At 65.3% G+C, this 113,535-nt stretch carries 109 protein-coding genes, 1 tRNA gene and 1 pseudogene (2 of these 111 only partly in view); 45 read left to right on the forward strand and 66 right to left on the reverse strand.

All coding sequences use genetic code 11. From position 1 onward, the window contains the following. From leuS to RA164_RS11580, 5 genes are all read right to left on the reverse strand, one after another. On the reverse strand, positions 1-1,349 hold the 5' portion of the coding sequence (gene leuS, locus RA164_RS11560) for a leucine--tRNA ligase (RefSeq protein WP_329741003.1). The gene continues 1,276 nt to the left of window position 1, outside the view; the window shows 1,349 of its 2,625 coding nt (coding positions 1-1,349); the start codon lies at positions 1,347-1,349; its stop codon lies beyond the left edge, outside the window. 113 nt (positions 1,350-1,462) lie between these two features. Beyond that, positions 1,463-2,065 carry a PqiC family protein gene (locus RA164_RS11565; RefSeq protein ID WP_329741004.1) on the reverse strand — a complete coding sequence of 201 codons (603 nt, stop codon included), beginning with the start codon at positions 2,063-2,065 and terminating at the stop codon, positions 1,463-1,465. After that, positions 2,062-3,741: a PqiB family protein gene (locus RA164_RS11570; protein ID WP_329741005.1), complete on the reverse strand. Its 1,680-nt coding sequence runs from the start codon at positions 3,739-3,741 to the stop codon at positions 2,062-2,064. Before RA164_RS11570 ends, RA164_RS11565 begins: the two co-directional genes overlap by 4 nt. Further along, on the reverse strand, positions 3,734-4,357 hold the full coding sequence (locus tag RA164_RS11575; RefSeq protein WP_329741006.1) for a paraquat-inducible protein A: 624 nt from the start codon (positions 4,355-4,357) through the stop codon (positions 3,734-3,736). Before RA164_RS11575 ends, RA164_RS11570 begins: the two co-directional genes overlap by 8 nt. Continuing rightward, positions 4,354-5,001, reverse strand: coding sequence for a paraquat-inducible protein A (locus RA164_RS11580; protein ID WP_329741007.1), 648 nt, complete (start codon positions 4,999-5,001; stop codon positions 4,354-4,356). The genes RA164_RS11575 and RA164_RS11580 overlap by 4 nt, the downstream gene beginning before the upstream one ends. 109 nt (positions 5,002-5,110) lie before the next feature. Between RA164_RS11580 and trxA the strand changes: the two genes are divergently transcribed. Together trxA and RA164_RS11590 are read left to right on the forward strand one after the other, a co-directional pair. After that, a complete protein-coding gene (gene trxA / locus RA164_RS11585) occupies positions 5,111-5,974 on the forward strand; it encodes a thioredoxin (protein ID WP_329741008.1) in 864 nt (287 codons plus the stop codon). 93 nt (positions 5,975-6,067) lie between these two features. Further along, complete coding sequence (locus tag RA164_RS11590) at positions 6,068-6,520, forward strand: DUF4442 domain-containing protein (protein ID WP_329741009.1); 453 nt, start codon at positions 6,068-6,070, stop codon at positions 6,518-6,520. Between the two features lie 40 nt (positions 6,521-6,560). On the opposite strand, the gene RA164_RS11595 is transcribed toward RA164_RS11590, so the two are convergent. Next, a complete protein-coding gene (locus RA164_RS11595) occupies positions 6,561-7,226 on the reverse strand; it encodes a hypothetical protein (protein ID WP_329741010.1) in 666 nt (221 codons plus the stop codon). Positions 7,227-7,228: 2 nt separating this feature from the next. Continuing rightward, on the reverse strand, positions 7,229-7,753 hold the full coding sequence (locus RA164_RS11600) for an RNA polymerase sigma factor (protein ID WP_329741011.1): 525 nt from the start codon (positions 7,751-7,753) through the stop codon (positions 7,229-7,231). Positions 7,754-7,955: 202 nt separating this feature from the next. On the opposite strand from RA164_RS11600, the gene RA164_RS11605 reads away from it, so the two are divergent. Then, positions 7,956-8,618 carry a DUF502 domain-containing protein gene (locus RA164_RS11605; RefSeq protein WP_329741012.1) on the forward strand — a complete coding sequence of 221 codons (663 nt, stop codon included), beginning with the start codon at positions 7,956-7,958 and terminating at the stop codon, positions 8,616-8,618. A gap of 43 nt (positions 8,619-8,661) precedes the next feature. Here RA164_RS11605 and RA164_RS11610 read toward each other — a convergent pair whose 3' ends face one another. Both RA164_RS11610 and RA164_RS11615 read right to left on the reverse strand, forming a co-directional pair. Beyond that, the gene (locus RA164_RS11610) at positions 8,662-9,351 is read right to left on the reverse strand and encodes an LrgB family protein (protein WP_329741013.1); all 690 of its coding nucleotides are present in this window, start codon (positions 9,349-9,351) and stop codon (positions 8,662-8,664) included. Continuing rightward, positions 9,341-9,751, reverse strand: a complete 411-nt coding sequence (locus tag RA164_RS11615) for a CidA/LrgA family protein (RefSeq protein WP_329741014.1) — start codon at positions 9,749-9,751, stop codon at positions 9,341-9,343. Before RA164_RS11615 ends, RA164_RS11610 begins: the two co-directional genes overlap by 11 nt. A gap of 77 nt (positions 9,752-9,828) precedes the next feature. On the opposite strand from RA164_RS11615, the gene RA164_RS11620 reads away from it, so the two are divergent. From RA164_RS11620 to rapA, 3 genes are all read left to right on the forward strand, one after another. Beyond that, positions 9,829-10,713, forward strand: coding sequence for a LysR family transcriptional regulator (locus RA164_RS11620; protein WP_329741015.1), 885 nt, complete (start codon positions 9,829-9,831; stop codon positions 10,711-10,713). A gap of 124 nt (positions 10,714-10,837) precedes the next feature. Further along, complete coding sequence (locus tag RA164_RS11625) at positions 10,838-12,979, forward strand: M13 family metallopeptidase (RefSeq protein WP_329741016.1); 2,142 nt, start codon at positions 10,838-10,840, stop codon at positions 12,977-12,979. Positions 12,980-13,245: 266 nt separating this feature from the next. Beyond that, complete coding sequence (gene rapA, locus RA164_RS11630) at positions 13,246-16,086, forward strand: RNA polymerase-associated protein RapA (protein ID WP_329741017.1); 2,841 nt, start codon at positions 13,246-13,248, stop codon at positions 16,084-16,086. Positions 16,087-16,095: 9 nt separating this feature from the next. Here the strand turns inward: rapA and RA164_RS11635 are convergent, their stop codons facing one another. The 4 genes from RA164_RS11635 to RA164_RS11650 form a co-directional block, all read right to left on the reverse strand. Then, a complete protein-coding gene (locus RA164_RS11635) occupies positions 16,096-16,761 on the reverse strand; it encodes a rhomboid family intramembrane serine protease (RefSeq protein WP_329741018.1) in 666 nt (221 codons plus the stop codon). Positions 16,762-16,929: 168 nt separating this feature from the next. Further along, on the reverse strand, positions 16,930-17,583 hold the full coding sequence (locus tag RA164_RS11640; RefSeq protein WP_329741019.1) for a C40 family peptidase: 654 nt from the start codon (positions 17,581-17,583) through the stop codon (positions 16,930-16,932). Between the two features lie 201 nt (positions 17,584-17,784). Further along, positions 17,785-18,489 carry a YggS family pyridoxal phosphate-dependent enzyme gene (locus RA164_RS11645; protein ID WP_329741020.1) on the reverse strand — a complete coding sequence of 235 codons (705 nt, stop codon included), beginning with the start codon at positions 18,487-18,489 and terminating at the stop codon, positions 17,785-17,787. Positions 18,490-18,537: 48 nt separating this feature from the next. Further along, positions 18,538-19,962 carry a M20 family metallopeptidase gene (locus RA164_RS11650; RefSeq protein ID WP_329741021.1) on the reverse strand — a complete coding sequence of 475 codons (1,425 nt, stop codon included), beginning with the start codon at positions 19,960-19,962 and terminating at the stop codon, positions 18,538-18,540. A 538-nt stretch (positions 19,963-20,500) separates the two neighbouring features. On the opposite strand from RA164_RS11650, the gene RA164_RS11655 reads away from it, so the two are divergent. The 4 genes and pseudogenes from RA164_RS11655 to RA164_RS11670 all read left to right on the forward strand — a co-directional run bounded on the left by RA164_RS11655 (position 20,501) and on the right by RA164_RS11670 (position 23,910). Then, positions 20,501-21,579 (forward strand): IS3 family transposase gene (locus RA164_RS11655; RefSeq protein WP_412731025.1). Its coding sequence is split into 2 segments (ribosomal slippage): positions 20,501-20,759 and positions 20,759-21,579, totalling 1,080 coding nucleotides; the frame shifts between segments, so codons are not numbered across the junction. Between the two features lie 122 nt (positions 21,580-21,701). Beyond that, positions 21,702-22,349, forward strand: a pseudogene (locus RA164_RS11660) (IS3 family transposase); the annotation flags it as partial. Positions 22,350-22,635: 286 nt separating this feature from the next. Continuing rightward, positions 22,636-23,166 carry a hypothetical protein gene (locus tag RA164_RS11665; protein WP_329741022.1) on the forward strand — a complete coding sequence of 177 codons (531 nt, stop codon included), beginning with the start codon at positions 22,636-22,638 and terminating at the stop codon, positions 23,164-23,166. Between the two features lie 204 nt (positions 23,167-23,370). Then, the gene (locus tag RA164_RS11670; RefSeq protein WP_329741023.1) at positions 23,371-23,910 is read left to right on the forward strand and encodes a GNAT family N-acetyltransferase; all 540 of its coding nucleotides are present in this window, start codon (positions 23,371-23,373) and stop codon (positions 23,908-23,910) included. Between the two features lie 52 nt (positions 23,911-23,962). Here RA164_RS11670 and RA164_RS11675 read toward each other — a convergent pair whose 3' ends face one another. Both RA164_RS11675 and RA164_RS11680 read right to left on the reverse strand, forming a co-directional pair. Beyond that, the gene (locus RA164_RS11675) at positions 23,963-24,883 is read right to left on the reverse strand and encodes a hypothetical protein (RefSeq protein ID WP_329741024.1); all 921 of its coding nucleotides are present in this window, start codon (positions 24,881-24,883) and stop codon (positions 23,963-23,965) included. After that, entirely contained in the window at positions 24,883-27,111 is a 2,229-nt protein-coding gene (locus RA164_RS11680; RefSeq protein WP_329741025.1) for a M1 family metallopeptidase, read from the reverse strand. Before RA164_RS11680 ends, RA164_RS11675 begins: the two co-directional genes overlap by 1 nt. 220 nt (positions 27,112-27,331) lie before the next feature. Between RA164_RS11680 and RA164_RS11685 the strand changes: the two genes are divergently transcribed. Then, a complete protein-coding gene (locus tag RA164_RS11685) occupies positions 27,332-28,006 on the forward strand; it encodes a response regulator transcription factor (protein WP_329741026.1) in 675 nt (224 codons plus the stop codon). Further along, on the forward strand, positions 28,003-29,460 hold the full coding sequence (locus RA164_RS11690) for a sensor histidine kinase (protein WP_412731026.1): 1,458 nt from the start codon (positions 28,003-28,005) through the stop codon (positions 29,458-29,460). Before RA164_RS11685 ends, RA164_RS11690 begins: the two co-directional genes overlap by 4 nt. 118 nt (positions 29,461-29,578) lie before the next feature. Here the strand turns inward: RA164_RS11690 and RA164_RS11695 are convergent, their stop codons facing one another. Then, positions 29,579-30,985: an aspartate aminotransferase family protein gene (locus RA164_RS11695; RefSeq protein WP_329741027.1), complete on the reverse strand. Its 1,407-nt coding sequence runs from the start codon at positions 30,983-30,985 to the stop codon at positions 29,579-29,581. A 38-nt stretch (positions 30,986-31,023) separates the two neighbouring features. Next, complete coding sequence (locus RA164_RS11700) at positions 31,024-31,725, reverse strand: MtnX-like HAD-IB family phosphatase (RefSeq protein WP_329741028.1); 702 nt, start codon at positions 31,723-31,725, stop codon at positions 31,024-31,026. 207 nt (positions 31,726-31,932) lie between these two features. Here RA164_RS11700 and RA164_RS11705 point away from each other — a divergent pair, with 207 nt between their 5' ends. The 8 genes from RA164_RS11705 (at position 31,933) to RA164_RS11740 (ending at position 39,112) form a co-directional block, all read left to right on the forward strand. Next, on the forward strand, positions 31,933-33,357 hold the full coding sequence (locus RA164_RS11705; protein ID WP_329741029.1) for an efflux transporter outer membrane subunit: 1,425 nt from the start codon (positions 31,933-31,935) through the stop codon (positions 33,355-33,357). Then, a complete protein-coding gene (locus RA164_RS11710) occupies positions 33,357-34,490 on the forward strand; it encodes an ABC transporter permease (RefSeq protein WP_329741030.1) in 1,134 nt (377 codons plus the stop codon). Before RA164_RS11705 ends, RA164_RS11710 begins: the two co-directional genes overlap by 1 nt. After that, positions 34,487-35,245, forward strand: coding sequence for an ABC transporter ATP-binding protein (locus RA164_RS11715; RefSeq protein ID WP_412731027.1), 759 nt, complete (start codon positions 34,487-34,489; stop codon positions 35,243-35,245). Before RA164_RS11710 ends, RA164_RS11715 begins: the two co-directional genes overlap by 4 nt. After that, positions 35,242-36,192: an efflux RND transporter periplasmic adaptor subunit gene (locus RA164_RS11720; RefSeq protein WP_329741031.1), complete on the forward strand. Its 951-nt coding sequence runs from the start codon at positions 35,242-35,244 to the stop codon at positions 36,190-36,192. The genes RA164_RS11715 and RA164_RS11720 overlap by 4 nt, the downstream gene beginning before the upstream one ends. A gap of 85 nt (positions 36,193-36,277) precedes the next feature. Beyond that, a complete protein-coding gene (locus RA164_RS11725) occupies positions 36,278-37,108 on the forward strand; it encodes an alpha/beta hydrolase (RefSeq protein ID WP_329741032.1) in 831 nt (276 codons plus the stop codon). 10 nt (positions 37,109-37,118) lie between these two features. Continuing rightward, entirely contained in the window at positions 37,119-37,487 is a 369-nt protein-coding gene (locus tag RA164_RS11730; RefSeq protein WP_329741033.1) for an EamA family transporter, read from the forward strand. Beyond that, positions 37,484-37,888: a DMT family transporter gene (locus RA164_RS11735; RefSeq protein ID WP_329741034.1), complete on the forward strand. Its 405-nt coding sequence runs from the start codon at positions 37,484-37,486 to the stop codon at positions 37,886-37,888. Before RA164_RS11730 ends, RA164_RS11735 begins: the two co-directional genes overlap by 4 nt. A 9-nt stretch (positions 37,889-37,897) precedes the next feature. Continuing rightward, the gene (locus tag RA164_RS11740; protein ID WP_329741035.1) at positions 37,898-39,112 is read left to right on the forward strand and encodes a DegT/DnrJ/EryC1/StrS family aminotransferase; all 1,215 of its coding nucleotides are present in this window, start codon (positions 37,898-37,900) and stop codon (positions 39,110-39,112) included. Positions 39,113-39,124: 12 nt separating this feature from the next. On the opposite strand, the gene RA164_RS11745 is transcribed toward RA164_RS11740, so the two are convergent. Together RA164_RS11745 and RA164_RS11750 are read right to left on the reverse strand one after the other, a co-directional pair. Further along, a complete protein-coding gene (locus RA164_RS11745) occupies positions 39,125-40,009 on the reverse strand; it encodes an arginase family protein (RefSeq protein ID WP_329741036.1) in 885 nt (294 codons plus the stop codon). Continuing rightward, positions 39,999-41,072 carry a GNAT family N-acetyltransferase gene (locus RA164_RS11750; protein ID WP_329741037.1) on the reverse strand — a complete coding sequence of 358 codons (1,074 nt, stop codon included), beginning with the start codon at positions 41,070-41,072 and terminating at the stop codon, positions 39,999-40,001. The genes RA164_RS11745 and RA164_RS11750 overlap by 11 nt, the downstream gene beginning before the upstream one ends. Before the next feature lie 67 nt (positions 41,073-41,139). Between RA164_RS11750 and RA164_RS11755 the strand changes: the two genes are divergently transcribed. From RA164_RS11755 to RA164_RS11765, 3 genes are read left to right on the forward strand one after another with little or no spacing between them, the layout of a single operon-like run. Next, entirely contained in the window at positions 41,140-41,415 is a 276-nt protein-coding gene (locus RA164_RS11755) for an acyl carrier protein (RefSeq protein WP_329741038.1), read from the forward strand. Then, entirely contained in the window at positions 41,412-42,644 is a 1,233-nt protein-coding gene (locus RA164_RS11760; RefSeq protein ID WP_329741039.1) for a beta-ketoacyl-[acyl-carrier-protein] synthase family protein, read from the forward strand. Before RA164_RS11755 ends, RA164_RS11760 begins: the two co-directional genes overlap by 4 nt. Next, complete coding sequence (locus RA164_RS11765) at positions 42,634-43,434, forward strand: MipA/OmpV family protein (protein WP_329741040.1); 801 nt, start codon at positions 42,634-42,636, stop codon at positions 43,432-43,434. The genes RA164_RS11760 and RA164_RS11765 overlap by 11 nt, the downstream gene beginning before the upstream one ends. A 13-nt stretch (positions 43,435-43,447) precedes the next feature. Here RA164_RS11765 and RA164_RS11770 read toward each other — a convergent pair whose 3' ends face one another. From RA164_RS11770 to RA164_RS11815, 10 genes are all read right to left on the reverse strand, one after another. Beyond that, positions 43,448-43,774, reverse strand: coding sequence for a non-heme iron oxygenase ferredoxin subunit (locus RA164_RS11770; protein ID WP_329741041.1), 327 nt, complete (start codon positions 43,772-43,774; stop codon positions 43,448-43,450). Then, the gene (locus RA164_RS11775; protein ID WP_329741042.1) at positions 43,771-44,310 is read right to left on the reverse strand and encodes a GNAT family N-acetyltransferase; all 540 of its coding nucleotides are present in this window, start codon (positions 44,308-44,310) and stop codon (positions 43,771-43,773) included. The genes RA164_RS11770 and RA164_RS11775 overlap by 4 nt, the downstream gene beginning before the upstream one ends. Positions 44,311-44,319: 9 nt before the next feature. After that, positions 44,320-45,258, reverse strand: a complete 939-nt coding sequence (gene panE / locus RA164_RS11780; RefSeq protein WP_329741043.1) for a 2-dehydropantoate 2-reductase — start codon at positions 45,256-45,258, stop codon at positions 44,320-44,322. A 3-nt stretch (positions 45,259-45,261) separates the two neighbouring features. Further along, on the reverse strand, positions 45,262-46,176 hold the full coding sequence (locus RA164_RS11785; RefSeq protein ID WP_329741044.1) for an acyltransferase: 915 nt from the start codon (positions 46,174-46,176) through the stop codon (positions 45,262-45,264). A 104-nt stretch (positions 46,177-46,280) separates the two neighbouring features. Beyond that, positions 46,281-47,525, reverse strand: coding sequence for an aminotransferase class V-fold PLP-dependent enzyme (locus RA164_RS11790; protein ID WP_329741045.1), 1,245 nt, complete (start codon positions 47,523-47,525; stop codon positions 46,281-46,283). A gap of 22 nt (positions 47,526-47,547) precedes the next feature. Then, positions 47,548-48,849, reverse strand: coding sequence for a Fe-S cluster assembly protein SufD (gene sufD / locus RA164_RS11795; RefSeq protein ID WP_329741046.1), 1,302 nt, complete (start codon positions 48,847-48,849; stop codon positions 47,548-47,550). Next, positions 48,846-49,613, reverse strand: a complete 768-nt coding sequence (gene sufC, locus RA164_RS11800; RefSeq protein ID WP_329741047.1) for a Fe-S cluster assembly ATPase SufC — start codon at positions 49,611-49,613, stop codon at positions 48,846-48,848. The genes sufD and sufC overlap by 4 nt, the downstream gene beginning before the upstream one ends. Positions 49,614-49,649: 36 nt before the next feature. Further along, positions 49,650-50,000: a DUF3147 family protein gene (locus tag RA164_RS11805; protein WP_329741048.1), complete on the reverse strand. Its 351-nt coding sequence runs from the start codon at positions 49,998-50,000 to the stop codon at positions 49,650-49,652. Between the two features lies 1 nt (position 50,001). After that, the gene (gene sufB, locus RA164_RS11810) at positions 50,002-51,465 is read right to left on the reverse strand and encodes a Fe-S cluster assembly protein SufB (protein ID WP_329743538.1); all 1,464 of its coding nucleotides are present in this window, start codon (positions 51,463-51,465) and stop codon (positions 50,002-50,004) included. A gap of 20 nt (positions 51,466-51,485) precedes the next feature. Continuing rightward, complete coding sequence (locus RA164_RS11815; RefSeq protein ID WP_329741049.1) at positions 51,486-51,944, reverse strand: SUF system Fe-S cluster assembly regulator; 459 nt, start codon at positions 51,942-51,944, stop codon at positions 51,486-51,488. Positions 51,945-52,177: 233 nt separating this feature from the next. Between RA164_RS11815 and RA164_RS11820 the strand changes: the two genes are divergently transcribed. The 4 genes from RA164_RS11820 to murU all read left to right on the forward strand — a co-directional run bounded on the left by RA164_RS11820 (position 52,178) and on the right by murU (position 55,700). Further along, positions 52,178-52,516 (forward strand): P-II family nitrogen regulator, encoded by a 339-nt coding sequence (locus RA164_RS11820; RefSeq protein ID WP_329743539.1) that lies wholly within the window; start codon positions 52,178-52,180, stop codon positions 52,514-52,516. Then, a complete protein-coding gene (locus RA164_RS11825) occupies positions 52,506-53,861 on the forward strand; it encodes an ammonium transporter (RefSeq protein WP_329741050.1) in 1,356 nt (451 codons plus the stop codon). The genes RA164_RS11820 and RA164_RS11825 overlap by 11 nt, the downstream gene beginning before the upstream one ends. 124 nt (positions 53,862-53,985) lie before the next feature. Continuing rightward, positions 53,986-54,996 carry an aminoglycoside phosphotransferase family protein gene (locus RA164_RS11830; RefSeq protein WP_329741051.1) on the forward strand — a complete coding sequence of 337 codons (1,011 nt, stop codon included), beginning with the start codon at positions 53,986-53,988 and terminating at the stop codon, positions 54,994-54,996. Further along, positions 54,993-55,700 carry an N-acetylmuramate alpha-1-phosphate uridylyltransferase MurU gene (gene murU / locus RA164_RS11835; RefSeq protein ID WP_329741052.1) on the forward strand — a complete coding sequence of 236 codons (708 nt, stop codon included), beginning with the start codon at positions 54,993-54,995 and terminating at the stop codon, positions 55,698-55,700. The genes RA164_RS11830 and murU overlap by 4 nt, the downstream gene beginning before the upstream one ends. Positions 55,701-55,712: 12 nt before the next feature. On the opposite strand, the gene motB is transcribed toward murU, so the two are convergent. The 13 genes from motB to RA164_RS11900 all read right to left on the reverse strand — a co-directional run bounded on the left by motB (position 55,713) and on the right by RA164_RS11900 (position 69,048). Then, on the reverse strand, positions 55,713-56,735 hold the full coding sequence (motB, locus tag RA164_RS11840; RefSeq protein WP_329743540.1) for a flagellar motor protein MotB: 1,023 nt from the start codon (positions 56,733-56,735) through the stop codon (positions 55,713-55,715). Beyond that, positions 56,735-57,604 (reverse strand): flagellar motor stator protein MotA, encoded by an 870-nt coding sequence (gene motA / locus RA164_RS11845; protein ID WP_329741053.1) that lies wholly within the window; start codon positions 57,602-57,604, stop codon positions 56,735-56,737. The genes motB and motA overlap by 1 nt, the downstream gene beginning before the upstream one ends. Before the next feature lie 71 nt (positions 57,605-57,675). Next, positions 57,676-58,746 (reverse strand): sterol desaturase family protein, encoded by a 1,071-nt coding sequence (locus RA164_RS11850; RefSeq protein WP_329741054.1) that lies wholly within the window; start codon positions 58,744-58,746, stop codon positions 57,676-57,678. Between the two features lie 145 nt (positions 58,747-58,891). Next, a complete protein-coding gene (gene secF / locus RA164_RS11855) occupies positions 58,892-59,854 on the reverse strand; it encodes a protein translocase subunit SecF (protein ID WP_329741055.1) in 963 nt (320 codons plus the stop codon). A gap of 15 nt (positions 59,855-59,869) precedes the next feature. After that, a complete protein-coding gene (gene secD / locus RA164_RS11860) occupies positions 59,870-61,765 on the reverse strand; it encodes a protein translocase subunit SecD (protein WP_329741056.1) in 1,896 nt (631 codons plus the stop codon). Between the two features lie 100 nt (positions 61,766-61,865). After that, complete coding sequence (gene yajC, locus RA164_RS11865) at positions 61,866-62,198, reverse strand: preprotein translocase subunit YajC (protein WP_329741057.1); 333 nt, start codon at positions 62,196-62,198, stop codon at positions 61,866-61,868. Between the two features lie 211 nt (positions 62,199-62,409). Further along, complete coding sequence (gene tgt / locus RA164_RS11870) at positions 62,410-63,552, reverse strand: tRNA guanosine(34) transglycosylase Tgt (RefSeq protein WP_329741058.1); 1,143 nt, start codon at positions 63,550-63,552, stop codon at positions 62,410-62,412. A gap of 40 nt (positions 63,553-63,592) precedes the next feature. Then, a complete protein-coding gene (locus tag RA164_RS11875) occupies positions 63,593-64,201 on the reverse strand; it encodes a flavin reductase family protein (RefSeq protein WP_329741059.1) in 609 nt (202 codons plus the stop codon). Positions 64,202-64,215: 14 nt separating this feature from the next. Continuing rightward, positions 64,216-65,247 (reverse strand): tRNA preQ1(34) S-adenosylmethionine ribosyltransferase-isomerase QueA, encoded by a 1,032-nt coding sequence (queA, locus tag RA164_RS11880; protein WP_329741060.1) that lies wholly within the window; start codon positions 65,245-65,247, stop codon positions 64,216-64,218. Positions 65,248-65,314: 67 nt separating this feature from the next. Beyond that, positions 65,315-65,920 (reverse strand): response regulator transcription factor, encoded by a 606-nt coding sequence (locus RA164_RS11885; protein WP_329741061.1) that lies wholly within the window; start codon positions 65,918-65,920, stop codon positions 65,315-65,317. A 189-nt stretch (positions 65,921-66,109) separates the two neighbouring features. Continuing rightward, positions 66,110-67,330, reverse strand: coding sequence for a sensor histidine kinase (locus tag RA164_RS11890; protein ID WP_329741062.1), 1,221 nt, complete (start codon positions 67,328-67,330; stop codon positions 66,110-66,112). A 15-nt stretch (positions 67,331-67,345) separates the two neighbouring features. Next, entirely contained in the window at positions 67,346-68,137 is a 792-nt protein-coding gene (locus RA164_RS11895) for an ABC transporter permease (protein WP_329741063.1), read from the reverse strand. Next, positions 68,137-69,048 carry an ABC transporter ATP-binding protein gene (locus RA164_RS11900; RefSeq protein ID WP_329741064.1) on the reverse strand — a complete coding sequence of 304 codons (912 nt, stop codon included), beginning with the start codon at positions 69,046-69,048 and terminating at the stop codon, positions 68,137-68,139. The genes RA164_RS11895 and RA164_RS11900 overlap by 1 nt, the downstream gene beginning before the upstream one ends. A 269-nt stretch (positions 69,049-69,317) precedes the next feature. Here RA164_RS11900 and RA164_RS11905 point away from each other — a divergent pair, with 269 nt between their 5' ends. The 8 genes from RA164_RS11905 to upp all read left to right on the forward strand — a co-directional run bounded on the left by RA164_RS11905 (position 69,318) and on the right by upp (position 76,529). Next, complete coding sequence (locus tag RA164_RS11905) at positions 69,318-70,814, forward strand: aminotransferase class III-fold pyridoxal phosphate-dependent enzyme (protein WP_329741065.1); 1,497 nt, start codon at positions 69,318-69,320, stop codon at positions 70,812-70,814. A gap of 206 nt (positions 70,815-71,020) precedes the next feature. Next, positions 71,021-71,578, forward strand: a complete 558-nt coding sequence (locus RA164_RS11910; RefSeq protein ID WP_329741066.1) for a hypothetical protein — start codon at positions 71,021-71,023, stop codon at positions 71,576-71,578. 15 nt (positions 71,579-71,593) lie between these two features. Continuing rightward, complete coding sequence (locus RA164_RS11915) at positions 71,594-72,289, forward strand: hypothetical protein (protein ID WP_329741067.1); 696 nt, start codon at positions 71,594-71,596, stop codon at positions 72,287-72,289. A gap of 15 nt (positions 72,290-72,304) precedes the next feature. Beyond that, positions 72,305-72,967: a hypothetical protein gene (locus tag RA164_RS11920; RefSeq protein ID WP_329741068.1), complete on the forward strand. Its 663-nt coding sequence runs from the start codon at positions 72,305-72,307 to the stop codon at positions 72,965-72,967. 15 nt (positions 72,968-72,982) lie between these two features. Further along, the gene (locus RA164_RS11925) at positions 72,983-74,437 is read left to right on the forward strand and encodes a DUF2235 domain-containing protein (RefSeq protein WP_329741069.1); all 1,455 of its coding nucleotides are present in this window, start codon (positions 72,983-72,985) and stop codon (positions 74,435-74,437) included. An 11-nt stretch (positions 74,438-74,448) separates the two neighbouring features. Further along, complete coding sequence (locus tag RA164_RS11930) at positions 74,449-74,994, forward strand: hypothetical protein (RefSeq protein ID WP_329741070.1); 546 nt, start codon at positions 74,449-74,451, stop codon at positions 74,992-74,994. Between the two features lie 423 nt (positions 74,995-75,417). Then, a complete protein-coding gene (locus RA164_RS11935; protein WP_329741071.1) occupies positions 75,418-75,768 on the forward strand; it encodes a PsiF family protein in 351 nt (116 codons plus the stop codon). A 119-nt stretch (positions 75,769-75,887) separates the two neighbouring features. Then, positions 75,888-76,529, forward strand: coding sequence for a uracil phosphoribosyltransferase (upp, locus tag RA164_RS11940; RefSeq protein WP_329741072.1), 642 nt, complete (start codon positions 75,888-75,890; stop codon positions 76,527-76,529). A 50-nt stretch (positions 76,530-76,579) separates the two neighbouring features. On the opposite strand, the gene pip is transcribed toward upp, so the two are convergent. Then, positions 76,580-77,536 carry a prolyl aminopeptidase gene (gene pip / locus RA164_RS11945; RefSeq protein WP_329741073.1) on the reverse strand — a complete coding sequence of 319 codons (957 nt, stop codon included), beginning with the start codon at positions 77,534-77,536 and terminating at the stop codon, positions 76,580-76,582. 57 nt (positions 77,537-77,593) lie between these two features. Then, complete coding sequence (locus tag RA164_RS11950) at positions 77,594-78,982, reverse strand: FAD-binding oxidoreductase (protein ID WP_329741074.1); 1,389 nt, start codon at positions 78,980-78,982, stop codon at positions 77,594-77,596. A 110-nt stretch (positions 78,983-79,092) separates the two neighbouring features. Between RA164_RS11950 and serA the strand changes: the two genes are divergently transcribed. Both serA and RA164_RS11960 read left to right on the forward strand, forming a co-directional pair. After that, a complete protein-coding gene (gene serA, locus RA164_RS11955) occupies positions 79,093-80,325 on the forward strand; it encodes a phosphoglycerate dehydrogenase (protein WP_329741075.1) in 1,233 nt (410 codons plus the stop codon). Between the two features lie 108 nt (positions 80,326-80,433). Further along, the gene (locus RA164_RS11960) at positions 80,434-82,035 is read left to right on the forward strand and encodes a methyl-accepting chemotaxis protein (protein WP_329741076.1); all 1,602 of its coding nucleotides are present in this window, start codon (positions 80,434-80,436) and stop codon (positions 82,033-82,035) included. A gap of 72 nt (positions 82,036-82,107) precedes the next feature. On the opposite strand, the gene RA164_RS11965 is transcribed toward RA164_RS11960, so the two are convergent. The 13 genes from RA164_RS11965 to RA164_RS12025 all read right to left on the reverse strand — a co-directional run bounded on the left by RA164_RS11965 (position 82,108) and on the right by RA164_RS12025 (position 94,658). Then, positions 82,108-82,184: transfer RNA gene (locus RA164_RS11965), tRNA-Pro, on the reverse strand. A gap of 52 nt (positions 82,185-82,236) precedes the next feature. Continuing rightward, positions 82,237-82,593 (reverse strand): MerR family transcriptional regulator, encoded by a 357-nt coding sequence (locus RA164_RS11970; RefSeq protein ID WP_329741077.1) that lies wholly within the window; start codon positions 82,591-82,593, stop codon positions 82,237-82,239. Next, on the reverse strand, positions 82,574-82,873 hold the full coding sequence (gene ihfA / locus RA164_RS11975; protein ID WP_329741078.1) for an integration host factor subunit alpha: 300 nt from the start codon (positions 82,871-82,873) through the stop codon (positions 82,574-82,576). Before ihfA ends, RA164_RS11970 begins: the two co-directional genes overlap by 20 nt. A gap of 1 nt (position 82,874) precedes the next feature. Then, entirely contained in the window at positions 82,875-85,253 is a 2,379-nt protein-coding gene (gene pheT, locus RA164_RS11980; RefSeq protein ID WP_329741079.1) for a phenylalanine--tRNA ligase subunit beta, read from the reverse strand. A 19-nt stretch (positions 85,254-85,272) separates the two neighbouring features. Next, positions 85,273-86,268: a phenylalanine--tRNA ligase subunit alpha gene (pheS, locus tag RA164_RS11985; RefSeq protein ID WP_329741080.1), complete on the reverse strand. Its 996-nt coding sequence runs from the start codon at positions 86,266-86,268 to the stop codon at positions 85,273-85,275. Positions 86,269-86,488: 220 nt separating this feature from the next. Further along, positions 86,489-86,848, reverse strand: coding sequence for a 50S ribosomal protein L20 (gene rplT / locus RA164_RS11990; protein WP_329741081.1), 360 nt, complete (start codon positions 86,846-86,848; stop codon positions 86,489-86,491). Positions 86,849-86,866: 18 nt separating this feature from the next. Next, positions 86,867-87,064, reverse strand: coding sequence for a 50S ribosomal protein L35 (gene rpmI / locus RA164_RS11995; protein ID WP_026635107.1), 198 nt, complete (start codon positions 87,062-87,064; stop codon positions 86,867-86,869). Positions 87,065-87,294: 230 nt separating this feature from the next. Further along, complete coding sequence (gene infC / locus RA164_RS12000; RefSeq protein ID WP_329743541.1) at positions 87,295-87,822, reverse strand: translation initiation factor IF-3; 528 nt, start codon at positions 87,820-87,822, stop codon at positions 87,295-87,297. Positions 87,823-87,866: 44 nt separating this feature from the next. Then, positions 87,867-89,768 (reverse strand): threonine--tRNA ligase, encoded by a 1,902-nt coding sequence (thrS, locus tag RA164_RS12005; RefSeq protein WP_329741082.1) that lies wholly within the window; start codon positions 89,766-89,768, stop codon positions 87,867-87,869. A gap of 262 nt (positions 89,769-90,030) precedes the next feature. Continuing rightward, positions 90,031-91,335 (reverse strand): carbohydrate porin, encoded by a 1,305-nt coding sequence (locus RA164_RS12010; RefSeq protein WP_329741083.1) that lies wholly within the window; start codon positions 91,333-91,335, stop codon positions 90,031-90,033. A 192-nt stretch (positions 91,336-91,527) separates the two neighbouring features. Beyond that, positions 91,528-92,442 (reverse strand): glycine betaine ABC transporter substrate-binding protein, encoded by a 915-nt coding sequence (locus RA164_RS12015; RefSeq protein WP_329741084.1) that lies wholly within the window; start codon positions 92,440-92,442, stop codon positions 91,528-91,530. 141 nt (positions 92,443-92,583) lie between these two features. Further along, a complete protein-coding gene (locus tag RA164_RS12020) occupies positions 92,584-93,438 on the reverse strand; it encodes an ABC transporter permease (protein ID WP_329741085.1) in 855 nt (284 codons plus the stop codon). Next, entirely contained in the window at positions 93,435-94,658 is a 1,224-nt protein-coding gene (locus RA164_RS12025; protein ID WP_329741086.1) for a quaternary amine ABC transporter ATP-binding protein, read from the reverse strand. Before RA164_RS12025 ends, RA164_RS12020 begins: the two co-directional genes overlap by 4 nt. Positions 94,659-95,018: 360 nt before the next feature. Here RA164_RS12025 and RA164_RS12030 point away from each other — a divergent pair, with 360 nt between their 5' ends. Beyond that, the gene (locus RA164_RS12030; RefSeq protein ID WP_329741087.1) at positions 95,019-96,026 is read left to right on the forward strand and encodes an NAD-dependent epimerase; all 1,008 of its coding nucleotides are present in this window, start codon (positions 95,019-95,021) and stop codon (positions 96,024-96,026) included. A 378-nt stretch (positions 96,027-96,404) separates the two neighbouring features. Beyond that, complete coding sequence (locus RA164_RS12035) at positions 96,405-97,370, forward strand: hypothetical protein (RefSeq protein WP_329741088.1); 966 nt, start codon at positions 96,405-96,407, stop codon at positions 97,368-97,370. A gap of 83 nt (positions 97,371-97,453) precedes the next feature. On the opposite strand, the gene RA164_RS12040 is transcribed toward RA164_RS12035, so the two are convergent. From RA164_RS12040 to RA164_RS12050, 3 genes are all read right to left on the reverse strand, one after another. Continuing rightward, entirely contained in the window at positions 97,454-98,983 is a 1,530-nt protein-coding gene (locus RA164_RS12040; protein ID WP_412731028.1) for an MASE1 domain-containing protein, read from the reverse strand. A 1,347-nt stretch (positions 98,984-100,330) separates the two neighbouring features. Next, positions 100,331-102,145 carry a DNA helicase RecQ gene (gene recQ / locus RA164_RS12045; protein ID WP_329743542.1) on the reverse strand — a complete coding sequence of 605 codons (1,815 nt, stop codon included), beginning with the start codon at positions 102,143-102,145 and terminating at the stop codon, positions 100,331-100,333. 72 nt (positions 102,146-102,217) lie between these two features. Further along, the gene (locus tag RA164_RS12050; RefSeq protein ID WP_329741090.1) at positions 102,218-102,559 is read right to left on the reverse strand and encodes an MGMT family protein; all 342 of its coding nucleotides are present in this window, start codon (positions 102,557-102,559) and stop codon (positions 102,218-102,220) included. An 81-nt stretch (positions 102,560-102,640) separates the two neighbouring features. Between RA164_RS12050 and RA164_RS12055 the strand changes: the two genes are divergently transcribed. Both RA164_RS12055 and RA164_RS12060 read left to right on the forward strand, forming a co-directional pair. Then, on the forward strand, positions 102,641-103,045 hold the full coding sequence (locus RA164_RS12055; RefSeq protein ID WP_329741091.1) for a hypothetical protein: 405 nt from the start codon (positions 102,641-102,643) through the stop codon (positions 103,043-103,045). Between the two features lie 127 nt (positions 103,046-103,172). Then, positions 103,173-104,501 (forward strand): hemolysin family protein, encoded by a 1,329-nt coding sequence (locus tag RA164_RS12060; protein WP_329741092.1) that lies wholly within the window; start codon positions 103,173-103,175, stop codon positions 104,499-104,501. 71 nt (positions 104,502-104,572) lie between these two features. Here the strand turns inward: RA164_RS12060 and RA164_RS12065 are convergent, their stop codons facing one another. Then, a complete protein-coding gene (locus tag RA164_RS12065) occupies positions 104,573-105,343 on the reverse strand; it encodes an RNA methyltransferase (RefSeq protein ID WP_412731029.1) in 771 nt (256 codons plus the stop codon). Between the two features lie 136 nt (positions 105,344-105,479). Between RA164_RS12065 and RA164_RS12070 the strand changes: the two genes are divergently transcribed. Further along, entirely contained in the window at positions 105,480-106,283 is an 804-nt protein-coding gene (locus RA164_RS12070; protein WP_329741094.1) for an inositol monophosphatase family protein, read from the forward strand. 81 nt (positions 106,284-106,364) lie between these two features. On the opposite strand, the gene hda is transcribed toward RA164_RS12070, so the two are convergent. From hda to RA164_RS12090, 4 genes are read right to left on the reverse strand one after another with little or no spacing between them, the layout of a single operon-like run. Beyond that, positions 106,365-107,072: a DnaA regulatory inactivator Hda gene (gene hda, locus RA164_RS12075; RefSeq protein WP_329741095.1), complete on the reverse strand. Its 708-nt coding sequence runs from the start codon at positions 107,070-107,072 to the stop codon at positions 106,365-106,367. Further along, complete coding sequence (locus RA164_RS12080) at positions 107,069-108,247, reverse strand: AI-2E family transporter (protein ID WP_329741096.1); 1,179 nt, start codon at positions 108,245-108,247, stop codon at positions 107,069-107,071. Before RA164_RS12080 ends, hda begins: the two co-directional genes overlap by 4 nt. Positions 108,248-108,304: 57 nt before the next feature. Further along, positions 108,305-108,871 carry a CDP-alcohol phosphatidyltransferase family protein gene (locus RA164_RS12085; RefSeq protein WP_329741097.1) on the reverse strand — a complete coding sequence of 189 codons (567 nt, stop codon included), beginning with the start codon at positions 108,869-108,871 and terminating at the stop codon, positions 108,305-108,307. Between the two features lie 16 nt (positions 108,872-108,887). Next, positions 108,888-109,886 (reverse strand): DUF2066 domain-containing protein, encoded by a 999-nt coding sequence (locus RA164_RS12090; protein WP_329741098.1) that lies wholly within the window; start codon positions 109,884-109,886, stop codon positions 108,888-108,890. A gap of 93 nt (positions 109,887-109,979) precedes the next feature. Between RA164_RS12090 and purM the strand changes: the two genes are divergently transcribed. From purM to RA164_RS12105, 3 genes are read left to right on the forward strand one after another with little or no spacing between them, the layout of a single operon-like run. After that, on the forward strand, positions 109,980-111,014 hold the full coding sequence (gene purM, locus RA164_RS12095) for a phosphoribosylformylglycinamidine cyclo-ligase (protein WP_329741099.1): 1,035 nt from the start codon (positions 109,980-109,982) through the stop codon (positions 111,012-111,014). 36 nt (positions 111,015-111,050) lie between these two features. Next, a complete protein-coding gene (purN, locus tag RA164_RS12100) occupies positions 111,051-111,713 on the forward strand; it encodes a phosphoribosylglycinamide formyltransferase (RefSeq protein WP_329741100.1) in 663 nt (220 codons plus the stop codon). Between the two features lie 53 nt (positions 111,714-111,766). Further along, positions 111,767-112,480, forward strand: a complete 714-nt coding sequence (locus RA164_RS12105) for a DUF3108 domain-containing protein (protein WP_329741101.1) — start codon at positions 111,767-111,769, stop codon at positions 112,478-112,480. Positions 112,481-112,618: 138 nt separating this feature from the next. On the opposite strand, the gene murA is transcribed toward RA164_RS12105, so the two are convergent. Next, positions 112,619-113,535 carry the 3' portion of a UDP-N-acetylglucosamine 1-carboxyvinyltransferase gene (murA, locus tag RA164_RS12110; RefSeq protein WP_329741102.1) on the reverse strand. 343 nt of this gene lie beyond the right edge of the window, so the window shows 917 of its 1,260 coding nt (coding positions 344-1,260); its start codon lies beyond the right edge, outside the window; the stop codon is at positions 112,619-112,621.

Here is a 113,535-nt window from a genome sequence, read left to right on the forward strand (position 1 = left end):
GGGCAGCGGATCACCGGAATCGGGCAGCCCCAGTAGCGCTGGCGACTCACGCCCCAGTCGCGCAGACGGTAGTTCACCCGGCGCTCGCCCTTGCCGTCCTTGCCCAGTACCTCGGCGATGGTGTCGAAAGCTTCGCGGTAGTTCTTGCCGTCCAGCACGCCGGAATTCACCACGCGCATGTCGGCGCGGGTCTTGTCGCCGTACCACTCCTGCCAGCGTGTCGCGTCGTAGCCCTCGCCGTCGACCGCGATCACCTGCCTGATCGGCAGGCCGTACTTGGTGGCGAACTCGAAGTCGCGCTCGTCGTGACCGGGCACGGCCATCACCGCGCCGGTGCCATAGCCCATCAGCACGAAGTTGGCCACCCACACCGGCACCTTGTCGCCGGTGACCGGGTGGATCGCGAACAGGCCGGTGGCCATGCCGCGCTTTTCCTGGGTTTCCAGCTCAGCCTCGGACACGCCGCCTTGGCGCAGCTCGGCCAGGAACGCGGCCAGCTCGGGGTTGTTCTCCGCCGCCTTGACCGCCAGCGGATGCTCGCCGGCAATCGAGACGAAGGTGACGCCCATCAGCGTGTCGGGACGCGTGGTGAACACGGTCAGCGGCTCGGCCTCGCCGTCCACCGCGAAATGGATTTCCAGGCCTTCGCTGCGACCGATCCAGTTGCGCTGCATGGTCTTCACAGCGTCGGGCCAGCCCGGCAGCGTGTCCAGGCCGTCGAGCAGTTCCTGCGCGTAGTCGGTGATCTTCAGGAACCACTGCGGGATCTCGCGCTTTTCCACCAGCGCGCCGGTGCGCCAGCCGCGGCCGTCGATCACCTGTTCGTTGGCCAGCACGGTCTGGTCGACCGGGTCCCAGTTCACCACGCTGTTCTTACGGTAGGCCAGGCCCTTCTTCATCAGGCGCACGAACATGCGCTGCTCGTGCACGTAGTAGTCCGGCCGGCAGGTGGCGAACTCGCGGCTCCAGTCGATCGCGTAGCCCAGCGACTTCAGCTGGCCGCGCATGTGCTCGATGTTGGCGTAGGTCCACTTCGCCGGCGCGGTCTTGTGCTTGATCGCGGCGTTCTCCGCCGGCAGGCCGAACGCGTCCCAGCCCATCGGCTGCAGCACGTTCTTGCCCTGCATGCGCTGGAAGCGGCTGATCACGTCGCCGATGGTGTAGTTGCGCACATGCCCCATGTGCAGCGCACCGGACGGATACGGCAGCATGGAGAGGCAGAAGAACTTCGGCCGCGCCGGATCTTCCTTCACCTCGTAGGCTCGATGCTCGCTCCAATACCGCTGCGCGGCGGCTTCCACCGCCTGCGGATCGTAGTCGTGGGTACCCTGTTCCTGGATCTCTTGCATGTTCTGCTGCCGTTATGCCGGGATTCGGCGCCGGAAACCGCCATGGCCGGCGCACCGCGTAGAACGCGCCAGACTAGCAGAACGACGCCCGCCCGGGAGCCGTCCGCGCCCGCTCAGCCTCCCGGACAGGCCGGTACGCGGCCACCGGCGACGGCCGGCGCCACGCCGGCGATACGTCCGGCCAGTGCCGTCAGCGCCTGCTGATGGCCGGCGACCAGTGCGTCGAAGCCACGGCCGACGGGTTTCTCGATCCGGCTGGTACAGGCCAGCACGGCACCGTTCTTGAGATCGTGGACGCTCCATGCAGCCTCGACCAGCGCGTACTGGCCGGGGTCGGAGTCGAAGCGGCGCACGTCCACCTTGATGCGCAGTACCGGCTTGTCACCCGCCGGCAGGCCACTGACGTCCTGCGTATGGAGGTCGCGGGCAAGGTCGGCCGACAACGCACCGCGGATCTCGTCGCCCAGCGGCGCGATCCAGCGGTGATCGTCGAGCATCGCGACGCCCTGTGCGTTCTGGCGGACGACCAGTTGCGGCTGGTCCACCTGCGCGGGAATCGTCACCGGCAGCAGCGCGAACCGGAATGGCGCCTGCGCACCCACCGGCGACTGGCTGCCGGCCGGTGCGATCAGCGTGTAATAGTGCATCGGCGCCGAGGCACAGGCCGCCAGCATGACGGCCAGGGCGGCAAGCGCCGGGTAACGCAGACGGATCATGGCTTGCTCCCTTGCGAGGCATTGGACGTTGCTGCAGGCGCTGGCTGCATGAGTTTGGGATCGGCGCGGCGGCCGCGGATCAGCGCATCCGGATGCACGCCCAGGTAATCGCTGAGCACGCGCAGCGAGCGGGCCATCCGGCGCAGTTCGTCCAGCGTGGCGCCCAGGTTCTGCTGCAGTGGCGAGTCGCCGGCCAGCATGTTGTTGGCCGAGCCCAGGGTGTGCTGCGCGCCCTTCAGTGTGTCGTTGACCTGTGGCAACACCTGGCCATTGACCTGTTTCAGGGTCTTGTCCAGATCGGCCAGCGTGCTGTTCAGATGCTGGCCGATGCTGTCGAAGGGAACCTTCTGGATCTTGGTCACGATCTCCGCCAGCTGCTCCTGCAGCTTGTCGAAGCTGCCCGGTGCGGTGGGAATCTCCAGCGGCCGCACATCCGGGTTGTAGTTGACCTTGGCCGCATTCGGCAGGAAGTCCAGCGCGATGTACAGCTGCCCGGTCAGCAGGTTGCCCGTACGCGCCTGCGCGCGCAGCCCATGTGCCACCAGCATGCCGACCATGTGCGACAGATCGGCGTTGTCGCCACGCGCCTTGGCCAGCGCCACCAGCTTCTCGTTCGCGCGTCCGAGCCGCTGCGGGTAGACCACTGCACCGACGATCAGCGGGAAGCGCTGTGTCTTCTCGTCGTAATCCATTCGGATCGACACCACCTTGCCGAAGTCGACGCCAAGGAATTCGACCGGCGCGCCCACCGTCAGCCCGCGCAGCGACTGATCGAAACGCATGCGGATGTAGTGCGGCGGACCGTCCGGCGGAGCCATCGCCGTGGCCTCGTCACCGAACAGGCGGAAGCTGGCATCTTCCTTGGCCGGCGAGCTGTCATGCGGCCCTTGCGGACTCTGGAAAGCCACGCCACCCGCCAACACGGTGGCCAGCGACTGGGTGTCCAGCTTCAGCCCGTTGGCGCCCAGCGACACGTCCACGCCACTGGCATTCCAGAAACGCGAGGACACCGAGACGAAACGGTCATACGGGCTGTCCACGAAAATCTGGATCGAGACACCCTGGCCATCCTTGTCCAGCCGGTAGGACGCCACCTGGCCGACCTGGATTCGCCGGTAGTAGACCGGCGAACCCACATCGAGCGAGCCCAGGTCGCTGCTGTGCAGGACGAAGCTGCGACCGGACACATCGTGGGTGACCGACGGCGGGAACTCCAGCCCCTTGAACTCGTGCTGCGGTTTTTTCGAATCGCCGACATCGACACCGATGTACGCACCCGAAAGCAAAGTGCCGATACCCGACACGCCGCCCAGGCCGATCCGCGGCCGCACCACCCAGAACCGGGTCCCGGCGGTGGCGAAATTTTCGGCGCTCTTGTCCAGGTCCACCCGGACTTCGACATGGCTGTGATCGCGGCTGAGCCGGATCTTGCGCACCTTGCCGATCACCACGCTCTTGTAGGTCACGGGGGTCTTGTTCGCAGTCAGTCCCTCGGCCGTCTTGAAGCTGATGGTGATGACCGGTCCGGCCTGCATCCAGGCGTGGACCATCAGCGAGATGCCGACGACCGCAGCCAGGATCGGCACCAACCAGATCAGCGATACGCCGACACGGCGATGCCGCACGACCGGCTGGGGCAGCTCGCCATCTTGTGGCGTGGTGGATTGATCAGTCATCGTCGCCCTTGTCATCCCATATCAGACGTGGATCGAAACTCATCGAGGCCAGCATGGTCAGCACCACGGTGAGGCCGAAATAGATCACCCCGGGCAGCGGCGCCACCAGGCTGAAGAAACCGAACTGCACCAGCGCCGTCATCAGCGCCACCACGAAAACGTCGAGCATCGACCAGTAGCCGACGAACTCCACCAGCCGGTACAACCGCGCGCGCTGCGGGCGGGCCCACTGGCTGCGCCGCTTCGCGCTGATCAGCAGCGTGCTGAGCACCAGGAACTTGGTCAGCGGCACCAGGATGCTGGCGGTGAACACGATCACGGCCAGGTCTGGCGAGCCCTTGGCCCACAACTCCATCACACCGCTAATGATGGTGTTGTCGTCGACATCGCCGAGGCTGGCCGTGCGCATGATCGGCAGCACATTGGCCGGGATATACAGGATGAAGGCGGCGATCAGCAATGCCCAGGTCCGCGCGAAGCTGGCCGTCTTGCGCCGGTGCAGCGAGGTGCCGCAGCGTGGACAGACCATGCCCTCGCACGCCGCATCACGGCAGACCAGCCCGCATACGTGGCAACTGATCAGGCCAAGTTCGCTTGCGCGCGGCAAGGCACTCATGCATGCGGCTCCGGCACCATGTCCCACAGGCGACGCAGGTCGATGCCGGCGAACACGGTGATCAGGATCACCAGCACCGCATAGGCGAACACGCCCACGTCCGGTATGACGTCGAAGTACAGATGCGCCTTCACGATGGACACCAGCACCCCGAGCACGAACACCTCGCTCATCGTCCAGGGCTGCAGGTAATGCAGCATCACCATCAGGGCACGGAACCCCGGTGCTCGCCGTCCGACGCGACCGAACAGCAGCAGCCAGCCCAGGGTCAGGATCTTCACCAGCGGAAAGAAGAACAACGTGGCCGCGGCCAGCAGCGAGACCACCTTGGCATCTTCCGTCCACATCGTCGCGATCATGCCCCACAGCGTGGTGCTCACATCGGTACCGTTCAGGCCAAAGGTGACGATCGGCCAGACATTGGCCTCCACGAACACCACCAATGCAGTCAGCACCAGCGCCAGCATCGCACCGGTACCCAGACTGTGATGACGCTCGAGCACCGCATGGCAGCGTGCGCAATGGGCGGTTTCCCCACGCGCCAGCGGGCGCCGCTGGTACACCGTGTCGCAATGCTCGCAGATCAGCAGCGACGCCGCGCCCGACGAAGGGGGCTGGTCGATGACGGTGGATGGAGCGCTCATGTCCGCCATTCTCGCAAATCCCGCCGCCGTACGCGCGCGTCCGCAGCCACTTGATATGCTCGTGCCTGCCCCGACCTAGTGCGGGCATCACGCCAACCCGGAGCATTTCGTGACCGACACCGCCAGCCCCCATGTCTTCGACGTCGACCAGGCCAACTTCGAGACCGAGGTCATCAAGGCCTCGCTGGAAATGCCAGTGCTGGTGGATTTGTGGGCAACCTGGTGCGAGCCCTGCAAGACACTGGGGCCGATGCTGGAAAAGCTTGCCGTCGAATACAACGGCGCCTTCCGTCTGGCCAAGGTCGACGTGGATGCCAACCAGGAGCTGGCCGCCATGTTCGGCATCCGCTCCGTGCCCACCGTGATCCTGGTGAAGGACGGCCAGATCGCCGATGGCTTCAGCGGTGCACTGCCGGAAGGCCAGCTGCGCGAATTCCTGTCACGCCACGTGCAGCCGCTGGAGGGTGGCGGCAACGATCAGGCCGATGACGCACCGGCGGAAACACCCGAACAGGCCATCAGCCGCCTGCAGCAGGCCATCGCCACCGCCCCCGACCAGGCCGAGCTGAAGCTCGAGCTGGCCGTCGCCCTGGTGCAGGCCGGACAGAGCGACGCTGCCGAGGCCGAACTCGACACCCTGCCCGCGAACCTGGCCACCGACGGTCGCGCCGTGCGCCTGCGCAGCCAGCTCGACCTGGCGCACTCGCTGCAGGACGCTCCCGCACTGGGCGACCTGCAACAGCGTGTGGAAGCCAATGCCGAGGACTGGCAGGCGCGCGACCTGCTCGGCGTGCGCCTGCTGCTGGGCAATGACCCCGCGGCCGGCCTGGAACAATTCCTGGCCATCTTCGAGCGTGCCCGTGACTGGAACGACGGTGCCGCGAAGAAGCGCCTGCTCGCGGCCTTCAACACACTGGACGACGCCGAACTGGTGGGCCGCTATCGCCGACGGATGGCCTCGCTGCTGTTTTGAGCACGCCAATCCGGGCACGCCAGCCACGGCCGGCGCCTATCCATACGTCAAGGTATGTTATGGTCGGCCGCCCCCTGACTGGCCCCGTGAACCATGCGTGCATCCACTTTCCGCAGGCTGCTGAACCTGTGGCCGCCGTTCCTGTTCAACAGCATCCGCGTGCAGTCGGTCAGCGACGACTACCTCGAAGCCAGGGTGACGCTGCGCCTGCGCCCCTGGAACCGCAACTACGTCAAGAGCCAGTTCGGCGGCAACCTGTTCGCGATGACCGACCCGTTCTGGATGCTGCTGGTGATGCAGCAGCTCGGCAACGACTACTACGTGTGGGACAAGTCGGCCACCATCGACTTCGTGGCGCCTGGCCGCGAGGACGTCTTCGCCCATTTCAAACTGGAACCGCAGGTGGTGGACGAACTGCGCGCCGCCGCAGCCGGCGGCGAAAAGGTGCTGCGCTGGTTCGATACCGAGGTGAAGACCGCCAGCGGCCAGCTGGTGGCCAAGGTCCGCAAGCAGCTCTATGTGCGGCTGAAGCCACAGGCGCGTTGAGCTCTGACCTTGCTCGCAGGCGAAGGTTTGCGGCAGTAGTTCACTCCCGTTCGAAACTCGCCATCTCCGCCAAAGCCTCTTCGGCCCTGACGATGGCGTTGCCCGCCAGACCGTTTTCCAGCCAACGGCCGTGGCCGAGCCAGCGCACCACGTAGCGCGCCAGAAACACCGCACCTACCCCGACACCCAACGACAAGGCCATCCATACCAGCACGACGGGCCGGACGTGCTGCCACAGGTTCAACCCGAAGCGATCCCCCTCGTACTGCGCGCCCATCAACAGCGCTGGTATCCAGATCACACCACCCAGCACTGCAATTAACGGCGCTTCCACCTTCACTCTCCACGCGCGCATCCGTACGAGATGCCGCTGAATTTCCAGTACAGGCGCGGCGTAGTCGATACTCTGCTGCATCTGGAGCAGATGCGCTGAAAGGATCAGCGCCAACGTGCCGAGCACCTGCATGGCGACACCGCAAACTACGTTCTGCCATACCGACGCATGCGTCGACCAGAAGCTGATGCCCCACAGCATGGCGGCGAGGCCGAACACGATCTGCAGTGACTGCCTCCACACCAGCGGACGCAGATGGCGACGCAGACGATCGGCCAGCCCCTGGTGGAACAACTGCTCGTTCAACGCATTCTGCCGTTCCAGTTGCTGCACCAGCGCCGGCCAAGCCATCTTCATCTCGTCGAGTTCCATCGTCATGCTCCGGTGGCCGCTGCGCCAGCCATCTGCCCGCGCAGCGTCTGCTTGATTCGGCCAATCTTGGTGGCCACGTTGGTTTCGCTGATGCCGAGGATCTCGGCGATCTCGGCATGGGACCGGTCCTCCAGATAGAGCAGGATCAACGCGCGATTGAACGCATCGAGCCGCTCGATGAAGGCGTATAGCTCGCCCCGCCGCTCGTCCGGCTCCACCGGAAGTTCGCCACCGATGGTATCCAGGTGGTGCGGCTGCAGCGGTTCGAGCTTTCCGTCCAGCGAAGCCCTGCGACGACGCGACTGCGAGATCGCCACGTTCAGCGCTACCCGATAGAGCCAGGTGGAAAACTTCGACCGGCGCTCGTCGTAACGCCCGAACGAGCGCCAGGCCTGCAGCCGGATCTCTTGAGCCAGATCGTCACGGTCCACCAATGACGCCGCATAGATAGACGACACCTTGAATACGATGCCGCGATGCTCGTGCAGCCATGCCTCGAATCGTTGCTGGTGACGTCTGCTTGTCATGCTGCCCGCGTTCCCGTTGCCTGCCCCATGATTCGCACGGCCCGCAGGAAAATCACACGCCGGGGATGTCCGCGCCCGGGAAAGCATCGTCAGCACTGCCCGGCTGCCGGTATCCCGTGGCCATGTCCCCGACTCAGTATCGGCACACCCGTTACGCTGCCTTTAGAATGACATGGCCCCTATTCGAGCGAAGCACCTGCCCATGCAGCCCCTGCGTCTCAAGCGCTATCTCCTGACCGGCCTGCTCACCTTCATCCCGCTGTGGGTGACCTGGCTGGTGTTCAAGTTCGTGCTGGGCCTGCTGGCCGACATCGGTGCGCCGGTGGTCGCTGCCTTCGTGCAGGCACTGGGCCTGGTCGCGCCGCATGCGGCCGAGGCACTCAACCAGCGCTGGCTGATCTTCATCCTGGCACTGCTGCTGACACTGGGCGCGCTGTACCTGCTGGGCTGGCTGGCGAACCGGGTGATCGGCCAACGCCTGCTCGACGCCTTCGACAACCTGCTGCAGCGCATTCCGCTGGTGCAGACCATCTACGGCGGCACCAAGAAGCTCATGACCGTGCTGCAGAACAAGCCAGGCGGCATGCAGCGCGTGGTGCTGATCGACTTTCCGCGTAAGGGCATGAAGGTGGTCGGCTTCGTCACCCGCACCCTGATCGAGGAAGGCACCGGCCGCGAGATGGCAGCGGTCTACATCCCCACCACGCCCAACCCCACCGGCGGTTACCTCGAGCTGGTGCCGGTGGACGAGCTCACCCCCACCGACTGGACGATGGACCAGGCGATGGCCTTCATCATCTCCGGCGGTGCGGTATCGCCCGACAGCTTGCCCGCGCCGCGCCCCGGCCAGGACCTGCCGCATTGAGCCAGACCGGGTCGTCGACCGGCCCCAGCCCTCGGCGCCCGCTTCAGTGCAGCAGCCAGGCGATCGCCGGGGCCGCCAGGACATTGAGCAGGCCGGCTAGCACCATCGCCAAACTGGCCACGGTCCCTTCCTCGTCGCCCACATCGTAGGCTTTGGCCGTACCGGCTCCGTGAGCCCCGATGCCGAACAGCATGCCCCGCGCCAGGGCCGAACGCAGCGGCAGGAAGCGCAGCAGCAGTTCGCCCAGGGCGATACCGGCCACGCCGGTGATCACCACGAACAGCGCGGTCAGGTCCGGCACGCCGCCGATGTCCGCCGAGACCAGCATCGCCAGCGGCGTGGTGATCGAGCGCGGCACCAGGCTGAGCCGCAGGCTGCCGCTGAGGCCGAACAGGGTCGCCAGCCCCCACGCGGTGCTCATCGCCACCGCACTGCCACCGGCCACGCCGGCCAGCAAGGCCATCCAGTGGCGCCGGATCAGCGCGCGATGACGCCATATCGGCAATGCGAACGCCACGGTCGCGGGGCCGAGCATGAAGATCAGCCAGTGCGCATCGCGCATGTAGACCGGATAGTTCATGCCGAACACCAGGCCCAGCGCGATCAGCAGCACGGGCACGCTGAACAGCGGTGAGGTCCACCAGCGCGGTAGGCGCCGGTACAGCGGTTTGAGCAGGTAATAGCCAGCCAGCGTCACCGCGAACCAGGCCAGGGAGGCCAGTTCACTGCGCATGTCGCTGCCTCCAGCGCCACACCAGATCGACCAGCAACGCCGTGCTGGTCATCACCGCCACGGTACCCAGCAGTATCACCAGCAGTATCCGCACGCCATCCGCGCGCAGCAGCGCCAGATGCTGCGAGACCGCCATCACCGCGGGAATGAAGAACAGCAGCATTTCGGCCAGCAACCAGTTCGCACCACGCCGCAACGACCCGGCCGGTACCGTGCCGGTCGCCAGCAGGACCAGCAGCAGACCCAGCGCACACACGCTGCCCGGAATCGGCAGGCCAAACATCGTCACGATGCCCTGACCCAGCGCGCAGAGGCCGCCGATCAGCGCGACCTGCACCACCAGGGCGAGCAGCGGCCTGCGCCGGCTCAACCAGCGCAAACGGGCATGGATGGCTTTCATGGGAGTCAGCGTACGTCCGCCTCATGCATAATGAAAATGAATTGTTCAAATCATTTCAATGCCTAAAAGGAATGAACATGGACCTACGCAGCCTGCGCTACATGATCGAAGTGGTCCGCCACGACGGTTTCGGACGCGCCAGCAAACACGCGCATGCCAGCCAGCCCACCCTGAGCAAGGCCGTCGCCCAGCTGGAGGCCGAGCTCGATGTCCGCCTGCTCGAACGCGATCGCCGCGGCGTCCAGCTGACCCAGGCCGGCGAAATCGTGCACCGCCACGCCCTTGCCATGCTGGCGCACACCGAACACATGCGTGCCGAGCTGGATGCGCTGCAGAGCCTGGAGCGCGGCGAGCTGCGCCTGGGCCTGCCACCGCTGGGCAGCAGTGTGCTGTTCGCACCCTTGCTCGCACGCTTCCGCGAACAGCATCCGCAGATCGACATCCACCTGCTCGAACACGGCAGCCGCCGGCTGGAGCAGGCCGTGCTTGCCGGCGAAGTGGAAATCGCCGCCACGCTACAGCCGATCGGTCGCGGCCTGGACAGCCAACCGGTCTGCGACGAGCCGATGCTGGCCCTGCTTCCGCCCTCGCATCCCCGTGCCGGCGCACGCCAGTTCAGGCTCGACTGGCTGGCCGAATCACCACTGATCCTGTTCGAGCAAGGCTTTGCGCTGAACCAGCTGATCCGCGATGCCTGCGCACGTCGCGACATCGTGCCCCGGGAAACCGTGCACAGCGCCCAGGTCGACTTCATATTCGCCCTGGTCGCGGCCGGCGGCGGCGTCGCACTGCTGCCCCGGCTGGCCCTGCGGGGACGCATGCTGAGCGGCATCTCGGCAATTCCGCTGGCTGGCCGCAGCCTGCGCTGGCAGTTGAGCCTGGCCTGGCGGCACGGCACCCGACTGTCGCCGGCCGGGCAGGCGTGGCTGGAGCTCGTCGCGGCACACACCCCTGACCTTTGACACTGGGCACCCCATGACCTTTGACCTAGCGTGGTGGGTCATGGTCGCGGACGGGTGGGCCCACTGGCATGCTCTGGCGCACCAGGACGCCTCCGGGCACATCAACCGCAATAGAGGGATACCCATGACCAAGCAGTATCTGAAGCCACTGGCTCTGGCCGCCAGCCTGAGCCTTGCCCTGGCCGCCTGCGGCAAGAGCGAGCACGCCGCCGCTCCGGCACCGGCCAAACCGGCCAGCACCGCACCGGCCAAGGCCGCCAGCACCGCCGCCGCCATGACCGCGAAGCCGAAGAGCGTGTTCGACGTCAGCGAGCTTGGGCCGTCCAGCGAGGCCTGCCAGGACTTCAACACCTTCGTGAATGCCAAGTGGGTCGCTGCCAACCCGATCCCGGCCGACCGCACGCGTTGGGGCGCATTCGACGAACTGGCCGAGAAGAGCCTGGACGACCAGCACCAGATCGCCGAGAACGCCGCCAAGAATGCTGCCACGGCCAAGGCCGGCTCGATCGAGCAGAAGATCGGCTGGCTGTACGACGCCGGCATGGACAAGGACGCGATCAACAAGGCCGGTTTTGACCCGATCAAGCCACAGCTGGCCGAGATCGCCGCGCTGAAGAACAGCGCCGAGATCGCCACATTCCTCGACAAGAGCTTCAACAACGGCGACAGCTACGTCTTCAGCTTCGGCTCCGGCGCCGACCAGAAGGACGCCAGCAAGCAGATCGGCTATGTGTTCGAGAGCGGCCTGGGTCTGCCGACCAAGGACTATTACCTCAAGCCGCAGTACAAGAAGATCCGCGAGGCGTATGTCGCCTACATCACCAAGAGCCTGGAGCTGACCGGCGTGTCCGACGCCGACGCCAAGAAGCAGGCTGGCGAAGTGATGAAGTTCGAGACCGAACTGGCCAAGGCCTCGCTGACCCCGACCGAGATGCGCAATCTCGACAACCAGTATCACTGGGTCACCGTGAAGCAGGCTGACCGCATCACGCCGCACTTCAGCTGGCAGAAGTTCTTCGCGGCGCAGGGCGTCGACGTGGGCGGCGGCTTCTCGCTGTCGCAGCCGAAATTCATGGCCGAATTCGACCGCCTGCTGGCCCACGCGCCGGTTTCGCAGTGGCAGGCCTACCTGCGCTTCCACCTGATCAGCAGCTCCTCGCCCGCGCTGAGCGACGCCTTCCAGGCCAACCGCTTCGACTTCTACGGCAAGGAACTTGCCGGTCAGCCCGAACAGCGGCCGCGCTGGAAGCGCGTGATGGGCGGCATCAATGGCGCCATGGGCATGGGCCTGGGCCAGCTGTACGTGGCCAAGTACTTCCCGGCCGACGCCAAGGCCCGCGCCGAGCAGCTGGTCACCAACGTGCGCAACGCGCTGAAGAACCGCATCGAGCATCTGGACTGGATGAGCGAGGCGACCAAGAAGAAGGCGCTGCAGAAGTGGTCGCTGTTCCTGCCCAAGATCGGCTACCCCGACAAGGGCGAATGGCGTGACTGGAGCGGTCTGGACATCCAGCAGGGTCAGTGGTTCGCCGACCTGCAGGCAGCCAGCAAGTACAACTACCACTTCGATCTGAGCCACATCGGCAAGAAGACCGACCGCAAGGAGTGGGGCATGACCCCGCAGACGGTCAACGCCTACTATGACCCGAGCACCAACACCATCAACTTCCCGGCCGCGATCCTGCAGCCGCCGTTCTTCTATGCTCACGGCGACGACGCGATCAACTACGGCGGCATCGGTGCGGTGATCGGCCACGAGTCCAGCCATGGCTTCGACGACCAGGGCAGCCAGTTCGACGGCTACGGCAACCGCGTCAACTGGTGGACCGCTCAGGACAAGAAGCAGTTCGACGAACGCACCAAGGCGCTGGTCGAGCAGTTCGACGCCTACACGCCGATCAAGGGCAAGCCGAACCTGCACGTCAACGGCAAGCTGACCCTGGGCGAGAACATCGCCGACCTGGGCGGCCTGAACATCGCCTACGACGCCCTGCAGACCGCGCTGAAGAACCATCCGAAGGAAGCCGCCGAGAAGATCGACGGCTACACCGAGGACCAGCGCTTCTTCCTGAACTGGGCCCGCGTGTGGCGCGGCAACGTCCGCGAGAAGGCGGCCGAGCTCTACCTGAACATCGATCCGCATTCGCCGGCATCGATCCGCGCCATCGCGGCACCGTCGAACATGACGGCATTCGCCAAGGCGTTCGAGTGCAAGCCGACCGACCCGATGGTCCGCGCCGGCAAGAAGCAGGTGAAGATCTGGTAAGCAGCAGCGCAAGCCACCCGGCCAACCGGGTGGCTCCGCTCACAGGGCCCCGCACGCAAATGCGGGGCCTTTTTCTTGCGTCCGGCCGCTTGGCGACAACCCGGAGCGATGTCGCCGCGGCATCTGCCGCAGCCTCGTCAAGGCAGCCGTTCCGTCCCGGCACAGCGACGAATCGCCGGCCAATGCAGCCGGAATGCATCGCCGAGGTTTTCAGCGCCGCGCGGTGAGCGGATAATTGGCGGCCCTCGAAACACTGTAGCTGCCTCATGTTCGTACCTGGTCAACGCTGGATCTCCACCGCCGAACCCGAACTCGGTCTCGGCACCGTACTGCGCGTCGAAGGACGCGGCGTACAGGTGCTGTTCGCCAAGGCTGGGGTGCTACGGCCCTATGCGATCGATTCGGCGCCCCTGGTGCGCGCCGAATTCCGCGCTGGCCAGCGCGTGGCTGGCAAGGGCATCGCCTTCCTGGTCGAGCGCGTCGAAGTGAAGGACGACCTGCTGATCTACCGCGGCGAAGGTCGCGAACTGCACGAAGGGCAGCTCGACGACGAACAGAGCGTGAGCCAGGCCGACGACCGCCTGATCGGCGGACGTACCGACCCGGTGGCGAACTTCGAGCTGCGCCTGGACGGTCTGCAGCGCCGTGCCGACGCGCGCCGCTCGCCGACCTGGGGCCTCGGTGCGGCACGCATCGGGCTGGTGCCGCACCAGTTGCGCGTGGCCGGCATCGCCGCTGCGCGCCGACCGCCACGGGTCCTGCTCGCCGACGAAGTCGGCCTGGGCAAGACCATCGAGGCTGGCATGATCGTGGCACGCCAGCTCGCCGCCGGCCGCGCGTCGCGCGTGCTGGTGCTGCTGCCCGACACGTTGGTCTACCAGTGGTTCGTCGAACTGCTGCGCCGCTTCAACCTCAGCTTCGCGATCTACGACGAAGAACGCTGCGAGGCGCTGGAACAGGCCGGCGACAACCACAACCCGTTCGAGGACGAACAGCTGGTGATCGCCGACTTCGGCTTTCTCGAGGCCAGCCCGAAACGTGCGCAGCAATTGCTCGATGCACCGTGGGACCTGCTGGTGGTCGACGAGGCACACCACCTGGAATGGACGCCCGAGGCCGCCAGCCCGCGCTACACGCTGGTCGAACAGCTGGCCGCACGGACACCCGGCGTCATCCTGCTCACCGCCACGCCCGAACAGCTGGGTCGCAGCGGCCACTTCGCCCGCCTGCGCCTGCTCGATCCGCAGCGTTACCACGACCTGGACGTCTACCTGGCCGAATCGGAGCAGTTCCAGCCGCTCTCGCACATCGCCGACAAACTGCTCGACGGCGACGCACTCGATGCCGATCAGCTGACCCACCTGCACACCTTGTTCGCTGGCGACGATGCGCTGCAGGCCTGTCTCGCCAATCCGGCGAAACCGGCCCATGCACGCGAACTGCTGGACGCCCTGATCGACCGTCACGGTACCGGCCGCGCCATGTTCCGCAACCGGCGTGCCGGCATCGGCGGGTTTCCACAGCGGCAACCGGTGTGGCATGTGCTCGACGGTGCCGCGCTCAGTGACGATGGCCGCCAGGCCCTGCTCGCCGAATTCCATGCCGACATCCAGCAGCCGGTGCCGCCACTCGAACTCGACTATGCCGGCGACCCGCGGCTGGAGGCCCTGGTCGCCCTGCTCGACGAACACCCGCAGGACAAGTTCCTGCTGATCTGCCGCAGCCAGCCCAAGGTACTGGCCCTGGAGGAAGCGCTGCGCACGCGCACAGGTGCCGGCATCGCGCGCTTCCATGAAGGCCTGGGCATCATGCAGCGCGACCGCAACGCCGCTTTCTTCGCCCAGCCCGACGGCGCCCGCCTGCTGCTGTGCTCGGAGATCGGCTCGGAAGGTCGCAACTTCCAGTTCGCGCACCGGCTGGTGCTGTGGGACCTGCCGCTGGATCCCGACCTTCTGGAACAGCGCATCGGTCGCCTCGACCGCATCGGCCAGAAACACGACATCAGCATCCACGTGCTCGCCGTCGCCGAGAGCGCGCAGCACGTGCTGGCCCGCTGGTACGACGAAGGCGTGGATGCGTTCCGCCACAGCCCGGCCGACGGCCGCGAACTGCTGCGCCGGTTCGGCGACACCCTGGCCCAGCTTGCCGCCGAACATGCGCGCGGCCCGGACAGCCGCGACCAGGAACTGGATGCCCTGCTGGCCGAGACCCGTGCGGCCCACGAGGACATGGCTGAGCTGATCCGTGCCGGCCGCGATCACCTGCTGGAACTGGCCGCCAGTCGAGACCTGCACGCCGACGCACTGGAACGCGCCTTCCGCCACGAGGACAACGACCCGTCGCGTGACCTGTTCGTGCAGCGACTGCTCGAGGGTTTCGGCATCCATGCCGAGGAGCTGGGCAGCCAGGTACTGCTGCTCGACCCGCAATACCTGTCCACCGACGCCCTGCCCGGCTTTGCCGAGGGCCCGCAGTCGGTGACCTTCTCGCGCGAGGTGGCGCTGGCCCGGGAAGACCTGCCGCTGCTGCGGCTCGATCATCCGCTGGTCAGCGGCGCCCTGGATCTGGCGCTGTCTGGCGAGCACGGCAACGCGGCCTTCATGGTGGACGACGCCCTGCCGCCACGCTCGGCGCTGCTGCAGGCCGTGTTCCTGATCGAATGCGTGGCCGACCGCCAGCTGGATGCCGAGCGCTTCCTGCCGACCCAGCCTGTGGTGGTGACGGTCGACACCAAGCTCGGCGAACATGCGAATTTCCGCCCCAGCGACGTGGCGCTGCGCAAGGCCGCGGACCGCACCATCGAGGTGCCGCGCTACCGCAAGTTCCTCGCCAAGCTGGTACCGCCGATGCTGGAACGGGCCGAAACCATCGCCACATTGCGTGCCCAGTCGGCCATCGGCGAAGCGACCCTGCTGGCCACCGACGTGCTGGATGCGGAACTGACCCGACTGCGCGCGCTGCACGCGGTGAATCCGTCGATCAGCGAAACCGAAATCGCCGCGTTGGCCGACGAGCGCAGCGCGCTGCTGGCGGCGCTGCCGCAGGCCCGGCTGCGACTGGACGCGGTACGTTTCGTGGTCAGCGCGGACTTCCTGTCACTGCGCTGAGCGAACCGCTCAGCGCAGCAAGATCCGCTTCGGCTTGATCGGCAGCTTGCCGCGCCAGTACTGGATCAGCGCGATGCCGCCCACCATGCCGCCAAGGTGGGCGAAGTGCGCCACGCCGGCCTCCGTTCCGGTGACGCCCATGTACAGCTCCGCCGCGGCATAGCCGATCACGAACAGCCAGGCCGGCATCGGGATCGGCAGGAAGATCAGCATGACCTTTTCCTGCGGGTAAAGCATGCCGAAGGCCAGCAACAGGCCGAAGATGGCGCCGGAGGCGCCGATGGTGGGGTAGAACCCATGGGTGAAGTACTTCACCACCAGCAGCTGTGCCACCGCCGCGGCCACCGCGCAGAGCAGGTAATACACCAGGTAGCGGCCCGCGCCGAAGGTGCGTTCGATCACCCCGCCGAACATGTACAGACCGAACATGTTGAACAGGATGTGGGTCAGCCCGCCGTGCATGAAGGCATAGGTGAGCAGCTGCCACACCTGGAACCCCGCCCTGACCACGTGGCCGTCCGGCGCCAGGCCGGTATGGTCCGGCCCCAGTGGCCACAATGCGAAATGCTGGGTGAGCGCCATGGTGGTCGTGTCATGCAACCACCACTGCAGGGCGAACACCACGATATTGGCGATCAGCAGGTTGCGGGTAACGGGCGGCAGGTCAGTAGGCATGCGGATTCCGGAACATGGGCCAGGGCAATGGCCCTATTGTCGCGTGACCGGCCGGCAAACGCTTGCTTCCGACCCCGCGCGGCGGCAAGACACCGCACCCGGACCATCCGCCCAAACGACAAACCGCCCCGGATCGAGGCGGTCTGCAAACCGATGGGAAACGACGACTCAGCCCCGGTCGGAAGCCATCGAATCGATTTCGGCCATGGCATCGGGGCGCTTGGCGCCAGCGAAGCGCTTGGCCCAGTAGGCTTCCTGCAGGCTGTCGATGCGCACCGTCTCGCCGTGCCGCGGCGAGTGGATGAAGCGACCGTGGCTGATGTAGATGCCGACATGCGAGACGCGGCCACGGCCATTGCGCCCGGCCGTGCGGAAGAACACCAGGTCGCCCGGCTTCATCTGGTCGCGCTTGACCCGATGTCCCACGCGGAACTGCGAGGCGGAGTTGGTGGGAAGCTCCAGACCGATGGCATGGGCAAACACATAGCGCACGAAACCGCTGCAATCGAAGCCGGTCGCCGGGCTGTGGCCACCGAGCACGTAACGTGTATGGCGCAGCTTCATGGCCAGCGAGATCAGCGTCTTGCGCAGGTCCAGAGCCTGTTCGCTGGCCGCAGGCACAGGCGGTGCGATCGGGCCACTGGGCACCACCGACTGGGCCAGCCGGGCGGCCGGATTGAAGATCGGCAGAGCGTCCATCAACGGCACCGTCACGCGGTCGACGACGGCAGGGACAGGCACATTACCCGACGCAAGCGCGACACCCGGCACCAGGAGGGCCGGCACCAGCACGACGAGAGCGGTCAGGCGCTTGAAGGACATGCGGGAAACCCCGTTGCGGTCGGATAACCCGATCGCCGGCATGGCCGACGACCGTGATGAAGCCGTGAACTTAGCAAAGGGATCGTGGCCGCTTGTTCGGATCGCGTTAACTGGACCCTGTCGTACACGAATGCCGTCCAGCTTCCGCTCACCTTGGGCCCACGCAGCCCTGCAGGCGGGCTTCAGCTCCAGCTTCAGGCTTCAGGGGCTATTGCCATAGCTGCGACGGCCGAAAATGGCCGTACCAATACGTACCTCGGTACTGCCCTCGGCAATGGCCAGCGGAAAATCGCCGCTCATGCCCATCGAAAGCCTGGGCAGCACATGTCCACGGTCGATCTCGGCCTCACGCAGCTCGCGCAGCAGGCGGAAGCAGGCACGCACCTCGTCCTGATCCTCGGTATGCGTGGCCATGGTCATCAGCCCCTGCACACGCAGGCTGTCGTAGTCGCGCAGACGATCCAGAAAGGCCGGCAGCTCGGCCGGTGACAGGCCGTACTTGCTCTCCTCGGGAGAGGTTTTCACCTGGACCAGCACATCGATCGCCCGTCCCTCGACAGACAGGCGATGATGCAGCGCCTCGGCCAGTTCCAGCCGGTCCAGCGACTGCACTTCGCTGGCCAGCCGCGCCACATCCCGGGCCTTGTTGGTCTGCAGGTGGCCGATCATCACCCAGTCGATGCCGCTGGCCTCGAGCGCACCCGCCTTGTCGCGGATCTCCTGCACCTTGTTCTCGCCGAATCGCCGCATCCCCAGCGATACGGCGGCACGCACCGTCTCGATGCCGAAGGTCTTGCTGACCGGCAGGATCGTCACTTCCGCCGGGTCGCGACCGATGGCGCGACAGGCCTCGGCAACCCGATGTCGCACGTCGGCCCAGTTGGCGGCTAGATGCAGATGGTCCATGCAGAATCCCTCAAGAAGCTCCTCGCGCCCGACAACATGGATGCGGCCTCAGCCCTCGGCACCCTGCGCGTAGTGCCGTGCCACCACTTCAGCCACCACCATCGACACCTTCTTGCCGGTGGGAATATGCAGGAATTCGTTGGGACCGTGTGCATTGGAATGCGGCCCAAGCACACCCGTGATCACGAACTGGGCCTGCGGGAATTTCTCGCCCAGCATGCCCATGAACGGAATCGAGCCACCCTCGCCCATGTAGGCCGCCGGAGCGCCGAAATAGTGCTCGGACGCCTCGGCCACGGTCTGCTCGAGCCAGGGCGACAGCTGTGGCGCGTTCCAGCCACTGCCGTCCTTTTCCAGCTTGAAACTCACCCTGGCCCCGTACGGCGGGTCTTTTTCCAGCAGCGTCTTGACGAACTGGCCAGCCTTCGCGCCCGAGAGCGTGGGCGGCACGCGCAAGCTCAGTTTCACCGACGTCTTCGGGCGCAGCACGTTGCCGGCACTTTCCAGCGGCGGCATGCCATCCACGCCGGTCACCGCAAGCTGCGGCCGCCAGGTACGGTTGAGCACCAGCTCCGCCAGATCATCGGTCACCGGCTGCATGCCTTCGACGAAGGGGAACTTGTCGAAAATCGCCGTGCCCAGCACTTCGGCCGACTTTTTCGCCTGCTCCACGCGCTGGGGCGGTATGTCGACATACAGCTCCTGCGGCTTGATCCGGCCGGTATCGGCATCTTCCAGCCGCTCCAGCAACTGGCGCAGGATGCGGAAGCTCGAGGGCACCACGCCGGAGGCATCGCCCGAGTGGACGCCTTCCTCCAGCACCTGCACGGTCAGCTCGCCACCTGTCATGCCGCGCAGGCTGGTGGTCAGCCAGAGCTGGTCGTAATTGCCGCAACCCGAGTCCAGGCACACCACCAGCGACGGGTTGCCGATACGCGCGGCCAGATGATCAACGTAGTACGGCAGATCGTAGCTGCCCGATTCCTCGCAGGCCTCGATCAGGATGACGCAGCGGGCATGCGGAATACCCTGCTCGTGCAGCGCCAGCAAGGCCGCCAGTGAACCGAAGATGGCGTAACCATCGTCCGCGCCACCGCGGCCATACAGCTTGTCGCCCTTGATCACCGGCTTCCAGGGACCCAGGTCGTCGGCCCAGCCGGTCATTTCGGGCTGCTTGTCGAGGTGACCGTACAGCACCACCGTGTCGTCGCCCTGTCCCGGTACTTCGATATAGATCAGCGGCGTACGCCCTTCCAGCCGCACCACTTCCAGCGTCGCGCCCGGCAGCGACGACAGCTTGGACTGCGCCCAGCCGGACATCAGCTTCACCGCTTCGTCCATATAGCCGTGTGCCACCCAGTCCTTGTCGAACATCGGCGACTTGTTGGGAATACGGATGTACTCGACCAGCTTCGGCACGATCTCGTCGTCCCACAGGCCACTGACGAAGCGGGAAAGGCGGCTGCTATCCACGATGGCGACTCCACAAACCAGGTAAAGACGTACAGTGTAACAGTGCGCCGGGAGCGTCCCCGAACAGTCGGCGACCGATCGGCGACAAGCTCAATGTAGTCCTTAACCTACATATTGATACGCACAATACCTACACATATCGCGCTCGCCCGCTGGCGGCGATTCCCGCCCCCATACGGCACATTACCCACATGGCGGATAAGGAACAGCTGCCACACGGACGTCGCCGCAACGGAATGCCACATGCGGGGGGAATCCGCATTCGGACAAGGATCAATTTCCCAGGATGGAGCAACTGGCGCGGCACGGAATGCTGCGCCAGCTGCGCTACACTCTGCACAAACTCAGCCGAGGCAACGCTGAAGCGGCCCGGATTTAGCCAAGAAGCATCTATCTTCAAACTTCGAGGTAGACGGCTAATTTTCAACTGAACCCGCCCCGGCTTTTGAACCACCCCGGCTTTCTCGGAGCGACGCCCCCCCGGTTTTGAGTAGCACGGCCGTTTGGAGTCCAATCCCCCAACCGAAGGAGATTGGACGTGAAGAAGCGCTTTTCCGAAGAACAGATCATCGGCTTCCTGCGCGAGGCGGATGCCGGCCTGCCGATCAAGGAGCTGTGCCGCAAGCACGGCTTCAGCGAGGCCTCCTACTACCTGTGGCGCAGCAAGTTCGGCGGCATGAGCGTGCCGGACGCCAAACGCCTGAAGGAGCTGGAGACGGAGAACACGCGGCTGAAGAAGCTGCTGGCTGAGCAGATGCTTGAGAACGAGGTGATCAAGGACGTCCTGCGAAAAAAACCGTAGGCGCACCGGCCCGACGCGCGTTGGTGCGCCAGATGATCGACAAGGGGCTGAGCGAGCGGTGCGCGTTGCGCGTGGTGGGCATGAGCGCCAGCGCGTACCGCTATCAGGCGCAGCCGGACCGCAACGTGGTGCTGCGACGGCGGATCGTGGAGCTGGCGCAGCGGCACAAGCGCTACGGCGTGGGGATGATCCACCTGAAGCTTCGGCAGGAGAGCGGCGAGCCGGTGAACTACAAGCGTGTGGAGCGGTTGTATCGGGAGGAGCGGCTGCAGGTGCGCCGGCGTAAGCGGAAGAAGGTGCCGGTGAGCGAGCGGCAGCCGCTGTGTCGTCCATCGGCGCCCAACGAGGTGTGGTCAATGGACTTCGTGTTCGATCGCACCGCCGACGCCCGCGTCCTCAAGTGCCTGACCATCGTCGACGACGCCACCCATGAATCGGTCGGCATCGAGGTCGAACGAGCCATCTCCGGGATCGGCGTGACGCGCGTGCTGGATCGCCTGGGGCTGATTCGCGGCTTGCCCAAGACGATCCGCACCGACAACGGCAAGGAGTTCTGCGGCAAGGCGATGGTCGCCTGGGCGCACGAGCACGGTGTGCAGCTGCGCCTGATCGAACCGGGCAAACCGAACCAGAACGCCTACATCGAATCATTCAACGGCCGCCTGCGCGACGAATGCCTCAACGAACACTGGTTTCCCAGCCTGCTGCACGCCCGCACCGAGATTGAACGCTGGCGGCGGGAATACAACGAGGAGCGACCGAAGAAGGCGTTGGGCGGGCTGACACCGGCCGCCTACGCGAAGCAGTTAAAGTAATTCCGGACTCTAAACCGACCCGCTACTCAAAGCGGGGGGACGTCGGGAGGCTCCCGATCTTGAGAGGATGGGGCCATGGCGAAGCAGAAGTATTCGAAAGAAGTCCGGGAGCGAGCGGTGCGGAGTGGTTGATGCGTCGGCTTGGCCTGCAAGGCGTAATTCGTGGCCGCATGGCGCATGGTACGTACAACCTTCAGCGACAAGGCCACGTCATCACCGCCGGACCGAGTGAACCAACACTTCCGCGCCGACCGTCCGAACCCGCTGCGGGTCATTGATTTCACGTATGTCTCGACCTGGCAGGGCTTTGTCTACGTGGCTTTCGTCATCGATGTCTACGCCCGTTGCATCGTGGGATGGCGGGTATCACGTAAGGCCCATACGGACTTTGTGCTCGATGTGCGTTGGAGCAGTCCCTGCATGACCGGCGACCGGCATGGCAGGCACTGATCCATCATTCGGACAGGGGGAGCCAATACGTCAGAATTCGCTACACCGAGCGACTGGCCGACACGGGCATCGAACCTTCCGTCGGCAGTGTTGGCGACTCCTACGACAACGCGCTGGCCGAAACCATCAACGGACTGTACAAGGCCGAAGTCATCCACCGCAGACCCTGGCCACGCATGGAAGATGTCGAGCTGGCCACGCTGGCGTGGGTGGACTGGTACAACCATCGACGCTTGCTCTCCTCGATTTATTACCGGACACCCGCTCAGGCCGAAGCCGATTACTATCAACCCAAGAGCTCACTGAGCGAGGCCGCGTGACTCAAATCGAACGGCCTCCGATGAACTCGGGGCGGTTCAGCTGCACTTGAACGTTGAGGCTACCATGCTGTGCTAGTCTCCTCACAACTGGCATGGATCTGTCATTGATACTTATCAGCCATACCATGCTCAACGGCAGCCACATTACCCATCTCTAAACAACAGGCCACATCAAATCCAGGTACTAGAGATTTCCGAAGGAGTCATGAATGAGGAAACATCCAAGCTCACTAAATGACTTAAACTTGACTCCTCAGCTCCCAACATCACCGACCTGAGCATCATTATGATCACAAGAGACATAATAAGTATTATTGGCGAATCCATACAAGCCGGAGCTTTGTTCGTTGCAGGCATGAGCATCTGGTGGCAGCTCAGGAAAGCTAATGAAGACCGCGAAAATGGAACCTATGATTCATTAGATGAACGCTTCACACAATTTCTTGAAGTTTGCAGCAAATACCCGAATCTGGAAGTTTATGCGCCAACCCATGACAACTGGAATGAGCTTGACAGCACAAAATACCGCCGACAACTTATACTATATCAAATACTAGTATCAATATTTGAACGGTCGTACATTCTATACAATGAAAAGCACGCACTAAAAAGTCGCAACCGCAGAACCCAATGGGACGGGTGGGTACAATATATGCGAGATTACGCTGCAAGCCCCGTATTTCAATACGCTTGGCACGTCGAAAAAATTGGGAAGGACATGGATAAATCGTTCTTAAAATTCATGGAGAAAGATATCAAAATCAAGGAGTATACACCTTTAATCACTGCCAAACCAGCCATCGCAAAACCCACTTAACAAGTGAAGAAAGCAGTCCGCCACAATTATTAATTGTAACGCACAATTAACTATTATGCATAATAAATAGTTGGACTCAATTTATTCACACTTACGTATAAGTATGATGCGCATTTCACAAGTCAAGAACACAAGAAAAACTTATTTACCTAGGCAATAAAATTTATTTTTATCTCAATAACCTCACTCGAAAACAACCTGCAAATGATAAGCGTACCCGTTATCGAGACGGCGCGCCTGCGCCTTACCGCCCTGACCGAAAAGCACTTCAACGATTACGCCAGCATGCTGGCCGATCCGGACAGCACGCGCTGGATCGGCGACGGCCAGCCACTGGACCGTACCAACGCGTGGCGCTCGCTGGCGATGCTGATCGGCCATTGGCAACTGCGTGGCTACGGCATGTGGGCACTGGAGCTGAAAGACACCGGCGAATTCATCGGCCGGGTCGGGCTGTTCCACCCCGAAGGCTGGCCCGACCTGGAGCTGGGCTGGATGCTCAAACCGGAACACCGTCACCGCGGCTTTGCCACGGAAGCGGGCAACGCCGTGCTCGACTTCGCCTGGAACAAGCTGCACGCCCCTCGTGTCATCAGCCTGGTCAGGATCGGCAACGATGCCTCGGACCGGGTTGCGGAACGACTGGGCGGCGAACACATCGAGGACATGGACTTCTACGGCAGCGACACCCACGTGTTCGCCTACTATCCACCGCATGTCGAGCAGCGCCGGGCCTTTGCCTGACTGACTGAGGCATGCGAGGGTCACTGCCGGGCCCCGCAACCCGGCAGCAAGCTCAACGGGCCGGTGCGATGGCGCCCCCGCGACGCCCGGGACGCCAGCTGCGCACGACTTCGGCCAGCGCCAACAGCCGCGCGAACCGCATCCAGCCGACCACCAGCACCATGAGTTGTCCCAGCAGCAGGGCAAGCAGCAGGCCGTGGGTACCGACCGCCTCGGTGTGGATGCGCAGCAGGCCCAGGCCGCCGAACATCAGCATGCCGGCGCAGGTAACCACCAGGTAGAACAGCACGGTCCGCAACGGCCGCCGCAGCAACTGCAGGACACCCCGCCCCAGTGCCCGGGTCGCGGAACGCAGATCAGGATCGGCAATGAATGCCGCCCGCATCGATTCGACAACCGTCTGCGCCAGCACGAACACCGCCAGCAACACCCAGTGCGCGCCATGCGCCCAGGCATCGGCCTGCGCCTGCAGTACCGCCTGCCTGGCGTGGCTTCCCGCCACCTGCTGACCCATCACGCCCACGGCAAGTACCAGCGCATACGGCAACAGCGACCAGAGCATCACGCGGAACATCCGCCCATATTCTGCCCAGCCACTCTGCAGCAGAGTGCCGAAACCCAGGGCACGCCCGCTGCGACCGCTGCCGATCATCATGCCGTCGAGGAAAGGCGACAGCAGCAGGGTGAGCAGCAGGCCGAGGATCGCGGTAGCGCCAAACCACTGTGCATGACCGCTCAATGCCATGATGGTGTCGCCGAACATCAGCGCATTGAAATGCCGCGCCCATGCGTCAGCATGCACGGAATGGTCGAGCAGCCCGCCCAGCATGCGCAGCAGCGGCAACGAGACCACCGCCACCGGCAACAGCACGAACAGCAGCCACAGCAGCAGCAGTCGCCACTGCATCGCCGTGAGCATGGCGGAAACCAGGGCCATCGGGCCCGCGCGACGGGAAGTGTTGTAGGCCATCATCACAGCGTCACCAGCATGGAATAGAAAGCCTGCATCACGACGGAAACATCGGCCGTCCAGCGACGCGCTGCGACACCGTTCGACGTACTGGTCAGACTGTCGTTGAGCTTGTTCGCATCCAGGTAGACCTGCTGCTTCGGATCGAGCTCGGCAGCCACCACCTTGCTCGGCTCGACGAAATCGAAACGTGCCCAGCGGCGGTCGTCATCCCAGCGCACGCTCTTGCGGGTACCGTCGGCGAACGTCACCTGCAGGGTTTCGGGCACCGGGGCGCCATCCCGCCGCACCGTCACCATGCTGTGCCATGGAAACGGTCCGCCCTGGTCCTTCGCGGCGGCCGGGTGCGCTTTCTTCCAGGCCGCCTGCTGGCTGTCGATCTGCCTGTCGAGTGCTGCGCTGCCTAGCGTCACCGGCTGCCCGTTTTTCCAGGTCACGCCTGCCTTGGGCAGCACCTGCCAGGCATCGATGTCCGCCACCCGGTCATCAATGTGCGCGGTACCGTAGACGAACTGACTGAAGATCTCGTTGACGTCTTTTGCATCACCCGAGCCATCGATCAGCGCCTGCCGCAGATCGGCCACGGAAGGATGCCGGTAACGCCAGCGCTGGTAGTACAGCCGCATGGCCTTTTCCATGGTCGCCTTGCCCAGGCGTTCTTCGAGATCGTGCATCGCCGTGGCCGTGCGCGTGTACACGGTGCCGTAGCTGGTGCTGGAAAGACGATCCCAACTGTTCTGCGCCAATGGGTCGGACGGATGCCGCAGGGTTGCCGCCAGTCGTTCCATCTGGAACCCGCTCAGCGTCGGCACGATACCCAGCCACTTCATCAGCGGCGTGGCCAGCGCGATGTCCTCGTGGCGGGAACGCATCATGCGATCGTCCCAGTATTCGTTGATGCCTTCGTCAAGCATCGGCTCCTCGAACTCGTTCGAGGCGATGATCCCGTAGAAATAACCGTGACCGAATTCGTGGATGTTCACGAAGTCGCTTTCGTACTGGTTAAGCGTGCCGGGCTCGATTTTCGCGTAGCCCTCGGAGGTGAAGAAGGTGGGGTATTCCATGCCGCCAGCCTCCTGCGCGTTGTACGGCGGGATCACCGCGGTCACCGTGCGATACGGATAAGGACCCAGCGTGCGTGAGAAATAGCCTAGGGCATCGATGGTGGATTTCAGCGTCGGTGCCGCGCTGGCCTTATACTCCGGCGGATAGATCACCCGCACCGCCACGACCGGGCTGCCCGGTCCGGTATAGCTGCCATCGAGAATCCGGTAGTTCTTGGCGGCCACCCAGGCGAAGTCGTGCACATCGCCCTGCACGAAATGGTAGGTGATGGTGCCGTCCTTCTGTACCGGCGCGCCCTGCTGATGCCCCACCGCCCCCACGGTGTAGTCGCTGGGCACGGTCAGGTGCACGTCGTAGCTGCCGAAGTCGGCATAGAACTCGCTGTTGAAGTGGAACGCGTGCACGTTCCAGCGCACTTGGGTGGCGCCACGTTCGCCCGGCAGTTCCAGCACGCCGATCTTCGGAAACCACTGACCGACCAGATTGAAATCGCCCCACCAGCCGGTACGTTCAACCACCCGCGGCAACTGGTCGAGGAAGTCGATATCCAGCGCCAGCGTGCCACCGGCAGGCACCGGCCTGGCCAGGTCGAAGCGCACCACGGTCTGATCGGTCGCCGGACCGCCGTCCGGGTGCACGAAACTCCACGTCAGCCCTGTACCGTCCTGCTGCACCTTCTGCAGGTGGATCCAGCCCCACTGTCCCTTCTTGAGCACGGCATTGCCGCGCGATCGGCCATGCGCGGTCAGCACCCGGCGCTCGGTGAACCAGAGGCTGCCGTCGTTCGCGAATGCGTTGAGATACAGATGGAAATAAACGTGCCGGACCGGGCGATTGCTGCGGTTGCGCCAGGTCATGTGTTCGGTGGCGGCCACCTGATGCGTGGCCGCATCCAGCCGTGCATCGATCGTATAGCTGACCACGCGGTCGGACCGGGTCGGTTCCTTGCCGGTGCGCTGGCCACCCCAGGCGTCGGGCGAGCTCGGTGTAGTGATGATGGTGTGGTGCGCCGGGGCGAAGGGTATCGGCGCCATCGGCGCGGCGGGCGCAGCCACACTCGACGAGGGCGCCGGCACGGACACGACCTGCGCACGGACAACTGACCACGACACCATCACGCACATGGCAAGAGCCAGGTGGCAGGCGCGCCTCCTCACAGTTTTCATCGCGATCCCCCAGATCTGTCCGGCCAGCTTGCGGCAGCACACGCCAGCCGTCATAGCCCATTGGTCACGCTGCCTTCACATGGACACGACGTCAAGACGCTGGAGCGCACTTTGCCGGAATACAGGCCCGGCGCATTATGCTGCTGCGGATGCCGTGCAGTTCGGACGGCACGTCCCGTGTTCAACCGGCCCGTATCCAATCCATGAGTACCTCCCTACGATGCGCATTCTCATCGCGGAAGATGACCCCTCCATTGCCTCCGGCGTGAGTGCCACGCTGCGGCAGAGCGGCCATGCCGTCGACCACGCCGCCACTGGCCTGCTCGCCGATACCGCCCTGCGCAACACACCGTACGACCTGGTCATCCTAGACCTCGGGTTGCCCGGCGCGGACGGCTCGGAAGTCCTGCAGCGCGTGCGCAAGCGTGGCGACCGCCTGCCGGTGCTGGTCATCACCGCCCGCGAAGGCCTGCGCGAGCGCGTGCGCGTGCTGGACCTCGGCGCCGACGACTACCTGGTGAAACCCTTCGCGCTGGCCGAACTCGAAGCCCGCGTGCGTGCGCTGCTGCGCCGCTATACCGCCCAGGGCGCACTCGAACTGACCCTGGGCCGGCTGCGCCTGGACCTGCCCGGACATCGTGCCTGGGTGGACGACATGCCGCTTGAACTCACCGCACGCGAATTCGGCTTGCTCGAAGCTCTCGCCACGCGGCCCGAACGGGTCACCAGCCGGGCCCAGCTGATCGAGGCACTGTGTAGCTGGGACGACGAACTGACCGACAACGGCCTCGACATCGCCATCCACCGGCTGCGACGCAAGCTGGCCGACTCCGGCACCCAGGTGCGCACGATCCGCGGGCTCGGCTACCTGCTCGAAGAGGTGACACCCGAATGAAGCGGCAGCGCATGCTGCGGCTGCAACCCTGGCTGTACCGGCTGCTGCTGTCGGACGGACGGCAGAGCCTGCGCCGACGCCTGCTGATCATCCTGCTGGTGCCGCTGATGGCGCTGCTGCTGTTCAACAGCCTGCTCACCTACGGTGGCGCGCTGATCTATTCGAACCACGTGCACGACCAGAGCCTGGTCAGCGACACGCTTACCCTGATGGAGATGATCGCCACCGTTGACCCCGGCGGCCAGATCACCCCACAGGCGCGCTTCCTGCTCGAATACGATCCCGACGGGCACAACTACTACAGCCATTTCAGCGTGCGCAGCATGCGGCACGGCCTGATCGCCGGCGACCCCACCCTGCAGCCGCCAGCCAATCTGGCACTGCAGGGCAAGCAGCCCGTGCTCTATACCATCCGGCGCGATCATCACGACCTGCGCGCGGCCACGGTCGTGATAGCCAACGACAGGGACCCCGGCGACAAGCTGTTCATCACGGTCGCCGAATCGCTGCGCGACCGGCACCTGGTCGCGCGGCAGATCCTGCTGCTCAGCATCCCCGCGCAGACGGTGCTGATCCTGGCCGTATTCCTGCTGGTCTGGTTGGGCGTGCATACCGGCCTGCGCCAGCTGGACCCGCTGACCGAACGTCTGTCCAACCGCGAGCACGACCTGGCCCCCATCGGCGATGCCGACGTGCCGATGGAGATCCGCCCTCTTACGCACACCATCGACGGACTGTTCGCCCGCCTGCGCGGCATGCTGGCCCTGCAGGAGCGCTTCATCGCCGATGCCGCACACCAGTTGCGCACACCGCTTGCCGGCCTGCGCGTGCATGCGGAACGGGCACACGCGCAACCCGACCCGGCCATCGTCGACGATGCACTGAAGCAGATCCTGCATCTGATCGACCGCGCCAACCGCACCTCGTCGCAGCTGCTGGCATTGACTCGCGCACAGTCGGTCGAACTCGAACCTTCGCCCACGACCCGGCTTGACCTGGCCACACGGGTTCCGGAACTGCTCGGCCAGCGTGTCCACGAGGCGCTCGCGGCGGGTATCGACCTGGGCTACGAGGCAGCGCCCGGCCCGCTGTGGATCGCCTGCGACGAACACAACCTGCAGGAACTGCTCGACAACCTGATCGACAACAGCATCCGCTATGCCGGCCGCGGCAGCACGGTGACGGTGACGCTGGAGCACTCGGCCGCCTGGATATGCCTGGGCGTGGAAGACAACGGCCCCGGCGTGCCCGACGAATGGCGCGACCGTCTGGGCGAGCGCTTCTTCCGCGTGCCCGGCGTGGCGCAGGAAGGCAGTGGTCTTGGGCTGGCGATCGTGCAGCGCATCGCCGAACGGCACGCTGCCGAGGTCCACTACATCAACCGCCCCGAAGGCGGCTTCCGCGTCGAAGTACGATTCCCGGCCAGCGATGCCGGAAAAAACACGGCCATATAAAAAAATACGGCGACGCCTGGGCGCCGCCGTGTGTGCCACCTTCCCCTGCACGGGAAATTCGACAACTAAAAGCGTGATGCCGCGAATGACGCTATGCCGGCCATTCGCGGCAGAGCCATTACATCGCCTTCTTGGCCTTGGTAAGCAGCTGGTCGAGCAGCGCGATGGCCAGGTCGATTTCCTCGTGGGTGATTTCCAGCGAGGGCGCGAAGGTGATCACGTTCTTGTACCAACCGCCCACGTCGAGCACCAGGCCGATCTTCTTGCCGTTGTGCTCCAGGTCGCCGGCCAAGCCGATGTCGACCATCTTGTCGAGCAGCGCCTTGTTCGGAGTGAATCCGTCCTCGGTGCAAATCTCGGCGCGCAGCGCCAGACCCAGACCGTCGACGTCGCCGATCTCCTTGTGGCGCTTCTGTAGGTCGCGCAGGCCTTCGAGGAAGTGCGCACCTTTCTTCGGCACGCTGGTCTCGTAGTCCAGCTCGTAACCCATCTTCACCACTTCCAGGCCAAGCGAGGTGCCCAGCGGGTTGGAGTTGAAGGTGGAATGGGTGGAGCCCGGCGGGAAGATGGTCGGGTTGATCATCTCTTCGCGCGCCCACAGGCCGGACAGCGGGTTCAGGCCGTTGGTCAGTGCCTTGCCGAACACGATCACGTCCGGCGTCACGCCGAAGTGCTCGATCGACCACAGCTTGCCGGTGCGCCAGAAACCCATCTGGATCTCGTCGACCACCATCAGGATGCCGTACTGGTCCAGCACCTTCTTCAGGCCCTTGAAGAAACCCATCGGCGGCACGACGTAACCGCCGGTGCCCTGGATCGGCTCGACGTAGAACGCCGCGTACTCGGCCTGGCCGGTCTTCGGGTCCCACACGCCGTTGTATTCGGTCTCGAACAGGCGCGCGAACTGGTTCACGCAGCTATCCGAATACTCTTCGGCGGTCATGCCCTTCGGGCGACGGAACGGATACGGGAACGGCAGGAACATCGCGCGCTCGCCGAAGTGACCGAAGCGACGACGGTAGCGGTAGCTGGAAGTGATCGACGAAGCGCCCAGGGTGCGACCGTGATAGCCGCCCTCGAAGGCGAACATCAGGCTCTTGCCGTTCTTGAAGTTGCGCACCAGCTTCAGCGAGTCCTCGACCGCCTGCGCGCCACCCACGTTGAAATGCACGCGACCGTCCAGGCCGAACTTCTTCTTGGCGTCGACCGCGATGGTCTTGGCCAGCTCGATGCGGGTCTGGTGCAGATACTGGCTGGCCACCTGCGGCAGCAGATCGATCTGCGCCTTAAGCACGTCGTTGAGGCGCTTGTTGGCATAGCCGAAGTTGACCGCCGAGTACCACATCTGCAGGTCCAGGAACGGCGTGCCGGCCGTGTCGTACATGTAGCTGCCGTTGCAGGTACGGAAGATCTTCGGCGGATCCACGTAGTGCACGGTGTCGCCGAAGGAGCTGTACTTCGCCTCGTCGGCGAGCAGCTGCGCGTCATCGATCACCAGACCGGTGTTCTTGTCGAAAGCGTTCATGGGCGGGGTATCCAGAAAAACGTGATTCAGTAGACAGATCAGGCGCCGGCCAGGGTGGCCAGCTGCGGCGCGGTGCCGGCCAGCAGGCTGCCATCGAGCAGCGCCGGCAGCAGTTCCAGCGCGTCCTCGAAGCCGGTGATCGGCACATAGGGAATGCCGGCGTGGCGGCAGTGTTCGATCAGGCGATGCTTGGCGAACACGAAATCGACCCGGTCGGCGGCGCAGAAATCCGAGGCGCCGTCGCCGATCAGCAGGGTGCGCGTGGCACCGGAGGCACGGGCCTGCTCCACGCAGGCACACTTGCAGGTTCCGCTGCGGCAGCCCTCGGCCTGGAACGGCGAGCTCAGCTGCCAGCGCTGCGGCGGGGTGCCGGGCGCCAGATGGTTCGCCGCCAGCGGCAGATCGTCGAGCCCGTAGCGGCCCAGGATGCGATGGATGGCATAATCGAGGCCGTCGCTGACCACCCGTACCGGCACGTGCAGGTCGCGCGCACGGGACACGAAGTCGGGGAAGGCGTGGTCGATCCACATGCCGTCCAGATGATGGTCGAGTGCCTGCCGATCCATGTCCAGCAGAGCCACCTGGCCGGTCATGCATTCACGGGAGCCGATGCGGCCCGCGCGCCAGTCGGATTCGAGCGCTTCCCAGCCCGGCCGGCCAAAGCGGTCGAGCAGGGAGTCGATGACGTCCTCAACGGAAATGGTCCCATCGAAGTCACAGAGGATGTTCCATCCGGACACGCAGCACGCTCCCGTCATCAGAAAGCGTTACGATAGCGGTCATCACCTTTCGCTTCCCTTTCCGACTCACCCATGGGCCAGCCAGGAAAAGCAAACACCAAGCTTTGCCGGGCTATGCTTCCGTGGTTGAGCGCAGAGAATTCCGCCCCCTTGTCACTCCCCACTCCACGCCTCCCGTTCTCCAGGCGACCGCGCCGACTGCGCGCCATGGCCTGCCTGCTGCCCGCACTCGCGGTCATGGCGCTCGCCGGCTGCACGGCGCCCGCCATACCCGACCTCAAGCCGTCGGTACCGACGACCTGGCGCAACGCGCCGGCATCGGCAGTCCCGGCCCGGCCCGACCTGCGCGACTGGTGGCAGGCCTTCGACGACCCCGCGCTCAACGCAGTGGTCGGACGGGCCCTGAAGGGCAATCTCACCCTGGCCGGGGCGGCGGAACGGGTGAAGGCGGCACGCCTGCTCGACCGGCACGCCCACGACGACTACCTGCCCTCGCTGCGCGCCGCCACCAACGACGTGATCAACCCGGACACCACGGCGTCCTACTTCATCGTCGGCTTCGACGCGATGTGGGAACTGCCACTGTTCGGTGCATGGCAGAGTTCGGCGCGCATCGCCCAGGGCGACCTGGATGCCAACGAGGCCGACCTTCAGGGCGCGCGTGTCACCCTGATCGCCGAGGTGGTACGCCGCTGGATCGACCTGCGTTCGGCCCAGCAGCAGGAACGCATCCTGGACGAGATACTCGCCGCTAACCGCGAGAAACTGCACCTGCTCGAAGTACGCGAACGGCTGCACCTGACCTCGCCCGACGAGGTCGCCGACGCACAGGCCGACTGCGCACAGGCCGAGGCGGCGCTGGCCGACCCGCGCCAGGCGATCAATGCCAGCGCGCAGCAGCTGGCCGCCCTGCTGGGCCAGCCCGAACCCGACCCGCAATGGCTGCAGGCCGGCGCCCAGCCCAGGCTGGGCCACTGGCAACTCGACGCCGTACCCGCCGACCTGCTGCGCACCCAGCCGCAGATCGCCCGGGCCGAGGCGGACGTGCTCAGCGCCCTCGGCGAACTGGGCATCAGCCGGGCCGACATCTACCCGCACATCGGCATCGGCACATCGCTGCAATGGTCGGTCAACATCGCGCACAACCATCGCTCGCGCACCGGCGAGGGCATCTTTTCGCTGGGCCCGGTGATCGACATGCCACTGTTCGACTGGGGGCAGCGAGTAGCCCGAGCGCATGCCAAGGATCACCAGCTGAAGGCGGCCGTCTACGCCTATCGCCAGGCCGTGCTGCAGGGTGTCGCCGACACCGAGACCGCGCTGGGCGACCTGCACCAGTCGCGGCAGCGTGAAATGGCGCTGGGCCAAGCGGTCCAGGCACTGGACTCGGCCACGGCCTCGGCCCGCAAACGGCAACAGCTGGGCCTGGCCAGCAAGCTGCAGGTGCAGGACCAGCGGATCCGCGAGCAGCAGGCCAGGCAGTCGCTGGTGGCCGCCCGCGCTGCCCGCGACCTGGCCTACGTGGCCCTTTACAAGGCGCTGGGAGGCGCTCCACTGCCGGCAGCGGACGCCGATCATGCGCGCACTCCGGACGCGCATGCCAGGTCGATGCCGACAAAGGCTGCACGCTGATGGTGGCCCTGGCACGCAAGACCCTGATCTACGAATGGCGGCGCTTCCTGCCGGCCATCCTGGCGGTGGGCTTCGCCGGCCTGCTGCAGTTGCTGCAGGCCGCACTGGTACTGGGTATCTTCGGCAGTGCCAGCATCTACATCACTGGCTCCACCGGGGACCTGTGGGCCGGCTATCCCGGCACGCAGAGCGTCAGCCTGGGCCAGCCGATCGACCGCAGCGTCGCCATGCGGCTGTACATGGACCCCGACGTGACCCGGGTCGAGCCGTTCGACTGGGTCGACGGCAACTGGCGCGGCCCGCGCGGCGGTGGCGGCGTGTCGGTGTTCGTGTGCGGCATCGATGCCAATGCCGACGGCATGATGTTCGCCCGCAAGCTCACGCCCGCCATGCGCGAACTGCTGAAGCAGCCCGACTCGATCATCGTGGACGAGGCCGACCTCGGTACGCTCGGCATCCGCCTGGGCGAAACCGCCAGGATCAACGGCCAGCGCGTGCATGTGGTCGGCATCAGCCACGGCCTGCGCGCCCTCGGCGGCGTCAACGTGGTGACCTCGCTGGACACGGCACGCAAGCTCGACGACGACCCGGAAGACCTGCACCGCATGACCTTCTACCTGGCCAAGCTGCGCGACCCCGCGCAGGCCAGCGCGGTGGCGAAGCGGCTGCGCGGTTCGGCTTCGTTCGGTCCGTACACGGTATGGACCGCGCGCGACTTCGCCCGCCGCTCGCAGCTGTACTGGATTCTCGACACCGGCGCCGGCGTCGGCGTGCTGTTCCTGGCTGGCATCGTGTTCCTGGTCGGCGCGGTGATCACCAGCCAGACCCTGATTGCCGCGGTGATCGGCTCGATCCAGCAATACGCCACGCTGAATGCGCTTGGTGTCGGCGTCTGGCCGCTGCGCCGCGTGGTGATGGAGCAGGCCTTCTGGGTGGGCCTGATCGGCCTGGCCGGCAGCGTGCTGCTGGGCGGCATCCTGCTGGCCCTGGGCCAGAGCAACAACGTGCCGGTTTCACTGGACCCGCTGACCGCGCTGGCCTGCCTCGCGCTGGGCATGGGCCTGGCGATCGTTTCCGGCCTGGCCGCCATGCGCAGCCTGAACCGTGCCGACCCGGCGAGCCTGCTGCGATGAACATGCCGGCAACCAGCACCCCGAAGGCACCACACAAGGTCACGCTGCAGGCCCGCGGCATCGGCAAGTCGTTCGTTTCCGGGCAGATCCGCACCACCGTGCTGCACGAGCTGGACCTGGACGTCCACGCCAGCGAGTTGACCCTCATCTCCGGTCCGTCCGGCTGTGGCAAGAGCACCCTGCTGTCGATCCTCAGCGGGCTGCAGAAAGCCGACCACGGACAGGTGCAGGCCCTGGGCCTGGCCCTGGACGGCCTGGACCGACATACGCTGGAACGCTTTCGGCTGCACCACACCGGCTTCGTGTTCCAGGGCTTCAACCTGTTCCCGGCACTGAACGCGCTGGAACAGGTCGCACTGCCGCTGGACTACCTCGGGCTGAGCAAGGCCGAAGCCCTGCAGCGGGCCCGCGCCTCGCTGGAGGAAGTCGACATGGGCCAGCGCATGCACCTGCGTCCGGCCGAGCTGTCCGGCGGCGAGAAGCAGCGCGTGGCGATCGCCCGTGCACTGGCCAAGGAGCCCGAACTGCTGTTCGCCGACGAGCCGACCAGCGCGCTGGACGCCGCCAACGGCCAGACCATCATCGACATTCTGCGCACGATCGCCCACCGGCACGGCGCCACGGTACTGTGTGTCAGCCACGACCCCCGGCTGGTCGCCCACGCCGACCGCGTCCTGGCCATGGAAGACGGCCGCATCCTCAGCGACCACCATCCTGGCGTACCGGCCGCCTCCCGTGTGGAAACGACGCCATGACATCGACCACCGAGCTTATGCAAACCCATTCCCGCTTCCGTACCGTATTGCGCCTGGCTGCCGTGGCCGCGGGCATCGCCATGGCCTCGGCCTGCTCCAGGCATGCCGACACGCCGGACAAGGCCCCGGCGACCGTCGCGTCGCGCTATGCCGCCATGGCACAGGGCCGCATCGACATTGAAGGTGGCCTGCTTCACCTTTCCATCCCCGGCAGCGGCATGCTGGCCCGCGTGCCGGTACGCGACGGCGAGACGGTCACGCGCGGCCAGTTGCTGGCGCAGTTGAACGAAGAGCCGGCCCAGCTCGCGATCAAGGCCGCGCAGGCACAACTGGAGAACGCACAGGCGCAGCTGAAGTTGACCCAGGTCGAGCAGGCGGCCGCCAAGGTCCGCGCCAAGCGCCTGGCGGCCGCTGCCGCCAGCGGTGCCGATGCCGGCCAGAATGCCGACAATGCACGTACCGCCAGCGAACAACTCGCGGCGCAGGTGAGTGCCGCGCAGGCCGGCGTCGACCTGGCCCGGCAGAAGCTGGCCGAGGCCCATTACCGCTTGCAGCAGGACAGCCTGCACGCGCCGGTCGACGGCGAGCTGGTCCACGTGGCCGTGCAGGCCGGCGAGGCCATCTCCGCCGGCAGCACCGCCTTCGTGCTGCTGCCCGACAAGCCGCGCATCGTCCGTGCCGAGCTCAACGAAAGCTTCGTCGGCGCCGTCCATCCGGGCATGCGCGCCGAAGTGCTGATCGACGGCGGCCCTGACGCTGCCACCTGGCCGGCCCACGTGGTACGGATCGGCCAGGTGTACGGTCCCGACACGCTGGACAACGACCCGCAGATCCGCGCCAACTCGCGCGCGGTCAGCTGCATCCTGGCCTTCGACACGCCGCAGCGGCTGCGCATCGGCCAGCGCGTGCTGGTGCGCTTTCTGCCGGCAACGGCCGCGAAAGACTGAGGAAACCGCACGCTGCGAAGCTGGGAACGTCGGGGACAGCGCCCCAGCCACGCGGCAGGCGCAGCCCTCCACCTTGAGGATGACCGTGATCCAGCAAACCGATTTCATGTTCGAGGGCGGCCGCGACGGCGTCCTGTTGATCCATGGCCTGACCGGCACGCCGATGGAAATGCGCCTGCTCGGCAAGGGCCTGAACAACGCCGGCTACACCGTTCACGGCATGCAGCTGGCCGGCCATTGCGGCGATGCCGAGGACCTGCTGGCCACCGGCTGGCACGACTGGTACGCCAGCGTGGAAAAGGCCGCCGACGCCATGCTGGAAAAGGTTGACCGGCTGTTCGTGGGAGGCCTGTCGATGGGTGCCCTGCTGTCGCTGAAGCTGGCTGCCGACCGCCCGCAGCAGATCGCCGGCGTGGGCGTCTACGGCGCCACCTTCCGCTACGACGGCTGGAGCATCCCCCGGCTGGCGCGGCTGTCGTTCATGCTGCCGCTGCTGAAGAAAGTGGGCATCGGCCGCAACCGCAGCTTCATGGAACAGCCGCCCTACGGCATCCGCGACGAGCGCCTGCGCGCGCAGATCAGCTCGGCCATGCTGGGCGGCGACAGCGCCGCCGCCGGCCTGCCCGGTAACCCGTGGTATTCGCTGGCCGAGATGTACGGCCTCGCGGCGACGGTACGGCGGCAGTTGCCGCAGGTGGTCGCGCCCTGCCTGATCGCCCATGCCAGCGAGGACGACGTGGCCAGTCTGAGCAACGCCGAGCTGGTGCGCGACAACGTCAGCGGTCCCACCGAACTGCTGCTGCTGCACGACAGCTACCACATGATCACCGTCGACAAGGAACGCCGTACGCTGATCGAGCGTTCCGCCGCCTTCTTCGGTCGCGTCGCCGGCGCGCCGCAGCGGGCCGCCGCCTGAGTCGCGCCCGATGAACGGCGTCTCCTACACCGTCGCGGCCCTGTGGCTGGTCAACGTCGTGCTCGACACCGGCGGCCAGCTCGCCTTCAAGGCGGCTGCCGGCGACCCTGCCGCCGGTGATGGCCTGGCCCGCTGGCTGTACATGGCGCGGCGCCCGTGGATCTGGTTGGGCATCGGCAGCTACGTGCTCGAATTCCTGGTCTGGATCGCCTTCCTCTCGCTGCTGCCACTGTCGCGCGCGATCTTGCTGGGCTCGATCAACATCGTCGCGATCATGATCGCGGGACGCTTCCTGTTCGGCGAGAAACTCACCCGCCTGCGCCTGGCCGGCATCCTGCTGGTGACCCTGGGCGTGGCCATCGTGGGAGTGGCCGGATGAAACGCGGCAGCTTCTACCTGATCGGCTTCCTGCTGCTGATGGCCTTCGACACGCTGGGCGCGGTCAGCTTCAAGTTCGCCGGCATGCATGCACTGCCGGTGCAGGCCAATACCGCCTGGCTGCTGCGCCTGTTCGACAAGCCATGGGTCTATGGTGCGGTGCTGGGTTACATCGGCGCCTTCTTCACCTGGATGACCCTGCTCAAGCACGCACCGATCGGCCCCGCCTTCGCCGCCTCGCATCTGGAGGTGGTCTCGGTGATGCTGCTTTCGGTATGGCTGTTCGGTGACCAGCTGACCGTGCCGCGGGTGCTCGGCGCGCTGGCGATCCTGGCCGGCATTGTCTGCCTCGGCTTTGCCGAAAGCCGCGAGCACCCGGCCGACGACGCCGCAGGCGACTGAGCCGGCGCGATGTCGCCGCCGATCCGCCACCACGAACTGCCACCCACGGCCGGCCTGCCGCCGCGCTGGAGCGACCTGCTGCCAGGCCGCACCTCGCTGGCCGATGGCATCGCCGCGCAGCTGCGCACGCCACCGCTGCAGCTGACCTGCTCCGGCACGGCCGCACTGCTGATCGCGCTGGCGGCGCTGCACGAACGGGCACCGGCCCGCCGGCGCGTGGTGATGCCGGCCTACACCTGTCCACTGGTGCCACTGGCCGTGCACCAGGCCGGGCTGGAACCGGTGCTGTGCGACCTGCGGCCGGGACACTACGACATGGACCCGGCCGCCCTGCGCTCGGTCTGCGACGAACGCACCCTGGCCATTGTCCCCACCCACCTGGCTGGCCGCGTGGCCGCCGTCGGCGAGGCCATCGCCGTGGCCGCGGATGTCGGCGCACGGGTGATCGAGGACGCCGCCCAGGCGCTGGGTGCGCGGCAGCGCGAAACCAGCGTGGGACTCGCCGGCGACATCGGCTTCTTCAGTCTTGCCGCAGGCAAGGGGCTGTCGATCTACGAAGGCGGTCTACTCACCGCACGCGATCCGGACCTGCGCGAACACCTGCTGCACACCGCTGCGCGCATCGCTCGGTACAGCCTGCGCTGGGAACTGCGACGCAGCATCGAACTGCTGGGCTATACCGCGCTGTACCGGCCGCGCGGTCTGCGCCTGGCCTACGGCCAGCCGCTGCGTCGCGCCTTGCGTCGCGGCGACCCGGTAGCGGCGGTTGGCGACGATTTCGGCCTACCCTTGCCGCTGCATGCGGTCGGTCGCTGGCGACGCATGGTCGGTGCCCGTGCCGCCCGGCGCCTGCCTGCCTTCCTGGCCGACACCGCGGCACTGGCACGCCGGCGTCTGGCTCGGCTGCAAGAAATACCGGGCATCGAGGTACTCGACGACCCGGCCGGAGCGACCGGGGTCTGGCCGTTCCTGCTGCTGCTGCTGCCCGACCGGCGCGCACGCGACGACGCGCTGGCGCAGCTGTGGCAGGCCGGGCTCGGGGTGAGCAGGCTGTTCATCCATGCCCTGCCCGACTACACCTACCTCGCCGACATCGTGCCGGCACAGGCCGTGCCTAACGCGCGCGACTTCGCCTCGCGCAGCCTCACCATCGGCAACAGCCCGTGGATGGACGAGGCCGACTTCGAGACGATCTGCCGCGTGCTCGAAGCGGCCAGCGCCTGAGCCGGTACCCGCTCAGCCGGCACGCGCCGCGATCGCTTCCAGCAAATGCAGGTTCAGCGCATGCTGCTGTGCCTGCCAGCCAGCCAGCCGGGCCGGATCGATCTCCGGCTGCTCGTCCAGTGCCGACAGCCGCCGCTTCCACCATGTGGCGTACTGGTAATGCGAAACCTCGCCGTTGACGTCGCTGCCGACCAGGCCCTGGCGCAGGCTTTCGATCACGGCCAGCGCGTGTGGCAGCAGCAGGCGACCCTGATCCCAGTTGGTCTGCGCCACTTCGGGGGCGAACACGTCCTTGTCGATCGTCAGGTAGACCGGCCGCCGCTGCGTGCGCTGGTATTCGACGAAGGCATCGACCAGCGCCTCCGGCGTGTCGAAGCCGCGGAACGCGCGGGCAATGCCCAGCCGCTTCGCCCAGCCGGTGTCCACACCCATGCTCCAGTAGCTGAGCCGGCCGCGCAGCAGCGGAGTCAGATAGTTTTCCCATGCGTGCCCGCCACCGATGTCCGACGAGGTGATGCCGAGCACGTGCACATGCTCCACGAACGGCAGCGCGGCGACCCGACGTACCCACGAACCACAATGCACGCCGAACGGAAAGCGCATGTTGTCGGGATGGTTGTCCAGCACCACCACCTGGATCGGGGTGGAAGGTCGCAGGCGTTCGATCAACGGCCAACTGAGGTGGTGAAAGTCGCCGCTGCCCATGAACACGGTGCCGTGGCGGGCCGGCAGCAGGCGGTCGAGGGCACTGCCGAAGCGGCGCATGGCGGCACCCGAACAGGCGAAGCGCAGGGTTTCCTGCCATTCGTGCAGCGGCAGCACCAGGGCATCCGGTAACTCGCCGGTCGAACGGTCGATGTCCAGCACGACCGGGCGCAGTGCATGGTCAGACGTCATGGTCCTGCTCCTGTCCGGCGAGGCGCTGGCGATCGCCCTCGAAATGGCCGCCCAGCCGCTTCAGCAACCAGCGCAACAAGGGGTTGCGCGCATACACCGCATGGCGCGTGAAGGTCATGCTGGCACCGAGGAACGCCTTGACCTCGGGGTCGGTCCAGCCTGCCACGTAATGGGAAAGGCCGCGTTCGCGGGCATATTCCAGGTTGTGCATCCAGCTGATGAAGTACAGATTGAGCTCGCGCGCCTGCGGGTAGGCGAAGCCGACGTATTTGTCGATCAGCTTGCCGCCGTGCTCGTAGCACAGGTTCCAGCCGATCATCGTTCCCTGGTGACGATAGACGAACACCACCCCGCCACTGTCGGCGTCGCGCAGGATGCGCCGGAAGAAATCCGCACTGAGCCGGTCGAAATGGATCTCGCTCTGTTCGTAGACGTTGTCGAACAGGGCGTGGAATTCGGCGAACACCGCCTCGTCGGAGAAACAGGGGTCGCCGGTGCGCAGCACCTCCACCGACAGGTCCGCGCGCGCGCGCAGCTTGCGCCGGATGTTCTTGCGCCGGCTGTAGGACTGCCGCGCCAGGTAGTCGTCGGTCGAGGCGAAATCGATCGGCACCCAGGCCAGCGCCTGCCCTTCCAGCAGCACGAAACCCTCGCGCCGGCAGGCCTCGGCAAATGCGCTGCAGCGGGCATTCGACGCCGCGTCGAGCAGCGGCGAATCCTGCGCGATGTCCTTCACGATCAGCAGGCGGCAGTCGCGACCGTAGGCCTGCTTCAGGCCACGCGCCAGCGTCGCGGGCTCGCCCTCCGGCGGCAACGGCGCGTATTCCGACACGGTGGTCCCGGCAAACCGCGTGCGCCAGCGCAGCAGGCGACCCCACAGGCGATGCAGCGGCCAGGCCCCTACCCGCCGGCGCAGGGCGTCGTCGGCGGTGGTGAGCAGATCGAACGGCGCCACGAAGCAGGGCATGCCCTGCGGCGAGCGTTCCACCTCGAAACCGAGCGGCGGCTGCGCCATAAATGCCTCGAGCAGGGCGTCGGGTTCCAGTTGCGCGACGAAAGACATGGGAAAGCGAGTTTGCCTAAACTGACGGGGATCCTTCCATTGTCGCCTGCCGCCGAGGGCCACGTACATGACCGACTCTGTCCAGCAGCAAGTTTTCGAGATCATCGCCAAGCAGGCCAAGCTCGACGTGGGCTCCATCAAGCCCGAATCCACCCTGAAAGATCTGGGTGTGGCCTCGCTCGAGGTGATCGAGACGATCTTCGACATCGAAGAGCACTTCGACATCACCCTGCCCGAGCAGGAAAACGCGGATTTCAACGCCGAGACCGTGCAGAGCCTGGTCGACGCGGTCCAGAAGTCGCTGGACGAGAAGGCTGCCGCAGGTAACGGAAACGACGCATGAGCATGGCCGATCGTCGCCGGGTCGTGATTACCGGCATGGGTGCGGCAGGCCCGCACGGGCTTGGCGCAGAGGTCCTGTGGCGACGGTTGCGCGAAGGCAGCGGCATGATCGCGCCGCTGCGCCACCCGTTCCAGGACAAGCTGCGCACCAGGATTGCCGCACAGGTGCCCGACGACGTCGACCTCACCGCCGGCATCGACGAGCGCACCCTGCCGCTGCTCGACCGCGTGTCGATGCTGACCCTGGCCGCGGCCCGCGAGGCGATCGGCCAGTCCGGTCTGGATTTCGCCGCGGACGGGCTTGGCCTGCGCACCGCGGTGGTCATCGGCAGCGGCGTCGGCGGTGACAACACCCACGACGAGCAGAGCCGGCGCCTGTACGCCGAACATGCCACCCGTACCCACCCGTTCACCATCGTGCGACTGATGATGAACGCCCCGGCCAGCCAGGTCAGCATTGCCTGGGGGCTGCGTGGCCCCACCTTCGCGGTGGCCAGCGCCTGCGCATCGACCAACCACGCCGTGATCCAGGCCGCGCAGATGATCCGCAACGGCATGGCCGATGCCGCCGTCACCGGCGGCGCCGAGGCCTGCATCAGCTACAGCGCCCTGCGCGCATGGGAAGCGATGCGCGTGCTGGCCGACGACACCTGCCGCCCGTTCAGCGCGAACCGTCGCGGCCTGGTGCTGGGCGAAGGCGCTGGCGTGTTCGTGCTGGAGAGCCTGGAACGGGCGCAGGCGCGCGGGGCCACCATCCTGGCCGAGCTGGCCGGCGGCGGCATGAGCGCCGACGCGTCCGACATCGTGATGCCCAGCGCCGAAGGCGCATCCTCCGCCATGCGCCAGGCGCTGGACGACGCCGGCCTCGCCCCGGAGGACATCGACTACGTCAATGCCCACGGCACCGGTACGCCGGCCAACGACGTCACCGAGACGCGCGCGATCCGGCTGACCTTCGGCGCCCACGCCGACCGGCTGGCGGTGTCCTCGACCAAGTCGATGCACGGTCATGCGCTGGGCGCTTCCGGCGCACTGGAACTGGTCGCCGCCATCGGCGCGCTGCGCGACGGCGTGGTGCCGCCCACGATGAACCTGGACCAGCCCGACCCGCAATGCGACCTGGACTATGTGCCCGATACGGCACGCGAGATGCCGGTGCGCGCCGTGCTCAGCAACTCGTTCGCCTTCGGCGGGCTCAACGCTGTGCTCGCGCTGCGCCGTGCTCCCTGAGCAGCATCGACCCGAGCCGCTGCGACCGGCACTGCTGACCCTGGCCACGCTGGGCATGGTGCTGACCTGGGCCCAGCCTGCGCACGCGGACGACACCACGCCGGTCTATGCGGTCGGCGGCGGCGTGAACATCATGCCCGGCTGGAGCGGCTCGAAAACCCAGTACGCCAGCCCGGTGCCCTATTTCGACATCGAGGTTCCGAACGTGATCTCGCTGTCCAGCAACAGCGGGCTGCAGGTCGACCTGATCCGCGGCAAGGTGCTGCATGGCGGCATCTACGGCGGCTACGAATGGGGCCGCGAACACGATGACATGGGTTACATCGCCGGCAAGGTGCCCACGTTGTCGCCACGCTTCGATGCCGGCGGCTACCTGGAATGGCAGCTCACCAAAAACATCGACGCCGGCACCAGCCTCAGCCACGACCTCGACGGCGCGACCACCTACTGGAAGGTCTACGCCGAATGGGACCTGCCTTCGGTCGGTTATTTCGAGCACTCGCTGCAGGTCGAGCTGCAGACGCTGAACGGTGCCGGCATGCGCCGGCTCTATGGCATCAACCCCTCACAGGCGGCCAGGCTGGGCACCTCGACCTGGCAGCCCGGCGCCAGTCCGCAGCAGGCGAGCCTGGAGTACGACGTGTTCCTGCCGACCAGCCGCAACACCGGCGTCGCCATGGCGCTGCGCTGCTCGTACCTGCTGGGCAACGCGGCGGATTCACCGCTGGTGCGCCGCTACGGCACGCCGTGGCAGCCATCGGCGACGCTGGCCTTCATCTACCACTACTGAGCAGCGTATCGGCTCAGCGATCGTCGCGGGTCCAGATGGCACCGGCGTCCTCGCGCACCGGGAAGGTGGCGATCGGCTCGTAGGCGGGCGGACAGGTCACCGCACCGGTACGCAGGTCGAAGCGCGCGCCATGCCGCGGGCATTCCACCTCGAAGCCAAGCACCTCGCCGCCGGCAAGATCGCCGCCATCGTGCGTGCAGACATCTTCCACCGCGTACAGGTCGCCGTCGATGTTGTAGACCGCGATCGGGGTATCACCGTCGTAGACCACGCGGAACTCGCCGGGCAGCAGTTCGCTGCGCGTGCCCACGCGGACCCAGCCTTCGTCCAGCAGGCTCATGCCGGCAGCTCCTTCACCAGCAGCTCGAAGCGCAGGTCGTCGCGCAGCGGGATGCCGAAACGTTCGTCGCCATACGGGAACGGCTTGTACTGCCCGGTGCGCCGATAGCCGCGGCGCTCGTACCAGGCGATCAGCTCGGCCCGTTGCTCGATCACTGTCATATGCATGGCACGGCACTGCCAGCGCTCGCGCGCCAGCCGTTCGGCCTCGGCCAGCACCGTCTTGCCCAGGCCACTGCCCTGCTGCGAGGGATCGACCGCGAACATGCCGAAGTAACCGGCTTCCGGCAGGCGCTCGACATGGCAGCTGGCAAGCAGCTTCCCGCCCTGTTCGGCCAGCAGGATCAGGCTGTCGGGACGCCCAAGGGTGGCTGCCACATCGGCGGCATCGGTACGCTGGCCGTCGAGCAGGTCGGACTCGGTGGTCCAGCCGCGCCGGCCCGAATCGCCGCGGTAGGCCGATTCGACCAGGGCCACGATGGCAGGAACATCGGCGGCATCAGCCACGCGGAAAACGGGAGCGGGAACGTCGGTCATGGTCGGATCCTACGCCTGGCCGTGCTGACGGGAACGACCCGCCTCGTAGGCCTTGAGGTGGGCATGCGCGATGGCGAGCATGGAACCGTCGCCCGGCACATGCGCGGAACGCGCCAGCATGTCGCCGATGACATGGTCGCCCTCGGTGGGATAGCCATGCTGCAGATCCCTGAGCATCGAGGCGGTAAGCGACGAGGCAGGATCGGTCAGCACCCCGATGGCCCGCTGCAGCACCTCGTCGGCCGGAGCGTAGCCGGCACGCCCGGCGGTGGCGCGACATTCCTCCAGCAGCGACAGCGTCGCCTCTCGCCCACCCGGGGCCGCCATGATGTCGCCTACCGGAGCGCGCATCAGGCAGGTGATGCCGGCCAGCGAGGCCAGGAACACCCACTTGTTCCACATGTCCTGCATCACTGTGCGGCTGGGCCGGGCGTCGAATCCGGCATCGGAAAGCGCGGCAGTGATCGCCTGCATGCGCGCCGTGTCGTCGCCATCGCGCTCGCCGAACGTCAGGCTGTGCATGCCGTTGAGGTGACGCACGCCACCCTCGGCATCCAGCGTGGCGGCGATCACGCACTGGCCGCCCAGCACCTTGTCGGCGCCGAAGCGCTGGTCCATCAGGTCGAGATGGCGCATGCCGTTGAGCAGCGGCAGGATCGCGGTATGCGGCCCCACCGCCGGCGCGATGTCGTCCATCGCCTGGGCCAGGCCATAGGCCTTGCAGCTCAGCAGAATCAGGTCGAACGACTGATCCAGCCCGCTTGCCTGCACCACTGGCGGCGCGGCCAGGGTGACGTCGCCGGCCGGACTGTGGATCGCCAGACCATGTTCGGCCAGCTGGTGCGCGCGCCGCGCGCGCACCAGGAAGGTCACGTCGCGCCCATGCTGCAGCAGGCGTCCGCCGAAGTAGCCGCCGGTGGCGCCGGCACCCACGATAAGAATTCGCATCGTTCAGCCCCCTTGTATCGACTGTCCGGCCACTTCGAGCATGCGCCCGGCCTGATCGTCCTTGGCCTGCCACATCGCATTGACCCAGGTCTGGAATCGTTCGCGGAACGCCGCGTCGTTTTCGTAGTCGCCGTGCAGCGTGGCATCGATCGCGCACTCGCGCACGTGCAGGCGGATGTCACGGATACGCCCGGCTACCAGGTCCTTCATGCTGCGCGGGCCCTCGCCATAGACGATGGTGACGTCGAGGATCGCATGCAGCGCATCGCCCATCGCGTCCAGCACGAAAGCCAGCCCTCCAGCACGCGGCCGCAGCAGGTACTGGTACGGCGAACCCTGTGCATCGTGCTTGGCCGGCGTGAAGCGCGTGCCCTCGACGAAATTCATCACCGACACCGGCAGGTGCCGGAACTTGGCGCAGGCGTGGCGCGTGGCATCGCGGTCGCGTCCGCGCAGCTCGGGATGCCGCTGCAGCGTCTCGCGCGAGTAGCGTTTCATGAAGGGGAAATCCAGCGCCCACCAGGCCGGCCCCAGCAGCGGCACCCAGATCAGCTGCTGCTTGAGGAAAAAGCGCAGGAACGGGATCCGCCGGTTGAAGACCTTCTGCAGTACCGGAATGTCCACCCAGCTCTGGTGGTTGCACAGCACCAGGTAGTTGCCGTCACGGCGCAGGCCATCGAGCCCCTCCACCTGCCAGTGGATGCGGGTGAACAGCTCGAACAGCAGGTTGTTCACGCCGATCCAGCTTTCCGCGATGGCGACCAGCCCGCGCGAGCAGGCCCGGCGTGCCGCCGCGAACGGCAGCAGCAGCTTCACCAGGGTCAGGGCGAACAGCGGCAGCACATGCACCACGACGTTGAGCGAAAGCAGCAGCACGACCAGCGGAACGCGCAGCAGGCGGGGAAGCGAAGCGAACATCGGGCACCGTATGCAATCGGGAATGCCAAGCGTAGCCGGTTGCCTGGCACAACGGGTCGCACTGCGACCTTCGACCATCGTCCAGCAGCGGGAGGGCGGGAGGCCTACATCAGCAGCTTGCGCACTTTGAGCAGCGCGGCCACGAACGCATCCACCTCTTCCAGCGTGTTGTAGAACGCCAGCGACGCACGCAGCGTGGCCGGCACCCCGTAGAACTGCATCAGCGGATGCGCGCAGTGGTGTCCCGAACGAACCGCCACGCCTTGCAGGTCCAGCAGGGTGGCAAGGTCCGTGGCCTGCGCGCCGTCGAGCAGGAACGAGATCACCGGCTCCTTGTCGGCGGCCTCGCCGATGATGCGCAGGCCGGGGATTTCACGCAGACGCGCGGTGGCGTACTCGAGCAGCGCAGCCTCGTGCCTGCGGATCGCATCGAAGCCCAGCGTGCGGTAGTAGTCGATCGCCGCGGCCATGCCGGCGAAACCGGCGATATTGGGCGTGCCGGCCTCGAACTTGTGCGGCGGGTCGGCGAAGGTGGTGCCGGAGAACTTCACCTCGCGGATCATTTCGCCACCGCCGAAGAACGGCGGCATCGCATCCAGGTGTTCCTTCTTCGCCCACAACATGCCGGTGCCGGTGGGTGCCAGCATCTTGTGTCCGGTGACCACGTAGAAGTCGCAGCCCAGCGCCTGCACGTCGACCGGCCGGTGCGGCACCGCCTGCGAACCGTCCACCAGCAGCGGAATGCCACGCTTGCGGCAGGCCCTGGCGATCTCGCGCACGGGGTTGACCGTGCCCAGCACGTTGGACACATGCGTCACGCAGGCCAGCTTCACCTCGGGGGTGAGCATCTCGATGTAACGCTCGACCAGCAGTTCGCCACGCTCGTCGATCGGCGCTGCCTTGACCGTCGCCCCCGAGCGCGTGGCCACCAGCTGCCACGGCACGATGTTGGCGTGATGCTCCATCACCGTGGTCAGGATCGCATCGCCCGGCTTGAGCATCGGCAACGCGTAGCTGTAGGCCACCAGGTTGACTGCATGAGTGGTGCCCGAGGTAAGCACCACCTCGTTGCGCGACGGCGCATTGACGAAGCGCGCCAGCGCATCGCGCGCGCCTTCGTAGGCGGATGTGGCCTCCTCGCCGAGCTGGTGCACCGCGCGTGCCACGTTGGCATTGTGCTCGCGGTAATGGCGGTCGACCGCCTCGATCACCTGGCGCGGCTTCTGGCTGGTGTTGGCGTTGTCGAAGTACACCAGCGGTTTGCCGTGTACCTGGCGCGACAGCAACGGAAAGTCGGCGCGGATGCGCTGGACGTCGAAGGCAGGGGCACGTGCAGTGGAATCGGTCATGGCATCGGTGGCGCTGGGTGGCTTACACGGGCAACCGGGCCGCCAGCAGCCCGGCAAGATGTTCGCGCAATGCGGCGTCCGGCAGGTCGTCCAGCACGGCGCGGCAGAACGCGGCCGTCAGCAGGGTACGCGCCTCGGCCAGCGGGATGCCGCGCGAACGCAGGTAGAACAGCGCACGCTCGTCCAGCTGGCCGACCGTCGCACCATGCGCGGCCTGCACCTCGTCGGCGTAGATCTCCAGTTCCGGCTTGGTGTCGATCTCGGCATTCGGCGACAGCAGCAGATTCTTGTTGTTGAGGCTGGCATCGCTGCCGTCGGCACCCGGCGCCACCACGATCGCACCACGGAACACTCCGCGTGCACGATCGTCGGCCACGCCGCGCCAGCTGGAACTGGAAGCGGTGCCCAGTGCCTGGTGGCGGATCGCCAGCTGGGTGTCGATGTGCTGGCGTCCGCGCGGCATGAACACGCCGCGCGTATCGAAGCGCGCGCCATCGCCGGCCAGCTCGGCCTGCAGGTCGTGGCGCACCAGCGAACCACCCAGTTCCAGTACGTGCAGCAGGGCCTGCGCAGACGCGCCCAGGGTCAGCGCATCGCGGCGCACCAGCACGGTATCGGTGGCCGCGTCCTGCAACACCGTGTGGTGCAGGCGTGCACCGTCGCGCAGCACGACGTCGGCGACAAGGGTGCCAAGCTGACGTGCGCCGTCGGTGCCGACATGCTGCTCGACCAGCGTCAGTTCGGCGCACTCGGCCAGCTCGATCACCTGGCGCAGATGCCAGGCGGTATCGACCCCGGTGGCCGCACCGATAAACACCAGGTGCACCGGCGCGTCGACCTTGGCACCCGCCGCCACGCGCAGTACCACGCCATCGGCGGCCTGCGCTGCATTGAGGCTGGCAAAGGCATCGCCGCGCTCGCGATAGCGGCGCGACAGCGCGAAACGCAGCGGTTCGGGATCCTGCGCCAGCGCCGCCGACAGCGGCTGCAGCGTCAGGCCTGCGGGCAGGTCGGACAGCGACGAGAGATCACCACGGAACATGCCGTTGACGAACACCAGCCTTGGCCCGTCCACGGCCGGAAGCGCGAACAGGGACGGATCGACCGCACGGACGGCCGCCTGCGCATCACCCTGCTCGAACGCACGCTGCGCCAGGGCACGCAGGGCGGTGTATTTCCACGCTTCCACCCGCGTATCGGGCAGGCCGGCCTGGATGAACGCGGCCAGGTTGTCCCGGCGCGCCTCGTCCAGCCAGCCGATGCCGCTGTGCGGCAGCGGCGCGGCCGCGCTGGCGGCCACGAAGGGGACGCCGGGCTGGGTCATGCCTGCGCCCCGGCCGGCTCGCCGTGTTCGGACAGCCAGGCGTAGCCGTGTTCTTCCAGCCGGTGCGCCAGGGTCTTGTCGCCGCTCTCGACGATCCGGCCGCCGGCCAGCACGTGCACGTAATCGGGCACGATGTAGTCGAGCAGGCGCTGGTAGTGGGTGACCACCAGGAACGAGCGCTCCGACGAGCGCAGTGCGTTGACGCCCTCGGCCACCTGCTTCAGCGCATCGATGTCCAGGCCCGAATCGGTTTCGTCCAGGATCGCCAGCTTCGGCTCCAGCACGGCCATCTGGAAGATCTCGTTGCGCTTCTTCTCGCCGCCGCTGAAACCTTCGTTGACCGCGCGGTGGAGCAGCTCGTCGGAGATCTGCATGATCTTCAGCTTCTCGCGTACCAGCTTGAGGAACTGCATCGAATCGAGCTCGGCCTCGCCGCGCGCCTTGCGCTGCGCATTGAGCGCGGCGCGCAGGAAATAGGTGTTGTTCACCCCGGGAATCTCGACCGGGTACTGGAAGGCCAGGAACACGCCGGCGGCGGCGCGCGCTTCCGGCTCCAGCGCCAGCAGGTCGATGCCATTGAAGGTGACCGAGCCAGCAGTGACCTCGTAGCCGTCGCGCCCGGAAAGCACGTTGCCCAGCGTGGACTTGCCCGCGCCGTTCGGCCCCATGATGGCGTGCACCTCGCCCGGCTTCACGCTGAGCGAGAGGCCCTTGAGGATGTCTTTGCCCTCGACGCGGGCGTGCAGGTTTTCGATGGTGAGCATGGTCATGAATGCCGTAATGGATCGACAGATACGCGGTCAGAGCAGGTTGATGCCGAACCGTCGCATCGCGAGTGCGAAAAGAATGAAAACCAGCACGGTACCGACGCAGAACGCCAGCATCGCAATGGCAAAACCGAAGCGTTGCAGCAACCACGGAAAGCACAGGAACATCGGCAGCGTCGGCAGCACGTACCAGAACGTGTAGAACGCGTAGTTCCCGATCGTCTGCGTGGGCCGGTGTTCGAGGCGCATCCAGATCAGCGCCAGCAGGCTGACCAGCGGCAGCGCGCCGACCAGCGCGCCGATGCGCCCGCTGCGCCGTGCGATCTCGGAAACGGCCACGACCACCGCCGCAGTCACCAGGTATTTGACGAGCAGGTAGGGCATGTCAGCCGACCGCGCCTTCCAGCGAGACTTCCAGCAACTTCTTCGCTTCTACCGCGAATTCCATCGGCAGCTCGCGGAACACCTGCTTGCAGAAGCCGTCGACGATCATCGACACGGCGTCCTCCTCGCTGATGCCGCGCGAACGGCAGTAGAACAGCTGGTCGTCGGAAATCTTCGAGGTGGTGGCCTCGTGTTCGACGATCGCGCCGGGGTTCTTCACTTCCATGTACGGGAAGGTGTGCGCGCCGCACTTCTTGCCGATCAGCAGCGAGTCGCACTGGGTGTAGTTGCGTGCGCCGGCGGCGCCCTTCTCCACCTTAACCAGACCGCGGTAGCTGTTGTTGCTGCGCCCGGCGCTGATGCCCTTGGAGACGATCTTCGACTTGGTATCGCGGCCGATGTGGATCATCTTGGTGCCGGTGTCGGCCTGCTGCCGGTGGTGGGTCAGCGCTACCGAGTGGAACTCGCCCACCGAACGGTCGCCGCGCAGCACGCAGCTGGGGTACTTCCAGGTGATCGCCGAACCGGTTTCCACCTGGGTCCAGCTGATCTTGGAGTCGTCGCCGCGGCACTCGCCGCGCTTGGTCACGAAGTTGTAGATGCCGCCGACACCGTTCTCGTCGCCGGGATACCAGTTCTGCACCGTGGAATACTTGATCTGCGCACGCTCCAGCGCGACCAGCTCGACCACCGCGGCGTGCAGCTGGTTTTCGTCGCGGCGCGGTGCGGTGCAGCCCTCCAGATACGACACCTGGCTGCCTTCCTCGGCCACGATCAGGGTGCGTTCGAACTGACCGGTGTTCTGCGCGTTGATGCGGAAGTAGGTGGACAGTTCCATCGGGCAGCGCACGCCCTTGGGAATGAACACGAAGCTGCCGTCGGAGAACACCGCCGAATTCAGCGCGGCGAAGAAGTTGTCGCCGGTCGGCACCACGCTGCCCAAGTACGTCCGCACCAGCTCGGGATGCTCGCGGATCGCCTCGCTCATCGAGCAGAAGATCACGCCGGCCTCGGCCAGCTGCTTGCGGAAGGTGGTGCCGACCGAAACCGAGTCGAACACCGCGTCCACCGCCACGCCGGCCAGCGCCGCGCGCTCGTGCAACGGCACACCCAGTTTCTCGTAGGTTTCCAGCAGCGCCGGGTCGACCTCGTCCAGCGACTTCGGCGCCTGCTTCGGCGCGGAGTAGTAGCTGATCGCGCGGTAGTCGATCGGGTCGAGTTTCAGCTTCGCCCAGTCCGGCTGCGGCATGGTCAGCCAGTGGCGGTAGGCCTTCAGGCGCCACTCGGTCATCCATTCCGGCTCGCGCTTGATCGCGGACAGCTGGCGGATGGTCTCCTCGTCCAGGCCCGGCGGCAGTCCGGTGCTTTCGATCTCGGTGACGAAACCGGCGCTGTAGCTGCGCCCCAGCGCCTCGGCGACCTCGGCGTTGTCGCGCAGCACGGTAGCCCCGGTACGGCCGGACATGTTGTCGTCGCGTTCGCTGGTCATGCGGTGGTTCTGCCTTTGAGATTGCGGATGTCGACGGTCACTTCCGCGGGCGGGGCCGGATGCAGTACATCGGCCAGGCTCACCGCGCGCAGCGCGCCGTCCAGCAAATGGTTGATGCGCTGCCAGCTGCCGCGCACGCCGCAGCGTGCCTCGCGCTCGCACTGGCCTTCGGTGGTGCCGCACTCGGTCATGCCGATCGGGCCTTCCATCGCCTCGACGATCTCGGCCAGGGTGATCTCGCCTGCCGGGCGTGCCAGCCGGTAACCGCCGTTGACGCCGCGGAACGAATCGACCAGTCCGGCATGCCCCAGCGACTTCAGCAGCTTGCTCACGGTCGGCAGTTCTAGGTGCGCCTCGTCGGCGATCTGGGCGGTGCTCAGCACGTCGCCGGGGTGGCCGGCGATGCAGGTCATCACCACCGTGGCGTAATCCGTGAGTCGGCTGACACGAAGCATGCGATGCGGGTCCGGCACCTTAAATCAGACCAAAATGGTACTAATTTGGCTATGCACGGTCAAATGGCCGTCTTTGCTTCTTGCACTGTTTCAGGGCAACCGTTGCACCTGCATCGTCATTTGGAGCCGCCTCGATGCGCGCGGATTCCCCGTCACGCCTTGTCCTGCGCCGATCCAGCCCGATGGCACGCAACATGCTGTGCTGCAGCAAGACCAACAACAAGGGGTGGGACATGAAGTGGATCACCGCAGTGATCAAGCCATTCACGCTGGACGATGTGCGTGAGGCCCTGGCCGAGGTCGGCGTGCAGGGAATGACCGTCACCGAGGTCAAGGGGTTCGGCCGCCAGCACGGGCATACCGAGCTCTACCGCGGCGCGGAGTACGTGGTGGACTTCCTGCCCAAGCTGAAGATCGAGGTCGCCGTCGCCGACGAGCAGAGCGACCACGTCATCGAAGCGATCTGCACCGCGGCACGCACCGGCAAGGTGGGCGACGGCAAGATTTTCGTCAGCGACCTCGAACAGGTCATCCGCATCCGCACGCAGGAGGTCGATACCGATGCGCTCTGAGAAACCGGAACGGGTAGTGGGCATGCTGCGACGAACGGGGCGGTGGGTGCTGTTCTGCGGCCTGATGGGTCTGACCGTATCGGCGCAGGCACAGGGCACATCCGCCATCAACAGCGGCGATACGGCCTGGATGCTGGTCGCCAGCATGCTGGTGCTGATGATGACCATTCCCGGCGCCGCGCTGTTCTACGGCGGCATGGTACGGGCTAAGAACCTGCTGTCGGTGATGATGCAGTGCTTTGCCATCACCGCGTTGGTGACCGTGCTGTGGATGCTGTACGGCTACTCGATGGCCTTCAGCACCGAAGGCATGCACGCCGGCGTCACCAACCTGCACTCCTTCATTGGCGGCCTCAACCAGGCCATGCTGGCCGGCCTCACGCCTTCGTCGCACTACCAGACGGTGCCGGAAAGCGTGTTCGTGATGTTCCAGCTCACCTTCGCGATCATCACGCCGGTACTGATCATCGGCGCCTTCGCGGAACGCATGAAGTTCAGCGCCATGCTGTGGTTCAGCGGGCTGTGGCTCACCGTCGTCTACCTGCCGGTGGCGCACATGGTGTGGGGCGGCCCGGGCTCGTTCCTGGGCGACCTCGGCGTGCTCGACTTCGCCGGCGGCACGGTGGTGCACATCAATGCCGGTATCGCCGGCCTGATGGCCTGCATCGTGATCGGCAAGCGTCGCGGCTGGCCGCATACGCCGATGCCTCCGCACAACCTCGGCTACAGCGTGATCGGCGCCAGCCTGCTGTGGCTGGGCTGGTTCGGCTTCAACGCCGGCTCTGCCGTGGCCGCCAACGGCAGCGCGGGCATGGCCATGCTGGTGACCCAGATCGCCACCGCCGCCGCCGCGATCGGCTGGACCGCGGTGGAATGGATCTCGCACAAGCGGGCCAGCGTGCTGGGCATCGTCTCCGGCGCAGTCGCCGGCCTGGTGGCGGTAACGCCCGCTGCGGGCACCTGCGGCCCCGGTGGCGCGCTGGTGCTGGGCCTGATCGCCGGCATCGTGTGCTTCTTCACCGCCACCAAGCTGAAGTACCGGCTGGGCTACGACGACGCGCTCGACGTGTTCGGCGTGCATGCCATCGCCGGCATCGTCGGCGCCCTGCTCACCGGTCCGCTGGCCTCGCCGAAACTGGGTGGCTTCGGCACGGTCGAGTCGCTGGGCGGGCAGTTGTGGATCCAGGCCAAGGGCGTGGCCTTCACCATCGTGTGGAGTGCCGTGCTGAGCTGGGTGCTGCTCAAGCTGGTCGACCGCACCATCGGCCTGCGCGTGGATACCGAGCAGGAACAGATGGGGCTCGACCTGGCCGAGCACGAAGAGCGCGCCTACAACCTGTCGTAAGCACGATCGCTGTCCGGGGCGCAGCAGACGCCGCCCCCGGCACCTGCCGCATGGCACATGGATGCCCTTCATGTGCCATGCGCATGCCCCAGCCCACGCATGCGATGCCTTACCATGCGTCCGCATGAACGCCATCGACGAACGCGCCGCAGCGCGCCTGGCCTGGACCCGCTCCGTGCTGGGCGACGCCACGCTTGCCCTCGAACCCGCATCCTCCGATGCCAGCTTCCGCAGCTACTGGCGGACGCGGCACGACGGCAGCAGCTGGATCGTGATGGATTCGCCACCGCAGCGGGAGGACCCGCGCCCCTGGCTGGCGATCGGCACGCAACTGGCGGATGCCGGCCTGCACGTGCCCGCGGTACGCGCCAGCGACCTCGAACAGGGCTTCCTGCTGATCGAGGACCTCGGCAACCGGCTGTATCTGCCGGAGCTGACCCCGGACAATGCTGACGCACTGTACGCCGCGGCGATGGACGCGCTGCTGCGCATGCAGACCCGCGTCGATCCGGCCTGGCTGCCGCCGTTCGACCGCAACGTGCTGGTCAGCGGACTGCAGGTCATGCCCGAATGGTTCCTCCAACGCCACCTCGGCCACACGCCCGACGGCGATGAACGCCGCGTGCTGGACAGCGCCTTCGAGCTGATCATCCGCAACGCGCTCGAGCAGCCACGCTGCTTCGTGCATCGCGACTACCACAGCCGCAACCTGCTGATCGTCGACGACAACACGCCCGGCATCATCGACTTCCAGGGCGCCCTGCACGGCCCGGTCACCTACGACCTCGCCTCGCTGCTGCGCGACGCCTATGTCACCTGGCCGCGCGAGCGCGTCGAAGGCTGGGTCGAGTCCTACCGGCAACGCCTGCTCGACGCGGCGGTGATCGACGGCACGACCACCCGCGAACGCTTCCTGCGCTGGTTCGACCTGACCGGCATGCATCGCCACGTGCGTGTGCTGGGTCAGTTCTACCGGCTGTGGTACCGCGACGGCAAAGCCGGCTACCTCGCCGACGTACCGCGCGTGTACGACTACGTGGTCGCCGTCGCGCGACGCTACCCGGAACTGGCTGAGTTCGCCGCCCTGCTCGAACGGCACGCGGCCGGACGCGACCTGACCCGGGTGGCCGCATGAGGCACGCGCTGATCTTCGCCGCCGGCCTCGGCGAGCGCATGCGTCCGCTCACCGATCTCACACCGAAGCCGCTACTGCCGGTGGGCGGCAAGCCGCTGATCGTGTGGCACCTGGAAAAGCTGGCGGCGGCCGGGGTGAACTACGTGGTGATCAACACCTCGCACCTGGCCGGACAGTTTCCCGAAGTGCTCGGCGACGGTGCGCGCTGGGGGCTGCGCATCCGCTATGCCTACGAGGGACCCGTGCCGCTGGAGACTGGCGGCGGCATGCTCAACGCGCTTCCGCTGCTGGGCCCCGAGCCGTTCATCGCCATCAGCAGCGATGTCTGGACCGATGCCGACCTGCGCGACCTGCCCGTCGAACCTGCCGGACTGGCCCACCTGATGATGGTCGACAACCCGGCCCACCACCCTTCCGGCGACTTCGCCCTGGACGCAGACGGCCAGCTGCATGCGGAAGGCCCGAACCGACTGACCTACAGCGGCATCGGCGTCTTCCGTCGCGAATTCATGCACGGCTGGCGGCAACATGCAGGCGATGCGCCCCCCCCCTCGGCGGAGGCCGCGCCCCGCTTCAAGCTCAGGCCGCTGCTGGTCCGCGCGATGGCACAGCATGCGCTTGGCGGCAATCATTTCCGCGGGCGCTGGACCGACGTGGGCACACCCGAACGGCTGGCCGCACTGGACGCCGAACTGGTCGCATAGACCCGGGCTGGATCACAGCGGTGCTGCCGTGACGGTCACGGTCGGCACCCCCGAAGGTGGCTGTGCAGGCGATTGGGTGGGCGGCTGCGCGGCAGGTGCCGCCGGCGGTGGCACGGCAGGCTGGCTCGAAGCTGCCGGCTGTTGCGGTACCGCGGCGGTTCCGCCTTCCTGCGTGACTGCGGCGTCCTGCGCCTTGCGCGTCAACAGCACGATGCTGATGCGGCGGTTGGTCGGGCTGCCCGGATCGGCCTTGTCGAACGGAACCGAATCGGCCAGCCCGACCACGCTGGCCACCTTGTCCGGCTTCATGCCACCGGCCAGCAACGCACGCCTCGCGGCATTGGCGCGGTCGGCCGAAAGCTCCCAGTTGCTGTAACCACCCTGGCCGCTGTACGGCGCATCGTCGGTGTGTCCGGCGATGCTGATCTTGTTCGGTGCCTGGTTGATGAAACCGGCCAGCTCGTGAAGGATCGCCACCGTATACGGCTTGAGCGTGGCGCTGCCGGTATCGAACATGGGGCGGTTCTGCTTGTCCACGATCTGGATGCGCAGGCCCTGCGGGCTGATGTCGATGAGCAGTTGGTCCTTGAATGGCGCCAGCGCCTGACTGTTCAAGATGGCCGCATGCAGCTGCTGCATCAACTGCTCCAGCCGGGCCTTTTCCTGCTCGCGCGCCACCTGTTCGGCCTGTGCCTTGGAGATCTTCCGCGACGCATGCAGGTCCTTGCCCGGTCCATGCGGCAGATCCATCGCGCCACCCAGCTTGATCATGCTGTCGCTGGCGCCACCCGGGCCAAGCATGCCGGGTGGCGCCACGGTCGCCTGGCCCGGCGTCATGCTGGGATTCTTGAAGTATGCGGAAATCGCCGCGCGCTGCTGGCGCGAGCCAATGCCCAGCAGCCACATGACCAGGAAAAACGCCATCATCGCGGTGACGAAATCGGCGTACGCCACTTTCCAGGCGCCGCCATGATGATGATTCGCCTTGCGGCGTGCCCGCCGTATGACGACCTGGACCTGTTTGTCGTCCTCGATCACGCCGCGGCCCCGTTGCGCGCGCCGTTGAGGTGGTCCTCGAGATCCTGGAAACCCGGGCGGGTATGCGGCGACAAGGTCTTGCGTGCGAACTCCACCGACACCTTCGGGTTGTAGCCGCGCAGCGACGCGAGCAGGGCAACCTTGACGCACTCGAATGCGCGCCCGTCCTCGTGCACGCGGCTTTCCATCGCCGCACCCAGCGGACCGACGAAGCCGTAGCACAGCAGGATGCCCAGGAAGGTACCGACCAGCGCGCCGGCGATATGCTCGCCGATGGTCGAGGTGTTGCCGCTCAACTGCGACATGGTGGTGACGATGCCCAGCACCGCCGCCACGATGCCGAACCCGGGCAATGCATCGGCGGCCTTCATCACGGCCAGCGCGGGCGCCTCGGCCTCCTGCTGATGCGTTTCCAGCTCCAGTTCGAGCAGCTGTTCCAGCTCGATCGGATTCATGTTGCCGCCCACCATCAGGCGCAGGCAGTCGGTGATGAACTCGATCAGCTCATGTTCTTTCATCAACCGCGGATAGGCGGTGAACAGGGCACTCGATTGCGGGTCCTCGATATGCGACTCCAGCCCCAGCAGCCCCTGTTTGCGGATCACGCCGAAGATGTCGTAGAGCAGTTCGAGCAGGTCGACATAATCCTGCTTGCGGTACTTCGGACCTTTCAGCAGCGCCATTGCGTTGGACACCGCATGCTTGACGATCTTCGGCGGGTTGGCCGACAGGAACGCACCGAACGAACCGCCGGCGATGATCATCAGCTCATACGGCTGCCACAGTGCCAGGATATGGCCGTGCGACAGCACGAAACCGCCCAGCACACAGGAAACGACGACGAGGCAACCGACAAGGACAAGCATCTGGACTCCGCGCGGGACCCCATGTCCCCGCAAGCCTTATCGGCACCGCGGCAGTAAAGTTGAACGCGCGTTTAGGCGCTGCGCATGTCCGCAGTCTGGGCCGCTTCGCCACGCTCGAACTGGTGCAGGTCGATGTGATCGGTGGAGACCGGCACGTAGCCCTCGCCGAACGCCACGTCACCGGGACGCCAGCCCGCACGGCAGCGGAAGGCACCCCAGAACCGGCGCAATGCCTCGATCTGCTGGGCCACGATGCCCAGCTCGTTGTCGTGGTCGACCCGCGGATCGCCGACGCCGGTCGGCCGTGGCTCCTCGCCGTAGCGCGCGGTGCCGAACAGGATGTCCCACAGCGGGAATACCTGACCGAAATTGCAGTTGTGCAGGTTCGGCCGGTCCGGGTCCACCCGCATGTGATGCAGCCGGTGATAACGCGGATCGACCAGCAGCTTGTCCAGCACCGGCCCGAAGTTGATCCGCACATTGGCGTGCGAGAAGTTCTGCAGCAGGTTGCCGATCATCACCAGCAGCACGTAGTCGGCAGGCGACACGCCGATCAGGATGCCGACCAGGGCGAAGATCATCGCCTCGAGGAAATCGTCCAGGTAGTGGTCGCGGTCGTTCGACCAGCAATTGAGCTGGCGCTGGCTGTGATGCAGGCTGTGCAGCGCCCACCACCACGGAATCGCATGCTGCATGCGGTGGATCAGGTAATAGACGAAGTCGTAGATGGCGTAATACGCCAGGAACAGGACCAGCGGATGGGAACTGAACCACGGAAACAGTCCCTGCAGGCTGATCAGTCCACCCGGATCGTTGTCGCCGCCGCCGAACAGCATGCCCAGCGGCGACAGCACCAGATAGGTGAACAGCGGCAGCACACCGAGCAGTTTCAGCAGCGTGTAGGCACGGTCGATGCGGGTCAGACTGCGCTCCGGCCAGTGCTCCTGCGGCCACAGACTCTCCATCGGCCGGAACAGCAAGGCGATCACCAGCACCTGGATCACCGCCAGCAGGATGAATGCGGAGATGTCGCGCGGATCGTCCGTCCACGCCGTCATGTGGATGAAAGCCAGTGCAGGCGCGATCGCGTGGACGGCCAGCCATGTCACCAGTTTCGACCAGATTGCCGCCAGTTCGCCCATTGCCGCTACACCCGATGCCGCTTCGGCCTACTCATCAGGACCGGAATTATCGCACCGGCACCATTCATCAGGCTTTCGCATGACGGAAACGACGACGGCCCGGAAGGCATCCGGGCCGTCGCAGGTCGAGCAGGAACCGACGCGCTCAGGGGCGCCGTGCCAGCTCTGGGTTTTCCTTGGTGACCGGCATCAGGTCCTTCTTCGACACGCCCAGCCACAGCAGGATCGGGCTGGCCACGAAGATGGACGACAGCGTACCGACCACGATACCGATCAGCATGGTCACGGCAAAGCCGTGCACGCTGGGGCCGCCGAAGAAGAACAGTGCCGCCATCGCGATGCCGGTGAACAGCGAAGTGATGATGGTTCGCGACAGCGTGCTGTTGATCGAACGGTTGAGGACTTCCTCCGGCTCGGCCTTGCGGGCCAGGCGGAACAGCTCGCGGATACGGTCGAACACCACCACCTTGTCGTTGATCGAGTAACCGATCACCGCCAGCACCGAAGCCAGCACGGTCAGGTCGAACTGGCGCTGCACCAGCGCGATCACGCCCAGCGTCACCAGCACGTCGTGCACCTCGGTGACCAGCGCCGCGATCGCGAAGCGGCGCTCGAAGCGGATCCACAGATACAGTCCGATACCGATGATCACGAACACCGCCGCGTAGACGCCGCTGCTGCGCAGCTCGGCACCGACCTGCGGGCTCTGGTAGCTGGGGCTGACCACCTTGGCGTCCGGCCGCACGGCCTGCAGCGCCTTGGCCACGTCCGCCGCGACCAGGTCGAGATTGACCTTGCCGTCCTTCGGCACGTTGTGGGTGTCGTCCTTCGGCTGGAAGCGGATCAGCACCTGGCGCGTACCGCCCAGGCTCTGCACCACCGGATCCTCGATGCCACCCTTGACCAGCGCATCGCGCACCTTGCCGGTCTGCACCGGCTGGCTGTACTGCGCCTGCACCGAAATGCCGCCGGTGAAGTCCAGGCCATAGTTCAGGCCGCGCACCGAGATCAGAACGATCGAGGCGATCACCAGGATGATCGCCAGGCCGATGGTGTAGCGGCGCAGGCCGAGGAAGTGGATGTTGCTGTTGTGGTTGAAAATTTCCATAGCGTCCGCTTCCCCTTACACCGACAGCGTCTTGAGCTTCTTGCGGCCGCCATGCAGCAGCGCGGTGATCGCGTGCGTCATCGTCACCGAGGTGAACAGCGAGGTGCTGATACCGATGAACAGCGTCACGCCGAAGCCGCGGATCGCACCCGAACCGATCGTCATCAGCGCCAGCGCCGCGATCAGGTGGGTGACGTTGGCGTCCAGAATGGTCGACCAGGCCTTCTCGTAACCCGCGCGGATCGAAGCCAGCGGCGTGGAGCCGTTGCGCAGTTCCTCGCGCACGCGCTCGCAGATCAGCACGTTGGCGTCGATCGCCATGCCCAGCGTCAGCACGATACCGGCGATGCCCGGCATGGTCAGGGTCACGCCGATCATCGACATCACCGCCACCAGGATCACCAGGTTGAAGAACAGCGCGATATCCGCCACCAGGCCGAACAGCTTGTAGTAGATCGCCGCCGCCACCAGCACCAGGCCCAGGCCCAGCAGCACCGCGTCGAGACCCTTGCTGATGTTCTGCTTGCCCATGCTGGGCCCGATCACGCTCTGCGCCACGATGTCCATCGGCGCCGCCAGCGAGCCGCCCTTCAGCAGCAGCGCCAGCTCGGAGGCTTCCTTCGGGCTGCCCAGGCCGTTGGTCTGGAACTTGTTGCTGAAGACGCCCTGGATGGTGGCGTAGTTGATCACCTTGTATTTGACCTTCGGCGTGCGCACTTCCTTGCCGTCCACCACCTTGTTGTCGTAGACGGTTTCGACGTAGACCACCGCCATCGGCTTGCCCACGTTGTCGCGGGTGAAGTCGAGCATCTTCTTGGCGCCGACCGAGTTCAGCGTCACGTTCACGCTGGGCGACCCGTTGTCCGGATCGGTGCCCGACGACGCGTCCACCAGCTCTTCGCCGCTGACGATCACGCGCTTGCTGACCAGGTACGGTTCGCCATGCGTGCCGTAGTAAAGGTGAGCGTTGGGCGGCACGATGCCGGTACGCACCGCATCCTGCACGGCCGGGTCGCTCGGACCGCCCAGGCCTGCCACGTACTGCAGCGTGGCGATGGCGCCGATCACCCGCTTCGCCTCGGCCGGGTCCTGCACGCCAGCCAGGTCGACCACGATCTGGTCGTTGCCCTGGGCCTGGATCACCGGCTCGGACACGCCCAGCGCGTTGATGCGGTTGCGCAGCGTGGCCAGGTTCTGGGTGATGGTGGCCTGTGCCAGCTTGCGCAGCGCCTCCGGCTTCACCACCGCGTCCAGCACGAAGCGGTCGCCGGTGCTGGGACCGTCGCTGACGTCGAGGTCGGTGAAGGCCGTGGCAATGGCATCGGACGCAGCGGTGCGATCGGCCGCCGTCGGCAACACCACCACCACGCCCTTGCCGTGGATGCTGTTGCGGGTCACCGAGGTGTAATGGATCTTCTTGTCGCGCAGCAGCGAGGTGATGTCCTCGGTGTAGCGGATCTCCTGCTTGTTGACCACGTCACGCTGGTCGACCTTCATCAGGAAGTGCACGCCACCCTGCAGGTCCAGGCCCAGCGGCATCGAGCGCGCGCCGATCGCCTGCAGCCAGCCCGGCACGGTCGACTCGAGGTTGAACACCACGGTGTAGTCTTCGCCGAGCGCCGTCTTGAGCGAATCGGCGGCGCTGTTCTGCAGGTCGCCGTTGGCGAAACCGATCAGGATGTAGTCGCCCTTGGCCTTGTTGTGCTTGAGGCTGATGTTCTTGTAGGCGATCTTGTCCTTCTGCAGCGTGGCGACGACCTTCTGCTCCAGTGCCGCATCCACCGGCGCATTGTGCACCGCGGACACCTGCACCGCCGACAGCGGCACGAACGCATTGGGCAACGCATACAGAATGCCGAGCACCATCACGATGGCGACCAGCGCGTATTTCCAGCGTGGAAAATCACTCATGGTTGGGTAATCCCGCAGCGACCGTCCGTGATCGCGAAAATCAGCAGCAGCCGTCCTGGCCGCACCTCTCGACGAATGCCCAGTGACGGGCTCCCCTGGCTCAGGCCGACTTCAGCGTGCCCTTGGGAAGCACCTGCGACACCGCCCCTTTCTGCAGCTTCACCTTGACGTTGGGCGCGATCTCGATGGTGAGGAAGGACTCGCCCACCTCGTCGACGCGACCGGCCAATCCGCCGTTGGTCACCACCTCGTCGCCCTTGGCCAGCGCGGCGACCATGGCGCGATGTTCCTTCTGCCGCTTGGTCTGCGGGCGGATCATCATGAAATACATGGCGCCGAAGATCACCACCATGAAGATGATCATCGACAGTCCACCACCGGCGGCACCGGCGGGTGCGGCCTGGGCGATCACGAAGGGCAACGGAAGACTCATCAGCTTGTCTCGCAAGTTATGGTGCCAGCTGGATTTTCCGGCAGGCAACCGGTAAAAGACCGTGGATTATGCCACGCCCCCCAAGGCCATGCACTGCGCCCATCGGCACGGGTGCGGCCACGTTTGACTCGGTATCGGGGCAGTGGACGCCCCATACAAGCCCCCACAGATTAGGAACGCCGGAGCCCCGCGCCGGTTCCCCGGCACGCCCCTAGCCGACGGCAGCCCCTGCCCGCCGCGCATAGAACGCCGCAACGAAGTCGTCCAGCTTGCCCGCCGCTATCGCCTCGCGCAAGCCGGCCATCAGCCGCTGGTAGTGCCGCAGGTTGTGCATGGTGGCCAGCTGGCTGGCCAGGATCTCGTTGCAGCGGTCCAGGTGGCGCAGATAGGCCCGGCTGAAGCCATTGGCACAGGCATGGCAGTCGCAACCCTCCTCGATCACCCGCGTATCGTCGGCGAATTTCGCATTGCGAATGCGCAGGGTGCCCTCGGGCACGAACAGGAATCCGTTGCGGGCGTTGCGGGTGGGCATCACACAGTCGAACATGTCGATGCCGCGGCGTACCGCCTCGACGATGTCTTCCGGCCGACCCACCCCCATCAGGTAGCGTGGACGGTCGCCGGGCAGCATCGGCACGGTGAAGTCCAGCGTGCGGTTGCGCTCCTCCTCCGGCTCGCCCACCGCCAGACCGCCCACCGCGTAGCCGTCGAAACCGATCCCGACCAGCCCCTCGGCCGAGCGCCGGCGCAGCGTCTCGTACACGCCGCCCTGCACGATGCCGAACAGGCTATTGGGGTTGCCCAGCTCGTCGAAGGCTTGGCGCGAACGCGCAGCCCAGCGCAGGCTCAGCTCCATCGAATCCGAAGCCAGCTTCTGCGTGGCGGGCGCGCCGTCGACCAGGTAGGGCGTGCATTCGTCGAAGATCATCGCGATGTCCGAATCCAGCACGGTCTGGATCTTCATCGACACTTCGGGCGACAGGAACACTTTGGAGCCGTCCACCGGCGAGGCGAAGGTCACGCCTTCCTCGGTGAGCTTGCGCTTGTGCGCCAGCGAGAACACCTGGAAACCGCCCGAATCGGTGAGGATCGGCCGCTTCCAGCCGATGAAACGGTGCAGCCCCTCGAAGGCGCCGACGATATCCAGCCCCGGCCGCAGGAACAGGTGGAAGGTATTGCCGAGGATAATCTCGGCGCCGGTCTCGACGATGTCGCGCGGGGTCATCGCCTTCACCGAGCCATAGGTACCGACCGGCATGAACGCCGGCGTCTCCACCGTGCCGCGGGCGAAGTTGAGGCGGCCGCGCCGGGCCGCGCCGTCGGTGGCCAGAAGATCGAAATTCAGGGAGCTCATCGGCCTATTATCGCCGGCCCGGACGCTCCGTGTCGCGCCGCTACGCCGGCCGCACCATCGAGAAGCGGTCACGGGTGGTGGTGTAGTGGCTGCCGCCCAGGCGACCGACCAGGTCGAGCCGGGCCGTGTCCACATGGCGACCGTCCGCCAGTACCGCGTCGTCGATGTGCGCCAGCAGCACCCGCGCGAACAGCAGGAACTGGCGCGGCTGTTCGGCCGGATACGGCAGCACGTCGGCCAGCGTGCACTCGAAGGCCACCGCCGCGTCGCGCACCCGTAGCGGCGCCACCCGCACGGCCGGCAGCGTGGCGATGCCGCAGCGTTCGAACTCGCTCACGTCGTTCGGCAGGCTGGCGGCGGTGGCGTTCATCGCCTCGGCATGCGCGCGATCGACCAGATGGATCACCAGTTCGCCGGTAGCCCGCGCATTGCGCAGCGTGTCCTTCAGGCTGCCATCGGGACGCAGGCCCACGTTAACCATCAAGGTGGGCGGCTCGTCGCAGATCACCTGGAAAAAGCTGAACGGCGCCAGATTGCTGGTGCCATTCGCGGACAGGGTGGACACCCAGGCGACCGGCCGTGGCGTCACGGTGGCGGCCAGCCAGCGATAGGCGTCGGCAGCGCCGAGCGTGGCGAAATCCAGTTCCATCGACGCGCCTCCGGTCAGACGCCTTGCGGCAGGATCAGCATGGCATCGCCATAGGAAAAGAACCGGTAGCGCTGCTCGACCGCATGACGATAGGCGTCGAGCATGAACTCGCGTCCGGCCAGCGCCGAAACCAGCATCAGCAGGGTCGACTGCGGCAGGTGGAAGTTGGTAATCAGGCCGTCGATGCTGGTGATGCGGTAGCCGGGGAAGATGAAGATCTGCGTTTCGCCCGCGAACGGATGCAACTGGCCATCGACGGTCGCGCTCTCCAGCGCGCGCACTACAGTGGTGCCGACCGCAATGACCCTGCCGCCGGCCGCACGGGTACGGTGGATCTTCTCGATCAGCCCCGCCCCCACGTTGAGCCACTCGCTGTGCATGTGGTGCTGGCTGATGTCGTCCGCCCGCACCGGCTGGAACGTGCCGGCGCCCACGTGCAGGGTCACGTAACCGAAATCCACCCCGCGCTCGCGCAGCGCGGCCAGCAGCGGCTCATCGAAATGCAGGCCGGCGGTCGGCGCGGCCACCGCGCCGGGCTCGCGTGCGTAGACGGTCTGGTAGCGCTCCATGTCGGCCGCGTCGGCGTGCCGCTCGATATACGGCGGCAGCGGCATCTCACCCAGCTTCAGCAGCAGCTTCTCGAGCGGCTCGGGCGCTTCGAAACGCAGCCGGAAAAAGCCTTCGTCACGCCCCAGCACGGTGGCGTGGCTACCATCGGCCAGCTCGATGCGACCGCCTTCCCTGGGCTTCTTGCTGACCCCCAGCTGCACTACCGCCTCGTGCGCACCGGTCACACGCTCGATCAGGATCTCGACCGCGCCGCCAGTGTCCTTGCGCCCGTACAGCCGGGCCGGCAGGACGCGGGTGTCGTTGAACACCAGCAGATCGCCAGGCCGCAGGAACCCCGGCAAATCGCGGAAAAGCCGGTCCTGCCGCGACTGCGCCGGCACGTCGAGCAGCAGCAGGCGACTGGCGGACCGCTCCGGCAACGGCGCCTGGGCAATCAGCTCGGGAGGCAGGTCGAAATCGAAATCGGACTTCTTCAATGGAACAGCTTCCGGCACGGTGAAAGGGTAATTATCCCTCCGATTCGCCGCCGCGTGCTGGAGGCACCTACAGCCAGCCTTTCTGTCGTGCCAGACGGTAGGCCTCAATGCGATTGGCCGCGCCCAGTTTGCCGATCGCTTCGGAAAGATAATTGCGCACCGTGCCGTGCGAGAGGCTGAGTTGCGTGGCGATGTCGTTGGCGGACTGTCCCTCGCCGGCCATGCGCAGCACCTGGCGTTCGCGGTCGTTCAGCGGATCGGCCTCGGACCAGGCTTCGACCGCCAGTTGCGGATCGATTGCACGACCGCCGCGATGTACGGTGCGCAGGGCTTCCGCCAGGTTCTCTGCCGGTGCGTCCTTGAGCAGATACCCGGACACGCCCGCATCCAGTGCACGGCGCAGGAAGCCGGGCCGGGCAAAGGTGGTGACGATGATCACCTTGATGCCCAGCTCGTCATGGCGCTGCAGACGCTGGGCCAGCTCAAGCCCGGTCAGTCCCGGCATTTCGATGTCGGTGACCAGCACGTCCGGCTTCAACCGCTGGATCTCGCGCCAGGCCGCCTCGCCGTCGGACGCCGAACCGAGCACCTCGATATCGGATTCCAGGTTCAGCAGTGCCGACAGTGCGCCGCGCACCATGGCCTGGTCCTCCGCCAGCAGTACCCGGATCACGCGGCACCTCCATGACGCGCCCGCGTCACCCCGGGGCACGGCGCACTCACTCGCACGCGCGCGCCTTTGACACAGCAGTCATGGGTGGCCATGCCACCCCGTCCATCGTCATCGATCCACATGCTGAAGGTTTCCATGTCTTCGCAAGGCGGCGTGCTCAAGCCCGCGTATGCCGGCGCATGCCCCGCCTCATGCGGCATGCCCCGGCGCCAATGTGCCCACGTCGGCGGGCGGCGATGCCTCCACTGCGTCCGCACGCGCCACCGGGCAGGGCACGCGAATCAGCAGGCGGGTTCCGCGGCCGCGGGACGAGTCGATCTGCAGCCGGCCGCCCAGTGCACGCACGCGTTCGCGCATGCCGGACAGTCCGTTGCCCTCGGCGGCCACGCCACCGCGCCCGTCGTCACTCACGCACAGCAACAGTTCGCTGTCCTGATGCGTCCATTCGATCTGTGCGCGACCGGCCTGTGCGTGACGCGCGATGTTGGTCGCCGCCTCGCGCAGCACCAGGGCAAGGCTCCGCTCCACCTCGGCCGGCAGACCGGGTGGCGGCGACCCGTAATCCAGATGCACCTGCGACGACCCGAGCAGCAGTCGCGCCGAGGCCAGCTCGGCGACCAGATCGGTGGCGCGGATGCCGGTGACGGCCGAGCGCACCTCGGCCAGTGCGTGGCGTGCCACCTGTTCGGCCTCCTCCGCCTCGCGCCGGGCCGCGGCCGGGTCGCGATCGAACAGCTTGCGCGACAGTTCCAGCTTCAGGGTGATCAGCGACAGCGTGTGGCCGAGCAGGTCGTGCAGGTCGCGGCCGATACGCTCGCGCTCGGCGGTGGCCGCCAGCCGACGCACCTCTTCGTGCGAAAGCCGCAGCTCGGCGTCCTTCTCATCGCTCATGCGTTCGGCATTGACGATCGCACCGATGATCAGGGTCATGCTGGCGATCATGATCGTGGCCTGCCACGGGTAATGCAGCAGCCAGCCCTCGAGCAGCAGCAGCATGTCGGCAAGCAGCAGCGAGGCCAGGTAGCGCCGGAACGACATGCCGCAGACACGCAGCATCACGCAACCGAACACGAAGTAGGTCAGGCCGCTGGGATACCACGGCATCAGCATCTGGCACAGCAGGATCATGCCGATTGCGTAGACCCGCGACACCCGTCGCCGCGCCACGATATTCCCAGCATAAAGGCACAGGAACACCGGATAGGAAAATGCCGTGAGCAGGCACCAGCGCAGGTTCCAGGCTGAGGGATCGAACGCTGGCGTGATGAAGATCCACACCGTCCACAGCAGATGCACGGCATCGATCCACGGCGACTTGCCCCGACGGATGCTCTGCGCCGCCAGCGAGTCCGGCGCCGGCGACAACCAGCGGGCCAACAGGCGGCACAGCGCGGACGGGACAGCAGGCATACCCGGCATCCTACTTCAACCGGACCGGCGCAGACGCCGCGCGGCCAGCATGAAGAACACCGCGGTAAAGCCGGCCAGCACCAGCGCATGCGGCCAGCACGTCCCCTGCGCCATGCCCACGACTGCCAGCGCGATGCGGTCGAGGTGATAGCTCGGCCACAACGGCGCGACCTGCTGCAGCGCCTTCGGCAACATCGGCAGCGGAAACCACAGACCGGACAGGAAAGACATCGGCAGGTAGATCAGTTGCAATACGGCCGGCGCCCCCTGCCCCTTGACCAGGGTGCCGACGAACATGCCCAGCGCGCAGAACGGCAGCACGCCCAGCACGCCGGTCAGCAGCAGCCCGCCGACCTGCACCATCGTCAGCGACAGGTGCGCCAGTCCCAGCGCCATCGCCAGCAACATCAGCATCACTACTCCGGCGGCGGCCATCGCCATCAGCATCTTGCCAAGCAGGTAGGCCCCGGGTGGCATCGGCAACGCCCGCTTCAGCGTGAGCAGGCCGCCGTCACGTTCCAGCGCCAGCGACACGCCGAAGCCGAACAGGCCCGGACTCATCACGCCGAACACGCCGTAGCTGGCCAGCAGGTAGCGCGCCGCATCGGCGCCATTGGCCTTTGCCATCAGGATGCCGAACACCAGGTAGAACAACCCCGGGAACAACATGATCGGCAGCATGAAAGACGGATTGCGCAGGTAGCGCAGGCACTCGCTGCGCGCCTCGGCGAGGTAAGCGCCAAGTACGCGCCCCTTCGGCATGCCGACCGCGTCGGCGGGCACCACGGCATAGGTTGCAGTGTTCATCAGGCGGCCTCCTGCAGGGATGTGTCACGGGTAAGTTCGGTGAATGCCTCGGCCAGACCGGCGCGTTGCACTTCCAGCTCGCCGAGCGCGGGGTCGGCATCGAGCAGGCGACGCACCACCGCCTCGGCCTGTGCGGTGGCGATCTGCAGATGTCCGTCGACCTGGCTCGTAGAGGCAACCTGCGGCCACTGCGCCACCGCAGCGGGATCGAGATCGCTGCGGCAACGGATCCGCGACAGCCCGACCCGGGCGCGCAAATCGTCCACACTGCCCTCGCTCAGTACGCGGCCCTGCCCCAGCACCACCACGCGTTGCGCCAGTGCCTCGGCTTCTTCCAGGTAATGCGTGGTGAGCACCACCGAGCAGCCGTCGGCGACCAGTTCGCGCATCGTCGCCCACAACTTGCGGCGCGCATCGATGTCCATGCCAACGGTCGGCTCGTCCAGAAACAGCAGCTCGGGCCGGCCGCACAGCGCCAGTGCGAACTGCACGCGCCGCTGCTGGCCGCCGGACAATTTGCCGTAGAGCCGTTTCAGCAGGTCACCGATGCCGGCCAGTTCAGCACTTTCGGCCAAGGTACGGGGAGCGGGATAGTAACTGGCGGTCAGTCGAAGCAGTTCGCCCACGCGCAGCGCCGGCGGCAGGTTGGCGGACTGCAGCATCACGCCGATGCGTCGTCGTGCCTCGATCCGCTGCGGGTCCTGGCCAAACAGTTCGGCCTGGCCGGTATCGGGCCGGATCAACCCCAGCAGCAGGCCGATACTGGTGCTTTTTCCGGCGCCATTGGGCCCCAGCAGCGCCAGCAGTTCGCCGCGGCGCAGCATGAGATCGACTCCATCCAGTGCGGTCAACGGACCATAGACTTTGGCGGCCTGCACGAGGCGCGCGACAAATGGCGATGCATCGTTCATGGTGAATCCTCCTTGCATCGCAGCGTAAGGATGACCGGTTCCGCCACCCAGTCGTAGGCGTCAGCCATCGGGTATGACAGCCGTCATGCGGGGGTACCGGCCACCCCGGTCAGCGCGTTATGCTCGGTGGTCATGACCGCACCTGACGTACCCACGACAGGTGCTGCGGGCAAACGACGCGGGCGGTCAGCCCCGTATCGCCCGGCACTGACATGCGTCGGCCTGCTTCGCGCTGGGTGCGAGGCGCCGGCGGATTCGAGGAGAGAACCATGGGTTTGATTGAACAGTTGCGCGAACTGCGCGAATTCGGCGGCAAGCCGCGCACCACGGGTCTGGACGACGCCAGCATCGAGCGCATGGCGGCCGCCGACTCCATGCTCGGCGAGGCGGTAGCCGCCGCCCTGGCCCACCATCGCGAACTGCGCGCCGAACTGGCCGACTTCCTGAAGCTGGACGAGGCCGAACAGATCACGCAGGCACAAGCCGGCTTCGTGAATTTCTATCCGGACGACGCGGTGAACCCGTACATGCCGGCAGCGGCGCGTGGTCCGTGGATCGTCACCCTGAAGGGTGCGGTACTGCACGACAACGGCGGCTACGGCATGCTGGGCTTCGGCCACAACAACGCGACCATCGACGCGGCCCTGGCACGACCGCAGGTGATGGCCAACGTGATGACGCCCAGCGTCTCGCAGCTGCGCTTCACCCAGGCTCTGGCCCGCGAGCTGGGTCGCAACCGCGACAGCAACCCTTATGCACGCTACCTGTGCCTGAACTCCGGCTCCGAGTCGGTCGGTCTGGCCTGCCGCATCGCCGACGTCAATGCAAAACTGATGACCGATGCCGGCGGCCGTTACGCGGGCCGTGCGATCAAGCGCGTGGCGGTGAAGGGTGCCTTCCACGGCCGCACCGACAAACCGGCGCTGTATTCCGACTCCTCGCGCAAGACCTACCAGCAGCACCTGGCCAGCTACCGCCACGAGGACACCCTGCTGATCGTCGAGCCGTATAACACGGCCCAGCTGGAAGCGGTATTCGCCGATGCCGACAAGCACGGCTGGTTCATCGAGGCGATGTTCCTCGAGCCGGTGATGGGCGAAGGCGACCCCGGCCGTGCGGTGACCCCGGAGTTCTACGCGCTGGCACGCAAACTCACCGAGGCGCACGGTAGCCTGCTGCTGGTCGACTCGATCCAGGCTGGCCTGCGCGCGCACGGCGTGCTGTCGCTGACCGACTACCCCGGTTTTGAAAAACTGCCGGCGCCAGACATGGAGACCTTCTCCAAGGCACTCAACGCCGGCCAGTACCCGCTGTCGGTGCTGGCGGTGAACGAGCGCACGGCCAGCCTGTACCGCAAGGGCATCTACGGCAACACCATGACCGCCAACCCACGCGCACTCGACGTGGCGCTGGCCACGCTGACCGAACTCACCGACGAGGTGCGCAGCAACATCCGCGTGCGCGGCAAGGAGTTCGTGGACAAACTCAACACGCTCAAAGACGAACTGGGCGGCCTGATCACCAAGGTACAGGGCACCGGCCTGCTGTTCTCGTGCGAGCTGGCGCCACAGTTCAAGTGCTACGGCGAAGGGTCCACCGAGGAGTTCATGCGCGAACACGGCATCGGCGTGATCCATGGCGGCGTCAATTCGCTGCGCTTCACCCCGCACTTCAACATCACCAGTGCCGAGGTCGACCTGATCGTGGCGCACGTGCGCCACGCGCTGCTGGAAGGCCCCCGCAAAGCGGAAAGCAAGGCCGCCTGACCTCCCCCGCGCCCGCCGCCCACACGGCGGCGGGCGCCACGCCTACACGACCCGTCACACCAGGCACGGGCAATCCCAACTTACATCGCACAAACTGCAGCTAGCGACTGGCTGCGGTACGAGTAGCCTTGGCGCCATGGTCCATGGAACCAGGAGCATGAATGTCCGGACATCTTCCACGGTGGCGCCCATGGGCGTTAGCCATCATGACGTTGATACTGGCCCCAGGAAGCTGGGCCATGTCATCCTTGGACAATAGCGATTTCAGGCAACCGCCAGCACTGACCAGGGAAGTGCCGCTGCATTTCGTACGACACAACTTCGCCGCGCATTGCTACAACGCGATCGGCTGCAAGATCGTCTATTACATGCGTGAGGTGGACAACGCACCGGATCAGGTTTCGCCGCCACCGCCCGCCGACTTGAAACATGCCTGGGGAGGATACGACCTCGCCATCCCCAGCTTCCCGTGCCCCGTCGAAGTTCGCTGGAAATCGCTCGATGGCGTGCCGCACGATGCCAAAGTAGACCTCGACGCGATCTTCAAGGATCGACTGATCTGGCACAACGTCCCCAAGGCGGACATGACGGATTTCTACGAAGGTCCGGTGGCTGGTGAGCCGGATATCAACCTTGAAGTCGACGACCGCACCATCAGCGTCTACATATCGATGTTTATCCCCACGAAAATGGAACAGATTCCAGGAAACAAATACAGCTACGGACGGGACGACATGTTCCTGGCCTGGCGCCACACCTACTGAGCGAAGGAGCGTGCAATGGGTGACAAGGACAACAAGTTGGATCGCGACGGCATCCAGGACGATGGCGTGTCGTATTACCCGGCAAATGCGCGGCGTACCAGCACGCGTGCCCCGGAACATGCTTCACGACGGCGCCCATGGGCGTTTGCCATCATGGCGTTGATGCTGATCACAGGGAGCAAAGCGATGTCATCCCAGGACAATAGCGATTTCAGGCAACCGCCAGCACTGACCAGGGAGGTGCCGCTGCATTTTGGAGGGCACAATTTCGCGGCGCATTGCTACAACGCGATCGGCTGCCAGATCATCTATTACAGGCGTGAGGTGGACAACGCGCCGGATCAGGTTTCGCCGCCACCGCCCGCCGACTTGAAACATGCCTGGGGAGGATACGACCTCGCCATTCCCAGCTTCCCGTGCCCCGTCGAAGTTCGCTGGAAATCGCTCGATGGCGTGCAGCACGACGCCAAAGTCGACCTCGACGCGATCTTCAAGGATCGACTGATCTGGCACAACGTCCCCAAGGCGGACATGACGGATTTCTACGAAGGCCCGGTGGCTGGTGACCCCGATATCGATCTGGAAGTCGACGACCGCACCATCAGTGTCTACATATCGATGCTCATTCCCACGAAAATGGAACAGATTCCGGGGAACAAATACAGCCACTTCCGGGACGACATGTTCCTGGCCTGGCGCCACACCTACTGAGCGAGGGAGCGTGCGATGGGCGACAAGGACAACAAGTTGGACCGCGACGGCATCCAGGACGATGGCGTGTCGTATTACCCGGCAAATACTTCACGATGGCGCCCATGGGCGTTTGCCATCATGACGTTGATGCTGATCACAGGGAGCAAGGCAATGTCATCCCAGGACAATAGCGATTTCAGGCAACCACCAGCACTGACCAGGGAAGTGCCGCTGCATTTTGGAGGGCACAATTTCGCGGCGCATTGCTACAACGCGATCGGCTGCAAGGTCATCTATTACAGACGTGAGGTGGACAACGCGCCGGATCAGGTTTCGCCGCCCCCGCCCGCCAACTTGAAAGATGCCTGGGGGGGATACGACATCGCTTTACCGAGCTTCCCATGCCCCGTCGAAGTGCACTGGAAATCGCTCGATGGCGTGCAGCACGACGCCAAAGTCGACCTCGACGCGATCTTCAAGGATCGCCTGATCTGGCACAACGTCCCCAAGGCGGATATGACGGACTTTTACGAAGGTCGATTCGCTGGCTTTCCCAACATCGACGTGGAAGTCAACGACCGCACCATCAGTGTCTACATATCGATGCTCATTCCCACGAAAATGGAACAGATTCCGGGAAACAAAGACAGCGATTTCCGTGACGACATGTTCCTGGCCTGGCGCCACACCTACTGAGCGAAGGAGCGTGCGATGGGTGACAAGGACAACACGCTGGATCGCGACGGCATCCAGGACGATGGTGTGTCGTATTACCCGGCCGATGCGCGGCGCCTGCAGACCTACGTGGATGCCGAGCGGCAACTTGCGCATTTTCATGCACCGGTGTTCCTGCATACCGACAACCCGCACGAGCGGCTCTACGTTGCATGCCTGGACGGTACCGGCAACGATGAGACCCAGCCCCAGCTTGGTCCGGAAACCAACGTCGCGAAAATCCGCGACCAAATCCTTGCACTGGATGACCCACGGATACGGCCAGGCTATGTGCCCGGCCCGGGGACACAAGACAACTGGGCGGCGCGTACCTGGGATGGCATGACCGGGGGTACCTACGAGGAGCGCATCGAAACCGCATACAAGCAGTTCATCGACCAGGCCAAGAAGTGGCGCGCAGAAGACCCCCGAGCCGAAATCCGCGTTGTCGATCTCGGCTTCAGCCGCGGCGCGGTGGAGGCTGCCGGCCTGGCTCGGCTGATTCAGGTGCGCGGCATCCAGGATACCTCCGGCGCGAAATATGCCCTCACCCACGACGGTCTCTTGGTCACACACGTCGAATACACCAAGCCTCCGCTGGTGGCTCCGGGCCAGGTGGCGCAGGCGGAACTGCTGTTCGACCCCGTGGGCACGGGTGCGCCGCACGACCACGACCTGCGGCCGCCACCCTCGGTGATCTCGGGCCTGCAGATCACCGCCGAGGACGAACGGCGCCGGTTGTTCAAGTCCGACCACATCATCGACCCGGGCCAGACGCCGGACGGTCGTTTCCTGGGCGTGACTGTCGCCGGCGCGCATTCGGACATCGGTGGTGGTTACTTCCGCGACGGCTTGACGGTACGCAGCGAAAACCTCGCCATCAACTACCTGAATGCGCTGAGCGACAAACCATTCCTGCACAAGCCTGCCGAACCCGACGACCCGCGCTTGAACGTGGTGCACCGATCGGAAGAAGGCGCGTGGTACTACCGCCCGTTCCAAGTGAACCGGGACAAGCCGAGCGGCCATGTCGAACGCCTGGTGCCGCAGATCATCGTTGGCCGCGACAGGCAAACGGATGCACCGGTGTACGGCGAAAGGCCCGGTGTACACGACCCCTTCAATGCGGAACCGCGCGACGAACGGCTGAATGCGGCGTTCACGCGGCAGCCGGTGCGAACCGACCTGTCGCCGGGCACCGCGGCCCCTTCCATCACCAAGGCAAGCTCCATCGACGACATGTTCGACGGCCTGTGCGCGGCTGCGGCCAAGGGCGATTGCGCCGACATGCGCGCGATCGGCAACGCCTACCTCGAATCGTCACAAGGGCAGGCGTGGCTGGGGCAAGGCCAGCAATACAACCTGGAAGTGCAGGCACAGCAGGCCGCGGCGCTGCAGGCTCAGATGCAATCACAACAGGCGGCACAGCAGTGCCGCGGTTTCAGCCTTTGAGGGAAGTTGGCATGGATCAGGATGAGATCAAGGCGCTGGCGGTCAAACTGGCCGCATTCACGGATCTGCTGGAACAACGTGGCGACGAAGCCGTGCGTCAAACCGCACAGGCCGCGCAATCCATGGAGTATTCGGTGCAGCAGGCGAGTGCCGCCGCGGAACGCCTGACGGCGACGGCTGTCGCGGAATTCAAGCGCGCTGCCGCAAACCTGCTGACGGAAGGCCTGCGTCAACCGCTGGAAGAGGCAGGCCAGACCATGCAGGCGGGAACGCGGAATATCCAGTCCGCGACCAGCGCATTGGAACGGCAGATGCAAGCACTGCAAAAAGTGCATGCGGCCAACGCGTGGAAGGCGTTTGTCGCTAGCGCGACAGCGTCCATCGTGGTGATCGCGGCAGCGGCCTACATCGGCATGCGCACGCATCAGGACATGATCCGTTCCGAATGGGTTGGCCTGGTCAATGCGGCGGTTGCGAGCGGCAAGCTGGCGCCTTGCGCGGAAGGTGGCGGCCTTTGCGCGAAGGTGAAGAATCGATGGATGCAACTCGCCCCGTAGCAGCGCAATGACTACGGTGCTCAGGATCGGAGAAGCAGGGAGTCTCCGAGCCACGCTGGCTGGCTGCCGGATAGCCGTGCCTCTGAACGTCACGCTTCACCCCGCACTTCAGCATCACCAGTGCCGAGGTCGACCCGACCGGATCGTGGCGCACGTGCGCAGCGCGCTGCTGGAAGGCCTCCGCAGGACGGAAAGCAGGGCCGCCTGAAACGGCCTCGGCGTCGATTGGCGCCCGAAATAGGAATTATCTAGTCGAAGTGCGTCGCACCCGGCCGGTGCGTTTCTGCATGCAGTACACGGCCATCCTGAGTGCCTGAACACCCCCCTTATCCATCGTGCGGCGCAGCTATCGCTGAACCGCCGCGCAGGCATAGACTGCATCGGCCGGCACATCCGCCGGTCCATCTTCAGGAGGAAGCACCCATGACCATGCGACTCAGCCTGCTTGCCGCCAGCGCCGTACTGGCGCTCGCCACCGTCTCTGCCCATGCGGCGCCGACCGGCAAGAAACTCACTGCGCAACAGCAGCGTATGGCCGAATGCAGCCACCAGTCCAAGGGCAAGAAGGGTGCCGAGCACAAGGCATTCATGAGCGCCTGTCTGAAGGGCAAGAGCATGAGCAGCACGGCTCACTCGAAAATGGCTGCCACCAGCAGCAGCAAGAAAATGGCGCAGCGCGAGAAGATGAAGGCCTGTAATGTCGAGGCCAAGACCAAGTCGCTGAAGGGCGCCGCGCGCAAGACCTTCATGAGCAGCTGCCTCAAGGGGCACTGACCCGCGTCGCATTCGATCTGGGGCGTCGCCAGTCCGGCGGCGCCCTTTTTTTGTTGCCACCGGGCACCTGCCTCGCGCCAGCCGCTATGCTTTGGGTCACTCACCCAGCGAGCAGCGCCATGAAGATCGTCGAGGTCCGCCACCCCCTGATCCGCCACAAACTCGGCCTTATGCGCCGCGCCGGCATCAGCACCAAGGAATTCCGCGAACTGGCGTCCGAGGTGGCCTCACTGCTCACCTACGAAGCCACGCAGGATCTCGAAACCGTCGAGGAAACCATCGAAGGCTGGGCCGGGCCAGTCAGTGTGCAGCGGATCAAGGGCAGGAAGATCACCATCGTGCCGATCCTGCGCGCAGGCCTGGGCATGCTGCCGGGCGTACTGGAGCTGATTCCCGCCGCCAAGGTCAGCGTGGTGGGCCTGCAGCGTGACGAAGAAACGCTGCAGCCGATCGCCTACTACGAAAAGCTAACCGGCCGCATGGACGAGCGCATCGCACTGATCGTCGACCCGATGCTCGCCACCGCGGGCACCCTGGTCGCCACCGTCGACATGCTCAAGGCTGCCGGCTGCACCCGCATCAAGGGGCTGTTTCTGGTCGCCGCGCCGGAGGGCCTGAAGCGGATCGAGGCGGCGCACCCGGACATCGAGATCTATACCGCGTCGATCGACGAACGCCTCAACGAAGTGGGCTACATCCTGCCTGGCCTCGGCGATGCCGGCGACAAGATCTTCGGCACCAAGCAACTGGCCGGCGACTGACCGGCAGCGCTGCGCCGGCCGCGACGTTCATCACACCGCGGCCCGGAAGCTCAGCCGCGGAAGCGGTCCGTGGCCTCCACCAGTTCATGGATGTTGCCCGGTTCGAACGCCGAATGCCCGGCATCCTGCACGATGCTCAGATCCGCCTCGGGCCAGGCGCGATGCAGATCCCACGCGCTGCGCAGCGGACACACCACGTCGTAGCGTCCCTGCACGATCACGGCGGGAATCTGGCGGATACGGTCCACGTTGCGCAGCAACTGGTCGTCGTGCTCGAAAAAGCCACCATGGACGAAGTAGTGGCACTCGATCCGCGCGAACGCCAGCGCGAAGGCGTCCTCGTCATGCGAACCGATGCTGGCCGGGTCCTGATAGAGATAGCTGGTCGAGCCCTCCCACACCGACCACGCGCGCGCCGCCGCCACCCGCACGGCCGGATCGTCGCTGGTCAGCCGTCGGTGGTAGGCACTCATCAGGTCGCCGTGCTCCACTTCGGGAATCGCCGCAAGGAAGGTTTCCCAGGTATCCGGGTACAGCGCGTCGGCGCCCTTCTGGTAGAACCATTCCAGCTCCAAGCGGCGCAACATGAAGATGCCGCGCAGCACCAGTTCGGTCACCCGGTCCGGGTGCGTCTGCGCGTAGGCCAAAGCCAGGGTGGAACCCCACGAACCGCCGAATACCTGCCAGCGGTCGATGCCCAGGTGCTGGCGTACGCGCTCGATGTCGGCCACCAGATCCCAGGTGGTGTTGTCGCGCAGCTCCGCATGCGGCGTGGACTGGCCACAGCCGCGCTGGTCGAACAGCACGATGCGGTAGACCGCCGGATCGAAGAAGCGCCGGCACTTCGGATTGGTGCCGCCACCGGGGCCGCCATGCAGGAACACCACCGGCTTGCCGTGCGGGTTTCCGCTCTGCTCGTAGTAGAGCGTGTGCAGCTCGGAGACCTTCAGCATGCCCCGGTCAAACGGCTCGATTTCCGGGTACAGCGTGCGGCGTTCCTGGGTCATGTGGGAACCTCTGCAGGGTGGCTATGACCGCGCAGGTTATCACGCACGCTGCTGAGCTCAGTCGTCGGCGAACAGCTTGCCCGGGTTGAGGATGCCGTTCGGATCGAACACCGTGCGCACGCCGCGCATCAACGCGATTTCCGCTGCGCTGCGCGTGCTGCCGAGATAGGGCTTCTTGACCAGGCCGATGCCGTGCTCGGCGGAAATGCTGCCGCCGTGCTCCTGCAAGGTCGCTGCCAGCAGCTTGGTCACGTGCTCGCACTGGGTGATGAATTCCGCATCGGCCATGGCCTCCGGCTTGAGCACGTTGATGTGCAGATTGCCGTCGCCGATATGGCCGAACCAGACCACCTCGATCTGCGGATATTCGCGCGCCAGCAAGGCCTGCATCGCGTGCAGGAAACCGGGCACGGCGCCGATCCGCACCGACACGTCGTTCTTGTAGGGACGATGCGGCGCCAGACTTTCGGTAATACCCTCGCGCAGGCGCCACAGCGCCGCGGCCTGGGCCTCGCTCTGCGCGATCACCCCGTCGCTGACCCAGCCCTGCTCGACGCAATGACCGAAGACATCAAGCGCGCGATCCGTAGCCGCCTCGTCCTGTGCGTCAAACTCGGTGACCACGTAATAGGGGTGGTCGCCGTCGATCGCACGCTGCGCGCCATGCGCCAGCACGTGCCTGAGCGCCACGTCGGTGAAGAATTCGAATGCCTGCAATGACAGTTTCGCGCGGAACGCAGCGAACACCTGCATCAACGCATCCATGTCCGGCAGGGCCAGCAGCATCACCTGCGAGGGCGGCGGCGGATCGGTGAGCTTCAGGGTGGCCTCGACCACGATGCCCAGAGTGCCCTCGGAACCGACCATCAGCTGACGGAAGTCGTAGCCGCTGGAGTTCTTCACCAGGCTGCGATTGAGTTCGAGCAGCTCGCCATTGCCGGCCACCACCTTGAGACCGGCGATCCACTCGCGGGTATTGCCATAGCGGATCACCCGAATGCCGCCGGCATTGGTGGCAATGTTTCCGCCGATGGAACAGGAGCCGCGCGCGGCGAAATCCACCGGATAGATCAGGCCGTGCTCGCGTGCCGCGGCATGCACGGCCTCCAGCGCGATGCCCGGCTGCACGGTCAGCGTACGGTCGACCGCATCGAACCCAAGCACGCGGTTCATCCGCTCCAGGCTCACCACCAGTTCACCGTGTGCCGCCACCGCCCCACCGGACAGACCGGTACGGCCGCCCGAGGGCACCAGGGCCACCTCATGCTCGTTCGCCCAGCGGACGATGGCCTGCACCTCCTCGATGCTGGCCGGCAGCGCCACAGCGCAGGGCGCTGGGGTCCAGCGCCGGGTCCAGTCTCGACCGTAATGCTCCAGATCGCCGGCATCCGCAAGCAACCGCAAGCCGGGCAAGCGGCGGGAAAGATCCTCCAGGGGGTGGTTCATGGTGACTCCGTCTACGTTATGACGAGACTGCCATTTGGATGTCCAAACGTCCAGTGCTGCAACGCCGCAGTTCTGGCATAGTGGGGAGTATTCCTCGCCCAGAGACCGCCATGAAAACCTCATTCCCCAAGCAAGACATCCGTGTACTGCTGCTGGAAGGCGTGAGCCAGACCGCCGTGGACACCTTCGAGCGGGCCGGCTACACGCAGATCGAATACCACAAGAAGTCGCTGCCTGAAGACCTGCTGAAGGAGCGCATCGCCGAAGCGCACTTCGTGGGGCTGCGCTCGCGCACCCAGCTCACCGACGACGTGCTGCAGCACGCGCGACGGCTGATCGCGATCGGCTGCTTCTGCATCGGCACCAACCAGGTAGCGCTGGGCACCGCCGAGCGGATGGGCATTCCGGTGTTCAACGCCCCCTATTCGAACACCCGCAGCGTGGCCGAACTGGTGATCGCCGAAGCCATCATGCTGCTGCGTGGCATCCCGCAGAAGAGCGCGCAGTGCCATCGTGGCGGCTGGAGCAAGTCGGCCGTCGGCAGCTTCGAGGCACGCGACAAGGTGCTCGGCATCATCGGCTACGGTCATATCGGCACCCAGGTGGGTGTGCTCGCCGAAAGCATGGGCATGCGGGTGATCTACCACGATGTCGAGACCAAACTGGCACTGGGCAATGCCCGCCCGGCCGACAGCCTCGACGACCTGCTGCAGCGTGCCGACGTGGTGACCCTGCACGTGCCCGAAACGCCGTCCACGCGGATGATGTTCGGCGCGAAGGAAATCGCCGCGATGCGCAAGGGCGCGATGCTGATCAACGCCTCGCGCGGCAGCGTGGTGGATATCGATGCACTGGCCGCGGCGCTTCGCTCGGAGCACCTGGCCGGCGCCGCGGTCGATGTTTTCCCGGTCGAGCCCAAGGGCAACGGCGATCCGTTCGTGTCAGCGCTGGTCGGGCTGGACAACGTCATCCTTACCCCGCATATCGGCGGCAGCACGCTGGAAGCTCAGGACAACATCGGCATCGAAGTGGCCAGCAAGCTGGTGCGCTACAGCGACAACGGCTCGACCCTGTCGGCGGTGAACTTCCCCGAGGTATCGCTGCCGGAGCACTCGCGCAGCCGTCGCCTGCTGCACATCCACAAGAATGTGCCGGGCGTGCTGTCGCGCATCAACGAGCTGTTCTCGGCCGGCAACATGAATATCGACGCGCAGTTCCTGCAGACCGACGCGGAAGTGGGCTACGTGGTGATCGATGTGGCCGCCGACGAAGTACAGGCCAACGCCCTGAAGGAACAACTGGCGGCGATTCCGGGCACGCTGCGCAGCCGCGTGCTGTACTGACGCCGGCCGATCGCAGAAGCCTTTGGCGCGCCCTGCCCCAGGGCGCCGCTCAAGTCATTCCCGTGGGATGCCGATACCGCTGTACATTCGGTATCCCACGGTTTTCCCATGAGTTTTCGTTTTCGTGACCTTCGTATCGGTCTCCGGCTTGCCCTGCTCGGCCTGATCATGCTGCTGGCCACCGCCCTGGTTGCCCTCGGCGGCTGGCGGGGCCTTGCCCGCACACATAACCTGCAGCAGGTATCCGCGCGCACCGCTGCCGCCTATGCCAAAGCGGTCGACACGGCCCGCCTGGCACAGGTCGACTTCAAGAAGCAGGTACAGAACTGGAAAGACACCCTGCTACGCGGCGCCAATCCGGCCGACTTCGGCAAGTATCACGGCGACTTCATGAGACGCAGCAAGGCGGTGGACGCCGACCTTGAATCGCTTAAGAAACAGATGCTTGCACTCGGCCTCGACGCCAAGGGCGTCGACGCGGCACTGGCCACGCACGCCGTGCTGCAGAAGCGCTACGACGACGCGTTGCAGCACTTCGACCGGAACAAACCGGACAGCGTCCACGTCGTGGACTCCCTGGTCAAGGGCATGGACCGTCCTCCAACGGACGCCATTGATGCACTCGTCGCGGGTATGAAGAAGCAGGCCGCCAGAACGATCCACCAGATCGACCTGCAGAGCCAGCAGGCCTATCGCAGCGCCTCGACGCTGCTGGTCGCGGTGGCGCTCTGCGCGCTGATCGCCTGCAGTCTGCTGATCTGGCTGCTGGCCTACAGCATCACGGCACCGATCGGACGTGCCGTCAAAGTCGCCAGGGCCGTGGCCGGAGGCGACCTGCGGACGCGGATACAGGCAGACAGTCGCGACGAGACCGGCCAGTTGCTGGAAGCCCTCGACAGCATGATCGGCCAGTTGTCCGGGGTCGTCGGTTCGATCCGCAAGGGGTCGCAGGAAATTTCCCTTTCCACGCGCCAGATCGCCAGCGGCAACCAGGACCTCTCCGCCCGCACCAGCGAGCAGGCCGCGGCGCTCGAGGAAACCACCGCATCGATGCAGGAATTCACCGGCAGCGTCAACGCCAATGCCACACGTGCGCATGAAGCGAGCCGGCTCGCCACTTCGGCATCGGACGTGGCGCGCCAGAGCGGCATGGCGATGAGCGAGGCCGTGGACGCCATGTCGCAGGTGCAGGGCGTATCCAGCCGCATCAACGAGATCACCGAGACCATGGCGCGTATCGCCAGCCAGACCCACATCCTGGCACTGAACGCCGCGGTCGAGGCCGCCCGGGCCGGCGAGGCCGGCAAGGGCTTCAACGTGGTCGCGTCCGAGGTGCAGGCGCTTGCGCGCAGCTCGCGTTCGGCCTCCGACGAGATCAAGGCCCTGATCGAGGAATCGGTCACCATCATCGACGGCGGGACACGCATGCTCGGCCATGCCGAATCGATGGTCGGCAAACTGCTGGACAGTGTCGGCGAAGTGGCCGGCACCGTCGGGTCGATCTCCTCGCAAAGCCAGGAACAGGCTTCAGGTATCCAGCAGGTGAATCGCGCCATCAGCCAGATGGACGAAGTCACCCAGAGCAATGCCGCCCTGGTCGAACAGGCCGCAGCGGCGGCTGACGCCGTGCAGGTCCGCGCCAGCGCACTGGTCGAAAGCGTCGCCTTCTTCAAAGTCAACGACGATACAGCCCAGGCCAAGGCCGCCTGACGCCCTACCCGGCGCCACGACAAAAAACAAAAACGGCGCCGCAGGGCGCCGTTTTCATGTTTCCCAGCTGATTGGTCGGGGCGGCCGGATTCGAACCGACGACCCTTTGCCCCCCAGGCAAATGCGCTACCAGGCTGCGCTACGCCCCGACGAAACAGTGAGCTGGCAAGTCTAGCAGCTCGAACAACTCCTGCGGAAGACTCAGCGCTTCAGCAGGCTCAGCACTTCCTCGAGCTCCATCCGTACCTGGCGCACGATCTGATGCGACATGCTCGCCTCCATGCGGGCCTGCGGGCCTTCCAGCCGCGCGCGGGCACCGGTGATGGTGAAACCTTCGTCGTACAGCAGCGAGCGGATCTGGCGGATCATCAGCACATCATGGCGCTGGTAATACCGGCGGTTGCCGCGACGCTTGACCGGGTTCAGCGCGGGGAATTCCTGTTCCCAGTAGCGCAGGACATGCGGCTTGACCCCGCAAAGCTCGCTGACCTCACCGATGGTGAAGTAGCGCTTCGCCGGAATGGCTGGCAGTTCGGTGTTATTCCCTTGGTCCAGCATAGCTCTCGACTCGCACCTTGAGTTTTTGCCCGGGTCGGAACGTCACCACTCGACGGGCGGAGATCGGAATCTCTTCGCCGGTCTTGGGATTACGCCCGGGACGCTGGTTTTTCTCGCGCAGGTCGAAATTGCCGAAGCCCGACAGCTTCACCTGCTCCCCCCGTTCCAAGGCTTCGCGCACCACTTCGAAATAAGCGTCTACGAATTCCTTGGCTTCCCGCTTGTTGAGGCCCACCTCTAGAAACAGGCGCTCGGCCATCTCCGCCTTGGTCAGCGCCATCTTATCCTCGCAATCGTGCCATGCATGTCTTCTCCAACGCCGTGACCGCGTCACGCACGAACCGGTCCGCGTCTTCGTCGGTAAGCGTGCGTGATGCGTCCTGCAAAATCAAGCCCATAGCGAGACTCTTGCGCCCGTTTTCGACGCCCTTGCCGCTGTAGCGATCGAACAGGCAGAGTTCCTTGAGCACATCGCCAAGGGTGCTGCGAACCGCCCCCTCGATCCGTGACCAGCTCATCTGTTCGGGCACTTCCACCGCGATATCGCGGCGGACCGAGGGGAAACGCGGCACCGCCTGCGCCTGCGGCAGGCGACGGGCCAGCAGCGGCTCCAGCGCCACTTCGAGCACATGGGCATCAGGCCCGAGGTCGAGCGACTTGGCCAACTGTGGATGCAATGCGCCCAGGTAGCCCACGGTCACATCGTCGCGCACGATCCGCGCCCCGCGCCCCGGATGCAGCCAGCCGGGCAGGTCGTCGGCTTCGAGGCGCCAGCTGTGCGGCTCGCCGCCCCAGGCGATCAGCGCGTCCAGGTCACCCTTGAGGTCGTAGAAGTCCAGCGCACGGGCGGGTTCGCCCCACTGTTCGGTACGGGCGGAGCCACAGGCGGCGATGGCCAGACTGGGCGTTTCCAGCGGCGGATCGCCGGCCGCGAACACCCGCGCCACCTCGAACAGGCGGACCCGTTCCTGCTGACGCGCGCGGTTGCGGCGCAGGGCCTCGATCAGGCCCGGCAGCAGCGAGGGGCGCATCACCGCCAGATCGGCCGACAGCGGATTGGCCAGCGGCACGCCCTGCCCGTCCAGCCCCCAGCGCCCCAGCAGTTCGGGCGCGACAAAGGACAGATTCACCGCCTCGTAATAGCCACGCGCGGCAAGCTGTTCGCGCAACGCCAGCTCGCCGATGCGCGCCTCCGGTTCGATCGCCAGGGCCAGGGCACCGTCCGGAGTCGCAGTCGGAATCCGGTCATAACCGAAAATACGCGCCACTTCCTCGATCAGGTCCTCTTCGCGCTCGATGTCGAAACGGCTGCTCGGGGCGATCACCTGCCAGCCCTCGGTGGCCGCCGTCACCTGCATGCCCAGCGCGGTGAAGATGCGCTCGACTTCGGCATCGGCAACGTCCACGCCCAGCACGCGACGCAGGCGTGCGCGGCGCAACGGCACAGCCACCGGCCGCGGCAGGTCGGCCGGGTTCTCGGCAACCAGCACGGGACCGGCCTTGCCGCCAGCGATCGCCAGCAGCAGCTCGGTGGCACGCTCCAGCGCGCGCTGCGGCAACGCGGGATCGACCCCGCGCTCGAAGCGGTGCGAAGCATCGGTATGCAGGCCTAGCTTGCGCGCACGCCCCATGATCGCGGCCGGCGCGAAATGTGCCGCCTCCAGGAAGACATTGTGCGTGGCATCGGTGACACGCGAATCGAATCCGCCCATCACGCCGGCCACCGCCAGGGCCTTGCTGTCGTCGGCGATCAACAGGAAGCCCTGGTCAAGCGCAGCCTCGCTGCCATCAAGCAGCTTCAACGACTCGCCTGCGCGCGCATGGCGCACCACGATATCGCCCTGCAGTGCATCGTTGTCGAAGGCATGCAGTGGCTGCCCCAGTTCCAGCATGACGTAGTTGGTGACGTCGACCACGGCACTGATCGGGCGCAGTCCGGCACGACGCAGCCGTTCGGCCAGCCACAGCGGCGTCGGTGCCGTCGCGTCGATACCTTCCACGACACGGCCCAGGTAGCGCGGCGCATCCTTGCCGGCCTCGAGGCGGATGCCGCGCCGCGCCGTACCGGTGACCGATGCCGCGCCCTGTTCGGCAGCCTTAACCCGGCTGCCGAACAGGGCTGCCACGTCGTGGGCCAGGCCATGTAGACCCAGGCAGTCGGGCCGGTTCGGCGTGAGCTTCAGTTCGATGCTGGCATCGGGCAACCCCAGGTAGGTGGCCAGCGATTGGCCGACCGGCGCATCGTGCGGCAGCTCCAGCAGACCGGACGCATCGTTGTCGATGCCCAGCTCCTTCGCCGAGCACAGCATGCCCGACGACTCCACGCCACGCAGCTTGGCGGCCTTGATCGCAATACCGCCCGGCAGGCTGGCACCGACCATCGCCAACGGCACCTTGATGCCGACGCGTGCATTCGGCGCGCCGCACACGATCTGCAGCGGCTCGCCCTGCCCTGCATCCACCTTGCAGACCTGCAGGCGATCGGCCTGTGGATGCTTCTCGGCAGCGACGATCATCGCCACTACCACGCCGTCGAGCTGTTCGCCCAGCGGGGTCAGTTCTTCCACTTCCAGCCCGGCCATGGTCAGGGCGTGGGCCAGCTCGGCGCGGCTGGCAGTGATGTCGACCAGCTCGCGCAACCAGTTTTCGGAAAATTTCATCGTGTATGCCCTAGCCGGTTTACGCGAACTGCTTGAGGAAGCGCAGGTCGTTCTCGAAGAACGCGCGCAGGTCCGAGACGCCATAGCGCAGCATGGCGAAGCGTTCCACGCCCAGGCCGAAGGCGAAGCCGGTATAGCGCTCCGGGTCGATGCCGCAGTTCTTCAGCACATTGGGATGCACCATGCCGCAGCCGAGCACCTCCAGCCAGCGGGACTCGCCGTCCTTCGTCTCCCAGCGGATGTCCACCTCAGCCGAGGGTTCGGTGAAGGGAAAGTAACTGGGACGGAAGCGCATTTCGAAATCGCGCTCGAAGAATGCCCGGATGAATTCGGCCAGGGTGCCCTTGAGATCGGCGAAGCTGGAGGTCTCGTCGACCAGCAGACCCTCGATCTGGTGGAACATCGGCGAATGGGTCTGATCCGAGTCGCTGCGATAGACCTTGCCCGGCGCAATGATACGGATCGGCGGCTGCCGACCGGCCATCGAGCGGATCTGCACCGGCGAGGTATGCGTGCGCAGCAGGCGCCCGTCGCCGAAGTAGAACGTGTCGTGCATGGCGCGCGCCGGGTGGTGCGGCGGAAAGTTCAGCGCCTCGAAGTTGTGCCAGTCGTCCTCGATCTCCGGACCGTCGGCACGCTGGTAACCCAGCCGCGCGAAGATCGACGCGATGCGTTCCAGGGCGCGGGTGACCGGGTGGATGCCGCCGCGTTCGCCGTCGCGCCCCGGCAGGGTGATATCGATGGTCTCGGAGGCCAGCCGTCGATCGAGCTCGGCCTGCTCCAGCACATGCTTGCGGACGGCGAGCGCGTCGGCCAGGCGCTGCTTGACCTGGTTCACTTCCGCGCCGCGCGCCTTGCGCTCGTCCGGCGCCAGTGCACCCAGTGCCTTCAGCGCGGCGGTAACGATGCCGCTCTTGCCGAGCAGACCGACGCGCAGTGCCTCCAGCGCGTCGAGCGTCTCCGCCCCGTCGATTTCAGCCTGCGCGTCTGCGGCGCGGGTTTCCAGATCGTCCATCGTGCGATTCTCGCTTCTTACCCCTCGTCCCGCTGGAGAGGGAACCGGTATGCAAGGCGGCTATTGCGCCGACGCCACGTCCGAATCGGACGGCCGGAAATACGGACGCCGGATGCGCCTGGCCCAATAAAACCTGCCCAATGAAATGCCAAATAAAAACGGGGAGAAGGCGCTGGCCTTCTCCCCGCTTGATTCACATCATATCGTCAGTGAACGACGATCAAGCGGCCAGGCTGGCCTTCGCCTTTTCCGCGATGGCGCCAAACGCCTTGATGTCGTGCACGGCGATGTCCGCAAGCACCTTGCGGTCCACCACGATGCCGGCCTTGTTCAGGCCGTTGATCAGGCGGCTGTAGGACAGGCCGAACTGACGTGCTGCAGCGTTGATGCGCTGGATCCACAGGGCGCGGAACTGGCGCTTCTTCTGCTTGCGGCCGATATAGGCGTACTGACCGGCCTTGATGACGGCCTGGTTCGCTACGCGGAAGACCTTGCGACGGGCGTTGTAGTAACCCTTCGCGCGGCCGATGATCTTCTTGTGACGACGACGGGCGGTGACGCCACGCTTTACACGAGCCATGGTGTTTTCCTCCTCGCCTTAGACGTACGGCAGCATGCGGGCCACACCCTTGGTGTCGCATGCCTTCACGTGGTTGGTGGCGCGCAGGTTGCGCTTACGCTTGGTCGACTTCTTGGTCAGAATGTGCGACTTGAAGGCGTGGCCTGCCTTGAACTTGCCCGACGCGGTCTTGCGAAAACGCTTCGCCGCCGCCCGGTTGGTCTTGATCTTGGGCATGGAAATGCTCCGTATCCTGGTTTCTGACTGATCTGGCGGCGGCCTGGGCCACGCTTTCCTTCCTGCCATGATCGGTTCACGACCCATCCTGGCGGGTCGAACCAGCAATTCTACGGAGAAATGGCCGCCAAGGCTAGCCCCTTGACCGGGCTGCCTCGCCGGCAGGCCCGCCTAGGCGGAACCGGCCCGGCGCGCCATGCAAAACGGCGACCCGAGGGCCGCCGTTCGCCTTACTGCTTTTTCTTGGGGCCGATCATCATGACCATCTGGCGCCCTTCCAGCCGGGGGAAGGACTCCACCTGGCCGTTCTCGCCCACGTCCTCCTGGATCCGCTTGGCCAGGGCCTGGCCGAGGTCCTGGTGGGACATTTCGCGACCGCGGAAGCGGATGGTGACCTTGACCTTGTCGCCCTCTTCGAGGAAGCGAAGCATGTTGCGCAGCTTGATCTGGTAGTCGCCCACGTCCGTGACCGGACGGAACTTCACTTCCTTGATCTCGACCTGCTTCTGCTTCTTCTTGGCGGCCTGGGCCTTCTTCTGGGCTTCGAACTTGTACTTGCCATAGTCCATGATGCGGCAGACCGGCGGATCGCCGTTCGGCTGGATCTCGACTAGGTCGAGACCGGCTTCCTCGGCAGCCCGCAGCGCGTCGTCGCGCGAAAGAATGCCGAGCTGCTCGGAATCCGGGCCGATCACGCGTACGCGCGGGACGCGGATTTCATGGTTGCGGCGGTTGCCCTTGTTGTCGGTGGTGGCGATACCACTATCCTCCAGAAGAAGTTGATGACGACCGGACGGGCTTCTCAGCGCCGCGTCTCGGTCTCCAGCCGTTCCACGAAGGCGGCCAGCGGCATGCTGCCCAGGTCTTCGCCGGTACGGGTACGCACAGAAACGGCCCCAGCATCCCTCTCGCGGTCACCGACCACGAGCTGGTATGGAACCTTCTGCAACGTATGTTCGCGGATTTTATAGCCGACCTTTTCGTTGCGCAAATCAGCCTCGACCCGGAAGCCTTTGTCGACAAGGGCTTGCGCCACTTCGGCGGCATACGCGGACTGCGCATCGGTGATATTGAGCACCACCGCTTGCACCGGCGCCAGCCAGGCCGGCAGGTTGCCCGCGTGGTGTTCGATCAGGATGCCGATGAAGCGCTCCATCGAGCCCACGATGGCCCGGTGCAGCATCACCGGATGCTGGCGCTGGCTGTGCTCGTCCACATACTCGGCGCCCAGGCGCTCGGGCATCATGAAATCCACCTGCATGGTGCCGACCTGCCAGGCCCGCCCGATCGAATCCTTCATGTGGTACTCGATCTTCGGACCGTAGAACGCGCCCTCGCCCGGCAGCTCTTCCCATTCGACCCCGGCCGAACGCAGCGCGGCGCGCAGCGCCTCCTCGGCCTTGTCCCAGACCGCGTCGGAACCGATCCGCTTGTCCGGGCGTAGGGCGATCTTCAGGGCGATGTTGTCGAAACCGAAATCGCCGTAGACCTGCATCGCCTGGCGATGGAACGCGGTGACCTCCGGCTCGATCTGCTCAGGGGTGCAGAACACGTGGCCGTCGTCCTGGGTGAACGCACGCACGCGCATGATGCCGTGCAGCGCCCCGGAGGGTTCGTTGCGGTGACAGCCACCGAATTCGCCGTAGCGGATCGGCAAGTCGCGATAGCTGTGCAGGCCGGCATTGAAGATCTGCACATGGCCGGGGCAGTTCATCGGCTTCAGCGCGTAGGTGCGCTTTTCGGACTCGGTGAAGAACATGTTCTCGGCGTAGTTGTCCCAGTGGCCGGACTTCTTCCACAGCGAGACGTCCAGGACCTGCGGGCAACGCACTTCCTGGTAGCCGCTCTTCTTGTACACGTTGCGCATGTACTGCTCGACCTGCTGCCAGATCGCCCAGCCGCGCGGGTGCCAGAACACCATGCCCGGGCCTTCTTCCTGCTGGTGGAACAGGTCCAGCGCCTTGCCGATCTTGCGGTGGTCGCGCTTTTCCGCTTCTTCCAGCTGGTGCAGGTAGGCCTTGAGGTCCTTGTCGTTGAGCCAGGCGGTGCCGTAGATGCGGGTCAGCATGGCGTTGTTGCTGTCGCCACGCCAGTAGGCGCCAGCCACCTTCATCAGCTTGAAGGCGCGCAGCTTGCCGGTGTTGGGCACGTGCGGGCCACGACACAGGTCGGTGAACTCGCCCTGCGTATACAGCGACAGCGCCTCGTTGGCCGGAATCGACTCGATGATCTCGGCCTTGTACGACTCGCCCAGTCCACGGAAGAAAGCCACCGCGTCGTCGCGCGACTTGACGCTGCGCGTCACCGGCAGGGCTTCCTTCACGATCTTGTGCATCTCCGCCTCGATCTTCTCCAGATCATCGGGCGTGAAGGGGCGTTCGTAGGCGAAGTCGTAGTAGAAGCCGTTCTCGATCACCGGGCCGATGGTGACCTGCGCGCCCGGATACAGGCGCTGCACCGCCTGCGCCAGCAGATGCGCGGTGGAGTGGCGCAGGATCTCCAGCGCATCGGGACTCTTTTCGGTGACGATCTCGAGGCTGGCGTCGTGGTCGATGGGAAAGCTGGCGTCCACCAGCAGGCCGTCGACCTTGCCGGCCAGCGTGGCCTTGGCCAGGCCCGCACCAATGGAAGCGGCCACGTCCTGCACGGAGACGGGATGGTCGAACGGCCGCTTGCTGCCGTCGGGTAGCGTGATCTCGATCATGTTGATTCTGCCTGCTGCACCGCCCGAAAGGGCGGTCTAAACCTTGGAAAAAGGCCGGGAGACGGCCACAAAAAAGGGCGCGCGGCGCCCTTCGACAAGCTCAGGCCTTGCGCACGGCATCAAAAATGGAGTCGGCTAGTTTCCATGTCGCACACTCGGCCGGCAGGCAACTGCGGGCCACCTTCGCTCATGTATCGCAAAGGCAGAAAGCTAGCCCGGCCGGGACGGGCTGTCAACGCCACCGGCCGGGCTGGCAGTCACTTCAGAAGTAATAACCGAAGTTGATGTTGATGCGGTGCTCCATCTTGCCGTCACCCGCCATGCTGCCGCCAATGAACGGCTGGTTGCGCGCCGTGACGAAGTCGAAATAGGTGAACAGCCCACCTGCGGCCACCGACACGCCAGTGACGTTCATCCAGGTATTCGGAAGCCCGCCCGACTTGCGGTTCACCAGCGAGTAGTCGTTGTAGAACGTCAGCGCGGTGACGGGTCCCCACGAAACCGGAAGCTTGTAGGCGATGTTGCCGGTATACGTATGTGCCCGCGCGGCAATGGAGTCGTAGAACGCATAGGCCCCTACCGCCAGGCGTGTGGCGCCGCCGTTCACGTGATAGGCGTAGCGGGCGGCCTCCAGTTGCAGGTTCCAGCGACCGAAGTTCGCGTTCGTATGCAGCGCCTCGGCGTCGTAGTGACCGACCTGCCGGATGCTGTTTTCCAGGCTGCCGTTCAATGCCGACGCACCGACTTCGACCGAACCGCCCTGCGCCGGGTGGAAGGTATAGGCAACCCGCGCGGCACCGGTATTGGCCACGCCGATCGGATGTTGCGGATCGGCGTACGTGCCCTCGCCAGCACCGCGCCAGCCCACCACGTTATAGGTGTAGCTGTCGGCCCGGTTGCTGACGTAGCCGTCGACACCGCCCATCGAGTCGTTCTTGAAGAAGCCGATCTGCACATTCCACGGGTCGCCCTTGTGCACGTACAGCGCACCCATCTGGTAGCTGTCTTCCAGCCCAAGGTAATAGTTGGAACTGAAGAAGTAGCTGTGCGAGTCGTACGGCTGGTTGCCGAACGGCACACGCGTGATGCCCAGTTGTCCTTCGTCCCTGGGCGTGAACTTGTAACCGACCCAGGCATGCTGGATGGCGCTCATGTACTGGAACCAGCGGTACTGTGCGGACAGCAGCACATGACCGATCGAACCATTCAGGTCGAGCCGGAAGATGTCGAAGTCCATATCGCCACGACGACGACGATTGCCCTTGTTGTAACCCTCCCGGCTGTACTGGAAGCGCACGGCGCCACCCAGTTTGATGCCTTCCTTCGAGGCCTTGTTGCTACCTGCCTTGGCGGTGTCGGCATCGGCCTTGGCGGATGCCGCGACCTGGGTGGCCTCGGTCGAGGTGGCCACCGCCTTGGCGGTGACCTTGTCCTGCTCGGCCTGATGCTGCTTCATGGCATTGAGTTCGCGCTGCAGGGTGTCGATCTGCGCCTGCATGGCGGCCATGCGTGCCGTCTGGTCACCCTTGCCGGCCGTGTCCTGTGCCGCTTGCGATGGTGCAGCCATGCACACGCCGAGCCCAATGGCGACGGCGCATGCCAACGGTTTGAAGTTCATCGGTCTATCCCTCTCTGAAACATGCAATACGAAAGCGTCGTCACGTCGCGCACCTGCTTTCGGCACGCGACCACCCGCGCCGTCCCTGGCGGACAGCGGGAGTGACGCGATCAAAACCCGGCCCGTGTGGGCCGGGCAGATTTACGGGGCGGGCGTATCCGCCACCCAGGCAGCAACCTGCTGCGGATGCGCCTTGACCCACTGCCCGGCATTGGCTGCCGGGTCGGCGCCTTCCTTCTGGTTCGCGGCCATCACCTGCTGCATCTCCGCGGGGGTCCAGTGGAACCCGTCGAGGATGCGCCACGCACCCGGCATGTCCTTCTTCAGCCCCTTGCGTGCCAGCGTGTCGATGTTCTCGGTATGACCGAACACACCCTGCGGATCAGCCAGATATTTCAGCTTCCAGCGAGCCCACATCCAGTGCGGGGTCCAACCGGTCACCACGATCCACTGATGGTTGTCGATGGCGTTCTTGAGCGCCGCCGTCATGGTCGCACCACTGCCATCGACCAGCTTCAGCGGAAGCTTGTAATCAGCAATGGCTTTCTGCGTGATGCCCATCTCGCCCGCGCCGGGGTCGATGCCGATGATCTGGTCCTGGAACTTGTCGGCGTTGGCCGCAAGCTGGTCGATGGAGTCGATGCTGACGTAGTCAGGCACGACCAGACCGATCTTCGTACCGGCCATGTTCGGACCGAGATTGTCCAGCTTGTCCTTGGTCCGCGCGTAATAGTTGGCCTGTGTGCTGGGCAGCCACGCGCAGACGGTGGCATCGGCATCGCCATTGGCGATCGCCGAGTACATCGCCGCACCGCTGACCGAAAGGGCATCGACCTTGTAACCCTGCTGTTCGAGTGCAGCCTGCACCACGTGGGTTGCAGCGGTACAACTGGACCACTCGACATAAACCAGCTTGACCGTCTTGGACGCGTGCCCGGCCTCAGGTGTCGAACCCTGGCTCGACGATGCGTTCTGGCCCGACGAGCATGCGGCCAGCGTCGCGGCCGCAAGCACGCCGACAACGGCCGCGCGCAGACGATTCTTGTGAATTCCCATTGGATATCTCCTTTGACGGTTCCGCGATGACATCGCGGATCGGACGACCAACCGCTAGAAACCGCTCATGCCGCGAAGGCCCGCTGCGTCCCGGGTACCAGGCGGCAACCGTGATCGCTGACGGGATCGAGGCTTGACCGTTTAGCGGCCAGCCTCCTTGGCGGACGGGCTGCGCCCGATACGTTGGGTGATCCGGTCGAGGATCATGGCGAGAATGACGATGGCGATGCCGGCCTCGAAGCCCTGACCCGGCTCAAGCCGTTGGATCGCGCGCCAGACGACGCCGCCAAGGCCGCCGGCACCGATCATCGCAGCGATCACCACCATCGACAGCGACAGCATGATGGTCTGGTTGACGCCGGCCATGATGGTCGGCACGGCCATCGGCAGCTGCACCTTGAACAGCTTCTGCCGCCGGGTCGAACCGAACGCATCGGCCGCTTCGATCAGATCCTTCGGCACCTGCCGGATACCCAGCGCCGTAAGCCGGATGGTCGGTGGAGTGGCGAAGATCACCGTCGCCACGCTGGCCGACACCGCTCCGAGACCGAAGAACGGAATCGCCGGTATCAGGTACACGAACGCCGGCATGGTCTGCATGAAATCCAGCACGGGCATCACCACGCGGGATGTACGCGTGCTCAACGCGGCAGCAATACCCAGCGGAAGACCGATCGCCACCGCGATCAGCGTGGAGATCAGCACCAGGGTGAACGTTTCCACCGTGGCCGGCCACAACCGCAGGTTCCACAACAACAACAGGCCCAGCAGACTGCCTAGCGCGACCTTCCAGCCCGACACACGCCACGCCAACAGGGCGACCACGACGATCAAGAGCCACGGCGGCAGCCACAGCAAGGCATGGACCAGGGCGTCAATCAGGATCGAGATCACATGACTGAACGCCTTGGTGATGAAGGCGATATGCACGGTGAGCCAATCGAGTGCGATGTCGATGCCATGCGCCAGCGGCAATTTCGGAATAGTGAAGTTCATGCGCCCACACTCCTTTCCGCCGGCTCGACAGCAGAATCATGCGCACGGCTTTGCGCCAGCGCGTTGATTACGCGCGGCCGGGTCACCACACCCAGCAGCTTGCGCTGCCCATCCACCACCGGCAGGCGATACGGCCATTCGGCCATGAGGTTGATGATGTCGGTCAGCGGCGTCTCCGGGCCGACCGATGGCGAGTCACGCTGGATCAGATCACCGATGTCCTTGCGTCCCTCACGCACCGCCGCGTCCAACGCGTCCAGCGTCACCGCGCCCAGCAAGGTGTGATCGCGCTCGACCACCAATACGCTGGTGTCGCTGCTTTCGGTCATCTTGCGCAGGACCGTACGCGGTCCATCCTGCGGGTGTGCCAGTTCACGCGCACGCCCCATCACCGACTGTGCGGTCAGCACGCGCGACATGTCGACGTTCTCCACGAAGCGCTCGACGTAGGCATTCGCCGGATGATTGAGAATCTCTTCGGGAGCACCGATCTGCACCACGCGACCGTCCTTCATAAGCACGATGCGATCGCCGATCTGCAGGGCTTCATCCAGGTCGTGCGTGATGAAGACAATGGTCTTCTTCATGCGCCGCTGCAGCGAGGCAAGCTCCTGCTGCATGTCGCGCCGGATCAACGGATCGAGCGCGCTGAATGCCTCATCCATCAGCAGGATATCGGACTTCACCGCCAGCGCCCGCGCCAAGCCCACACGTTGCTGCATGCCGCCACTTAGCTGGTTGGGACGTGCATCTTCCCACCCCTTCAGGCCGACCAGCTCCAGCGCCTCGACGGCGCGCGCGCGTCGTTCGCCCGCTTCAACACCTTGCACCTCGAGTCCATAGCCCGCGTTGTCCGCCACGCTACGATGTGGAAACAGCGCGAAATGCTGGAACACCATGCTGATCTTGCGCCGGCGGAACTCGAGCAGTTGCTCGTTGTCGTAACGCGTGATGTCTTCGCCATCGACAATGATGCTTCCGCGGCTCGGCGTGTTGAGCCGGTTCAGGCAACGCAGCAGGGTGGACTTGCCGCTGCCACTGAGCCCCATGATCACCAGCAGCTCGCCCTCCTCCACGTCGAATGACACATCGGCGATGCCGACAGCATGCCCCGTCTTGCGGATGCCCGCGTTGTCCACGCCTTCGTCGAGCATGCGCAATGCCTGCTCCGGGTGTGGCCCAAAAACCTTGGTGAGGTGTTCGACCTTGATTTTCTGCATGGCTCCTTTGCCTGGATGGGGACACCGCATTGCAATGCGGGACCGCGTGGCTTCGCTTCAACAGAAACGCCACGGACAAACGCTGGGCAAAAGGACGCCAGGGTCGAGGGCATGACCTGCATGCCGGCCCAGGTTTGGAAGAATGAGTCGCAGCAGTATAGCCGGACAGGCTCGTTAGCTCAAATTCATGGGCGTTGCAATAGCCCTTGCGACACCCTCGCGAGGCCATTTCGCCACCGCTCAGCAAGTCATCCAGACCACCATCCAGAGATGCCCATGCTCGCGGCCGGGCCGTTTCGACAGGTGCGGCCAAACTCGTGCCGCTAGAATCGCCCTTCCTCGCTCAACCGGAACAGATCCATGCGTATCCTCGTCACCGGCACCGCCGGCTTCATCGGCGCCGCGCTTGCCGAGCGCCTGCTCGCGCGAGGTGACGAGGTCTTCGGCATCGACAACCACAACGACTACTACGACCCGAGACTGAAAGAAGCACGGCTGGCGCGTTTTGCCGATCACCCCGGCTACACCCACCTGCGCACCGACCTGGCAGACAGCGCGGCGATCAATAGAGCTTTCGCCACCTTCAAGCCCCGGCGGGTAGTGAACCTGGCCGCCCAGGCCGGAGTGCGTTACTCGCTCAAGAACCCCCAGGCTTATATGCAGAGCAACCTGATGGGTTTCGGCAACATTCTCGAAGCCTGTCGACACGACGAAATCGAACACCTCGTCTACGCTTCATCCAGTTCCGTATACGGTGCCAACCGCAAGCTGCCGTTTGCTGTCGAAGATGCGGTCGATCACCCGGTGAGCCTGTATGCAGCCACCAAAAAAGCCAACGAACTGATGGCCCACAGCTACAGCCATCTCTACAACCTGCCCACCACCGGGCTGCGCTTCTTCACCGTCTACGGCCCATGGGGCCGACCAGACATGTCTCCGATGCTGTTTGCCGACCGTATCAGCCGCGGCGAACCGATCGACGTTTTCAACTACGGTCATCACAGCCGCGACTTCACTTATGTCGACGACATCGTCGAAGGTGTGATCCGCACGCTGGACCACCCCGCCCAGCCTGATCCGGCCTACCGCGCAGATGCACCGAATCCCGGCACATCCAGCGCCCCATACCGCGTCTACAACATCGGCAACGACCAGCCCGTTCAACTGATGCGCTTCATCGAGCTGCTGGAAGAGCACCTTGGTCGCACCGTCGAAAAGCGCCTGCTTCCGATGCAACCGGGCGACGTCGCGGATACCTGGGCAGATGCATCAGCACTGCGCCGCGAAGTCGGCTACGCACCCGACACGTCAATCGAACAAGGCGTAGCCCGCTTCGTGGACTGGTATCGCAGCTATTTCAGGACATAACGCGGACAGGACATAACTGGCACTCGCCCAGCGGATATGCGCAAGGCGCCGCACCGGCCGCCGTCATCGCTACCCGACAATCGACTGATTTCATCGGCGCAATGCCCATGAATGCATCGGCCGCATGCGCCCACACGGCACCGGATAGAGCTCACTCACCAGTCCCCACGACCTGAAACGGGTATCGCGCGCACCTGATCCACAATGCCCGATCAGCCCCGCAGCATCGGCAAATTCCGCCCGATAACCTCAGTAAATCCCCCCGTATCCCCGATTGCCAGCTGTATCACAGTCACAACTCTTGACTTTCTGACAGTGTTACGCTCCGGCTGCCCACCTTTTCGGGCGCCACATCACTATCGAATAAGGGGATTTATCATGAACGCCATTCTTCAGCGTGTTTCGTTGTTCGCAGGCCTGATGGTCGTACTCACCGGCGCAGCCTATGCCGTTCAGCCCGCGCCCGACGGTCTCGGCCAGTCACAGCCAAATACTGCCGACGTCAGCACCAACCCGAACTTTCACGCCTATGTATTCACCCGTGATGGAATCAAATACATCCAGGTGAACGATATCAACGGAAACATTCTGGGCGCGGTCGGCACGCAAAACGGCCACTTCACTACCCGGCCGATTGACCAGTCCTCAGCCCGAGCAAATACTCTCCAGCCCAAGGCCATGACAGCAACATCGTTCAATGGCAAGACTGAGATCCAGGCCGCTAATAAGGACCATACGACTCCGGTTCTGGCAATGACCACACCGCCTTATTGCGATCCGATTGAGTGCGCCAGCAAGAACATCGTTAATTCCAGCGCTGACCAAGTCGTCGCCGTGGTCGCCACCACGCCTTACTGCGACCCGATCGAGTGCGCCAGCAAGAACATCGTCGCACCCAGTGCTGACCAGACCGTCGCCGTAGTCACCAAGACCACCCCTTACTGCGACCCGATCGAGTGCGCCAGCAAGAACATCGTCGCACCCAATGCTGACCAGACCGTCGCCGTAGTCACCAAGACCACCCCTTACTGCGACCCGATCGAGTGCGCCAGCAAGAACATCGTCGCACCCAATGCTGACCAGACCGTCGCAGTAGTCACCAAGACCACCCCTTACTGCGACCCGATCGAATGCGCCAGCAAGAATATCGTCGCACCCAGTGCTGACCAGACCGTCGCAGTAGTCACCAAGACCACCCCTTACTGCGACCCGATCGAATGCGCCAGCAAGAATATCGTCGCACCCAGTGCTGACCAGACCGTCGCAGTAGTCACCAAGACCACCCCTTACTGCGACCCGATCGAATGCGCCAGCAAGAACATCGTCGAGCCTAGCGCTGCCTGACCCCGCTTAGCGCCACAACTCGTCTGAGCTCCATCGCGGACTCAGACGAGAGCGGCCTACATGGCTTGACCCGGCGGGCGATATCAATTCTCGCCGGGCTCCATTGGGTCCAACATCAGGACAGCCAGGCGTCGCCACCCGTGCGAGCTCTTTTCCCGGCAAAAACCCTCATAGGTTGCAGCACGATCCCTTACCGCACTCAAGCCCAGACCGCTGCTAATACGCTCGACTCGCGGCAATAATTCTTCCCAACGCACTTGATTGTCGCTGGATGAATAATTCAGCCCAACCAAAGACAGAACGACCCACCTCCGTCCCTCGCTAGTTCCCGCACGTAGGCGCAATTCAATCTCACGCAGATCCTTATATTCACACCAGCCTGCAACCGCCTCGCCCACGATCCGATAAATCGCCAAATGAAGCGTACTGGAGAGCTGCTCAACCGGCCCACGCACATCACACCGATATGCTACTCCGCATTCTTCAAGCATTCGAGCAAGCGGACCTTCTTGCAATGCCGCAACAAGCCCGCGGTCTCGCCACGTTATCGGATGCAAGCAGTCCGCTAACCGATATAACTGGTCCTGAGCCAATAACGCCTGACGCCCGTATCCACGCTCATCCGGAATTGGCTGAACTGAGCGAAGGCGCCCCATCATTACCTGATAACCGGAACGAACAGTTTCTTGAACGTAATTCAAGCCCTGGGCAGCAACTTTCAACCGGGCCTCACCTGACGCAATATTGCGCTGAGCCAAGGCCAATGTCAGCCTCAGATCCGTTCGCTCCTGCTCAACGCGTCCACGCAGCGCAGCAACCTGCTCCCCAATCAAAAGCATGGTACTGACAGTGAACGCAATAATGATTTCGGCCTGCATTGTGCCTGCATCATCGCGCACAGGCATGAGAGTCATGACAGCGAGGCTTGCAAACATACCCCCGACGGCAGCCCCTATCCACCCATGGCGCAATGCCATCCATACGACAGGAAGGAACATGGCGGCCTGCACGAGTGAATGCACACTCGGCTGCATCCAGCCAAACCACATCAGTACAAGTAATGCTGGAATCAACGAAAAGGCAGCATCCCGCGTCACCGCGCTGGCGAGTAACTTATTCCAAAGAATCCGTAACGACCCGACACGGCCTGACTGAGAAACAGCGAGCACGAAAGGCACGACCGTTAAAATGCCCAGAAAGTTACCGAGAACCCAGCGTGCGGCAACAGGAACAACATTAACCTTATAACCGCTCGGCAAGTTCATTAGCGCAACTTCACCGAAGTTATGAACCGTCATGATTCCAGAGAGAATCAAGGAGCACGCCAGCATACGGCCCACGTTAATGCCCCCCTTAACCTCAATTGGCGCAAATCGCCTAAAGAGATAAACAATCGGCATCATGAAAACGATCGACGGCACCAATACCTGAATCGCCCAAAGGCTACCGAACTGGTGTTCGAAGGTGAGCGCCAGTGGTATCAGCGAAACCGCCTCACCCAGCACCAATGCCGGCCAGTACCGGTATCGGTACAGTAGAAGCACAGCGAAGTGCACACCCGCCAGTATCAGCCAGTGTGAAATGGATATCTGACGAACCAGCGTGACACCCAAGCCATACGCCAGCGCCACCCCAAAAAAACGCCACCACTCTGAGCGCACCATTGACCAACCCCTGTCCCGTGCAGCCTTTGGCAAACAACCAGCGCTTACCCAAGCGCCCCCAGCGAACCGAACTCGAATACTCGTGAAAATATGGTTAAAAATATTTGCACCTACAGTCTACTCCAGACCCGCACAACTTTTGTGATCCATCTGACGAAAGTTCACCACTGCAGCCTGGATTATTCCTAGTTGCCAGCTCTTCGCGCCTCGTCCGACCCCGACTACGGACTCGTGAACAAAAGGACTCAAGCGAAAGAAAGGAAAACCGACAAATGCTTACCCATCCTTTTGCTCGGACATCTTGCTGGAACCACAGCCGGCCGCTACTCAATCAGCACACAAAAAGATCATCAACCATCAAAAACAAGACCTTGCCATGCATGTCTGATCGTTCAGGTACTGCGCCACCCCGGTCCAAATTCAGTGGCGCAACGCCCGGGCAACACCTGACACTCCAGCAACCGAAAGCATTTCGTCGCAGTACAACAATCCTGGTTGCACGACCGACACGCCTCACGACTTGACTCTGCAAACACCCTGACTTGAACGACTCGACGGTCTACGTCAGTAGATCAAGCAAAGACTATGCCGCATGGCACGAACGGCAGGAAACCGAGTCCCAGGTCAAGGTCCAGCGCCGCATTTGATACGCGCGCATCCCGCAATTTGCCTGGATATGCGCCTTGCTCCAGCCGCAGCCCCATCCCGTCTCTCTCGTTAACGGCCGTCGCCGGCCGTACTTGACCTGCGTCGCATACTGACCCGAGCAGGGCCAAACTGACGCTACGCGCAATAGCGAGGTCGGCAGACTGCGGCAATCAAAGCCGTCCCTGAGAGCCGAAACACCCAATGGCCGCCCAGACAAAACGATAACCACGTCACATAAATGAGCTCCCTGCCATGACGGCAGCACATCACGGCAACGGTGATGTCATGCCTGCCGGGGAAGATGCCGGGTATCCCACCCTGGAGCACTCCCCATGCTCTCCCAAACCATGCTCTCCCAGTACGTATTCCCTTCCAAACTCGGCCTGTTCCGCATTGTCCAGCACGGCAGGCGCTGGCGTGCCCTGCACGGCAGGGTGGAGTGCGGCCGCCATGATTCTGCCGAAGCCGCGCTCGCCACACTTCGCAACGTGTGGCCGCGCGCGCGCCTTCCAGCGCAACTAGACGCCTGGCGCCAGCCCGAAATGGCTGCAATACATACCACCAGGCCAGCGTCGCCGCAGTGGTGCATGGCGTACTGATCCCTCGAACGACATAACCCGCTCGACGGCACAGCCCTGACCCCGGGGCTTACCCGGTGGCGTTGATCACTGCCAGGAAATCGCGGCCGTAGCGCTTGAGCTTGGACTCGCCCACACCACTGATCTGGGCAAATTCCTGCTCGTCCGAGGGCAAGGCCCGGAGCATGGCCAGCAGTGTCGCGTCATGAAAGACCACATAAGGAGGCACACCCTGCTGCCTGGCCAACTGGGCACGCAGGGCCCTCAACGCATCCCACATGGGCTGCTCATAGGCCTCGATGCCAATGCTTGCACCGGTCACGAGCTGGCTGTCCCGTCGCCGACGGACCGAACGAACCGGTCGCGCATCTTCGCGCAAATGCACTTCGCGCCCACCGATCAGTACGTCGCGACTGGCAGGGGTCAGTCGCAGGGTGCCGTAGCCCTCTGCATCCGTGGCCAACAGGCCTGCGGCCAGCAATTGCCGAAACACCGAACGCCAGCCTTTTTCGTCGATGTCGGCACCAATGCCGAAGGTACTCAGTTGGTCGTGCCCGTACTGACTCATGCGCTCGCCATCCACCCCGCGCAGGATATCGATGACATGACCGGCGCCGAAACGCTGCCCGCTGCGATAGACCGCTGAAAGCGCCTTCTTTGCCGGCACGGTGGCGTTCCAGGTCTTCGGGGGCTCCACGCAGTTGTCGCAGTGCCCGCACGGACCGTGAAAATTCTCACCGAACGAACCCAGCAGCAATTCGCGACGGCATGTGGTGGCCTCGGCATAAGCGAGCAGCGATTCGAGTTTCTGCCGCTCGATGCGCTTGCGTTCGTCGGCGGACTCGGACTGGGCGATCATCTGGCTCATCGTCACAACATCGGCCAGGCCATAAATCATCCAGGCCTCCGCAGGCAGGCCATCACGCCCAGCCCGGCCGGTTTCCTGGTAATAGCCCTCCATCGAGCGCGGCAGGTCCAGATGGGCCACGAAGCGTACGTCCGGCTTGTCGATGCCCATGCCGAATGCGACGGTCGCCACCATCACCACACCATCCTCACGCAAGAAGCGCTGCTGGTTCTTCGCGCGCGTCGCCGCATCCAGGCCGGCGTGATAGGGCAACGCTTCGATCCCTGCATCGGCCAGCCAGGCGGCGGTATCGTCGACCTTCTTGCGGCTGAGGCAATAGACGATGCCGGCCTCGCCACGGTGTCCCTCGATGAAGCGCATCAGCTGCGTGCGTGGCGAGTGCTTCAACATCACCCGGTAGCCGATGTTGGGACGGTCGAAGCTGGAGACGAACTGGCGCGCCTGCTGGAGCCCGAGTCGTTCCACGATTTCCTCGCGCGTACGCGGGTCGGCGGTCGCGGTCAGTGCAATCCTGGGCACATGCGGGAAGCGCCCGTGCAGAACGGTAAGTTCACGGTACTCGGGCCGGAAGTCGTGCCCCCACTGCGACACGCAATGGGCCTCGTCGATGGCGAACAGCGCGACCTCGGTTCGCTCCAGCAGGCTCAGGAAGCGGCCTGTCAGCAGGCGTTCGGGCGCCACGTAAAGCAAATTCAGCTCGTCCGCCAGCAGTTGGCGCTCGACCTCACGCTGGGATTCCGCATCAAGGCTGGAGTTGAGATAGGCCGCCGACACGCCGGCCTCGCGCAGCGCGTCCACCTGGTCCTGCATCAAGGCAATCAGCGGCGAAACGACAATGCCCGTGCCTTGGCGCAACAACGCGGGAATCTGGAAGCAGAGCGACTTGCCGCCGCCCGTGGGCATCAGCACCAGCGCATCGCCGCCTTCCGCCACATGCTCGACGATAGCCTGCTGTTGACCGCGGAACTGGGTGTAGCCGAAGACGCTGCGAAGTAAGTCGGAAGCCGTTGAGTGCATCCTTGCCATGCTAGCAAACCGGACGACATGATCGATCGGGCCATGTGGCCGGCTTGCGTGGGCAACCGGCACTCAAGCGTGCGGCATGCCCCACAGGGCGCGGTCGATGTCCGCATCCAGGCCAAACGCACTCAGGGCCACACGACCGTTCTTCACGTCCACGCCCTCGGCACGCAGCAGTCGGCACTGTTCACGGAAGCCGCGACTGCCCCTCGGCAAGGCAATCTCGCCACTGGCTCGGAGCACCCGAAACCACGGCAACTGCATCCCCTCGGGAACTTCGCCCAGCAGCCGACCGACCAGTCGCGCGCGTCCCGGCAGCCCCGCGCGGGCGGCGATGGCGCCATAGCTGGCGACGCGGCCCGGTGGAATGGCGGCGATGGCGGCGTAGACGCGGGCGTGTGCGTCCTGCATGGGCAATAACTTGGGATCGGGTGGCGTAGAGGGTACCATCGTGTTCCCAGCAGTCTCAGCGTTTCATGAAGGAAGCCGCACATGCACCACTTCGAAGCCGTGCGCTCCCATATCGGCAGCCTTTACACACTGCGCCAGAACGATCCCTACCTGATCAGTTTTGACCTGCGGCTGCCCGACGGTCGGCATCAGGGCATCTACCTGGCCGAGCTGGAAGGCGATGATGGCCGCCGCTACCTGCGCATATCGACGCCGGTCGGTCCGCTTGCCGGCACCGATCCGCGCCGCTGCCTGCGCTTCAACTGGGAACAGCGCTGCGGCTTCCTGGCCGTGACCGACCTGGATGGCTCGCCTTTCCTGCACCTGTGCGAGAACCGCCCGTACGACCTGCTGGACGAGGCGGACCTGCGACGCCTGATCAGCGAGCTTGGCGTGCTGGGCGACGAACTGGAGCGGGCCATCGCCAACAGCGGCGACTCGCTCTAGCTCCGCCAACACCGGTTGCCAGACAAGCCGTAGTTCCTCGTTGCGGAACGGCATGGCGACATGCAGATGATGGAACGCACGCCAGGCCTTACACTGGCCACATGAAACCCCCTCCCAATCCGCTGCGATGCTGACCGAAGTCGCGCTCGTCCTCATCCTGGCCCTGTGCAACGGTTTCTTCGCGCTGTCGGAAATGGCGCTGGTCGCTGCGCGCAAGAGCCGTCTCAAGCAAATGGCGCGCAGCAGCCGTCGTGCCCAGATGGCACTGCGGCATGCGGAAGCTCCCGAACGGTTCCTGTCCACGGTCCAGGTAGGTATCACCCTGGTAATGCTGATTACCGGCTCGGTGGCCGGCGATGCGGTAGGCACCCATATCGCTGCCTCGCTGCGCATCCACAGTCTGGGCTGGCTGACGCCGTATGCCCATGTCATCGGCATCGTGCTGGGCTTCGTGCTGATCTCGTTCGTACAGATCGTGATCGGCGAACTGCTGCCCAAGCGCCTGGCCCTGACCGCACCCGAGCGCGTGTCCGGCTACGTGGCGATGCCGATGCTGGTGCTGTCGCGCACCACGGCGCCCTTCGTCTGGCTGCTCAATGCGTCCAGCAGCCTGCTGATGCGCCTGCTGCGCATCAGCGACAAGGGCCGTGACGCGATCACCGAAGAGGAAATCCGCCTACTGGTGGCCGAAAGCACGGAACAGGGCGTGCTGGACAGCGACGAACAGGCCATGGTCAACCGGGTGCTCCGCCTGGGCGACCGCAGCGTGGACAGCGTGATGACGCCACGCAAGCGCATCGCCTGGCTGGACATCGCCGCGTCACGCAGCGAGAACATCGAAGTGATGCGCGACACGCCGTATTCGCGCTACCCGGTCTACCGCGGCGACGAGAGCGACATCGTCGGCGTGGTGGAAGTAAAAAGCCTGCTCGGCGGCATGACCCAGGGTGCTCCCGAACTGTTCCGCACCCTGGCCAAGCCCCTGTACGTACCGGCCACCGCCCGCGCGCTGGACCTGCTGGAAGAGTTCCGCGACGCCGAAACGCCGATGGCCCTGGTGGTGGACGAATACGGCGACATCGAAGGACTGGTCACCCTGAACGACCTGCTCGCCGCCGTCGTGGGCGCCAGCCAGCTCGGCCATGGCAGTGGCGAAGAAAGCGCCCCCATCGTGACCCGCGCGGACGGCAGCTGGCTGGTCGACGGCAGCCTGTCGACCGACGACCTGCGCGAACTGCTGCATGTAGACCGGCTACCGGGCGAGGAAGAGCACGACTTCCACACTGCAGCGGGCATGATGATGACCGCACTCGGCCATATTCCGCAGGTGGGCGAAACCTACGAATGGCAGGGTATCCGCTTCGAGGTCATGGACCTGGATGGCGCACGCATCGACAAGCTGCTGGTCGTCCCCGCGCCGGCACACGAGGAAGGCGGCGACGAGGAAAGCGGCTGAGGCGTCGGCTCAGCGTATTCGCAGACTCGACCCGCCTCGCAGCAGCAGACCGGCATCCACGCCGCCAGCGCTCACCCCTCGCGCTGGTTCGCCAGCTGCGCCATCCGCTGCGCATCCGCCAGGATGCCATGCAGTACGCGCAGTTCGCGCTCGTCGGGCTGGGCCCGCTGGAACAGCTTGCGCAAGCGCAACATGATCGTCTCGGGGGAACGACCCTTGTGGAAGTCGATATCGTCCAGCGTATCGGCAAGATGCTGGTAGAACCGCTCCATCTGCGCCGCATCGGCCAGTGGCCGATCATGCTCGGGCGGAGCCTGGAGCGGCGCATCACCGAGCAGCGCCAGGCGCTGCTCGTAGGCCATCACCTGCACCGCCTGCGACAGGTTCAGCGAACTGAAATCGTCCACGCTGGGGATGCGCACCATGGCATGGCAACGGGCCAGTTCATCGTTCTCCAGGCCGGTCCGCTCATTGCCGAACACCAGCGCCACCTGCTCGCCTCGCCGTGCCGCCGCCAACGCCTGCGCGGCACCTTCGCGTGGCGTCAGCTCCGGCAGGTTGATGCCACGACGGCGTGCCGACAACCCCACTACAAAGGTGCAGCCCGCCAGTCCGTCGACCAGCTCCGCATGCACGCCGGCCGTCGACAGCACGTCGTCCGCGCCAGCCGCCAGCGCATCCGCCTCGCGGTCGGGGAAACGATGCGGCGAGACCAATTCCATGCGCGTAAAACCCATCGTGCGGATCGCCCTTGCCGCACTGCCGATATTGCCCGGGTGCGAGGTGCGCACCAGCACGAAGCGGAACAGGGAGACAGGATCGGCAGCAGGAGTCATGGGCATGGGTCGGCGCGAAACAGCCTGCAAGCATAGTCGATGCACAACGCCACCGCAGACAACCGCCGGGCAATGCCTGCCGGTCGACCCTCGCCTCTGCTAGAATCGCCGGCCGCAACCCGTTCTTTCGAAAGCCGAAGCCATGACCAGACCCGCCGTCACCATCGCGGTACGCGCCGCGCGCGCCGCAGGCAACGTGATCCTGCGCTACATGAACCGCATCGACGGCCTCAATGTCGTCGAGAAGCAGCGCATGGACTTCGCCTCCGAGGTCGACAGGCTGGCCGAGGCCGAAATCGTCAAGGAACTGCGCCGCGCCTACCCCGGCCACGCCATCCTCGCCGAGGAAGGTGGCGCCATCGGCAAGAACCCGCTGACCTGGGTCATCGATCCGCTCGACGGCACCCACAACTACCTGCGCGGCATCCCGCACTTCAGCGTGTCGATCGCCCTGCTGGATAAGGGCGTGCCGCAGTACGGCGCGGTGTTCGACCCCCTGCGCGACGAGCTTTACACCGCCAGCAAGGGCGATGGCGCCTACCTCAACGATCGCCGCATCCGCGTCAGCAAGCGCGACAACCTGGGCGGCGCGATGATCGCCACCGGCTTCCCCTACCGCCAGCGCGCCCACCTCGATGCCCAACTGGCGATGACCCGCGCGCTGCTCGGCCAGGCCGAGGACATCCGCCGTTCCGGCTCGGCCGCGCTGGACCTGGCCTATACCGCCGCCGGTCGTTACGACGGTTATTTCGAGATCGGCCTCAAGCCCTGGGACATGGCCGCCGGCGTGCTGCTGGTGCACGAGGCGGGCGGCCGCTACGGCGACTTCGCCGGCCGCGATGGTATTCCCGAGAGCGGCAACCTGATCGCCGGCAACCTGAACGTGGCCAAGGCCATGACCGACGTCATTGGCGCACACGCCACGCCGACGTTGCTCAGGGCCTGAGCTCACAAGTAGCGGCAAGGCTCCGCCGGGAAAGCGGCACGCATACGCCACGGTGCACGCGTGCCAGGTCGATATGCGGACTCAACCCGGTGACGCATCCATCTCGCGCAACAGCCCCCGCAGGAACGGCACCGTGATGCGTCGTTGCGCCGCCAGCGAGGCCTGGTCGAGCCGGTCCAGCAGATCGAGCAAGGCGCCCAGGTCGCGGGCATAGCGGGCAAACAGCCAGTCCAGCACCGTATCGTCCAGCTCGATGCCACGTGCCGCCGCCTGGTGCTTCAGCACATCGCGCCGCTCGGCATCGTCCAGCGGCTTGAGGGCGAATTGTGTGCATGCACCCAGGCGCGAGCGCAGGTCAGGCAGACCCAGCCCAAGCTGGAGCGGCGTCGCCTCGGCCGCGAACAGCAGCGCCGTGCCCTCTGCCTTCGCCCGGTTGTAGAGATCGAACAGCGCGTGCTCGGCCTCGCCGTCCCCCGCGATGGCGCCCAGGTCGTCCAGCGCCAGCAGATCGCTGCCGGCCACGCCGCGCAGGGCCATGGCGCGATCGACCAGCTTGGCCAACGGCAGATACTGCACAGTGCGCCCCAGCTCACCGGCCGCCTGGCAGGCCGCCATCAGCAGGTGGCTCTTGCCGCTGCCGGCAGGCCCATGCAGGTAGACCCATGGCGCCCCGGTCTCCCGCGCCAAGGCCTGCACGGCACCCAACGCAGCGGCATTGGTACCCGGGTGGAAATGTTCGAAGCGCTGGCGACGCGGCCAGCGCAGGGCAAGCGGAAGCTGCGGAATCATGGTGGCGTGCCGGCGTCCTTGGCGTCGGTTTTCAACTGTACGGCCGCGGTTTCCACGCTGCCGTCGCGGGTGGTGAGTATCACGTGCAGTTCGACTGGCACAGGGTCGTCGGGCCCGGCACCGGTATACAGGTCACTGCGGCGGTAGCGCTCGCTGAGGTAGCGCAGCAGCACCAGGATGACCGAGGCCGCAGGCAGCGCCAGCAAGATGCCCAGGAAACCGAACAGGTAACCGCCGGCCAGCACCGCGAAAATCACCGCCACCGGGTGCAGGCCGATCTTCTCGCCCACCAGGCGCGGCACCAGCACGTAACCTTCGAGCAGTTGGCCGACCATGAACACGCCCACCACCAGCAGCACATGCAGCCAGTCGCCGTGCAACACGAGCGCGGCGATGATAGCCGCCCCGAAACCTGTGATGAAACCGAGATAGGGCACAAAGCTGAGCAACCCGGCAACCATGCCGATCAACGGACCCACACTGATACCCACCAGGGTCAGCGATACGCCGTAATAGATACCCAGTGCCAGCATCACCAGCAGCTGACCGCGCACGAAGGCACCCAGCACCGCATCGGACTCGCGCGCCAGATGCGCCACGGTCGGTTCGACCGGACGCGGCAGCATGCCGTCGATCCAGCTCACCAGCCGGTCCCAGTCGCGCAGCAGGTAGAAGGCCACCACGGGAATCAGTACCAGGTTGGTCAGCCACATCACCGCACCCATGCCCGAGCGCGAGAGCTTGCCGAGCACGCTGCCGATGGAACCCAGGTGCTCCTTCACCGCCGCTATCAGGCGATCGCTGTCGAGCGCGTGCGGATCGAGGTGGAATGTGCGCCGCAACCACGGCAGCGCGGTGTCGTGTCCCCACGCCAAGTAGCGCGGCAAGTTCTGTACCAGGCTCTCGACTTGCCTGACGATCAACGGCACCAGCAGCAACAGCGCGCCGGCCGCCACGATCAGCAGCACGATGAACACGATGCTCACCGCCAGCGTGCGTCCGAGCCCCAGCTTTTCGAGGCGATCGGCCAGCGGGTCGCCCATGTAGGCAAGCATCGCGGCAATCGCAAACGGCATGATCACCGGCGCCAGCAGCCACATCAGCGCGATGATCACGGCCACGATCGCCATCATCTGCCAGCGCCGCGAGGCGTCACGCGAAATGTCTTGGTTCATGCGCGTCGATCCGTCGATGAGTAGGAGTCCCAGTGTCGCCGATGCTGCCCCTGGCTGTCAGCGCAGGCGGCGAGCCAGCCTCGCGCGGACCGACCAGCGCACCGCGTAATCCAGCCAGCTTGCGCCACACAACACCGCCACCGCCCAGCCCAACGGCGGCGATGGCAGCGAAAGCCAACCGGCCTGCAGGAAAAGCACATCGAGCAGGTAGAGGATCTGCATCACCGTGCAGACCTTGGAGAGCATGCTGGGCTGCGGCTGGATCGGGCCGACCAGCAAACGCCACAGCAGCGCACCGGCGGCAATCATCAGGTCGCGACCGCAGACCACCCAGGCCAGCCACAGCGGCGTGATATCCAGCCAGGCCAGCAGCACGAAACAGGTCACCAGCAGCAGCTTGTCCGCGCTGGCGTCGAGCATGCCGCCTAGCCGGCTGCGCCAGCCGTAATGGCGAGCAAGGAAGCCGTCCAGCCCGTCGGATGCGCCGGCAACCGCAATCAGGCAGAGCGCTGGAATCCAGCAACGTTGCAGCAACTGCCATGCAATCGGTGCAATCAGGACAATGCGCAGCAACGACACGGCATTGGGCAGATGTCGCCACGGCGACTGCGATGCCGGTTGCATCGCCTGCCTCATGCCATCAGTGCAGCCAGCGCAGGCTGACGTCCGCGCCCTGGTGCGGCGGCGCCTGCAACAGCTGGCCACCGGCCGCAAGATCGGCGGCCAGTGCCGGCAGCGCCAGGCTGCTCTTCACGTCCAGCAGGGCACCATCGTCCTGTGCACCCACGGTCACCACCTTGAGCACCGACGGATCGGCACGCAGCGCGGACAGCATGCCGGCATAGTCGCGTGCCGAGGTCAGTCCGGACACCCAGAAGGTTCCCTCGACCGTCGTGCTGCCGGCGATCACGTTGAGCTGCCGGCCGAGCCGGTCGGCCATGACATTGCCGGCGTCCGAGAGGATGGCACCAGTGCTGCCGGCCTGGTCCGCCCAGTGCTGTGCCTTGCCGCCGCTCAGCAGGGTCCAGTCCGCGCCCCCCTGGCGCAACTGGCCCAGCAGCACCAGACCGGTGTGGTAGGTCCCGGTGATGCTTGCCAGCGCCGACGGGTCGGCGGCGGCCAGCCTGGTCATGTCAGGCAAGGCGGCAGTGTTGTCCGCGTAGACCACGTTGTAGCCACGCTGCCCGGCTGCCGACGCCAGGGGCGCCAGCGCATCCTGGCCCAGCAGACTGCCACCGACGCCATGGACCAGCAGCAACACCGGCGGCTTCACCCCGGCGCTGCTGGCGCCCATCTGGGCGATGGCACGACGGATCGCACCGCTGTCGAACGTCGTCTGCAGCAGCAGGCCGGCCGAAGCACCGGTAGCGCGCTGATACTGGTATTGCTGCACCATGCCGGGCGCATTCTTCAGCGCATCGCTGTAACCCGGGTTGCTGCGCAGGTCCTGCCCCCCCGAAACCCGTGCCAGCACCTGTGCCAGCGCGGTGGAAAAGGCCTGGTCGCGCTGTGCTTCGCTGGTGTCCGAAACCGGCACCACCACCGTGTAGGGCGAGGTGGACTGGGCGAATGCACGCAACGGCGACAACGCGGCGAAGCCAAGCAGCAGGAAAGCAATCAGCGGACGCGACAGGCGCATGATGGGGCGAACCTTGGGGGAAACTCGGGGAAAGTCTGCCCAATCCGGCCCTCAACGTCTATCATTATGCGTTTTCCACGGCCGGTTTCCGCCATGTCCGACGCCCTCACCTACCGCGACGCCGGAGTCGATATCGACGCCGGTAATGCCCTGGTCGAACGCATCAAGCCACTCGTCAAGCGCACCTTCCGCCCCGAAGTCATGGGAGGACTGGGCGGCTTCGGCGGCCTGTTCGCCCTGGGCAACAAGTACCGCGAGCCGGTACTGGTCTCCGGCACCGACGGCGTGGGCACCAAGCTCAAGCTGGCGCAGACACTGAACCGCCACGACACCATCGGCATCGACTTGGTCGGCATGTGCGTGAACGACGTGCTGGTGCAGGGTGCCGAGCCGTTGTTCTTCCTCGACTATTTCGCCACCGGCAAACTGGACGTAGACACCGCAGCAGCTGTGGTCGGCGGCATCGCCAAGGGCTGCGAACTGGCCGGCTGTGCATTGATCGGCGGTGAAACAGCCGAAATGCCCGACATGTACCCGCCTGGCGAATACGACCTGGCCGGCTTCACCGTGGGCGCGGTGGAGAAGGATGGCATGCTCACCGGCGCTTTGATCGCCGCCGGCGACGTGATCCTGGGCGTGGCTTCGAGCGGCCCGCACTCGAACGGCTATTCACTGATCCGGCGCATCCTCGAACGCGCCGGCAGCCCGCTGGCCCTCGACCTCGACGGCACCCGGCTGGTGGACGCGCTGATGGCGCCCACCACCATCTACGTGAAGCCGATGCTGGAGCTGCTGGTCAACCAGGGCCCCGCCATCCACGGCATGGCCCACATCACCGGCGGCGGCCTCAAGGAAAACATCATCCGCGTGGTCCCCGACGACCTGGGCCTGGCGCTGGACGCCTCGGCGATCAAGCTGCCGCTGGTGTTCGACTGGCTGATGCGCGAAGGCAACGTGGCGCGTGAGGAAATGTGGCGCACCTTCAACTGCGGCGTCGGTTTCACCGTGATCCTGCCCGAGAGCGCCGTTAATGCCGCCAAGGCACTGCTGGCCAAGCACGGCCTGGAAAGCGCCGTGATCGGTGTCGTGGAAGCCGCTACGGACGGCGAACGCGTGCGGATCGGTTGATCCGCAGCTTTCGCCCAGCCGTCGACACGCCACGCCATGACACAAGCCCTGAAGATCGCCGTGCTCGCCTCCGGCCGCGGCAGCAACCTTGCCGCGCTGATCGAGGCGCATGCGGCCGGCCAGTTGCCGGTCGAGTTCACCCTGGTCGCCAGCGACAAGGCGGATGCCGGTGCGCTGCAATTGGCTGAAACGGCGAGGATTCCGACACTCGCACTGTTGCCGCGCAACTACGCGGACCGCGCCAGCTATGACCGCGAGCTGTTTGCCCGCATTGCCGCCAGCGGCGCCGAACTGCTGGTGCTGGCCGGTTTCATGCGCATCATCGATGGCACGGTACTGGCACCCTGGGCCGGCCGGATCATCAACATCCACCCATCGCTGCTGCCGAAATACCGCGGCCTGCATACGCACCGCCGCGCACTGGAGGCCGGCGATGCCGAGCACGGTGCGAGTGTGCATTTCGTCACCGCCGAACTGGATGGCGGCCCGGTGATCGCACAGGCAAAACTGCCGGTGCTGCCGGACGACGACGAACACACGCTGGCCTCGCGACTGCTGCCGCTGGAGCACCGCCTGCTGCCAGCGGTGACCGGCTTGATCGCCAGCCATAGGCTCAGCCTGGGTGCAAATGGCATCGAGCTCGACCGGCAGCTGCTGGCGCAGCCATTGCTGCTCGGCGAAGACACGCTGGCCGCCTGAACGCGGCATGGTCGCCATGCCGCGTTCAGGCACGGCCGGTAGACTCTGACCGCATGTCGACCTTCCAGCGTCACCTCACCCTCGCCGCCGGCTTCGCACTGGCTTTTGCCGGCACTGCCGCCCATGCCGCCACCCCGCCGCAGGCGTTCACCGCGACCTATCAGGTACTGAGCGACGGCAACCCGATCGGGCAGGCCACGATCAGCCTCAAGCCGGTCGGCAATGGCGACTATGCCTACAGCAACGAGATGAAGGGCACCTCGGGCTTCGCCGCGATGATCGGTGCCAGCTCCAGCGAAGCCAGCCGCTTCCGCTGGAGCCACGACGCCGCGGAAGCGCTCACCTACGACTACCGCATGGATACCGCCTTCAAGCAGATCCACCGGCACATGCAGGTGGACTGGAACAGGCATACCGTGCAGGTCACCGAGAACCGCAGGCATTTCAGATATGCCCCGGCCCCCGGCATGGTCGACCGCAACATCCTGCCGCTGGCCATTGGGCTGGCCCTGCAGGATGGTGGACGTAGTGTGTCGCTCCCGGTCGGCGTGAGGCAGCGCGTGGAGCGGCAGACGTACCAGGTGAAGGGTAACGCCGCCGTGCAGGTGCCGGCCGGCCACTTCCAGGCCGAACGCGTCGAGCGCAGCGACTCGAGCAATGCCTTCGCCGCGTGGTACGTGCCGTCGAAATACCCGATGCCGGTGAAACTTGCGCAGAAGGGCGGTGGCGACCTGACCCTGCAGCTGGTGAGCTTTCGCCGCCCCTGATCCGCATTTACGGACCGGCAGACCGATCATCCACGGCAGCTTCGCTGCACAGGAACAGCCCGACGCGTGACCATCCGCGCAACCCGGGCGTCGCAGATAGAGGACCGGATGGTGCCGGCGCAAGGCGCCGGCTGACACTCAGGTCGGCAGGCGCCGGATCTTCGCGCCCAGGGCACCGAGCTTCTCTTCGATATTCTCGTAACCGCGGTCGATGTGATACACGCGGTCCACTGTGGTATCGCCCTGCGCCACCAGGCCGGCCAGCACCAGACACGCGCTGGCACGCAGGTCGGTGGCCATGATCGGCGCGCCACTCATGTGCTGCACACCCTGGATGATCGCGGCATTGCCTTCCAGACGGATGTCGGCACCCAGCCGCTGCAGTTCGTGGGCATGCATGAAGCGGTTCTCGAATACCGTCTCGGTGATGATGCCCACGCCCTCGGCCACGCAGTTGAGCGCGGTGAACTGCGCCTGCATGTCGGTGGGAAAGGCCGGGTACGGCGCCGTGGTGATGTTCACCGCCTTGGGCCGGCGGCCATTCATGTCCAGCTCGATCCAGTTGTCGCCGGTGTTCACATGCGCACCGGCATCTTCCAGCTTGGCCAGCACAGCGTCCATGGTGTTGGCGCGGGTGCCACGGGCACGCACCTTGCCGCCGGTCATCGCCGCGCCGACCAGGAACGTGCCGGTTTCGATACGGTCGGGCAGCACTTCGTATTCCGCGCCGTGCAGGCGCTCGACACCGTGGATGGTCATGGTGGAGGTGCCGGCACCTTCGATCTGCGCACCCATCGCGATCAGGCAGTTGGCCAGATCGACCACTTCCGGCTCCTGCGCGGCGTTCTCGATCACCGAGGTGCCGGAAGCCAGCACCGCCGCCATCATCACGTTCTCGGTACCGGTCACGGTGACCATGTCCATCGAGATTCGGGCGCCCTTCAGGCGGCTGGCCTTGGCCTTGATGTAGCCGTTTTCGACCACGATGTCGGCGCCCAGCGCCTGCAGGCCGCGTATATGCTGGTCGACCGGGCGCGAACCGATCTGGCAGCCGC

The organism is Dyella sp. A6, assembly GCF_036320485.1.
GTDB lineage: Bacteria > Pseudomonadota > Gammaproteobacteria > Xanthomonadales > Rhodanobacteraceae > Rhodanobacter_A > Rhodanobacter_A aluminiiresistens.

Excerpts from the sequence above, each read along its gene's own strand:
- RA164_RS11565 (WP_329741004.1), bottom strand. The coding sequence starts at position 2,065 with ATGATCCGTCTGCGTTACCCGGCGCTTGCCGCCCTGGCCGTCATGCTG.
- RA164_RS11570 (WP_329741005.1), bottom strand. The coding sequence starts at position 3,741 with ATGACTGATCAATCCACCACGCCACAAGATGGCGAGCTGCCCCAGCCG.
- RA164_RS11575 (WP_329741006.1), bottom strand. The coding sequence starts at position 4,357 with ATGAGTGCCTTGCCGCGCGCAAGCGAACTTGGCCTGATCAGTTGCCAC.
- RA164_RS11580 (WP_329741007.1), bottom strand. The coding sequence starts at position 5,001 with ATGAGCGCTCCATCCACCGTCATCGACCAGCCCCCTTCGTCGGGCGCG.
- RA164_RS11590 (WP_329741009.1), top strand. The coding sequence starts at position 6,068 with ATGCGTGCATCCACTTTCCGCAGGCTGCTGAACCTGTGGCCGCCGTTC.
- RA164_RS11595 (WP_329741010.1), bottom strand. The coding sequence starts at position 7,226 with ATGGAACTCGACGAGATGAAGATGGCTTGGCCGGCGCTGGTGCAGCAA.
- RA164_RS11600 (WP_329741011.1), bottom strand. The coding sequence starts at position 7,753 with ATGACAAGCAGACGTCACCAGCAACGATTCGAGGCATGGCTGCACGAG.
- RA164_RS11605 (WP_329741012.1), top strand. The coding sequence starts at position 7,956 with ATGCAGCCCCTGCGTCTCAAGCGCTATCTCCTGACCGGCCTGCTCACC.
- RA164_RS11610 (WP_329741013.1), bottom strand. The coding sequence starts at position 9,351 with ATGCGCAGTGAACTGGCCTCCCTGGCCTGGTTCGCGGTGACGCTGGCT.
- RA164_RS11615 (WP_329741014.1), bottom strand. The coding sequence starts at position 9,751 with ATGAAAGCCATCCATGCCCGTTTGCGCTGGTTGAGCCGGCGCAGGCCG.
- RA164_RS11620 (WP_329741015.1), top strand. The coding sequence starts at position 9,829 with ATGGACCTACGCAGCCTGCGCTACATGATCGAAGTGGTCCGCCACGAC.
- RA164_RS11625 (WP_329741016.1), top strand. The coding sequence starts at position 10,838 with ATGACCAAGCAGTATCTGAAGCCACTGGCTCTGGCCGCCAGCCTGAGC.
- rapA (WP_329741017.1), top strand. The coding sequence starts at position 13,246 with ATGTTCGTACCTGGTCAACGCTGGATCTCCACCGCCGAACCCGAACTC.
- RA164_RS11635 (WP_329741018.1), bottom strand. The coding sequence starts at position 16,761 with ATGCCTACTGACCTGCCGCCCGTTACCCGCAACCTGCTGATCGCCAAT.
- RA164_RS11640 (WP_329741019.1), bottom strand. The coding sequence starts at position 17,583 with ATGTCCTTCAAGCGCCTGACCGCTCTCGTCGTGCTGGTGCCGGCCCTC.
- RA164_RS11645 (WP_329741020.1), bottom strand. The coding sequence starts at position 18,489 with ATGGACCATCTGCATCTAGCCGCCAACTGGGCCGACGTGCGACATCGG.
- RA164_RS11665 (WP_329741022.1), top strand. The coding sequence starts at position 22,636 with ATGATCACAAGAGACATAATAAGTATTATTGGCGAATCCATACAAGCC.
- RA164_RS11670 (WP_329741023.1), top strand. The coding sequence starts at position 23,371 with ATGATAAGCGTACCCGTTATCGAGACGGCGCGCCTGCGCCTTACCGCC.
- RA164_RS11675 (WP_329741024.1), bottom strand. The coding sequence starts at position 24,883 with ATGATGGCCTACAACACTTCCCGTCGCGCGGGCCCGATGGCCCTGGTT.
- RA164_RS11680 (WP_329741025.1), bottom strand. The coding sequence starts at position 27,111 with ATGAAAACTGTGAGGAGGCGCGCCTGCCACCTGGCTCTTGCCATGTGC.
- RA164_RS11685 (WP_329741026.1), top strand. The coding sequence starts at position 27,332 with ATGCGCATTCTCATCGCGGAAGATGACCCCTCCATTGCCTCCGGCGTG.
- RA164_RS11690 (WP_412731026.1), top strand. The coding sequence starts at position 28,003 with ATGAAGCGGCAGCGCATGCTGCGGCTGCAACCCTGGCTGTACCGGCTG.
- RA164_RS11695 (WP_329741027.1), bottom strand. The coding sequence starts at position 30,985 with ATGAACGCTTTCGACAAGAACACCGGTCTGGTGATCGATGACGCGCAG.
- RA164_RS11705 (WP_329741029.1), top strand. The coding sequence starts at position 31,933 with ATGGCCTGCCTGCTGCCCGCACTCGCGGTCATGGCGCTCGCCGGCTGC.
- RA164_RS11710 (WP_329741030.1), top strand. The coding sequence starts at position 33,357 with ATGGTGGCCCTGGCACGCAAGACCCTGATCTACGAATGGCGGCGCTTC.
- RA164_RS11715 (WP_412731027.1), top strand. The coding sequence starts at position 34,487 with ATGAACATGCCGGCAACCAGCACCCCGAAGGCACCACACAAGGTCACG.
- RA164_RS11720 (WP_329741031.1), top strand. The coding sequence starts at position 35,242 with ATGACATCGACCACCGAGCTTATGCAAACCCATTCCCGCTTCCGTACC.
- RA164_RS11730 (WP_329741033.1), top strand. The coding sequence starts at position 37,119 with ATGAACGGCGTCTCCTACACCGTCGCGGCCCTGTGGCTGGTCAACGTC.
- RA164_RS11735 (WP_329741034.1), top strand. The coding sequence starts at position 37,484 with ATGAAACGCGGCAGCTTCTACCTGATCGGCTTCCTGCTGCTGATGGCC.
- RA164_RS11740 (WP_329741035.1), top strand. The coding sequence starts at position 37,898 with ATGTCGCCGCCGATCCGCCACCACGAACTGCCACCCACGGCCGGCCTG.
- RA164_RS11745 (WP_329741036.1), bottom strand. The coding sequence starts at position 40,009 with ATGACGTCTGACCATGCACTGCGCCCGGTCGTGCTGGACATCGACCGT.
- RA164_RS11750 (WP_329741037.1), bottom strand. The coding sequence starts at position 41,072 with ATGTCTTTCGTCGCGCAACTGGAACCCGACGCCCTGCTCGAGGCATTT.
- RA164_RS11755 (WP_329741038.1), top strand. The coding sequence starts at position 41,140 with ATGACCGACTCTGTCCAGCAGCAAGTTTTCGAGATCATCGCCAAGCAG.
- RA164_RS11760 (WP_329741039.1), top strand. The coding sequence starts at position 41,412 with ATGAGCATGGCCGATCGTCGCCGGGTCGTGATTACCGGCATGGGTGCG.
- RA164_RS11770 (WP_329741041.1), bottom strand. The coding sequence starts at position 43,774 with ATGAGCCTGCTGGACGAAGGCTGGGTCCGCGTGGGCACGCGCAGCGAA.
- RA164_RS11775 (WP_329741042.1), bottom strand. The coding sequence starts at position 44,310 with ATGACCGACGTTCCCGCTCCCGTTTTCCGCGTGGCTGATGCCGCCGAT.
- panE (WP_329741043.1), bottom strand. The coding sequence starts at position 45,258 with ATGCGAATTCTTATCGTGGGTGCCGGCGCCACCGGCGGCTACTTCGGC.
- RA164_RS11785 (WP_329741044.1), bottom strand. The coding sequence starts at position 46,176 with ATGTTCGCTTCGCTTCCCCGCCTGCTGCGCGTTCCGCTGGTCGTGCTG.
- RA164_RS11790 (WP_329741045.1), bottom strand. The coding sequence starts at position 47,525 with ATGACCGATTCCACTGCACGTGCCCCTGCCTTCGACGTCCAGCGCATC.
- sufD (WP_329741046.1), bottom strand. The coding sequence starts at position 48,849 with ATGACCCAGCCCGGCGTCCCCTTCGTGGCCGCCAGCGCGGCCGCGCCG.
- sufC (WP_329741047.1), bottom strand. The coding sequence starts at position 49,613 with ATGCTCACCATCGAAAACCTGCACGCCCGCGTCGAGGGCAAAGACATC.
- RA164_RS11805 (WP_329741048.1), bottom strand. The coding sequence starts at position 50,000 with ATGCCCTACCTGCTCGTCAAATACCTGGTGACTGCGGCGGTGGTCGTG.
- sufB (WP_329743538.1), bottom strand. The coding sequence starts at position 51,465 with ATGTCCGGCCGTACCGGGGCTACCGTGCTGCGCGACAACGCCGAGGTC.
- RA164_RS11815 (WP_329741049.1), bottom strand. The coding sequence starts at position 51,944 with ATGCTTCGTGTCAGCCGACTCACGGATTACGCCACGGTGGTGATGACC.
- RA164_RS11820 (WP_329743539.1), top strand. The coding sequence starts at position 52,178 with ATGAAGTGGATCACCGCAGTGATCAAGCCATTCACGCTGGACGATGTG.
- RA164_RS11825 (WP_329741050.1), top strand. The coding sequence starts at position 52,506 with ATGCGCTCTGAGAAACCGGAACGGGTAGTGGGCATGCTGCGACGAACG.
- RA164_RS11830 (WP_329741051.1), top strand. The coding sequence starts at position 53,986 with ATGAACGCCATCGACGAACGCGCCGCAGCGCGCCTGGCCTGGACCCGC.
- murU (WP_329741052.1), top strand. The coding sequence starts at position 54,993 with ATGAGGCACGCGCTGATCTTCGCCGCCGGCCTCGGCGAGCGCATGCGT.
- motA (WP_329741053.1), bottom strand. The coding sequence starts at position 57,604 with ATGCTTGTCCTTGTCGGTTGCCTCGTCGTCGTTTCCTGTGTGCTGGGC.
- RA164_RS11850 (WP_329741054.1), bottom strand. The coding sequence starts at position 58,746 with ATGGGCGAACTGGCGGCAATCTGGTCGAAACTGGTGACATGGCTGGCC.
- secF (WP_329741055.1), bottom strand. The coding sequence starts at position 59,854 with ATGGAAATTTTCAACCACAACAGCAACATCCACTTCCTCGGCCTGCGC.
- secD (WP_329741056.1), bottom strand. The coding sequence starts at position 61,765 with ATGAGTGATTTTCCACGCTGGAAATACGCGCTGGTCGCCATCGTGATG.
- yajC (WP_329741057.1), bottom strand. The coding sequence starts at position 62,198 with ATGAGTCTTCCGTTGCCCTTCGTGATCGCCCAGGCCGCACCCGCCGGT.
- tgt (WP_329741058.1), bottom strand. The coding sequence starts at position 63,552 with ATGAGCTCCCTGAATTTCGATCTTCTGGCCACCGACGGCGCGGCCCGG.
- RA164_RS11875 (WP_329741059.1), bottom strand. The coding sequence starts at position 64,201 with ATGGAACTGGATTTCGCCACGCTCGGCGCTGCCGACGCCTATCGCTGG.
- RA164_RS11890 (WP_329741062.1), bottom strand. The coding sequence starts at position 67,330 with ATGCCTGCTGTCCCGTCCGCGCTGTGCCGCCTGTTGGCCCGCTGGTTG.
- RA164_RS11895 (WP_329741063.1), bottom strand. The coding sequence starts at position 68,137 with ATGAACACTGCAACCTATGCCGTGGTGCCCGCCGACGCGGTCGGCATG.
- RA164_RS11900 (WP_329741064.1), bottom strand. The coding sequence starts at position 69,048 with ATGAACGATGCATCGCCATTTGTCGCGCGCCTCGTGCAGGCCGCCAAA.
- RA164_RS11905 (WP_329741065.1), top strand. The coding sequence starts at position 69,318 with ATGGGTTTGATTGAACAGTTGCGCGAACTGCGCGAATTCGGCGGCAAG.
- RA164_RS11910 (WP_329741066.1), top strand. The coding sequence starts at position 71,021 with ATGACGTTGATACTGGCCCCAGGAAGCTGGGCCATGTCATCCTTGGAC.
- RA164_RS11915 (WP_329741067.1), top strand. The coding sequence starts at position 71,594 with ATGGGTGACAAGGACAACAAGTTGGATCGCGACGGCATCCAGGACGAT.
- RA164_RS11920 (WP_329741068.1), top strand. The coding sequence starts at position 72,305 with ATGGGCGACAAGGACAACAAGTTGGACCGCGACGGCATCCAGGACGAT.
- RA164_RS11925 (WP_329741069.1), top strand. The coding sequence starts at position 72,983 with ATGGGTGACAAGGACAACACGCTGGATCGCGACGGCATCCAGGACGAT.
- RA164_RS11930 (WP_329741070.1), top strand. The coding sequence starts at position 74,449 with ATGGATCAGGATGAGATCAAGGCGCTGGCGGTCAAACTGGCCGCATTC.
- RA164_RS11935 (WP_329741071.1), top strand. The coding sequence starts at position 75,418 with ATGACCATGCGACTCAGCCTGCTTGCCGCCAGCGCCGTACTGGCGCTC.
- upp (WP_329741072.1), top strand. The coding sequence starts at position 75,888 with ATGAAGATCGTCGAGGTCCGCCACCCCCTGATCCGCCACAAACTCGGC.
- pip (WP_329741073.1), bottom strand. The coding sequence starts at position 77,536 with ATGACCCAGGAACGCCGCACGCTGTACCCGGAAATCGAGCCGTTTGAC.
- RA164_RS11950 (WP_329741074.1), bottom strand. The coding sequence starts at position 78,982 with ATGAACCACCCCCTGGAGGATCTTTCCCGCCGCTTGCCCGGCTTGCGG.
- serA (WP_329741075.1), top strand. The coding sequence starts at position 79,093 with ATGAAAACCTCATTCCCCAAGCAAGACATCCGTGTACTGCTGCTGGAA.
- RA164_RS11960 (WP_329741076.1), top strand. The coding sequence starts at position 80,434 with ATGAGTTTTCGTTTTCGTGACCTTCGTATCGGTCTCCGGCTTGCCCTG.
- RA164_RS11970 (WP_329741077.1), bottom strand. The coding sequence starts at position 82,593 with ATGCTGGACCAAGGGAATAACACCGAACTGCCAGCCATTCCGGCGAAG.
- ihfA (WP_329741078.1), bottom strand. The coding sequence starts at position 82,873 with ATGGCGCTGACCAAGGCGGAGATGGCCGAGCGCCTGTTTCTAGAGGTG.
- pheT (WP_329741079.1), bottom strand. The coding sequence starts at position 85,253 with ATGAAATTTTCCGAAAACTGGTTGCGCGAGCTGGTCGACATCACTGCC.
- pheS (WP_329741080.1), bottom strand. The coding sequence starts at position 86,268 with ATGGACGATCTGGAAACCCGCGCCGCAGACGCGCAGGCTGAAATCGAC.
- rplT (WP_329741081.1), bottom strand. The coding sequence starts at position 86,848 with ATGGCTCGTGTAAAGCGTGGCGTCACCGCCCGTCGTCGTCACAAGAAG.
- rpmI (WP_026635107.1), bottom strand. The coding sequence starts at position 87,064 with ATGCCCAAGATCAAGACCAACCGGGCGGCGGCGAAGCGTTTTCGCAAG.
- thrS (WP_329741082.1), bottom strand. The coding sequence starts at position 89,768 with ATGATCGAGATCACGCTACCCGACGGCAGCAAGCGGCCGTTCGACCAT.
- RA164_RS12010 (WP_329741083.1), bottom strand. The coding sequence starts at position 91,335 with ATGGCTGCACCATCGCAAGCGGCACAGGACACGGCCGGCAAGGGTGAC.
- RA164_RS12015 (WP_329741084.1), bottom strand. The coding sequence starts at position 92,442 with ATGGGAATTCACAAGAATCGTCTGCGCGCGGCCGTTGTCGGCGTGCTT.
- RA164_RS12020 (WP_329741085.1), bottom strand. The coding sequence starts at position 93,438 with ATGAACTTCACTATTCCGAAATTGCCGCTGGCGCATGGCATCGACATC.
- RA164_RS12025 (WP_329741086.1), bottom strand. The coding sequence starts at position 94,658 with ATGCAGAAAATCAAGGTCGAACACCTCACCAAGGTTTTTGGGCCACAC.
- RA164_RS12030 (WP_329741087.1), top strand. The coding sequence starts at position 95,019 with ATGCGTATCCTCGTCACCGGCACCGCCGGCTTCATCGGCGCCGCGCTT.
- RA164_RS12035 (WP_329741088.1), top strand. The coding sequence starts at position 96,405 with ATGAACGCCATTCTTCAGCGTGTTTCGTTGTTCGCAGGCCTGATGGTC.
- recQ (WP_329743542.1), bottom strand. The coding sequence starts at position 102,145 with ATGCACTCAACGGCTTCCGACTTACTTCGCAGCGTCTTCGGCTACACC.
- RA164_RS12050 (WP_329741090.1), bottom strand. The coding sequence starts at position 102,559 with ATGCAGGACGCACACGCCCGCGTCTACGCCGCCATCGCCGCCATTCCA.
- RA164_RS12055 (WP_329741091.1), top strand. The coding sequence starts at position 102,641 with ATGCACCACTTCGAAGCCGTGCGCTCCCATATCGGCAGCCTTTACACA.
- RA164_RS12060 (WP_329741092.1), top strand. The coding sequence starts at position 103,173 with ATGCTGACCGAAGTCGCGCTCGTCCTCATCCTGGCCCTGTGCAACGGT.
- RA164_RS12065 (WP_412731029.1), bottom strand. The coding sequence starts at position 105,343 with ATGCCCATGACTCCTGCTGCCGATCCTGTCTCCCTGTTCCGCTTCGTG.
- RA164_RS12070 (WP_329741094.1), top strand. The coding sequence starts at position 105,480 with ATGACCAGACCCGCCGTCACCATCGCGGTACGCGCCGCGCGCGCCGCA.
- hda (WP_329741095.1), bottom strand. The coding sequence starts at position 107,072 with ATGATTCCGCAGCTTCCGCTTGCCCTGCGCTGGCCGCGTCGCCAGCGC.
- RA164_RS12080 (WP_329741096.1), bottom strand. The coding sequence starts at position 108,247 with ATGAACCAAGACATTTCGCGTGACGCCTCGCGGCGCTGGCAGATGATG.
- RA164_RS12085 (WP_329741097.1), bottom strand. The coding sequence starts at position 108,871 with ATGCAACCGGCATCGCAGTCGCCGTGGCGACATCTGCCCAATGCCGTG.
- RA164_RS12090 (WP_329741098.1), bottom strand. The coding sequence starts at position 109,886 with ATGCGCCTGTCGCGTCCGCTGATTGCTTTCCTGCTGCTTGGCTTCGCC.
- purM (WP_329741099.1), top strand. The coding sequence starts at position 109,980 with ATGTCCGACGCCCTCACCTACCGCGACGCCGGAGTCGATATCGACGCC.
- purN (WP_329741100.1), top strand. The coding sequence starts at position 111,051 with ATGACACAAGCCCTGAAGATCGCCGTGCTCGCCTCCGGCCGCGGCAGC.
- RA164_RS12105 (WP_329741101.1), top strand. The coding sequence starts at position 111,767 with ATGTCGACCTTCCAGCGTCACCTCACCCTCGCCGCCGGCTTCGCACTG.